Here is a 91,385-nt window from a genome sequence, read left to right on the forward strand (position 1 = left end):
ATAGTCCGGTGGCGATGGCGAGAAGGTCACACCCGTTCCCATACCGAACACGGAAGTTAAGCTTCTCAGCGCCGATGGTAGTTAGGGGCTGTCCCCTTGTGAGAGTAGGACGTTGCCGGGCAAAAGCGAAAGAGTATCCAAGAGATACTCTTTTTTTGATCCCCAAAATCCTCTTAGTTACCCTCCTTTCATTTCACCCATTCAGGTTTGAGAACAGTTAAAAGTGGAGAAATTAATAGAGTATGTTATTTTTAGAAAAATATATTAAATTTTCCTTTCAAATGATTTCCATTAAAACTCAAATTAGACATCATGAATACGATATTGTGAAGTTTCCTCCGTTGCAAAATAATGTATGCCTCATGTATAATAAAAGTCAAAGATAGTCAAAGTCAGATAGGAGGGGATTTGGTGAGGAACATCTCCGACGTCATTGAACAATACTTAAAGCAAGTATTGGAAATGAGTGAAAAAGAGATCGTTGAGATTAAAAGAAGTGAAATTGCGGACCGATTTCAATGTGTGCCATCTCAAATCAATTACGTAATCAATACTCGATTCACAATAGAAAAAGGCTATATCGTTGAGAGTAAGCGAGGTGGAGGCGGCTATATTCGAATCATGAGAGTTCAAGCTTATGATTATGTAGACTTAATTGACCAATTGATATCGTTAATTGAAAACCGAATCTCTCAAAATAGTGCAGAAAATGTGATATACCGACTTGTTGAAGAAGAGATTATTTCAAAAAGAGAAGCCAAAATAATGCTTAGCGTTATGGATCGCTCCGTATTATATATCGATCTACCTTATCGGGATGAGCTACGTGCCAGAATACTAAAGGCCATGCTCACGACTCTAAAATACAAATAAGTCAAAGGCTGCCAAAGAGGTGAAATACGATGCTTTGTCAGGAATGCAATGAGCGACCTGCAACTTTACATTTTACGAAAATAGACAATGGGGAAAAAACGATGATGCACTTGTGTCAACACTGTGCACAGGAAAAAGGCGAAGCGTTTATGCTCAATTCAGCGTTCTCGATTAATAATTTGTTAGCGGGATTGCTTAATTTTCACAATCATGTTCAGCAAGCTGAAAAAGCTCCTGTTATTAAAAAGGAACCATTGCAATGTGAAGCGTGTTCGATGACCTATCAGCAATTTATTCAAATAGGGCGATTTGGATGTGCAAATTGTTATGAAGCATTTAAAGAGCAAATTAATCCTATTTTAAGACGTTTGCATAGCGGAAACGGGGCACATAATGGAAAAATACCAAGTCGCATTGGTGGAGGAATACACTTACGTAAAAACATCGAAACCCTCAAACAATCGATTCAAGAACTCATCACGCGTGAAGAATTTGAAAAGGCAGCAGAAATTCGTGATCAAATTCGTTCACTAGAAAAACAATTAGATCTACGCGATGAGGGAGGGAATTAAGATGTCGTTGGAGAAATTCTTAAATCAAGCTGTAAGCTCTTGGATGAGTGCAGAGGGTCCTGACTCCGATATCGTATTAAGCTCACGAGTTCGTTTAGCTCGAAACGTGCGCGATTACAAATTCCCAATTATTTTTTCAAGTGAGGAAGGGCAAAAAATCATTGAATCCGTTTATCGAAGTGTTGAAGGTCAACATTTTTCAACGATTGGAAGCCTGGAGCTATTGGTGATGGATGAACTACAGCCATTGCAAAAACGTGTGTTAGTTGAAAAGCATTTGATCAGTCCGAATCTCGCGAATAACTCAATTCTGGGTGCTTGTATTCTATCTGAAAATGAAGAAGTGAGTATCATGATCAACGAAGAGGATCATATTCGCATACAGTGCTTGTACCCAGGACTGCAAATAGCGGAAGCTTTAAAGGTTGCCAACGAAATCGATGACCATATCGAACAGCATGTAGATTATGCGTTTGATGAGAACATTGGGTATTTGACCAGTTGTCCAACCAATGTTGGAACAGGCCTCCGAGCATCAGTGATGATGCATCTTCCAGGTCTAGTGTTAACTCATCAGATGGGTCGCATTGTTCCTGCGATTAATCAGCTCGGATTGGTCGTAAGAGGAATTTATGGAGAGGGCAGCGAGGCTTTAGGGAACATTTTTCAAATCTCTAACCAAATTACGCTAGGAAAATCAGAGACAGACATTGTCGAAGATTTAGAAAGTGTAGTAGCTCAATTGATTGCTGAGGAAAGATCAGCAAGAGAAGCATTAGCGAAAACTTCGAACATAGAATTAGAAGACAAAGTGTTTCGATCCTATGGTGTCTTATCGAACTGCCGTATCATTGAGAGCAAAGAAGCAGCGAATTGTTTATCGGATTTAAGGCTTGGGATTGACATGGGGTATATTAAAAATATCTCGAAAAACATTTTGAATGAATTGATGATACTTACGCAACCAGGTTTTTTACAACAATATGCAGGAGGTCCGTTAAGACCGGATGAACGGGATGCACGGAGAGCTTCCTTAATTAGAGAACGATTGAACTTGGAACAATAAAGGAAAGATATTTTGGTTGTCACCAAAAATCATAAAGGAAAGATATTTTGGCTAGCGCCAAAAATCTTACATGATAGGGAGGATATAGAGATGATGTTTGGACGATTTACAGAAAGAGCGCAGAAAGTATTAGCTTTAGCCCAAGAGGAAGCAAATCGTTTAGGTCATAACAATATCGGAACAGAACATGTACTTCTTGGTCTTGTTAGAGAAGGAGAAGGCATCGCAGCAAAAGCTCTATATGCATTAGGTCTAGGCTCTGACAAAATCCAGGAAGAGGTAGAAAACCTTATTGGAAGAGGGCAGGATGCTTCACAAACTCCTCATTATACGCCAAGAGCGAAAAAGGTTATTGAGCTATCCATGGATGAAGCACGTAAGTTAGGTCATTCCTATGTTGGAACAGAGCATATTCTACTTGGCTTGATTCGTGAAGGAGAAGGCGTAGCCGCTCGTGTATTAAATAACTTAGGTGTAAGTTTAAATAAAGCACGTCAACAAGTATTACAGCTGTTAGGAAGCAATGAGTCAGGAGGACATCAAGGCGGTTCTGCTGTTAGTGCAAATACCCCAACACTGGATAGTCTTGCACGTGACTTAACTGCGATTGCCCGAGAAGGAAGTCTTGACCCGGTTATTGGTCGTAGCAAAGAGATTCAAAGGGTAATTGAGGTGCTAAGTCGCCGTACGAAGAATAATCCGGTGTTAATTGGTGAACCAGGTGTAGGGAAAACAGCGATCGCTGAAGGTCTTGCTCAACAAATTGTGCATAATGAAGTTCCTGAAATTTTACGTGATAAAAGAGTTATGACGTTAGATATGGGAACAGTAGTTGCTGGAACGAAATATCGTGGTGAGTTTGAGGACCGCTTGAAAAAGGTAATGGATGAAATTCGCCAAGCTGGCAATATCATTTTATTCATTGATGAGCTACACACTTTAATAGGTGCTGGTGGAGCAGAAGGGGCAATTGATGCATCCAACATCTTAAAACCTTCTCTTGCTCGTGGAGAGCTTCAATGTATCGGTGCGACGACGCTTGATGAGTACCGTAAATATATTGAAAAAGATGCAGCGTTGGAACGTCGTTTCCAGCCAATTACGGTGGATGAACCGACAGCTGAAGAATCCGTACAGATTTTAAAAGGGTTACGCGATCGTTATGAAGCGCATCATCGTGTATCCATTACGGATGAAGCAATTGATGCAGCAGTGAAACTATCGGATCGTTATATCTCTGACCGCTTCCTTCCAGATAAGGCGATTGATTTAATTGATGAGGCTGGTTCGAAGGTAAGACTTCGTTCTTATACAACGCCTCCAAATTTAAAAGAGCTTGAAGTGAAGTTAGAAGAAGTTAGAAAGGAAAAGGATGCGGCAGTTCAAAGTCAAGAATTTGAAAAGGCGGCTTCCTTAAGAGATTCTGAACAACGCTTACGTGAGCAATTAGAAGAAACGAAGAAATCGTGGAAAGAAAAGCAAGGCAAGGAGAATACAGAAGTAACGGTCGAGGATATTGCGAGTGTTGTTTCTAGCTGGACGGGAATTCCAGTTTCGAAGCTAGCACAGACCGAAACACAAAAGCTCCTTAACCTTGAAGAAATCTTACATTCTCGTGTGATTGGGCAAGAAGAAGCAGTCAATGCCATTTCAAAAGCCGTTCGTAGAGCCCGTGCAGGCTTAAAGGATCCAAAGAGACCAATTGGTTCTTTCATCTTCTTGGGCCCTACTGGGGTAGGAAAAACTGAGCTTGCTCGTGCATTAGCAGAAGCGATGTTCGGCGATGAGGATGCGATGATTCGCGTCGATATGTCCGAGTATATGGAAAAGCACTCTACATCAAGACTGGTTGGTTCACCTCCAGGCTATGTAGGTTATGATGAAGGTGGCCAGTTAACGGAAAAAGTTAGAAGAAAACCGTATTCTGTTATTCTTCTTGATGAAATTGAGAAGGCCCATCCAGATGTCTTTAATATCCTTTTACAAGTATTAGAGGATGGCCGATTAACAGATTCTAAAGGAAGAACGGTTGATTTCCGTAATACTGTGTTAATCATGACGTCCAATGTGGGAGCAGAATCACTAAAACGAAATAAGTATGTCGGGTTTAATCTTCAAGACAATGAGCAAGATTACAAGGATATGAAGGGCAAAGTAATGGAAGAGCTGAAAAAAGCATTCCGTCCAGAATTCTTAAACCGTATTGATGAAATTATCGTGTTCCATGCGCTAGAGAAGAAGCACTTAACGAATATCGTTAACTTAATGTCTGATTCTCTTATCAAGCGTCTAAAAGAACAGGATATTGATCTTAGGCTTACAGCTGCAGCGATTGAGAAAATTGCTGAGGAAGGATATGATCCTGAATATGGAGCGCGTCCGTTAAGAAGAGCGATTCAAAAGCATATTGAGGATCGCTTATCGGAAGAGCTTCTAAAAGGAACAGTTCTTACTGGTCAAACGATTACGATTGAAGTGGAGAATGGGGAGTTCACTGTGAAAGCAGGAACCCCACAATTGAATAAGTAATACATTAGAGGTATTCGCAGGAACTCCCTGTGGATACCTTATTTCTTTTTCAAATCATTTGTAATAAGGTAGAGGTAAGACAATTTGGGACGAGGATGATCGAGTTGAAAAAAGTAAAAACGGTTTATATATGTACAAGCTGTGAAACACAGCATCCAAAATGGCAAGGATTTTGTAATGGCTGTGGTGAGAGAGGGACGCTAAAAGAAGAAATCACCGGGGGCGAATCGAAGCAAACAAAACCAAGAGCGGCAAAAAGCAATGTACCGGTCAAACGTTTATTGGATACGAGTTCGTCAAAAAGCGATCGCCTCGTGACGTCTATCTCTGAATTTAATCGTGTCATGGGCGGGGGAATCGTCAAGGATTCACTCTCGATTATTACGGCGGTGCCAGGAGCGGGGAAGTCTACTTTGCTGCTGCAAGTCAGTCAGGATTTAGCGTCAAAGCGATTTAGAGTTCTGTATGCATCAGGGGAAGAAAGTGAAAGCCAAATCAAGAATAGGGCAGAGCGAATCCTTCCAAGTATTCACGAGAATATTTGGATTCATTCTGATACGAGTATGAATAATGTACTTGGAGTTATTGAAACAATTGATCCAGACATTATCATTATCGATAGTATTCAAACTTTTGTACTGGATGAATTCCCATCAAGACCAGGAAGCCCGACACAGACAATGGAATGTGCGAATGCGATGCTCAAGGTGGCAAAAAGTGCTGAGCGTCCAAGAGCTGTGATGATGGTTGGGCAAATGACGAAGGATAATGAATTAGCAGGTCTTCGTGCCCTCGAGCATTTGGTGGATACGGTACTTATTTTAGATGGGGAAGAAGGCGAAGAGCTTAAACAGCTATCTGCTAGTAAAAACCGTTACGGAAGTACAGGTGAAATGGGCTTCTTCTCGATGGAGGAGAATGGCTTAAGAGCGATTGATAACCCATCGGAGTTCTTTATTACCCAACGAAATGAGATTGTTAGCGGAAGTGCGTTAACGGTCATTAAAGAAGGGACAAGGCCGATTATTGTGGAAGTAGAAAGTCTGGTATCTCCTACCTTTACTCCGTATCCTTCGCGAATTGGGGAATGTATGCGAAAGGATCAGATTAGTACGTTAACGGCGATATTGGAGCAAAGAGCGGGACTACAGATGCTCACACAAAACGTGGTCATTAAGACAACGGGTGGCATTCGTTTAAAAGAAACATCAAGCAACCTGGCTGTGTTAATGAGTATCGTTTCTTCTTACAAAGGAAAAGGCATTCCGAATGATGTCGTCTTTATTGCCGATATTGGGTTAACGGGTGAGTTGAAAAAGGTTCCAACGCTTGAGCCGCGTATTCGTGAAATTGAACGAATGGGCTATAAAAAGGTCTTTATCGCTCGCAATGCCTTACGAAACCCGAAAGCCTTTAACGATATTGAAGTTATTTCATGTAATACGTTATCAGAAGTCATTGATAAGGTATTTAATTCGATGCCGTTTTAAAATGGAGCCGATTAGGGTCCATTTTTTTCTTATGCTTAAGCTTAAAATAGTGAATACTATAGCGTATCGCTGAATATTTTACCTATACTGCCATATCTTTAAAGAAGAGGATTCCCCCTATATAGGTTATAAACAGAGGAGGACAGAACTTGGATACTAAAAAGTCAAACGAAATTACTGTAGCTGAAATACTTCAACTGATTGCTCCTGGTACACCAATTCGAGAAGGAATCGATAATGTCCTCCGTGCCAAAACGGGAGGGTTAATTGTATTTGGTGAATATGAAAAAGTAAAAGGGATCGTTGATGGAGGCTTTCAAATTGATTGTTCTTTTTCCCCAAGCTTTTTGTATGAACTGGCCAAAATGGATGGAGCGATTATTTTAAATGAATTCGGAGATAAAATTTTGATTGCGAACGCACAGCTTGCACCTGATCCGAGTATTCCCACAACGGAAACTGGGATGCGCCACCGTACGGCTGAGCGCGTCGCAAAACAAACAAAGGCGCTTGTTATTGCAATTTCACAGAGAAGAAATGTCATTACGTTATATCAAAGTAATTTTCGCTATGCTTTGCGTGACATTGGGGTCATTTTAGCAAAAGCGAATCAGGCGCTACAAACATTGGAAAAGTATAAGGTTGTTCTCGAGCAAAGCATTGCTAACCTCGGTGTGTTGGAATTTGAAGAGATGGTCACCTATAGCGATATCATTAAAGTCATACGACGCTTTGAAATGGTATTGAGAATTAAGAATGAGCTACTGACCTATTTGAATGAATTAGGTACAGAAGGGAGGCTCATACGCTTGCAAATGAACGAGCTTTTAACAGATATTGAAGCAGAAGCGGCATTAGTTGTTAAAGATTATACTGCATCAAAGGATATCAAACCAAGAGAGACTCTTAAAAGGTTGCAGGAGCTGGCCCATGGAGAAATGCTAGAGGATGCAGCTGTGCTGAAATTGCTTGGGTTTACAGGCTATGTCCATATTGATGAATTTCGCTGCCCAAGAGGGTATCGGATGCTCAATAAGATTACGAGACTTCCGCCTGTGATCATTGAAAATCTCGTCGAGCGTTTTCAAGAGCTTCGTCATATTGTGGTGGCCTCAGTGGAGGAGCTAGATGAAGTTGAAGGAATTGGAGAAGTAAGGGCAAGAAAAATCAAAGAAGGTTTAAAGCTAATTAAGGAGCAATTGTTCGCAGATCGACAAATTTAGATGTTAAAAATTGGTATTATCCCATAAGTAATAGATTTTAACAGATGGACAATTTGTTAAAAACGAACGAAATAGATAAAAAGTCATATATACATATGAAAAAAACAAACTATTTTAGGAATATTTTATTAATTGTTCGTTTTTTGTTCGAATATCCCTCTGTTGTTAAATCATCTCATTTGACACTTTTTTTTCACGGTGCTACGCTTAATGAGTAATATACAATTCTTATATAGGTTTAATGAGCTTGTCATTTTTCTAATATAACAAAAGTGTTTCACTCTATTAACAATACCGAAAAAACTCTGTAATATTACGTTTCAATTTATAGAATTTGTTTATAATGAATAGAAGGAGGTGAAGGGGATGTTAAAGCGTATTATACAAGCTTGCTTCCTTATAACAGGTGGAACGCTAGGGATATTCCTTATTAGCGATCTATTAACTTTAATGAATTTAGAAAATGTAGCCCTTCTCAATAATACTTATATGACTGCCATACTTGGTGCAATTATATTCTATCTTATTACTTTTTGGGCAGTTGATTATGTTGTTGATTTTGTCAAATGGTTTGAGGAGTCTTTAATAAAGGTTCCGATTGCGGATATTTTATTTGGTAGTGTAGGGTTAATTCTTGGATTAGTGATAGCCTTTTTAGTAGGATTTGCCCTAAATATGATTGAAGTGCCTGTGTTGAACACAGTAGCTCCAATTTTATTAACCTTATTATTTGGGTACCTAGGCTCACAGGTCGGTCTGAAAAAACGTAATGAACTTATGACCCTTTTTACAAGAAATAAGAAGAAGACTGCTGAAGAAGAAGCGGAACCAGCGAATAAGAACGTACTAAAGATTCTGGATACGAGTGTCATCATTGATGGTAGAATTGCAGATATTTGCCAAACGGGATTTCTTGAAGGCACAGTTGTCATTCCACAATTTGTTCTTGCAGAATTGCAGCATATAGCGGACTCTTCTGATGCATTGAAGAGAAATCGTGGTCGACGTGGTCTTGATATTTTAAATCGAATTCAAAAAGAGCTTTCTGTTAAGGTAGAAATTTATGAAGGTGATTTTGAAGAGATTCAAGAAGTTGATAGTAAGTTAGTGAAGTTAGCTAAGATTACAAATGGTGTCGTTGTAACGAACGACTTCAATTTGAATAAAGTATGTGAATTACAGAAGGTGGCTGTCCTTAATATTAATGATTTGGCGAATGCTGTGAAGCCTGTAGTTCTCCCAGGTGAAGAAATGCATGTACAAGTTATTAAAGACGGGAAAGAGCAAAATCAAGGGGTTGCCTATTTAGATGACGGTACGATGATTGTTGTAGAAGGTGGTCGTGACTATATCGGAAAGCATATCGAAGTGCTTGTCACGAGCGTATTGCAAACATCTGCTGGTCGAATGATTTTTGCGAAACCTAAGTTATTAGAGAGAGCACTGTAGAGGGGATTAATTATGGCTTATGAAGTCATTATTCCTGCAGCTGGTCAGGGAAAAAGAATGGGAGCGGGGAAGAATAAGCTTCTATTAGAATTGAATGATGTACCAGTATTGATTCATACATTAAGAGTTTTTGAACAGGACCCTCAATGTGAAGGCATGATATTAGCGATTTCGCCAGAGGATGAAGAGTCGTTTCGAAAGCTCCTTAAGCAATATAAGATTCAAAAAGTTTCTAAGCTTGTGTACGGTGGGAAAGAACGTCAACATAGTGTGTATAATGGCCTCGAGGAGGCTGCAGGCACGGATGATGTGATTCTCGTACACGATGGGGCGAGACCTTTTATCGATATCAAATTGATTCATGAATTAGTGGAAGTGGCCAAGGAGTATGGTGCTGCGGTTGTTGCCGTTCCGGTAAAGGATACGATTAAAAGAGTTCATCACAACGAAGTGGTAGAAACAGTGGATAGGTCAAGCTTGTGGGCAATTCAAACCCCACAAGCTTTTCGTATTTCCGTTTTGAAAGAAGCACATATGCGTGCGCAAGAAACTGATTTTTTAGGAACCGATGAAGCGAGCCTTGTTGAAAGACTGCCATATCCAGTGAAGATTGTAGAAGGTAGTTATGATAATATAAAGCTGACTACAAAGGAAGACTTGTACTTTGCAGAAGCGATATTAAGAAAGACGAAAGGTGAGAAATGATGTTTCGAATTGGACAGGGTTTTGACGTACATCAATTAACAGAAGGTAGACCGCTGATTATCGGTGGCATTGAAATACCATATGAAAAAGGATTACTTGGCCATTCTGACGCAGATGTGCTTTTACATACGATCACAGATGCTTGCTTAGGAGCAATTGGGGAAGGGGATATCGGTAGGCATTTTCCTGATACTGATCCAGCTTTTAAGGATGCAGATTCGGCTAAGTTATTAGAACATATTTGGGGTATCATTAAGGAAAAAGGCTATGAGCTTGTGAATGCTGATTGTACGATTATTGCTCAGAAGCCTAAAATGGCGCCTTATATTGAGCAAATGAAAAATCGAATTGCTGAACTTTTAGAGTGCGAACCAGAGCAAATTAATGTGAAAGCAACAACCACCGAAAAACTTGGGTTTACAGGACGGGGAGAAGGGATTGCCTCTCAAGCGGTTGTCTTGCTTCAAAAAGTGAAATAAAGGCTCGATCTGGCTTTTTTAGCGTGGTATGATAAATCTCAAATGCATATAGGAGGATCATTATGTCAAACGATATTCGTGTCCGTTACGCACCAAGCCCAACGGGACACTTACATATAGGAAATGCGCGTACGGCACTATTTAATTATCTTTTTGCTAGAAATCTAGGAGGTACGTTTGTTATCCGTATTGAGGATACTGATAAAAAGCGTAACATCGCTGGTGGAGAAGAAAGCCAGTTAAAGTATTTAAAATGGCTTGGCATGGATTGGGATGAAAGCATCGATAAGGATGGTGGCTTTGGTCCATATCGTCAATCTGAGCGAAATGATATTTATGAAACTTATTACAAAGAGCTTCTTGATAAAGGGCTAGCGTATAAATGTTATTGTACAGAGGAAGAACTAGAAGCAGAGAGAGAAGCACAAAGTGATTCCAAGCAAATTGCTGGGTACTCAGGTAGATGCCGTCATCTAACTGCAGAACAGAAAGCACAATTTGAAAACGAAGGCAGACAGCCAAGCATCCGTTTCCTTGTTCCAGAAGGAAAGGTTTATGGGTTTGACGATATGGTAAAAGGCCATGTTTCCTTTGAATCAGATGGTGTTGGTGGCGATTTTGTTATTGTTAAAAAAGACGGTACGCCGACTTATAATTTTGCTGTAACAGTGGATGATTATTTGATGAAGATTTCTCATGTTCTTCGTGGGGATGATCATATTTCCAACACACCAAAGCAGCTTATGATTTATGAAGCGTTTGGCTGGAAAGCGCCAGTATTTGGTCACATGACGCTTATTGTGAATGAAAGCCGTAAGAAGCTGAGTAAACGTGATGAGTCAATTATTCAGTTTATCGAGCAATACGAAGAATTAGGTTATCTTCCAGAGGCGCTATTCAACTTTATCGCTCTATTAGGCTGGTCTCCTGTAGGAGAAGAGGAGATTTATTCGAAGGAAGAGCTAATCAAGAGCTTTGATGCAGAGCGTTTATCGAAATCACCTGCATTGTTTGATAAGCAAAAATTAGCTTGGATGAACAATCAATACATCAAGACGATTGATGTAGAAAGACTTGTAGAGATTTCCTTGCCACATCTTGTAAAAGCAGGGCGTGTTTCTGCAGATATGAATGACGCGGAATTACAGTGGGCAAAAGATTTGATTGCGCTATACCAAGAGCAAATGAGCTATGGAGCTGAGATTGTCGAGCTGTCTGGTTTATTCTTCAAGGATGAAGTAGAGAGAGACGAGGAAGCGAAAGAAGTTCTTGCTGATGAGGATGTTCCAGCCGTTTTAGCAGCCTTTTTACAAGAGGTGGAGCAGTCTGAAGAATTGAATGCAGAAAGTGTTAAAGCTTCTATTAAGGCTGTTCAAAAGAGCACTGGTCAAAAAGGCAAAAAGCTGTTCATGCCGATTCGTGTTGCGACAACGGGTCAAACACATGGACCAGATCTTCCAAAAGCGATTGCCCTACTCGGCCGTGATAAAGTAATTCAACGCTTAAAAGAGCTTTTATAAGGAAGAAGCGTACATTCTTGTTAACAGATTGAGAAAAATATAATATAGTATATATACCAGAATCGAATCACAATGTAGTTAGAAATAGATAATGTAAAAAATGTTGATGAGGAAAAGTAAGAACGCAATGCTTTAAAGAGAGGACCAACTTGGTAGAAATTTTGATTTCGCCTTGGCTGAAAATTGGTTCAAGCCCCTTGTTTTCTGAAATGCGCCTCAGAGTCCCTCTTCGAAAAAGGTCAACCTTTAGTAGATGAGGGCGGATGCTGCCGTTACCAGTGTAAAGTTGAGGCTACCCAGGTATGCCTAAACAGAGTGGAACCGCGCGGGATAAGCGTCTCTGTCATTATTGACAGGGGCGTTTTTCTGTTTTGAAGGGGAAAAAATATTGCTTTTCGTTAGGGGGATGGAGAAATGTTTAAAATGCTAAAAGAAGATATAGAAGTAGTTTTTGATCAGGATCCTGCTGCAAGAACATATCTAGAGGTAATTTTAACTTACTCTGGATTGCATGCGATCTGGAGTCACCGAATTGCACATGCATTTTACAAACGAAAGCTTTATTTTATCGCTCGAGTCATTTCACAAGTTAGTCGCTTTTTCACAGGGATTGAAATTCACCCAGGGGCTAAAATAGGGAGAAGATTTTTCATTGACCACGGAATGGGCGTTGTGATTGGGGAAACATGCGAAATCGGCAATAACGTCACCGTTTTCCAAGGTGTCACGTTAGGTGGAACGGGGAAAGAAAAGGGGAAACGACATCCAACGATTAAGGACAATGCCTTAATTGCTACGGGTGCTAAAGTGTTAGGTTCCATCACAGTTGGAGAAAACTCTAAGATTGGAGCGGGATCTGTTGTGCTAAAAGAGGTACCGCCTAATTCAACGGTTGTTGGGATTCCAGGAAAAGTCGTGATTCAGGATGGCATTAAGCTAAACAAGGATCTAAACCATTCAGATCTACCAGATCCAGTGGCTGATCGTTTTAAGGCTTTAGAGGATACAATTTTAGAATTAAAAAGAGAAATCAAGGATTTACAGCGTGAAAGGAGCCTTTAAGGATGGCTATCAAAATTTACAATACATTAACAAGAAAAAAGGAAGACTTCATACCTCTTGAAGAGGGAAAGGTTAAAATGTATGTGTGTGGTCCAACTGTTTATAACTATATTCATATCGGAAATGGTCGCCCACCAATCGTTTTCGATACGGTTCGAAGATATTTTGAATATCGCGGTTATGATGTGAACTATGTTTCCAATTTTACGGATGTAGACGATAAGCTTATTCGTGTGGCAAATGAATTAGGAGAAACTGTTCCTGAAATCGCGGACCGTTTTATCGAGGCTTATCATGAGGACGTTCATGCACTAGGATGCCGTAAAGCGGATGTGCATCCACGTGTAACGGAAAATATGGATATTATTATCGATTTTATTAACACGTTGATTGAAAAAGGATTTGCCTACGAATCTGAAGGTGACGTTTACTATCACACACGTAAATTCAAGGAGTACGGGAAGCTTTCCCATCAATCCATTGATGAGTTACGTGTAGGTGCACGTATCGCTGTTGGAGAGAAAAAGCAGGATGCTCTTGATTTTGCACTATGGAAAGCGGCAAAGCCTGGAGAAATTGCTTGGGATAGCCCGTGGGGCAAAGGCCGCCCAGGATGGCATATTGAATGCTCTGCAATGGCGCGAAAATATTTAGGTGATACGATTGATATTCATGCAGGTGGACAGGATTTGGCGTTCCCTCACCATGAAAACGAAATTGCTCAATCTGAAGCTTTAACTGGAAAAGCGTTTGCTCGTTATTGGATGCATAATGGTTATATCAATATTGATAATGAAAAAATGTCAAAGTCTCTCGGAAACTTTGTCCTTGTTCATGACATCATTAAGCATCATGATCCGCAAGTTTTAAGATTTTTCATGCTTTCGGTTCATTATCGCAATCCGATTAACTACACAGATGAGCTTTTAGAAAATACGAAAACGGCTCTTGAGCGTATTAAAACATCTTATCAAAATCTTAAGCACCGTATGGATGCAAGCACAAATCTTACTGAAGATAATCAAATGTGGTTGGATCAAATCGAAGATCTGCGTAAGCAATTTATTGAGGCAATGGATGATGATTTTAATACAGCCAATGGAATTTCCGTTCTGTTTGATTTATCTAAGCTTGCGAATCTCTATTTGATCGAGAAGAATACAGCGGTTGAAGTGATTGAAGCGTTCATGGCTGAGTTTAAATCTTTATTTGGAGTACTTGGATTAACGCTTGAAGATGAAGCACTTCTTGATGAAGAAATCGAAGCGTTGATTCAGAAACGTATTGAAGCACGTAAAGAACGTAATTTCCAATTAGCGGACCAAATCCGTGATCAGCTAAAAGAAATGAATATTATTTTAGAGGATACGCCTCAAGGCATTCGTTGGAAAAGAGGCTAATACGGATGCTCCAATACAATAGTAATTTAGATGTCAAACAATTAAATAGTCTAGCATTAGCCTATATGGGTGATGCTGTTTTTGAAGTGTATGTTCGTGAACATCTTTTACAAACTGGGAAAGTGAGACCGAATCTACTTCATAAAGAAGCGACTAAATATGTATCTGCAAAGGCGCAAGCAAGTATTATTCGCTATATGCTTGATGAACAACTTTTAACAGATGAAGAAGTTGCTGTAGTGATGAGAGGCAGAAATGCGAAATCAGGTACCGTACCAAAAAACACGGATGTGCAGACCTATCGGTACGGTACTGCGTTTGAAGCCCTAATCGGTTATTTATATTTACTAAAAAGAGAAGAGCGGCTGGAAGAATTAGTGTTGCTTTCTTTAAATTTGGTTAGTGAAAAGGAAGGGAGGAGTTTAAGTTGAGTCAGGATTATATCATCGGAAAAAACCCCGTGATCGAAGCGTTAAAATCCGATCGAGATGTGAATAAGGTTCTGATTGCTGAAGGCTCTCAAAAAGGGCAAATGCAGCAAGTAATTGGTTTAGCGAAAGAACGAAATGTGATGGTGCAATTTGTACCGAAGAAAAAAATTGATGGATTAGTGGAAGGCAATCATCAAGGTGTAGTCGCCCAAGTGGCTGCCTACCAATATGCAGAGTTAGATGATTTATTTGCCGCAGCTGAGAAAAAGAATGAGGCTCCTTTCTTTATTCTATTGGATGAAATTGAGGATCCGCATAATTTAGGCTCTGTCATGAGAACGGCTGATGCGGTTGGGGCTCACGGTATTATTATCCCGAAGCGAAGAGCGGTGGGACTTACGGCTACTGTGGCAAAAGCCTCTACTGGAGCAATTGAATACATCCCTGTTGTCCGGGTTACCAATATGGCCCAAACAATCGACAAGTTGAAGGAACGAGGCGTTTGGATTGCCGGTACGGATGCAAAGGGAAAAGAAGATTTCCGTCAATTTGATGGAACGATGCCACTTGGACTTGTAATTGGAAGTGAAGGAAAAGGAATGGGACGATTAATTCGTGATAAATGTGATTTCCTTATCAGCTTGCCAATGAAAGGGAAGGTAACCTCATTAAATGCTTCTGTTGCCGCGGCACTTCTAATGTATGAAGTTTTTCGAAAACGTTACCCACTTGGGTGAAGTAAATGGACATTCTGATTGTAGACGGCTATAACATAATCGGAGATTGGCCAGAATTAAGAACGTTGAAAAATAAAGATTTAGCTGCAGCAAGAGATCGTTTAATTGAAAAAATGGCGGAATACCAAGCGTATTCCGGATATCGGGTGATTGTCGTATTTGATGCCCAATATGTAAAAGGTACAGAAAAAAAGTTAAGTAACCATAAAGTAGAAGTTATTTTTACACGGACAAACGAAACAGCTGATGAAAGAATTGAGAAGTTGGCTATTTCTTTAAATAACCGCAAAACACAAATCCATGTTGCAACTTCTGACTTCACCGAGCAATGGGCCATTTTTGGACAAGGTGCCCTGCGTAAGTCCGCGCGGGAACTGTTAATTGAGATGGAATCAGTGGAAAAAAAGATCGAGAGAAAAGTGAAAAAAATTCAACAAACTGGACCTAGTTCAAGAATTCCTCTTAGTCAAGAAGTTGCAGAAATTTTTGAAAAATGGCGACGCGGCGAGCGATGACTGGTTGACGGCAGAAAAAAGGCTACTGTATAATATTTCTAACTAGCTTGTACGGTCGGGGGGATCCTAGTGAGTGCTGACTACAAAACAAAAGACGATGAAAACTTTGTTGATTATATCCAGCTAGAAGATGAAGAAATTGTAGAGTTGGTTCATCAAGGTACTGGTGAAGCATTAGATTACTTGATCCACAAGTACCGTAATTTCGTACGCGCAAAAGCTAGGTCCTATTTTTTAATTGGTGCAGACAAGGAAGATATTGTCCAAGAAGGCATGATTGGTTTATATAAAGCCATTCGTGACTTCAAAGAGGACAAGCTTGCATCTTTTAAAGCGTTTGCAGAACTGTGTATTACAAGGCAGATCATTACCGCTATTAAAACAGCCACGAGGCAGAAGCATATTCCGTTAAATTCTTATGTTTCTTTGGACAAGCCGATTTATGATGAAGAATCCGATAGGACTTTAATGGATGTGATTTCTGGAGCGAAGGTTATGGACCCGGAAGAACTGATCATTAATCAGGAGGAGTTTGACCATATTGAAGTCAAAATGTCCGAGCTTTTGAGTGATCTCGAACGGAAGGTTTTGGCGCTTTATTTGGACGGACAATCCTATCAGGAAATATCAGAAGAGCTCAATCGACATGTAAAGTCTATTGATAATGCTCTCCAACGGGTAAAAAGAAAGCTAGAAAGATATTTAGAGGTTCGCGAACTAACACTTTAGCATTAGGTCGTTCCTACTGAAATCTTATTGACACTATATCTTGTCCATGGTACAGTTTTAGAGATATAGAATGGGAAATAGTAGGTGGCTTTGATGATTAAAAAGGTTGCATTGGCCTGTGCAGAGTGCGGTTCTAGAAACTACTCAACGACAAGCAAAAAGGAATCAGAACGTTTAGAGTTAAAGAAGTTCTGCAGTACTTGTAATGCTCACACGACCCACCGTGAAACGAAATAATAATGATTTTTGGCTGTGGCCAAAATATCACATCATAAATGTATTTTGGTAATAGCCAAAATATCAATCCTTTATTATATAGCACCTTAAAAGTTGGAGGTCTCACTCATGCATCGCATCATTAATTTTTTCAAAGACGTCGGCCGTGAAATGGGAAAAGTTAGCTGGCCTAAAAGGAAAGAGCTAACTGGCTATACAGTTACGGTTCTAGTAACAGTAGTATTCTTTACTATTTTCTTTGCGGTTATCGATTTAGGAATTTCTGAATTGATTCGTTTAATTCCTTGAATAACCCCTATGTCTTAATGGTATAATGGAAAATGTGATAGGAATTCATACAAAAGCCCGGAAACGGGTTTTTTAATTTGGGAAAAAATAGACAAGTCTAATTTTGGATGCGTATTTTAATTGTAGGGAGGGAAGGACGAATCGTCCTGACAAATGGAAAAGAATTGGTATGTAGTTCACACATACTCAGGCTACGAAAACAAAGTGAAGACGAACTTAGAAAAGCGTGTCGAAACAATGGGCATGCAGGACAAGATCTTCCGTGTAATCGTACCAGAGGAAGAAGAAACTGATATTAAGAATGGTAAGAAAAAAACAGTAAAGCGCAAGGTGTTTCCTGGTTATGTGCTAGTTGAAATTATCATGACAGATGATTCTTGGTATGTTGTTCGTAACACTCCAGGGGTAACTGGATTTGTAGGCTCAGCAGGCTCAGGCTCAAAACCAACGCCGCTTTTACCGGAAGAAATTAACTCTATCTTAAAAACATTAGGTGTAGAGGAAAAACGAATTGATATTGACTTTGAATTAGGGGAAACAGTTCGCGTTAAAGAAGGTCCTTTTGCGAACTTTACAGGCTCTATCGAAGATATTGATAAAGACAAAGGAAAGCTTAAAGTTCTTGTTAATATGTTTGGTCGCGATACGCCTGTAGAACTAGAATTCACACAGATTGATAAGCTGTAAGAAGCGAATTTAGATAATCTTGTGAATTTCCAAAACTTATTATTGCATTTATTTCCGAAAAAACTTGAAATCGAATTGGAAAAGTGATAATATTTCAAAGGTCAGTATGTCTTTTAGAAGACAAAGTATTGCCAAGCTCTTTATTTTTATATAAGGACAACAAGTTGAGTGGGAGGGACGTTTTTCTCTGGTGAAAACCAAGTGGAAATCAACCCTATTACCACATCACGGACTTTAAGGAGGTGTGTCTCGTGGCTAAAAAAGTAATTAAGGTCGTAAAATTACAAATCCCTGCAGCTAAAGCTAATCCAGCTCCACCAGTTGGTCCTGCATTAGGTCAAGCCGGTGTTAACATCATGGGATTCTGTAAAGAGTTTAACGCTCGTACAGCTGAACAAGCTGGTTTAATCATACCTGTTGAAATTACGGTGTTTGAAGACCGTTCATTTACATTTATTACGAAAACTCCACCTGCTGCAGTTCTACTTAAGAAAGCAGCTGGAATCGAGTCTGGTTCTGGTGAACCAAACCGTAATAAAGTAGCAACAGTTAAGCGTGATAAAGTACGCGAGATTGCTGAATCAAAAATGCCTGACCTAAATGCAGCTAGCGTTGAAGCAGCTATGCGCATGGTTGAAGGTACTGCACGCAGCATGGGTATCGTTATCGAAGACTAATTCATGCTTATGTTTTATGTTCGTAATCTTACGATTACGAATTAGTTGATTAAAGGGTTGCGACGTTGAATTTGGTTTCACTCGCAACCTTTGTTCTGTTAAAAAAGCTAGTTCTGTTTTGAACGATGCTTTTGAAGTGCCAAGTACCACACTTGTGGGTTGTCGCTTTTCGTGTCTAGCTCCAGCGCCTATGGGCTCGAGGTCATAAGTCAATCCGACCAAGAGGTTAAAGAACAACCTCCTAGTCAGCTCGCCTTATGCTTGTCGTCCATGGACAAGGCGCTTGTGCTTTTCGAAGTGGGAGGTTATCCGCTAAAACCACAATTCAAGGAGGAAATTTAAAATGGCTAAAAAAGGTAAGAAGTATGTAGAAGCTGCAAAGCTTGTAGATCGTTTAAAAGCTTATCCTGCAGCAGAAGCAATTGATCTTGCTAAGAAAACAAACTTTACTAAATTTGATGCAACAGTTGAAGCAGCATTCCGTCTAGGAGTAGATCCTAAGAAAGCTGACCAACAAATCCGTGGAGCAGTTGTACTTCCAAATGGAACTGGTAAAACTCAACGTGTATTAGTATTTGCTAAAGGTGAAAAAGTGAAAGAAGCAGAAGCTGCTGGCGCTGATTATGTAGGAGATGCAGAATTCATCACTAAAATCAACCAAGGTTGGTTCGAGTTCGATGTTATCGTTGCTACTCCAGACATGATGGGTGAAGTTGGTAAGCTTGGTCGTGTATTAGGACCTAAAGGTTTAATGCCAAACCCTAAAACTGGAACAGTTACTTTTGATGTGACGAAAGCAGTTAACGAAATCAAAGCTGGTAAAGTTGAATACCGCGTTGATAAGTCTGGTAACATTCATGTACCAATCGGTAAAGTATCATTTGAAAATGAAAAGCTTGTTGAAAACTTCAACACTATTTTCGATACTTTAATGAAAGTTAAGCCAGCTGCTGCAAAAGGCACTTACATGAAAAACGTAACAGTTACTACTACAATGGGACCTGGAGTTAAGGTTGACCCTTCTTCAGTTTCAGCGAAGTAATAATTTAACAATTGACAGTCAGAATTATATTTGATAATATAAATTCTGTTGTGAAAAATAAATAACATTTGTACCGCAGACAGCAGGAGCGAATTCGCTTAATTTTCCTGCCGAGGTCATACGATAGAATGATTTAGTTGTATTTTGACTATTGTATACTTCCTCCATGTCTGTAAAGATGTGGAGGTTTTTATATGCATCGGTATGAATGTAGAAAATCTACAGGAGGTGTAAAGATGAGCAACGCTATCGATCAAAAGAAATTAATCGTAGACGAAATTGCTGACAAACTAAAATCAAGTGTATCAACAGTTGTTGTTGACTACCGTGGTTTAAACGTTGGTGAAGTTACTGAACTTCGTAAACAACTTCGTGAAGCTGGCGTTGAGTTCAAGGTTTACAAAAACACTTTAACTCGTCGTGCTACAGAAGCTACTGAACTTACAGGATTGAATGAGGTTCTTACTGGACCAAACGCAATCGCGTTCAGTGCAGAAGATGTTGTTGCACCAGCAAAAATCTTGAGCGATTTTGCTAAAAAGCATGAAGCTCTTGAAATTAAAGCAGGTGTTATCGAAGGAAACATCGCTTCAGTTGAAGATATTAAAGCTCTTGCGGATCTACCATCTCGCGAAGGTTTACTATCTATGTTACTCAGCGTGCTTCAAGCACCTATCCGCAACCTTGCTCTTGCTACAAAAGCAGTTGCAGATCAAAAAGAAGAACAAGGCGCGTAAGCTAGCATTATCTTCGGTTTATTAAAATAAAACTATTATTCCAAGGAGGAAAATAATCATGACTAAAGAACAAATCATTGAAGCAGTTAAAAATATGACTGTTTTAGAATTAAACGACTTAGTAAAAGCTATTGAAGAAGAATTTGGTGTAACTGCTGCTGCTCCTGTAGCTGTAGTTGGAGCTGCTGCTGGTGCTGCTGCTGAAGAAAAAACTGATTTTGATGTAATCTTAGCTTCTGCTGGAGATCAAAAAATCAAAGTTATCAAGGTTGTTCGTGAAATCACAGGTCTTGGACTTAAAGAAGCAAAAGAACTTGTTGATAACACTCCAAAAGCACTTAAAGAAGGAGCTTCTAAAGAAGAAGCTGAAGAAATCAAAGCTAAGCTTGAAGAAGTTGGCGCTAACGTAGAAGTTAAGTAATTTCTGTTTGATATGAAAAAGCTCGCTATTATGGCGAGCTTTTTTTGCATTTTGTGTTTGCTTTTTTTATTATTAGATTCAGGGTCATTTGTATGGAGGACCTTAAAGGTTGAGGTGAAAAAATGTCTGAACATTACTATTCTCGAGAACAAAAGGTAGAAAGTAATCCAACTTATTGGGATTTTACTTTAAGAAATCACAAACTCAAATTCAAAACCGATAACGGGGTGTTCTCGAAAAGAGAAGTCGATTTTGGCTCTCGATTATTAGTTGAGACATTCGAGGTACCAGAAGTCGAAGGAGATCTATTGGATGTCGGTTGTGGGTACGGCCCGATTGGACTTTCGATCGCGAAGGATACAGGCCGTGATGTACATATGGTCGATGTGAATGAACGTGCACTTTCGCTAGCAAAAGAAAATGCTGAGCTCAATAACATTTCCGATGTTTCTATTTATGAAAGTAATTGTCTCGATCAGGTAAAACATAAAGAGTTTGCTGCGATTTTAACGAATCCTCCAATACGCGCTGGCAAAAAGGTTGTTCATCAAATTTTTGAACAAAGCTTTTCTTATCTAAAAGATCAAGGGGAGCTTTGGGTTGTCATTCAAAAAAAACAGGGAGCACCTTCAGCGATCGAGAAAATTACTGAGTTATTTGGCGGTGTAGAGACGGTTGAAAAGAAAAAAGGATATTTTATTTTACGTGCGAAAAAATATTTGACTTGACATTTTCACTATGTTAACATTATACAATGCCAACATAATATGATCTGGTCCACATACTAATTCCAACAACATTGTATAAAGTTGGTATGGGTGGGAAAAACTAACAAAATAATAGTTCGTAATATGGAAAATGTGGTTTTTGAGAATAAAACCCTTTTTCTTTTTGTCTTATAAGACGAGGCCTTTTGGATTGTTTTAGCCAATCAAGGCGCCTTTTGTTTTATGAGACTGGCAATAGATGCACTATAACGCTTGATTTGAGGGGTGAATCAGTTGACAGGTCAACTAGTTCAGTATGGACGACACCGTAGGCGGAGAAGTTACGCACGAATCAGTGAAGTTTTAGAATTACCAAATCTTATTGAAATCCAAACCTCTTCATATCAATGGTTTCTTGATGAGGGATTACGTGAAATGTTCCAAGATATTTCACCAATCGAGGACTTCACAGGTAATTTATCACTTGAATTTATTGATTACAGCCTAGGCGAACCAAAATATTCCGTTGCGGAATCAAAAGAACGAGATGTTACATACTCTGCACCATTACGTGTAAAAGTTCGTCTTGTTAACAAAGAAACTGGTGAAGTGAAAGATCAGGATGTCTTCATGGGTGATTTCCCATTAATGACAGAGACTGGTACTTTTGTCATCAATGGCGCAGAGCGCGTTATCGTATCCCAATTAGTACGTTCACCAAGTGTGTACTATAGCGGAAAACTTGATAAAAACGGCAAGAAGGGCTTTACTGCTACAGTAATACCGAACCGTGGTGCTTGGTTAGAGTACGAAACGGATGTCAAAGATGTTGTTTACGTCAGAATAGATCGTACAAGGAAGTTACCTGTTACGGTTCTTTTGCGTGCTCTTGGATTTGGTTCTGATCAAGAGATTATTGATTTAATCGGTGAAAACGAATATCTTCGTAATACTCTTGAAAAAGACAATACAGAAGGCACTGACAAAGCACTATTAGAAATCTATGAGCGTCTACGCCCAGGTGAACCACCAACTGTAGAAAACGCGAAAAGCCTCTTGGTTTCAAGATTTTTTGATCCAAAACGTTATGATTTAGCTAATGTAGGTCGATACAAGATCAATAAAAAGCTTCATATAAAGAATCGCTTGTTTAATCAGCGACTTGCTGAAACGCTAGTGGATCCTGAAACAGGTGAAATTATTGCCGAAAAGGGAGTATTATTAGATCGTCGTACATTAGATCGTATTCTTCCTCATTTAGAAAAGAATATTGGTTTCCAAACACAAAGCCCAGTTGGTGGCGTAGTGGAAAATGATGTTCTTTTACAATCCATTAAAATTTACGCTCCAAATGATGATGGTGAAAAAGCTATTAACGTCATCGGAAATGCATATGTAGAAGAGGCAGTTAAAAACATTTCACCAGCTGACATCATTGCGTCTATTAGTTATTTCTTCAACTTACTACATGGTGTTGGAGATACAGATGACATCGACCATTTAGGTAACCGTCGTTTACGTTCTGTTGGTGAGCTGTTGCAAAACCAATTCCGTATCGGTCTTTCTAGAATGGAACGTGTTGTTCGTGAAAGAATGTCGATCCAAGACACGAATACAATTACGCCTCAACAGCTAATTAACATTCGTCCTGTGATCGCGTCTATTAAAGAGTTCTTCGGAAGCTCGCAATTATCTCAGTTCATGGATCAAACGAATCCTTTAGCAGAATTAACGCATAAGCGCCGTCTTTCAGCCTTAGGGCCTGGTGGTTTAACGCGTGAACGTGCGGGGATGGAGGTACGTGACGTACACTATTCTCACTATGGACGTATGTGTCCAATCGAGACTCCTGAAGGTCCAAACATTGGATTGATTAACTCATTATCTTCTTATGCAAAAGTAAATCGATTTGGATTTATTGAAACTCCATACCGTCGTGTTGACCCTGAAACAGGGAAAGTAACAAACACAATAGATTATTTAACTGCTGACGAAGAAGATAACTATGTTGTAGCCCAAGCGAATGCTCGCTTAGGTGACGATGGTTCATTCTTAGATGATCAAATCATCTCTCGTTTCAGAGGGGAAAACACAGTTGTTAACAGAGAACGTATTGACTATATGGACGTATCTCCAAAGCAGGTTGTATCTGCTGCGACAGCATGTATCCCGTTCTTAGAAAACGATGACTCCAACCGTGCCCTAATGGGTGCAAACATGCAGCGACAAGCTGTTCCATTAATGCAACCAGAAGCTCCAAGAGTAGGAACAGGTATGGAATATGTATCTGGTAAAGACTCTGGTGCAGCTGTAATCTGTAAGCATGAAGGAATCGTGGAACACGTTGAAGCGCGTGAAATTTGGGTGCGTCGTGTAGCTGAAGTGGACGGTAAAGAAGTAAAAGGTGATCTGGATAAATACAAGCTGTTGAAATTTGTCCGTTCTAACCAAGGTACTTGTTATAACCAACGTCCGATCGTTGCAACAGGTGACCGTGTTACAAAAGGAGAAATCCTTGCAGACGGTCCATCTATGGAACTAGGAGAGCTTGCTCTTGGACGTAACGTACTAGTTGCCTTCATGACATGGGATGGTTACAACTATGAGGATGCCATCATCATGAGTGAACGACTTGTAAAAGATGATGTTTATACTTCTATTCATATTGAAGAATATGAATCAGAGTCTCGTGATACAAAATTAGGACCAGAAGAGATCACTCGTGACATTCCGAACGTTGGGGAAGATGCGCTTAGAAATCTTGATGAGCGTGGAATTATTCGCATCGGTGCGGAAGTAAAAGACGGGGACTTACTGGTTGGTAAGGTTACACCTAAAGGGGTAACTGAGTTAACAGCTGAAGAGCGTCTTTTACATGCAATCTTTGGTGAAAAAGCTCGTGAAGTACGTGATACATCTCTACGTGTTCCACATGGTGGTGGCGGTATCGTTCACGATGTTAAAGTCTTTAACCGTGAAGATGGAGATGAACTTCCTCCAGGTGTAAATCAGCTTGTTCGTGTTTATATCGTTCAAAAACGTAAAATTCACGAAGGTGATAAGATGGCTGGACGTCACGGTAACAAAGGGGTTATCTCTCGTCTATTACCGGAAGAAGATATGCCTTATTTACCTGATGGTACACCAGTTGATATCATGTTAAACCCACTAGGGGTTCCTTCTCGTATGAACATCGGTCAGGTGTTAGAGCTTCATTTAGGTATGGCAGCTAGAGCACTAGGCATTCATGTTGCATCACCAGTATTTGACGGTGCGCGTGAGGAAGATGTTTGGGGAACAATTGAAGAAGCTGGAATGGCACGTGATGCGAAAACGGTTCTATATGATGGACGTTCAGGCGAACCATTCGATAACCGTGTATCTGTTGGGGTCATGTACATGATCAAGCTTGCGCACATGGTTGACGATAAACTCCATGCACGTTCTACAGGTCCTTACTCACTTGTAACGCAGCAACCACTTGGTGGTAAAGCGCAGTTCGGTGGTCAGCGATTTGGTGAGATGGAGGTTTGGGCATTAGAAGCTTACGGTGCGGCATATACACTTCAAGAAATCTTGACTGTAAAGTCGGATGACGTTGTTGGACGTGTGAAAACATATGAAGCGATCGTTAAAGGTGAAAATGTTCCTGAACCAGGTGTTCCTGAATCATTCCGCGTATTAATGAAAGAACTTCAGAGCTTAGGTATGGATGTTAAAATCCTGTCTGGCGATGAAAAAGAAATCGAAATGCGCGACTTAGAGGATGATGAAGAACAACAAGCAGAATCCTTAACAGTTGCTCCAATCCAAGAAGAATTTGAATCTGAAATTGTCGGTTCAAAAGAATAAATAAATTGTACGTGAAATAATACTACGCCATTTTCTCATTCCATCTTTGGGAGTGGGAAAATGGTAGTTAAGGCTATAAGGGTAAAACCTGTAGATTATGAGGGAGGTAGGCCCCTTGCTAGATGTCAATAATTTTGAGTATATGAAAATTGGTCTTGCTTCACCCGATAAAATTCGTTCATGGTCTTTCGGAGAAGTAAAGAAGCCAGAAACAATCAACTATCGTACCTTAAAGCCAGAGAAGGACGGACTATTTTGTGAGCGTATCTTTGGACCACAGAAAGACTGGGAATGTCACTGTGGAAAATATAAGCGTGTCCGTTATAAAGGTGTAGTCTGTGATCGCTGTGGTGTAGAAGTAACTCGTGCAAAAGTTCGTCGTGAACGCATGGGTCATATCGAATTAGCAGCTCCTGTTTCTCACATTTGGTATTTCAAAGGAATTCCAAGCAGAATGGGCTTAATTCTAGATATGTCACCTCGTGCTTTAGAAGAAGTTATCTATTTTGCTTCTTATGTTGTAACAGAGCCAGGCGATACGCCACTAGAAAAGAAACAGCTTTTATCCGAAAAAGAATATCGTGCTTATCGTGATAAGTACGGCAACAAATTCCAAGCTTCTATGGGTGCGGAATCCATTAAAAAGCTTCTATCTGATATCGATTTAGATAAAGAAGTAGATGCTTTAAAAGAAGAATTAAAAACTGCTCAAGGTCAGCGCCGTACAAGAGCAATCAAACGCCTTGAAGTACTAGAAGCATTCCGTAATTCTGGAAACGAACCATCTTGGATGATCCTAGATGTTCTACCAGTAATTCCACCGGAACTTCGCCCAATGGTGCAATTAGATGGTGGTCGTTTTGCGACTTCTGACTTAAACGATTTATATCGTCGCGTCATTAACCGTAACAACCGTCTAAAGCGTCTATTAGATTTAGGTGCTCCAAGTATTATTGTTCAAAACGAAAAGCGTATGCTACAGGAAGCTGTAGATGCTCTAATCGATAATGGTCGTCGTGGTCGTCCTGTTACAGGACCAGGTAACCGTCCATTGAAATCTCTTTCTCATATGCTTAAAGGGAAGCAAGGACGTTTCCGTCAAAACCTACTAGGTAAGCGTGTTGACTACTCTGGTCGTTCCGTTATCGTCGTAGGTCCAAACCTTAAGATGTACCAATGCGGTCTGCCTAAGGAAATGGCGATTGAATTATTCAAGCCTTTCGTAATGAAGGAGCTTGTTGAAAAGGGCTTAGCTCATAATATAAAATCTGCAAAGCGTAAAATTGAGCGCTTATCTCCTGAAATTTGGGATGTGCTTGAAGACGTTATTAAGGAGCATCCGGTTCTGTTAAACCGTGCCCCAACTCTACACATACTTGGAATTCAAGCATTTGAACCAACTCTTGTAGAAGGTCGTGCAATTCGCTTGCATCCACTTGTTTGTACAGCTTACAACGCCGACTTTGACGGTGACCAAATGGCGGTACACGTACCATTATCTGCAGAAGCACAAGCTGAAGCTAGACTTCTAATGCTTGCTGCTCAAAACATTCTAAACCCTAAAGATGGAAAACCTGTTGTTACGCCATCTCAGGATATGGTATTAGGTAACTACTACCTGACTTTAGAACGTAAAGATGCTGTTGGAGAAGGTATGATCTTCAAGGATACGAATGAAGCATTGATTGCTTACCAAAATGGCTATGTTCATTTACACACTCGTATCGCGGTTCATGCAGGTTCTTTAAACAACGAAACGTTCACAGAAGAACAAAACAACATGTTGTTAGTTACAACTGTTGGTAAGCTTGTTTTCAATGAAATTTTACCGAAATCTTTCCCTTATATTAACGAACCGACAAAGGAAAATCTTGAAGAAGAAACACCAAAGAAATACTTTGTTGAAAAAGGTGCGGATATTAAGGAATTGATTAAGAGTCTACCAATCGTAGACCCATTCAAGAAAAAGATTCTTGGAAATATCATTGCGGAAGTATTCAAACGCTTCAAGATTACTGAAACATCAAAAATGCTTGATCGCATGAAGAATCTTGGATTCAGATACTCCACTAAAGCAGGTATTACTGTTGGTGTGGCAGATATCGTTGTTTTAAAAGAAAAGAAAGAAATTATCGATGAAGCACAAATTAAGGTAGATAACGTCCTGAAGCAATTCAGACGTGGTTTAATCACAGAAGAAGAGCGTTATGACCGTGTTATTTCTATCTGGAGTGCTGCAAAGGATAATATTCAAGCAAAACTAATGAAGTCTTTAGAGAAAACGAACCCGATCTTCATGATGAGTGATTCTGGTGCCCGTGGTAACGCATCGAACTTCACGCAGCTTGCGGGTATGCGTGGATTGATGGCCAACCCGGCTGGTCGTATCATCGAATTACCGATCATCTCAAGTTTCCGTGAAGGATTAACAGTATTAGAATACTTTATTTCTACTCACGGAGCGCGTAAAGGTCTTGCCGATACAGCTCTTAAAACAGCTGACTCAGGTTACCTAACTCGTCGTCTTGTAGACGTGGCACAGGATGTTATCGTTCGTGATGATGACTGTGGAACTGATCGTGGTCTATTAGTAGCAGCTCTAAGAGATGGAACTGAAATAATTGAAGCTCTAGATGAGCGTTTAATCGGTCGTTATGCAAGAAGAGCGATTAAGCACCCCGAAACAAAACAAGTTATGGTACCTGAAAATGGCTTGATTACAGAAGATTTAGCTACTGAGATTGTCGAAGCAGGTGTCGAGGAAGTTTGGATTCGCTCCGCATTTACTTGTAACACTCGTCATGGTGTATGTAAAAAATGTTACGGTCGTAACCTTGCAACTGGTCAAGAAGTTGAAGTGGGAGAAGCAGTTGGTATTATCGCTGCCCAATCAATTGGTGAGCCAGGAACACAGTTAACGATGCGTACATTCCATACAGGTGGGGTTGCCGGAGACGATATTACACAAGGTCTTCCACGTATCCAGGAGATTTTCGAAGCGCGTAATCCGAAAGGTCAAGCGGTTATTTCAGAACTTGATGGTGTTGTTGTTGGCATTAACGAAGGTCGTGATCGTCAACATGAAATCATCGTTCAAGGAGAAATCGAATCTCGCACATATACAGCGCCTTATACAGCTCGTCTAAAAGTCGCAATCAATGACCAAGTTGTTATCGGTCAAGAATTGACAGAGGGTTCCATCGATCCGAAGGAATTAATCAAAGTCAAAGACGTGACGTCTGTACAAGAGTACTTGCTTAAAGAGGTTCAAAAGGTATACCGTATGCAAGGGGTAGAAATTGGGGATAAGCACGTAGAAGTAATGGTTCGCCAAATGCTTCGTAAAATCCGTGTAGTAGATGCTGGAGAAACTGAAGTTTTACCAGGTTCACTGCTTGATATCCACCAATTCACTGATGCAAACGAAAAAGCCTTACTTGAAGGTAAATTACCAGCAACGGGTCGCCCAGTGTTACTAGGGATTACGAAAGCATCTCTTGAAACAGATTCCTTCTTATCTGCAGCATCATTCCAAGAAACAACAAGAGTTCTTACTGATGCAGCAATTAAAGGAAAACGCGATGAGTTACTTGGACTTAAAGAAAATGTTATTATCGGTAAACTTGTACCAGCAGGTACTGGTATGCAACGTTACCGTAAAGCAGAACCTGTTGCAGCAGTTGAAGAAACAGAAGATGTTGTAACAGTTGAGTAAATTATCGAATACAATGTGGTACTTGTCGTTTGACAAGTACCACATTTATTCTGATAAATTATCTATAATTGATGTTGACATTGAATATCTATGATGTTAATATAACAAAGGTGCTCCTATTACCTGTTACTTTGGAGGATGTAAAATTGTCTTATGAAAAAGTAATGCAGGCCAAAAATTTTATAGTAGGAACAAAGCAAACGGTCAAAGCTTTACGGGATGGAAACGTAAAGGAAGTATTAGTGGCTATGGATGCTGCTCCAATGGTAACAGCCAAAGTCATCGATACAGCTGAAGAACTGAACATTCCGATCACCTATGTGGATTCAATGAAATCCTTAGGGAAAGCATGCTCCATAGAGGTCGGTGCCGCAACCGTTGCATTAACCCATTAAAAACTGTTTTTGTAGAGTGATCTGCAAGGACTTTGTTTTTTGCTTCAAAATGAACCACCTGGATGTGTGGGCTTAACGAAAAAGTGAAGGGAGGAAACATAAATGCCTACTATTAACCAATTAGTGCGCAAGCCTCGTCAATCAAAAGAGGAAAAGTCAAAATCACCTGCGCTAAACAAAGGTTACAACAGCTTCAAAAAAGCACAAACTGACGTATCATCTCCACAAAAGCGTGGTGTATGTACTCGTGTTGGTACAATGACTCCGAAAAAACCAAACTCTGCGTTACGTAAATATGCTCGTGTACGTTTAACTAACGGCATCGAGGTAACTGCATATATTCCTGGTATCGGACACAACCTACAAGAGCACAGCGTTGTATTAATCCGTGGCGGACGTGTAAAGGACTTACCAGGGGTACGTTACCATATCGTTCGTGGAGCATTAGATACAGCTGGTGTTAACAACCGTATGCAAGGTCGTTCTAAGTACGGTACGAAGAAACCTAAAGCAGCAAAAAAATAATCAAATAGAAATTATAAGCTTCTTTGAAAGGAGGAAGACAGATGCCACGTAAAGGACCTGTAGCAAAAAGAGACGTATTACCAGATCCGATTTACAATTCAAAGCTAATCAGTCGTCTAATCAACAAAATGATGGTTGACGGTAAGAGAGGTAAATCTCAATCTATTCTTTACTCATCATTCGATATCATTCGTGAACGTACTGGCAAAGATCCAATGGAAGTATTCGATCAAGCATTAAAGAACATCATGCCTGTACTAGAAGTTAAAGCACGCCGTGTAGGTGGTTCTAACTATCAAGTACCAGTAGAGGTGCGCCCAGATCGTCGTACAACTCTTGGTCTTCGTTGGTTAGTAAACTATTCACGTCTTCGCGGAGAAAAGACAATGGAAGAGCGTTTAGCTAACGAAATTCTAGATGCAGCTAACAACACTGGTGCATCAGTTAAGAAACGTGAAGATACACACAAAATGGCTGAAGCTAACAAAGCATTCGCTCATTATCGTTGGTAGAATTTACTTTTACTATTATAAAAACAAACTAAAAAACACTCATATGAGAAAGGAGAAATACCAATGGCAAGAGAGTTCTCCTTAGCAAATACAAGAAACATCGGTATCATGGCTCACATTGATGCTGGTAAAACAACAACAACTGAGCGCGTACTTTATTACACTGGTAAGATTCATAAAATCGGTGAAACACATGAAGGTGCGTCTCAGATGGACTGGATGGAACAGGAACAAGAACGTGGTATTACAATTACATCTGCAGCCACAACTGCACAATGGAAAGGTCACCGCGTTAACATCATCGATACACCAGGACACGTAGACTTCACAGTTGAAGTTGAACGTTCCCTACGTGTATTAGATGGTGCAGTTGCTGTACTTGATGCACAGTCTGGTGTTGAGCCTCAAACTGAAACAGTTTGGCGCCAAGCAACAACATACGGCGTACCGCGTGTTGTATTTGTAAACAAGATGGACAAAATTGGTGCTGATTTCAAGTATTCAATCAAAACGATTCATGATCGCTTACAAGCAAATGCTGCAGCAATTCAACTTCCAATTGGAGCTGAAGATCAATTCTCAGCTATCATTGACTTAGTTGAAATGAACGCAACATTCTACGGTAACGACCTTGGAACTGACATTGAGGTACGTGAAATTCCTGAAGAGTACCAAGCTGAAGCAGAAGAATACCGTGAGAAATTAATCGAAGCGGTATCTGAATTTGACGAAGAGTTAATGGAAAAATACCTTGGTGGTGAAGAAATCACTGCTGAAGACCTGAAAGCAGCAATTCGTAAAGGTACTGTTAACGTTGAATTCTACCCTGTTATCTGTGGTTCTGCATTCAAAAACAAAGGTGTTCAAAAAATGCTTGACGCTGTTATTGACTACCTACCATCTCCACTAGATGTTCCTGCTATTAAAGGAACACTTCCAGATAGTGATGAAGTAGTTGAACGTCATTCAAGTGATGAAGAGCCGTTCTCAGCTCTAGCGTTCAAAGTTATGACTGACCCTTATGTTGGTAAATTAACATTCTTCCGTGTGTACTCTGGTACACTAAGCTCAGGTTCGTACGTTCAAAACTCTACTAAAGGTAAGCGTGAGCGTGTAGGACGTATCCTACAAATGCATGCTAACAGCCGTGAAGAGATTTCAATGGTATACGCAGGGGATATCGCTGCTGCTGTAGGTCTTAAAGATACTACAACTGGTGATACACTATGTGATGAAAAGAGCCTAGTTATCCTTGAGTCTATGGAATTCCCAGAGCCAGTTATTCAATTATCTATCGAGCCTAAGTCTAAGGCTGACCAAGATAAAATGACTACTGCTCTACAAAAGCTACAAGAAGAAGATCCTACATTCCGTGCGCATACTGACCAGGAGACTGGACAGGTTATCATCGCAGGTATGGGTGAACTTCACTTAGATATTCTAGTAGACCGTATGCGCCGTGAATTCAAAGTAGAAGCTAATGTTGGTGCTCCTCAGGTTGCTTACCGCGAAACAATCCGTTCTTCTGCATCTGTAGAAGGAAAGTTTGCTCGCCAATCTGGTGGACGTGGACAATTCGGACACGTTTGGATTGAATTCTCTCCAAACGAAGAAGGAAAAGGCTTCGAATTCGAAAACGGTATCGTCGGTGGGGTTGTTCCTCGTGAATACATTCCTGCTGTTCAAGCTGGTCTTGTTGAATCACTTGACAGAGGTCTTCTTGCAGGATACCCAGTAGTAGATATCAAAGCTCGTCTATTTGACGGTTCTTACCATGATGTCGACTCTTCTGAAATGGCGTTCAAAATTGCCGCTTCTATGGCTCTTAAAAACGCAGCTTCTAAATGTAACCCAGTTATTTTAGAACCAATGATGAGAGTTGAAGTTATCATCCCTGAAGAATACATGGGTGATATCATGGGTAACATCACTTCCCGTCGTGGACGTGTAGAAGGTATGGAAGCTCGTGGTAATGCACAAGTTGTCCGTGCGATGGTTCCTCTTTCTGAAATGTTTGGTTATGCTACAACTTTACGTTCTAGCACTCAAGGTCGCGGTGTGTTCTCAATGCACTTTGACCACTATGAAGAAGTACCAAAATCAATTTCAGAAGAAATCATTAAGAAAAATAAAGGTGAATAATTGATTTTCACCAATATATAAAGTATAACTACTTATGTAAGAGTGGTAAGAAAAGGATCTCCTTTTCTTACTACATCCATATACTTAACTTTTTTATATTAAAGGAGGATTTCCAAAATGGGAAAAGCTAAATTTGACCGTTCAAAACCACACGTTAATATCGGAACTATTGGTCACGTTGACCATGGTAAAACTACTTTAACAGCTGCTATCACAACTGTACTTGCAAAAGCAGGTGGCGGTGAAGCACGCGGATATGACCAAATCGATAACGCGCCAGAAGAAAAAGAGCGTGGAATCACAATCAACACTTCTCACGTTGAGTATGAAACTGCTAACCGTCACTATGCACACGTTGACTGCCCAGGACATGCTGACTATGTTAAGAACATGATCACTGGAGCTGCTCAAATGGACGGCGGTATCTTAGTAGTATCTGCTGCTGATGGCCCAATGCCACAAACTCGTGAGCACATCCTTTTATCTCGTCAGGTAGGTGTACCTTACCTTGTTGTATTCATGAACAAGTGTGATATGGTAGACGACGAAGAGCTTCTTGAATTAGTAGAAATGGAAGTTCGTGACCTATTATCAGAATATGAATTCCCTGGTGATGATATTCCTGTAATCAAGGGTTCTGCTCTTAAGGCTCTTGAAGGAGAAGCAGCTTGGGAAGAAAAAATCGTTGAATTAATGAACGCTGTTGATGAGTATGTTCCAACTCCAACTCGTGACACTGAAAAGCCATTCATGATGCCAGTTGAGGATGTATTCTCAATCACTGGACGTGGAACTGTTGCTACTGGACGTGTAGAGCGCGGACAAGTAAAAGTTGGTGACGTAATCGAAATCATCGGTCTTGCTGAAGAGCCAAAATCAACAACTGTAACAGGTGTTGAAATGTTCCGTAAGCTTCTTGATTATGCTGAAGCTGGAGATAACATCGGTGCACTTCTTCGTGGAGTTGCTCGTGAAGATATCCAACGTGGTCAAGTACTTGCTAAGCCAGGTTCAATTACACCACACACAAAGTTCAAAGCTGAAGTTTACGTTTTATCAAAAGAAGAAGGTGGACGTCATACTCCATTCTTCACAAACTACCGTCCTCAGTTCTACTTCCGTACAACTGACGTAACTGGTATTTGTAATCTTCCTGAAGGCGTAGAAATGGTTATGCCTGGAGATAACATCGAAATGACTGTAGAACTAATCGCTCCAATCGCTATCGAAGAAGGTACAAAGTTCTCTATCCGTGAGGGTGGACGTACTGTTGGCGCTGGTGTAGTTGCTACAATCCAAGAGTAATTATAATTGATAAAAACAGATGGGTGACGACCCATCTGTTTTTTTGTGTTTGATTCTGTTGGAGATGGGTGTTGATGTTGGGGAAGGTCGAAGTAAGAATTTCTTTGCCGCAACTATGGATGTTGAACCCAAATCTATTACTTTGAAAATAGGGATAAAAATTCCGGTTAAAACAGAAATCTTAACAATTTTTCTGCAAATAAGCGGAATTTTTCCGGTTAAGCCATACATTTTTCATGATTTTAAGGCTTCTCAAGTCAATTAAGCGGAAAATCTCAGCCTATTTCAACTAATAACCATCAATCTAACGAAATAAACGGATTTTCTCCGGCTAATTAAGTGGGTACACCTTTTCGAAGAGATGAAAAATCAACAATGGCGGAGCCTTGCCGTCTAAAACATGAAATCGCATAAGAGTTCTAATATATATAGAAGAAACTCGTTTTCAAAAGAATAACGTTCTATCAGAGTAGAGAATCTTATAAATGACGCAGGACTTTTCGGGAGTTATTGGGGGAAAGTTTGAGTGAAAGGTTTATGAAGACAACTATTCCAACCTTACAGCGAACAATGTCCTCATAAACCAAAAGCTCACCAACTTACCGACATAATGCAAGTGCGTGGAGCGAAAATCAATCAGCGAAATCTCAACAAAATAAATAGAGAAAAGTACGTAGAACACTTCCCAAAAAAGATTCCTCTATTTACCGTCTAATTCAATAGTTCGACTATTTCTCGCACACTTGAAAACATCGATACAAGCCTATATAATAAAAAAAGTGTGATGATAAAGAAATGAAATTATAGGTTGCATTTACTTTATGATTCATTGTATAATAGACAATGTTGGTCTTTGACTGCGATGATGTGAAAGGTTGCTGACACACCCGGCCGCTTTGCCATGGCGAGTGTGTGGGAAATTTTCACGGAGAATGTCTATTTTAAAATAGGCGAAAAGGAGGGAAAATAATGGCAAAACAAAAGATTCGTATCCGTTTAAAAGCATATGATCACAGAATTCTTGATCAATCTGCAGAAAAAATTGTAGAAACAGCAAAGCGTTCTGGTGCAGCTGTATCAGGTCCGATACCTCTACCAACTGAAAAGTCTGTTTACACAATCCTACGTGCGGTGCATAAGTACAAGGACTCTCGTGAGCAATTCGAGATGCGTACGCACAAGCGTTTAATCGACATTGTGAACCCAACACCACAAACTGTTGATTCATTAATGCGTTTAGACTTACCATCTGGCGTAGATATCGAAATTAAGCTTTAATTTCTATCTATAAAGATGTTACTAAGAAACTTAATCAATGAAATAAAACAAGATAATCCACAGGAGGTGTGACTATAATGACCAAAGGAATCTTAGGAAGAAAAATCGGTATGACTCAAGTTTTTGCTGAAAATGGTGATCTTATCCCAGTAACAGTTGTTGAGGCTGCTCCAAACGTAGTTCTTCAAAAGAAATCCGATGAAACTGACGGTTACGTATCAGTTCAATTAGGATTTGATGACAAACGTGAAAAGCTTTCAAACAAACCTGAAAAGGGACATGTTGCTAAAGCAAACACTGCTCCTAAGCGCTTCGTACGTGAATTCCGTGGAGAAGGCTTAGCTGAGTTAGAAGTTGGTCAGGAAGTCAAAGTAGATATTTTCGCTGAAGGCGATGTAGTAGATGTAACAGGAATCTCAAAGGGTAAAGGTTTCCAAGGCTCAATCAAGCGTCATGGACAATCTCGCGGACCAATGGCACACGGTTCTCGTTATCACCGTCGCCCAGGTTCAATGGGTCCTGTAGCTCCAAACCGCGTATTCAAAGGTAAAGCATTACCAGGACGTATGGGTGGAGAACAAGTAACTGTACAAAACCTTGAAATTGTAAAGGTTGACGTAGAACGTAACCTTCTATTAATTAAAGGAAACGTACCAGGAGCTAGAAAAGCTCTTTTAAAAATTAAAAGTGCGGTTAAAGCGTAAATATTAAAGGCAGAAAGGAGGAAACAAGAATGCCAAAAGTAACATTGTTTAACCAAGCTGGATCACAAGTTGGAGAAGTTGAACTTAACGATTCCATCTTCGGGATTGAGCCTAATAACCATGTGTTATTTGAAGCTGTTGTAGCTCAAAGAGCTTCTTTACGTCAAGGAACTCATAAAACAAAAATTCGTTCTGAAGTAGCTGGTGGTGGTCGTAAGCCATGGCGTCAAAAAGGAACAGGTCGTGCTCGTCAAGGTTCGATTCGTTCTCCACAATGGCGCGGAGGTGGTACAGTATTTGGACCAGTGCCTCGTAGCTATAGCTACAAATTACCTAAAAAGGTTCGTCGCTTAGCGATTAAATCTGCATTATCTTCTAAAGTATTAGAGGAAAGCATTTTAGTAATTGAAAACCTTGCTTTCGAAACTCCAAAAACAAAAGACTTCAAAGGTTTCCTAAAAGGTCTTTCTGTTGAATCTAAAGCACTAATTGTTACTGCTAACCTTGATGAGAACGTAGCATTATCTGCTCGTAACATCCCTGGTGTAACTGTAGTAACTGCTGAAGGAATCAACGTATTGGATGTTTTAGGTCATGACAAGTTAATCATGACAAAAGCAGCGGTTGAAAAAGTAGAGGAGGTGCTTGCATAATGGATGCACGCGAAATCATTAAGCGCCCCGTTATCACTGAACGTTCAACTGACTTAATGTCTGAGAAAAAATATACATTTGAAGTTGACGTTAGAGCGAACAAAACTCAAGTTAAAGATGCTGTAGAGGAAATCTTTGGTGTTCAAGTTGAGAAAGTAAACGTTCTGAACTATAAAGGCAAATTCAAGCGCATGGGTAAATTCGGCGGTTACACTAACAAACGTCGTAAAGCCATCGTTAAATTAACAGCAGACAGCAAAGAAATCGAATTCTTTGAGGTTTAATTCATTAAAACAAGAAGAGGAGGGAAAATAAATGGCGATTAAAAAGTACAAACCTACCTCTAATGGTCGTCGCGGTATGACAGTTTCTGATTTCGCAGAAATCACTACTGACAAGCCAGAAAAATCATTACTTGCTCCTTTAAAAAGCAAGGGTGGCCGTAACAACCAAGGTAAGTTAACAGTTCGTCATCAAGGTGGCGGTCATAAGCGTCAATATCGTATCATCGATTTTAAACGTAACAAAGATGGCATTCCAGGCCGCGTTGCTACAATCGAGTACGATCCAAACCGTTCCGCAAATATTGCATTAATTAATTATGTTGATGGAGAAAAGCGTTACATCCTAGCTCCTAAGAATTTAGAAGTTGGTATGGAAGTAATGTCTGGACCAGAAGCAGATATCAAAGTAGGGAACTCTCTACCATTAGCTAACATTCCTGTTGGTACAGTAATTCACAACATCGAGTTAAAGCCTGGTAAAGGTGGACAATTAGTACGTTCTGCAGGTACTTCTGCACAGGTTCTTGGTAAAGAAGGCAAGTACGTATTAGTTCGTTTAAACTCTGGTGAAGTACGTATGATTCTTGCTACTTGCCGCGCTACTGTAGGTCAAGTTGGTAACGAACAACACGAACTTATTAAGATTGGTAAAGCAGGTCGTTCTCGTTGGTTAGGTAAGCGCCCAACTGTACGTGGATCTGTAATGAACCCTAACGATCACCCACACGGTGGTGGTGAAGGACGCGCTCCAATTGGACGTAAATCACCAATGTCTCCATGGGGTAAACCAACTCTTGGTGCGAAAACTCGTAAGAAAAACAACAAATCAGATAAATTTATCGTACGTCGTCGTAAAAAATAACGGGATTGAGCTACGGTTCAACTATGGAGCCGTAGGGCAATCACGAAGGGAGGTTCAATCATGGGTCGCAGCTTAAAAAAAGGACCTTTTGTTGATGAACATTTAATGAAAAAGATCGAAAAGCTTAATGAAACAGAAGGCAAGCAAGTGGTAAAGACTTGGTCACGCCGTTCTACGATCTTCCCACAATTCATCGGACACACAATCGCTGTTTATGATGGTCGTAAACATGTACCTGTATACGTCACTGAAGACATGGTCGGTCACAAGCTTGGAGAATTCGCTCCAACTCGTACTTACAAAGGTCATGCAAGTGATGACAAGAAAACAAGACGTTAATGAGAGGAGGCATTCTGATGCAAGCAAAAGCTGTTGTAAGAACAGTCCGTATTGCTCCTCGTAAAGCTCGTTTAGTTGTAGATTTAATTCGAGGAAAGCAAGTCGGTGAAGCAGTAGCGATTTTAAAACATACGCCAAAAGCTGCTTCTCCAATCGTTGAAAAATTATTAAATTCTGCTATGGCAAATGCCGAGCACAATTATGAAATGGACGTTAATAACCTTGTAGTTTCTCAAGTCTTCGTTGACGAGGGACCAACTTTGAAGCGTTTCCGTCCACGTGCAATGGGTCGTGCAAGTGCAATTAACAAACGTACTAGCCACATTACAATCGTATTAACAGAGAAGAAGGAGGGATAATAGTGGGTCAAAAAGTAAATCCAGTCGGTTTGCGTATCGGTGTCATCCGTGATTGGGAGTCCAAGTGGTACGCAGGTAAAGACTACGCTGATCTTTTACACGAAGACCTAAAGGTTCGTGAGTATATCACTAAGCGTTTAAGCGATGCTTCTGTTTCTAAAGTAGAAATCGAGCGTGCTGCTAACCGTGTAAACATCACTATCCATACTGCAAAACCAGGAATGGTTATTGGTAAAGGTGGTACTGAGGTTGAAGCGCTTCGTAAAGCTCTTAACTCACTAACTGGCAAACGTGTTCACATCAACATTCTTGAAATCAAAAAAGCTGATATCGATGCGAAATTGGTTGCGGAGAACATTGCTCGTCAATTAGAAAACCGCGTATCTTTCCGTCGTGCTCAAAAACAAGTTATTCAACGTGCTATGCGCGCTGGTGCAAAAGGTATCAAAACAATGGTATCTGGTCGTCTTGGCGGTGCAGACATCGCTCGTTCTGAGTCTTACAGCGAAGGAACTGTTCCTCTTCATACACTTCGTGCTGATATCGATTATGCTACTGCGGAAGCAGATACAACTTACGGTAAACTTGGCGTAAAAGTATGGATCTATAAGGGAGAAGTCCTTCCAACTAAGAAGAAAACTGAGGAAGGAGGCAAATAATATGTTAGTGCCTAAACGCGTTAAATATCGTCGTCAACACCGTGGAAAAATGCGCGGTCAAGCGAAAGGCGGTACAGAAGTAACTTTCGGTGAATTCGGTTTACAAGCAACTGAAGCATCTTGGATTACAAACCGTCAAATTGAAGCTGCACGTATTGCGATGACTCGTTATATGAAACGTGGCGGTAAAGTTTGGATTAAAATTTTCCCGCATAAGCCTTACACAGCTAAGCCTCTAGAAGTCCGCATGGGTTCCGGTAAAGGTGCTCCAGAAGGATGGGTTGCAGTTGTTAAACCTGGGAAAGTAATGTTTGAAATCGCAGGTGTTTCTGAAGAAATCGCACGTGAAGCATTACGTCTTGCATCACACAAGCTTCCAGTTAAATGTAAGTTTGTAAAACGTGAAGAAATTGGTGGTGAATCAAATGAAAGCTAATGAAATTCGTGACCTTACCACTGCTGAAATTGAACAAAAAGTTAAATCACTAAAAGAGGAGCTTTTCAACCTTCGCTTTCAATTGGCGACTGGACAACTTGAAAATACAGCTCGCATCCGTGAAGTACGCAAAGCGATTGCTCGCATGAAGACTGTTATTCGTGAAAGAGAGATCGGCGTTAATAATCGATAATCTTTGAGAGGAGGTTCGCACAATGAGTGAACGCAACCAACGCAAAGTTTACACTGGACGTGTTGTTTCAGACAAGATGGATAAGACGGTTACTGTTCTTGTAGAAACATACAAAAAGCATCCGTTATACGGTAAACGCGTTAAGTACTCTAAAAAGTACAAAGCTCATGATGAGCAGAACCAAGCAAAAGTTGGCGATATCGTCCGCATCATGGAAACTCGCCCACTATCCGCAACAAAACGCTTCCGTTTAGTTGAAGTAGTAGAAAAAGCTGTAATTATTTAATGATCGGAATTAGTTTTCATCCCGAAGGGAGGTAACACACATGATTCAACAAGAAACTCGTTTAAAAGTTGCTGATAACTCAGGTGCTCGTGAAGTACTAACAATTAAAGTTCTTGGAGGCTCAGGCCGTAAGACTGCTAATATTGGTGATGTTATCGTTTGTACAGTAAAACAAGCAACACCAGGAGGCGTTGTTAAAAAAGGCGACGTTGTAAAGGCTGTTATTGTTCGTACAAAGAGCGGAGCACGTCGTGCTGATGGTTCATACATTCGTTTCGATGAAAACGCATGTGTAATTATCCGTGACGATAAGAGCCCACGTGGAACTCGTATTTTCGGACCAGTTGCTCGTGAACTTCGTGACAACAACTTTATGAAAATTGTATCTTTAGCTCCAGAAGTATTATAATTTCAAATCAAATTGCCTTTAAGGAGGTGCGAACAGATGCATGTAAAAAAAGGTGATAAAGTAATGGTCATCTCTGGTAAGGATAAGGGCAAAACAGGAGTAGTTTTAGCTGCGTTCCCTAAACAAAGCCGTGTCTTAGTTGAAGGAATTAACATCGTTAAAAAGCACTCTAAGCCAAATCAATTGAATCCACAAGGTGGAATCATCAGCCAAGAGGCACCTATTCATGTATCAAACGTAATGCCAATCGATCCTAAGTCTGGTGAGCCAACTCGCGTAGGCTATAAAGTGGAAGATGGCAAGAAAGTACGTGTTGCAAAAAAATCCGGTGAAGTTCTAGATAAATAGTTCAAAAAAGAAGGGAGGTACTATGAATGAACCGCCTAAAAGAAAAGTATCAAAAAGAAATTACTCCTGCTTTAATGAGCAAGTTTAACTATAAATCAGTTATGCAGGTACCTAAAATTGAAAAAATCGTTATCAACATGGGTGTTGGTGATGCCGTACAAAACTCAAAAGCTTTAGATAACGCTGTTGAAGAGCTTGCTACAATTACTGGTCAAAAGCCAGTTGTAACTCGCGCTAAAAAGTCAATCGCTGGTTTCCGTCTTCGTGAAGGTATGCCAATCGGTGCTAAAGTTACCCTTCGCGGTGAGCGTATGTACGAATTCTTCGATAAATTAGTTTCTGTATCTTTACCACGTGTACGTGACTTCCGTGGGATTTCTAAAAAATCTTTCGATGGTCGTGGTAACTACACTCTTGGTGTAAAAGAGCAGTTAATCTTCCCTGAAATTGATTATGATAAGGTAAGTAAGGTTCGTGGTATGGATATCGTTATCGTAACTACAGCTAATACTGATGAAGAAGCACGTGAACTTTTAACTCAATTTGGAATGCCATTCCAAAAGTAGTAATCGCTAAAATAAGGGAGGCGAAAACGTGGCTAAAAAGTCAATGATTGCGAAGCAAAAACGCGCGCAAAAATATAAGGTACAAGAATATACACGCTGCGAACGTTGTGGCCGTCCACATTCTGTATACCGTAAATTTAAGCTCTGCCGTATTTGTTTCCGTGAATTAGCATACAAAGGACAAATTCCTGGTGTGAAAAAAGCTAGCTGGTAAACCCCATTTCTGGGAAGGAGGTAAAAAACAATGGTCATGACAGATCCAATTGCAGATTTGCTAACTCGCATCCGTAATGCGAATATGGTTCGTCACGAAAAATTAGAGGTTCCTGCTTCTAATATCAAGAAAGAGATCGCTGAAATTTTAAAGCGTGAAGGTTTCATTCGTGATGTTGAATATATCGAGGATAACAAGCAAGGCATCATTCGTATTTTCTTGAAATATGGTGCAAACAACGAACGTGTTATCACAGGTCTAAAACGTATCAGCAAACCTGGTCTTCGTGTTTATGCAAAAACTAACGAAGTACCACGCGTACTTAACGGACTTGGTATCGCATTAGTATCTACTTCTCAAGGCGTTCTTACAGACAAAGAAGCTCGCGCTAAACAAGTTGGCGGAGAAGTATTAGCATACGTTTGGTAATAGAGTTTCTTAAAGAATGGAGGTGCAATAAATGTCTCGTGTAGGTAAAAAACCAATTGAAATTCCAGCTGGTGTGACCGTTACTCTTAACGGAAGCGTGGCTACTGTAAAAGGACCTAAAGGGGAATTGACTCGTGCATTCAACCCTGATATGGAAATCGTCGTTTCAGAGAACGTAATTAGCGTAGTTCGTCCTTCAGAATCTAAAGAACACCGTACTATTCACGGTACAACTCGTGCGCTTCTAGCAAACATGGTTGAAGGTGTATCTAAAGGTTTTGAAAGAAACTTAGAGCTTATCGGTGTCGGTTACCGTGCTCAAAAGCAAGGCAAAAAGCTTGTTTTAAACGTTGGTTACTCTCATCCTGTTGAGATCGATCCTGAAGAAGGCCTTGAAATCGAAGTTCCTTCTAATACAAAGGTAATTGTAAAAGGTATCAGCAAAGAGCGCGTAGGTGCTTTAGCTGCTAACATTCGTGATGTACGTCCTCCAGAGCCTTACAAAGGTAAAGGGATCCGTTACGAAGGCGAATTTGTTCGTCGTAAAGAAGGTAAAACAGGTAAGTAATGCCGCGTAGGTAAACGAAAGGAGTGACCTAAATGATTACGAAGGCTGATAAAAATGCAACCCGTAAGAAAAGACACGCACGTGTGCGTTCTAAACTTGCAGGTACTGCAGCTCGTCCTCGTTTAAATGTGTTCCGCTCTAGCAAGCACATTTATGCGCAACTCATTGACGACGTGAATGGAGTAACTCTAGTGAGTGCTTCAACTTTAGATAAAGAAGTTAGTCTTGAATCTACTGGAAACGTTGATGCAGCAGTTAAGGTCGGAGAATTAGTTGCAAAGCGCGCAGTAGAAAAAGGTGTTAAAGCAGTTGTTTTTGACCGTGGAGGATACTTATACCATGGCCGTGTAAAAGCACTAGCTGATGCAGCTCGTGAAAATGGATTAGAATTTTAAGAGACAAAGGAGGGACACAAAAGATGCGTCGTATTGACCCAAACAAACTTGAACTTGAAGAACGCGTAGTTACCGTTAATCGTGTAGCTAAAGTTGTAAAAGGTGGACGTCGTTTCCGTTTTACTGCTCTTGTAGTAGTAGGAGACAAGAACGGTCATGTTGGTTTTGGTACTGGTAAAGCACAAGAAGTACCAGATGCAATTCGTAAAGCGATTGAAGATGCTAAGAAAAACTTAATCGAAGTACCGATGGTAGGAACAACTCTTCCTCACCAAGTTATCGGACACTTTGGTGCTGGTGAAATTCTTCTTAAGCCAGCTTCTGAAGGTACAGGAGTTATCGCTGGAGGCCCAGTTCGTGCGGTTCTTGAATTAGCTGGTGTTGGTGATATCCTTTCTAAGTCTTTAGGAACAAATACACCAATCAACATGGTTCGTGCAACGATGGACGGATTATCACAATTAAAACGTGCTGAAGACGTAGCAAAATTACGTGGTAAGTCAGTAGAAGAACTGTTAGGATAAGGGGGGAAAGCAAATGGCTAACAAATTAGAAATTACCCTCACTCGCAGTGTAATTGGTCGCCCACAGGATCAAAAGGATACTGTTAAAGCATTAGGCTTACGCAAAATGCATCAAACAGTTGAGAAAAATGATAACCCTGCAATCCGTGGAATGATCAACAAAGTTGCTCACTTAGTAACGGTTAAAGAAATATAATTCAATTCTTCTTCAAATAAGGAGGTGCCAACATGAAACTTCATGAATTAAAACCTGCAGAAGGATCTCGTCATGAGCGTAAGCGCAAAGGACGCGGTATTGGTTCTGGTAACGGTAAAACTGCTGGTAAAGGTCATAAAGGTCAAAATGCTCGTTCAGGCGGTGGCGTACGTCCAGGCTTCGAGGGTGGTCAAACACCTTTATTCAGACGTTTACCGAAGCGCGGCTTTACAAACATCAACCGTAAAGAATTCGCTATCGTTAACCTTGATACGCTGAATCGCTTTGAAGACGGAACAGAAGTAACTCCAGAACTTCTTGTTGAAACAGGTGTCGTAAGCAAAGAATTAGCAGGAATCAAGATTCTTGCTAAAGGGAAGTTAGAGAAAAAGCTTACAGTGAAAGCTCATAAATTCTCCTCTGCTGCGAAGGAAGCTATTGAAGCTGCCGGCGGTAACATCGAGGTGATTTAATGTTTCAGACAATCTCCAATTTTATGCGCGTGGGTGATATAAGACGAAAAATCATATTCACCCTTTTAATGTTGATTGTATTCCGTATTGGTACATTTATTCCTGTTCCAGGAGTAGATGCTGATGTATTAAAAGCACAAGACGAACTAAGTGTGTTTGGGGTTCTAAATACATTTGGTGGAGGCGCACTCTTAAACTTTTCCATTTTAGCAATGGGCATCATGCCGTATATCACGGCATCGATTATCATCCAATTGTTACAAATGGATGTTGTTCCGAAGTTCACGGAATGGTCTAAGCAAGGAGAAGTTGGTCGTCGTAAACTAGCGCAGTTTACTCGCTATTTTACAATCGTACTTGGTTTTATTCAGGCATTAGGTATGTCTTATGGATTCAATAACCTTGCTGGCGGTATGTTAATTCATAACCCAGGAATCGCATCTTATTTGCTAATTGCCACTGTATTAACAGCTGGTACAGCATTTTTGATGTGGTTAGGGGAGCAGATTACAACTAAAGGTGTAGGGAACGGAATCTCCATTATTATCTTTGCTGGTATCGTTGCAGGAATTCCTTCAACATTAAACCAAATTTATGCTCAACAATTTGAAGATGCTGGAGACCAGCTATTCATCCGTATTATCACAATGTTACTACTTCTAGTAGCTGTGATTGCAATTGTTGTGGGTGTTATTTTCGTTAACCAAGCGTTACGTAAAATCCCAATTCAATATGCAAAGCGTATGGTAGCAGGGCGTATGCCTTCTGGTCAGACATCCCATTTACCGTTAAAAGTAAATGCTGCTGGTGTTATTCCTGTTATCTTTGCGATTTCCTTTATTGTAACACCAACAACCATTGTTCAATTCTTTGATCAAAATGATGTTACATTATGGATTCAAAAAGTGTTTGATTACACACAACCAATCGGTATGGTTATATATAGTGCATTAATTATTGCATTCGCATATTTCTATGCCTTCATTCAAGTGAACCCTGAACAGGTTGCTGAAAACCTGAAAAAACAGGGTGGTTATGTTCCAGGTATTCGTCCAGGGAAGAATACACAGGAATATTTAACTCGTGTCTTATATCGTTTAACATTAGTTGGTTCGATTTTCTTAGCAGCAATTGCCATTTTACCGGTGTTCTTCGTGAAATTTGCCGGTTTACCACAATCTGCACAAATCGGCGGTACAAGTTTGCTCATCGTAATTGGTGTAGCACTTGAGACGATGAAGCAGCTTGAATCTCAGCTTGTTAAACGTCACTATAAAGGTTTCATTAAATAAATCGGTTGTGGGGACGTTTGGTTCCCATACCGTTTTAGCCTTAAGGAGGAATTCACGTGAATTTAGTACTAATGGGTCTTCCAGGTGCCGGTAAGGGTACACAAGCCGAGAAAATCGTCGAAAATTACGGCATTCCTCATATTTCTACAGGTGACATGTTTCGCGCAGCTATGAAGGAGGGCACGGAACTTGGATTGAAAGCAAAATCCTTCATGGACCAAGGTTCACTTGTTCCAGATGAAGTGACAATCGGAATCGTTCGAGAGCGTCTCAGCAAAGATGATTGTCAAAATGGATTTTTACTTGATGGATTTCCAAGAACTGTTCCTCAAGCAGAAGCTCTTGAAAGCATTCTTACCGAATTAGGTAAAAAAATTGATTATGTCTTAAATATCGATGTGGATCAAGATATCTTAATGGACCGTTTGACTGGTCGTCGCATTTGTAAGGATTGTGGCGCAACCTATCATTTAGTCTTCAATCCTCCTGCACAAGAAGGTGTATGTAATCGTTGTGGCGGTGAATTATACCAACGCGCAGATGATAATGAAGAAACAGTTAAGAATCGTTTACAGGTAAACATCGAACAGGCACAACCATTACTTGGTTTCTACGAAACAAAAGGGTACTTGAGAAATATCGATGGTCAGCAGGATATTAACAAGGTGTTTGTTGATATAGAGAGTCTTCTCGGGGGCTTAAATGCATGATTATATGTAAAACCCCGCGGGAGATTGAAATCATGCGTGAAGCTGGTCGGATTGTAGCACTTACCCACCAGGAATTAAAGAAACATGTAGCTCCAGGGATTACAACGAAAGAATTAGACGCGATTGCTGAAAAATTTATTCGTTCCCATGATGCATATCCTTCTTTTAAAGGGTATAATGGATTTTCTGGCAGCATTTGTGCTTCAGTGAACGAAGAACTCGTTCATGGAATTCCAGGGAATCGAGTGTTGCAAGAAGGGGATATAATAAGCATCGATATTGGTGCGGAATATAAAGGCTATCATGGTGATTCAGCATGGACTTACCCTGTTGGTAATATTGACGACGAATCTGCACGTCTATTAGATGTCACAGAACAGTCTTTGTATATTGGTCTTAAGGAAGCTAGTCCAGGTGAGCGTTTATCGAACATCTCCCACGCGATTCAGAACTTTGTAGAATCGAATGGTTTTTCGATTGTGCGCGAGTATGCTGGGCACGGAATCGGGCAAGACTTACATGAGGATCCTGAAATTCCTCATTATGGTCCTCCGAACAAAGGTCCGCGTTTGAAGCCGGGAATGGTACTTTGTATTGAACCGATGGTGAATGCAGGAAGTCGTTATGTTAAAACTTTAGCAGATGATTGGACTGTTGTTACAACCGATGGAAAAAAGTGTGCTCATTTTGAGCATACGATCGCTATCACTGAAACAGGCTATGAAATTCTGACAATAGTCTAGAATTAGGTGATTTTATGGTTGGTTACGATTCACGTCCAGAATTAGGGCAAATAGTCTTAATTTCTCACGGACGAGACGCAGGTCAGTATGCTATAATAGTAGGGTTGTTAGACAATCGGTTTGTTTTTCTGGCTGACGGTGATAAAAAGAAATTTGATCAACCGAAGAAGAAGAATATACTACATCTTAAGCTTATTGATTTTGTATCTCCAGAAGTTCAAAGAAGTTTATTAGAAACCGGTCGCGTAACTAACGGAAAACTCCGATATGCATTAAATAAGTTTGAATCGAGTAAAAGGTAGGATTTTTTCACTTAGTGAAAAATCTTTATTAAGAAGGGAGTTCGAGTTCGATGGCGAAAGATGATGTAATTGAAATTGAAGGTACAGTACTTGAGACTTTGCCAAATGCAATGTTTAAGGTAGAATTAGAAAATGGTCATACTGTGTTGGCTCATGTTTCTGGTAAAATTCGTATGCACTTCATCCGTATTTTACCTGGGGACAAAGTAACTGTTGAGCTATCTCCATATGACTTAACACGCGGAAGAATTACTTATCGCTTTAAATAGTCTATTGCACTCCGTACTATCAAGGAGGTTAGGATAATGAAAGTTAGACCATCTGTTAAGCCGATCTGCGAAAAGTGTAAAGTTATCCGCAGACGCGGTAAAGTTATGGTTATATGTGAAAACCCTAAGCATAAACAAAAACAAGGTTAATATTAAGGAGGTGCGCATATAATGGCACGTATTGCTGGTGTAGACGTCCCACGTGAAAAACGTGTAGTGATTTCTCTAACATACATCTATGGTATTGGTAAAAGTACAGCACAAAAGGTTTTAGCTGATGCTGGTGTTTCTGAAAACACTCGTGTTCGCGATTTAACTGAGGATGAATTAAACAAAATCCGTGAAATCATCGACAAGCTAAAGGTTGAAGGTGACCTTCGTCGTGAAGTATCTTTAAACATCAAGCGCTTAATGGAGATCGGAAGTTTCCGTGGTCTTCGTCATCGTCGTGGTTTACCTGTTCGTGGTCAAAACACTAAGAACAACGCTCGTACTCGTAAAGGCCCACGTAAAACTGTAGCTAACAAGAAGAAATAATCGGTAAAGGAGGTTACTTTAAATGGCTCGTAAAACAAATACACGTAAACGTCGTGTTAAAAAGAATATTGAACAAGGTGTTGCACACATTCGTTCTACATTCAATAACACAATCGTAACAATTACTGACGTTCATGGAAATGCAATTTCATGGTCAAGTGCTGGTGCATTAGGATTCAAAGGTTCTCGTAAATCTACTCCTTTCGCAGCGCAAATGGCAGCAGAAACTGCAGCTAAATCATCTATGGAACATGGAATGAAAACTCTTGAGGTAACTGTAAAAGGTCCTGGTGCAGGTCGTGAAGCAGCTATTCGTGCTCTTCAAGCTGCAGGTCTTGAAGTTACAGCTATCAGAGACGTAACTCCAGTACCTCATAATGGTTGCCGTCCGCCTAAACGTCGTCGTGTGTAATTTTTCTGTATAGAATTTAAATCCCTGTCTATAATGGGAAAAGGTAAGATATTTTCACTGCTGTGAAAAATCTACGATACTAAATTTTTTCTGAATAAATACAGAATCATTAATCCAGTTGTTGTGCACAATCGGGAACGTATACAGGGGGAATTTCAGTTAAGGTTTTAACTGAGATTTCGACGTTTTGAAGGAGGGTATATTTGATGATCGAAATAGAAAAACCAAAAATCGAAACGGTTGAGATCAGCGATGATGCAAAGTATGGGAAGTTCGTCGTAGAACCACTTGAGCGTGGATATGGTACTACTTTGGGTAACTCCTTACGTCGTATCCTATTATCGTCACTCCCAGGTGCCGCTGTCACATCGATTCAAGCTGACGGGGTACTTCATGAGTTTCAAACAATTGAAGGCGTCGTTGAAGATGTTACATCTATCATTCTTAATATTAAGAAGCTTGCCCTTAAGATTTACTCTGATGAAGAGAAGACTCTTGAGATTGATGTGCAAGGTGAAGGTGTTGTAACAGCCGCCGATATTACTCATGATAGTGATGTTGAGATTCTGAATCCAGATCTTCACATTGCGACCCTTGGTAAGAATGGTAATTTGCGTATGCGATTAACGGCAAGACGTGGTCGAGGTTATACGCCTGCTGATCAAAACAAGAGAGAAGATCAACCGATCGGTGTTATTCCAATCGATTCTATCTATACTCCTGTTTCACGTGTTGCTTTCCAAGTTGAAAACACACGTGTTGGTCAAATGACAAACTATGACAAATTAACCCTCGATGTATGGACTGACGGAAGTACAGGTCCACAGGATGCGATTGCTCTAGGTGCAAAGATTTTCACTGAGCATTTAAACATCTTCGTTGGTTTAACTGATGAAGCACAAAATGCTGAAATCATGGTCGAAAAAGAAGAAGATCAAAAAGAAAAAGTTCTTGAGATGACAATTGAGGAACTAGATTTATCTGTTCGTTCATATAACTGCTTAAAGCGTGCTGGTATCAACACTGTTCAGGAATTAGCTAATAAGACTGAAGAAGATATGATGAAGGTACGTAATTTAGGACGTAAATCTCTTGAAGAAGTAAAACATAAATTAGAGGAGCTTGGACTAGGCTTACGCAAAGACGACTGAAAAGTTGGCATCGTGTAGGACAAACCCAAGAACTGATGACTTCAACAAAGGAGGGAAACTTTCATGGGATACAGAAAGTTAGGACGCACTAGCGCTCAGCGTAAAGCAATGTTACGTGATTTAACAACAGACTTAATCATAAATGAGCGTATTGAAACAACTGAAGCTCGTGCGAAAGAACTTCGTTCAGTTGTAGAAAAAATGATTACGCTTGGTAAGCGTGGAGATCTTCATGCTCGTCGTCAAGCTGCTGCATACATCCGTAACGAGGTTGCAAATGCTGAAACAAACCAAGATGCTGTACAAAAATTATTCTCTGATATCGCTACTCGTTATCAAGAGCGTCAAGGCGGATACACTCGTATCATGAAACTTGGACCACGTCGTGGAGACGGAGCTCCAATGGTAATCATCGAGTTAGTATAATATCATTTTCTAACAACAAGGGCATGGGACAGTTTGAACAGAACGTGTTCATGTCCTTGTTTACTATCACCGCCTTTTTAAGGATTTAAGCCAACACTGAGTGTTATGATGAGCATGCATTGGATTATTATTATAACGCGCTGGACAGGTTTTTATGAGTTTATCGCGCGCATGTCTCGTCTAGCTCATGCACCTCTTTTATGACGATAAAAGAGGTGCAGGCTTTATTTCAAATTTTGAGCCAAATGGAAGACATTTGCTATAAAAGAATATTGCTATCATTTTCGTCTTAAATTTATAATGTCTTCGATAAAACAGGCTCGCCAAATGGCGAGTTTTCTTTTTTATATGGACTGTTTGGTTCATGCGGACAGTATTTGCTGGAATCATGAAATAGTTGTCTTCATGGAAGGTTTATACGGACACTATTTGCCTGGGTGCTTTGAATAGTGTCTTTATGAGCCTCTCATGCGGACACTATTTGTTGGATTCCTTTGAATAGTGTCTTTATGAGCTCTTCATGCAGACACTATTTGCCGAATTCGTGCAATAGTTGTCTTTATGAACTATCCACAAAGACGTTAAAGAGTTATTTTGTTGATGATTGTCTTCATGCGCACCAAAATCAACTTTTTAAATACGGCTAGTATCGATCACTATTAAAAAAATGGTATAGTAGATTTCGTTAAGAGAATAGAAAAGTTTAGTGAAGCAGAGCTGAGAGGAGGACGACATAATGAACAATTCAGTTGTGAAGATAGAGAATGTATCCTTCAAATATGAAGGGCAGGAACAATATGCCCTTAAGGATGTATCCTTTCAAATATATGATGGCGAATGGTTAGCGATTGTGGGGCATAATGGCTCAGGGAAATCAACTTTAGCCAAGCTATTAAACGGGCTCCAATTTCCTGAAGAAGGTCGTATCCAAATAGGTGGTATCGACCTAACAGAAGAGACGGTTTGGGATATCAGAAAATTGATTGGTATGGTATTTCAAAATCCGGACAATCAATTTGTTGGAACGACGGTACAGGATGATGTGGCTTTTGGTTTAGAAAATAACGGGATTCCCCGTGAAGATATGGTGGAGCGTGTTCAGAGCTCTTTGAAGAGTGTCAAAATGGAGCAATTTCTTGATCAAGAGCCGCACCATTTATCAGGTGGACAAAAGCAAAGAGTCGCGATTGCAGGTGTCATTGCACTGCGTCCGAAAATTATCGTACTTGATGAAGCAACATCCATGCTCGACCCACGTGGGCGAGAAGAGGTATTAGATACCATTAGAGAGCTAAAAAATGATCATCAAATGACGGTCATTTCCATTACTCATGATTTAGAGGAAGCTGCGAAAGCGGACCGAATCATCGTAATGAACGGTGGGGAGCTTTACCGTGAAGGTATCCCTGAAGAAATTTTTCAAATGGACGAAGAATTGGTGGGACTTGGGTTGGACATTCCATTCCCTGTAAAAATGAGCAAAATGTTAAAAGCGAAAGGCATTCCTTTAAATAAACATTATTTATCTGAGGAAGAGTTGGTGACACAATTATGGACATCTCACTCCAACAAGTAGAATATCGTTACCAAGCCAATTCACCATTTGAACGTCTTGCTATTCAAAATGTCTCGATTGATATACCATCTGGAACGTATTTGGCCATCATTGGCCATACGGGTTCAGGTAAATCAACCATTTTACAGCACCTTAATGCGATTTTGAGACCAACCGAGGGTAAGGTTGTCATCGGCGATCGCGAGGTCACCAATGCGAAGAAACAAAAGAATTTGAAAGAAATCCGCAAACGTGTTGGGATTGTTTTTCAATTTCCTGAGCACCAACTGTTTGAAGAAACAGTGGAAAAAGATATATGCTTTGGCCCAATGAATTTTGGGGTATCAGAAGCAGACGCTAAGGTTCGTGCAAGAAGAGCGATTAAACAAGTAGGTCTTTCTGAAGATATCCTGCAGAAATCCCCATTTGACCTGTCTGGTGGGCAAATGAGACGTGTAGCGATTGCGGGAGTGCTTGCAATGGAGCCTGATGTTATCGTCTTAGATGAGCCTACAGCAGGGCTTGACCCTCGCGGTCGAAAAGAAATTATGGATATGTTTTATCAGCTCCATAAGGAAAGAAATCTATCGACTGTTCTTGTTACCCATAGTATGGAGGATGCATCTCAGTACGCGGACCAAATCGTGATTATGCATCAAGGGCAGGTTTATAAAAAAGGTACACCTCGCGAGATTTTTTATTCACCAGAGGGTCTAATCGAGCTTGGCCTGGATGTGCCTGAAGTTGTTCGATTCCAACAAAAAATCGAAGAAACCTTCGGGACAAAACTCGCAAAAACATGTATCACATTGGACGAGCTGACAGATGAAATCGAGCAGCTTTTTAAAAGGGGTGAGCCAAAATGATGGAAAAAATGATTTTTGGCCGCTATATACCAGCAGTATCTCCAATGCATCGAATGGATCCAAGGTCAAAAATAATCCTTGTGTTCCTCTTTGTTTGTGTAGTTTTTATTGCGAATAACGCGATCACCTACGGGTTATTAGCGATCTATACGTTTTTAATGGTACTCTCCTCCAAGGTGCCGATTCGCTTCATATTGGGCGGTCTCAGGATTGTTCTATGGCTCGTGTTGTTTACCCTCGTGCTCCATCTCTTTTTCACAAAAGAAGGAGAAGTGCTATTTCACTGGGGAGCCATTTCGATTTATGAAGGTGGTCTAAAGCAGGGGATATTTATTTCCGTGCGATTCTTCCTACTGATCTTAATGACGTCCTTGTTAACCCTAACGACGACACCCATTGAGATTACCGATGGAATTGAAGTGTTGTTAAATCCTTTGAAAAAAATAAAGTTTCCGGTCCATGAATTAGCGTTAATGATGTCGATTTCCTTACGCTTTATTCCGACACTCATGGAGGAAACGGATAAAATTATGAAGGCACAGACTGCAAGAGGTGTAGAATTTTCTGGCGGACCCATTAAGGACCGCGTGAAGGCAATTATTCCTTTATTAATTCCATTATTCATTGGCTCATTTAAACGAGCAGAAGAACTAGCTACTGCGATGGAGGCAAGGGGCTATCGCGGCGGAGAAGGCAGAACGAAGTATCGTCAATTGCGCTGGAGCCTTGTAGACACAGTCATGCTTCTTATCCTAGCTGTCGTAACGGCGGCTTTAGTATTATTCCGTTCTTAGGAGAGAGTATATGCAACGATATAAGTGTAAGGTCGCATATGATGGTTCCCAGTTCTCTGGTTATCAGATTCAGCCAAATCAGCGCACCGTACAGGGAGAGCTTGAAAAGGCTCTAGAGAAGCTTCATAAGGGTCAAGAGACAAAAGTATTCGCATCTGGCCGTACAGATGCAGGGGTGCATGCAAGGGGGCAGATGCTTCATTTTGATTCGCCCTTCTCGATTCCTGAAGAAAAATGGCCAGTCGCGTTAAATACACTTTTACCAGATGAAGTTTCAGTTCTTGAAGTTGAAAAAGCGGAGTCGGATTTTCATGCAAGATTTGATGTATCAGGTAAGGAATACCGCTATTTTGTCTACACTGGTAAAGTACGAAATCCATTTCGAAGACATTATGCGTATCATTATCCTTATACCCTTGAACTTGAAACAATCAGAGCGGCATCCCAATATTTACTAGGCACTCATGATTTTACGAGCTTCTGCTCAGCCAAAACAGAGGTGGAGGATCGAGTAAGGGAGCTTCGTGAAATTGAGGTTCTTGAAGAGGGAGACATGCTCGTTCTCAGATTTGTTGGAAATGGATTTTTGTATAATATGGTAAGAATTTTAGTGGGAACCTTGCTACAGGTAGGAGCGGGTGAAATTGCAGCAGATGAGATCCCGACCATTCTTGCTAAAAAAGACCGCATTTACGCAGGGAAAACTGCACCACCACAAGGGTTGTACTTGTGGAAAGTAGATTATGAAAATAATTCATGACAACCTATCCTGGTGTCAAATATGTTCTTGACAGAATGACGTCAGTGTTTTATCATAATATGGTATGTATTTTAATCCCACGATAAGCCCCGGAACTTATTGTGATGAAGAATATACGAATTAGAATTTGAATTTTGAAATGGACAATTTTAGGAGGGAAACTCATGCGTACAACGTTTATGGCTAACGCTAACAATATCGAACGTAAATGGTACGTAGTTGATGCTGAAGGCAAAACTTTAGGTCGTCTGACTTCTGAAGTAGCATCTATTCTACGTGGTAAACATAAACCAACTTTCACACCACATGTTGACACTGGTGATCATGTAATCATTATCAATGCTTCAAAAATCCACTTAACTGGTAAGAAGCTAACTGACAAGATCTACTACCGTCACTCTTTACACCCAGGTGGTTTAAAAACAAGAACAGCGCTTGAAATGCGTACAAACTACCCTGAAAGAATGTTAGAGCTTGCTATCAAAGGCATGCTTCCAAAGAATTCTTTAGGTCGTCAAATGTTTAAGAAATTACACGTTTATGCTGGAGCAGAGCATCAGCATCAAGCACAAAAACCTGAAGTTTACGAACTTCGTGGATAATTAAGGGAGGATTTATACATGGCACAGGTTCAATATATCGGTACTGGTCGTCGTAAGAGCTCCGTTGCACGAGTTCGTTTAGTTCCAGGCAGCGGCAAAATTACGATCAACGATCGTGACGTAACAGATTACATTCCATTCGAAGCACTACGCGAAGTAGTGAAGCAACCATTAAACGCTACTGAAACTCTTGGTAGCTATGATGTTCTTGTTAACGTTAAAGGTGGAGGTTACACTGGTCAAGCTGGCGCTATCCGCCACGGTATCGCTCGTGCGCTACTTCAAGTTGACCCAGAATACCGTCCAACACTTAAGCGTGCAGGATTATTAACTCGTGACGCTCGTATGAAAGAACGTAAGAAATACGGTCTTAAAGGCGCTCGTCGTGCACCTCAGTTCTCAAAACGTTAATTTTACGTTTACGAAGGCTCTCAACCGATTCGGTTGGGGGTCTTTTTTATGTTTAAAACGTACTTTTAACCACTGCTGACCGCCAGTTATAGCACGATATACTTTTGGAATTTTGAAGCGGTTTGCACTTTAAGGATAGTGGTTACGTGTATCTTTTGAATATAAGTGTGCCCTAACCGCTCTTTTACCATTTTGATGCTTGCACCTGCTTCAAATGATCATTTGTGAGTGAATTTTAATCCTGATGAATGAGAACCACCTTTTCATTTGATAAACAGAATCTGCAGGTTCCGTTAAATTAGGCTCTTGTATTAGTAACGATACCCATCTATTCTACATAATTTGTTGATGAGTATTCGAAATATTTAATCAATGTGGCAATCTGGAGTACAGTTCTTTTTCGGTTTACATTGGCTGTTTTCCGTTTCAAGTTGCTGGCATAGCTTTTTAATTTGTTTGAGGAGGAAAAGAAATGAATGATTACCAAAATGAACTCCAAATGTTGAATGTCGGTGATTTCCAAGCGACTCAGGCAATCCCTTGGGATCAAAATCAGTACTATACCGATCAGGATCGACTGTTCATTGGTACAGGATTTGGTTTTGGTCGCTGCTTTAGTTGCTTTAACTGTTTTAACTGCTTTAGTTGCTTCCGTTGCTCTAACTGTTTTAGTTGTTCTCGTTGCTCAAATTGCTCCAGATGCGGTGGCGGTGGCCGTTGTGGTGGTGGCGGTCGCTGCGGAGGTTGAGGCAACTAAGTTAGTTAATAGTTTAGTTTTCAATTTGCGAAGGTCCACTGCAATGTTGCAGGGGACCTTCGCTATGAGATAAGACATAACGGACAAATTGCTATACATACGATGGTAGTGGAAGTTAATGCTCATTTATGGTCACAAGGGGTAAGGAGGAGAGAGATGGCAAATTTGAACCCTTCTACGCGTCTAAAAGTGAAAAGGGACACGTTTTATCTCCCTGAAGCAAACAGAGGTGTGTATTTTCGAAACAACTTAAGTTCATTCCGTATCGAAGGCAGTGGGATCGAACTGTGGGTTGAAAAGTTGTTACCGATGTTCAATGGGGAGAATACCTTAGGGCATTTGACTAATGGATTGCCAGTCCCACACCGAGATCGAGTATATGAAATTGCAGAAGTGCTGTATGCGAATGGGTATGTTCGAGATTTAAACCAGGACCTTCCGCATCAATTGTCGGATTATCAGCTTAAAAAGTATGCATCCCAAATTGAATTTGTGGATAATTTAGTTGGTTCTGGGGCGGCGCGTTTTCAAAGCTTTCGTCAGGCTAAAGTATTGGCAGTTGGCTCGGGTCCTATTCTAAATTCATTGGTTAATTCATTGGTTGATTCCGGTTTGTCTAAGGTCCAAGTGCTAATCACAGACGAGGTTCCAACCAATAGGCAGAGGTTAAAAGAACTCGTAGATCATGCACGGAAAAAAGACCCAGAAGTTGACCTACAGGAGGTTCCGCAAAAGAATGAAGGTTGGAGAGAAATAGTGAAGCATTTTGATTCGATTTTGTATCTGAGTCAGAAGGGAGAACTAGAGGAACTTAGGGAACTTCATAAAGTTTGCAGGGAAGAGAAGAAAATGTTTCTCCCTGCCATTTGCCTTCAGCAGGTAGGCATTGCAGGTCCATTAGTACATCCAGATTCCGAGGTGTGTTGGGAGACAGCATGGCGCCGTTTGCACCAATCTGTCTTATATAAAAACGAGCTATCCCCTGCCTTCTCTGCCACTCCGGGATCGATGTTAGCCAATGTGATCGTATTTGAACTCTTTAAAGAGTTTACAGGAGTTTTGGAATTGGAACAGAAGAATCGGATTTATCTTTTGGATTTGGTTACATTAGAGGGCAACTGGCATTCGGTATTGCCCCATCCACTAGTGACAAACAGTATATCTGCTGAATGGGTTGAAGATGTAGATAACCGTCTCCAAGTTGGCTTAGAGAAGGTGGAGTCAGGTGAATTACTTGTTTATTTCAACCAGTTGACATCAGAGGAATCAGGAATTTTTCATATTTGGGAGGAGGAAAATTTAAAACAGCTTCCGTTATCTCAGTGCCGCGTTCAGACAGTTGACCCTTTGTCACAGGGACCAGCTGAGCTGTTGCCAGACATTGTCTGTTCAGGTTTGACTCATGAGGAAGCGCGAAGAGAAGCAGGCTTGGCTGGGATTGAAACGTATGTTTCGCGAATGGCCAGTTTGATTGTTAATACTCTGCCACCAAATAAAAAACTGAACGGGAGTAGAGTGGTACCGGATGAAATTGTCGGGGTTGGAGCCGGTGAATCGTTTGTGGAAGGTGTTGGTCGCGGGCTGCAAAAGTGTTTGGCAGAGGAGCTTAGCAAGCAACAGATTAATCAAAAGTATTCTGTTTCTCGAGTACAGTTGAGTTATATAGAAGATGAGAGATGCCGGTTCTATTTAAACGCACTGACTACGATGCAAGGAGCACCCATTATCGGAACAGGAAAGGAAGTATTCGGTTTTCCTGTAGTATGGGTAGGTACGAAAGATGGATGGTATGGCAGTGCAGATTTAAATATAACAATGGCGTTACGGAAGGCATTACAGCAGGCACTTATGAAAGTGCAAAACAAATCGGATTCTACCTGTGAGGTAACATCCATACTTTTGGAAGAGAAGATCCCGGTTAGTCTTAACATTCCTGCGTGTGAAGAGAGGATACAGGCGGACATCCTACAAGGAGCCATGGAAATATTGAATCGGAACGGAAAACGGGTCTTAGTATTTGAATCAGAGATTGAACCTGTTTTTAAAGAGCAACTAGACGGAGTGTTTGGTGTTTTGCTGCGAGAGGAGGATTCACATTGAGTTCCTTCGTGTTGATTGTCGGAGAGGGGGTGCTGGCAGACCTTGTAAGTAAAGAACTGTCTGCACACCATCTAGTTATTCGTAAGTCCAATTTTGAGGAAGGAGTTCCAAGAAATATTGATTTGGCCCTTTTTTTGGATGATGGTTGGGAACCCTCTTTTCATCAAAAGGCGGAAGAAGTGTTAGGAAAGACTGGTACTCCCTGGCTCAGAGGCTTCGTTTCATTTGGAGAAGGCGTGGTTGGTCCACTTGTACGACCGGGTGTAGCAGGTTGCTCTCAATGTGTGGACATGAGAAGGTTTATGGGAGGACGCGACCGCACAGAGATGCGGGAGGTGCAACAGAAGCTGGCTGTGGCCGGAGGAATGGGGCGTGACCCATGGGCTTCAAATTCAGGAATTTTGCAAATGTCTTACCTGATTGGGGTTGAGGTACTGAAATTATTACAAGGTGAACAGGCTTATTCGGAAGGTAAGGTATATCTTATAGACTTGAAAACACTGAAGAGCTCATGGCATTCTTTTCTGCCAAACCCGTTGTGTCCGGTCTGTGGTCGATTAACAGAGGATTCACAGACATTAGCCCGAATTTCACTGCAGCCAAGTCCGAAAACTAGTTCCAACAGTTTCCGCTGCCGTCCGTTGGATGAGATGAAAAAAGTCCTTATCAAAGACTATCTGGATAATCGCACTGGCCTTTTGAATAGTAAAATGTATGACCTAGTGACTCCATTTGCTGATGCGAGTGTCAATCTGCCTATGATAGCCGGGGACGAGGGGACGGCTGGCCGGACGCATTCATACGCAGAAAGTATGTTGACAGCCATTTTAGAGGGATTGGAGCGGCACTGCGGTTTAGAGCCACGTGGCAAACGGACAGCAATCCATGATAGTTTTCGTAACCTGGAAAATCAAGCTCTTAACCCATTGAAGGTAGGCGTACACGCAAACGAACAATATGCGCAGCCTGGTTTTCCATTTAAATCGTTTGATCCTGACCGTTCTATTAATTGGGTATGGGGTTATTCGTTGTTAGAAGAGCGTCCAATTCTGGTTCCAGAGCTCCTTGCCTACTATAGTGTTGGATGTGGGTCACAGGGTTTTATCTATGAAACTTCCAATGGATGTGCGCTAGGGGGAAGTTTAGAGGAGGCCATTTTCTATGGAATTATGGAGGTGGTCGAGCGTGATTCATTCCTGATGACTTGGTACGCGAAGCTGAACCTTCCGCGACTGGATCCTTTTACAGCTGACGACGAAGAGTTGGAATTAATGATCGAACGGATGCGAGCGGTTGCTGGGTATGAATTGTATTTGTATAACTCCACGATGGAACATGGGATTCCAAGTATTTGGGCACTGGCTAAAAACAGAAAGGAAAAGGGATTGAATCTCATCTGTGCGGCCGGAGCACATCTGGATCCGATACGGGCGGTGAAAAGCGCGGTTCACGAGCTTGCTGGCATGATGCTGAACCTTGATGAAAAATTTGAGGCGAACCAGGAGGAGTATGAAAGAATGCTATATGATTCTTCCCTGGTGCGGCAGATGGATGACCATGGCATGCTGTACGGATTGCCACAAGCAGAAGAGCGCCTAAGCTTTTTGCTTGACGACAATGGCCCAATGCGAACTTTTAAAGAAGAGTTTAAGTGGAAGTCGAATCATATGGATCTTACCGATGATTTGCAAGATATCCTTAAGGTGTTCCGTCAGCGGAACCTTGATGTAATCATAGTAGACCAGACGGCACCGGAAACGATACGAAACGGATTGTATTGCGTAAAAGTACTGATTCCGGGGATGCTGCCGATGACATTCGGGCATCACCTGACCCGACTGACAGGGCTTGAGAGGGTATTCCGGGTCCCTATGGAGCTTGGGTATACGAATAAACCATTGACACCAGAACAACTCAATCCACATCCGCATCCGTTTCCTTAAGAAGTGATTAGGAGGTAGAGGATGAGTTTGGAAGACTTTCTGTACAATCTGCATTTTGATATTGATAAGGCAAATCAGCCGAACTGGGAAACCGATTGGGAGGATGCACCACTTCCATATAAATTCTACCGTGGATTACCAGTTGTTCCATTGTCCACGGAAGTACCATTGACGCTTACTGGAGGAGAACCTCCCGCAAGACTGGACCTTAAGAGAGTCGGTCATTTTCTCTGGTATGTATTCGGTTTAACTCAATTGAGCCAATCCCTCTTTCCGATGGATTCCACAGAGCAAGATATCTACCCTTTGCATTCATATCGGCGGTTTGCTCCTTCTGGTGGAGCGTTGTACCCTAACGAATTGTATTTGTATTTGAAGATAGAGGGACTCGCTGAGGGAGTCTATCATTATGATGTAGCACACCATAGCCTGGTATTGCTGCGGGAGGGGAACTTTGATTCCTATTTAGCCAGTGCTCTGGGGAATCGTTGTGAAATCTCCTCGTGTTTTGGTATTGTCTTTGTGTCGACAATGTTCTGGAAAAATTTCTTTAAATACAATAACTTTTCGTATCGACTCCAAGGGTTGGATGCTGGTGTTCTGATTGGACAGTTAATGGAGGTAGCGAAACGGTTTGGCTTCGCCTCAGGTGTGTACTTTCAATTTCTTGACACCGCAATTAATCATCTGCTTGGACTATCTGAACAGGAGGAGAGCGTATATAGCGTAATCCCACTATCAGTAGAAGCCACCAACTGGTCTACTAACGGAAGGAACCTATACAAAAATGTACTATCGAAGGAATTGAGACAGGAGTTGCCAGCGATTCAACCAGAACATTTCGTGCGGTCACATAATGTCAAAAAATATCCGATGATAACTGCGATGAACGAAGCTTCTAAGCAGGATTCCACATGGTCATTTCGTGTGAGCGAGGGGAGGAAAATTGCGGGACGTGGGGAGCCTAGGGTGGCATTGCCTCATATAAAATCCATATCGTATGATCTGGCCGAGGCTTGTGGAAACCGATTTTCTCCCGACATGGATTTCGTTTTGGGAATGGTGAGTCAACAACAACTGGCCACCCTTCTCCTAGAAGCAACGGCTTCTTTTTCATACAGAAATGATTTGGATGAAGCATATAGGAATAGTGGCCCTCGTGTAACAATCTACAGCTGTTTATATAATGTCGAAGGTATTTCAAATGGGGCTTACTATTATGACGGCACAGAGCACACGTTAATAGAAATATGCCCAGGAGACCATCGACTCCATTTGCAGACGGGAATGTCTCTGGATAATTTGAATTTGCTTCAGGTTCCACTATGCCTGCAAGTGGCTGGTGACAAGGAATTCTATAAAAAAGAACTAGGATACAGGGGCTACCGAATCCAACAGATGGAAGCAGGCATGCTCGTGCAACGATTGCTTTTGGCTGCATCAGCTCTCGGTATGGGAGGGCACCCGCTTCTTGGATTTGACGCGAATTTGAGTGATGAACTCTATAAAATGGATCAACAAGGAAAGACCAGCCTAATCCAAATCCCGATTGGTCCCTACCGCCCTCGTCCTTGGCTGAGGGGAAGTTTGCACAGCTAAAGGGTTAATACTAAGGAAGAGCTAGTAATCTAATGATGAACTAATATAATGAGTAATTATCTTTCCGGTTTCTTCATAAATATATCAAAGCGCGTAATAAATACGGTCTTAAAGGCGCTCGTCGTGCACCTCAGTTCTCAAAACGTTAATTTTACGTTTTCAAAGGCTCTCAAAGCTATGCTTTGGGAGTCTTTTTTATTTGTCCTCAAACTCCTAGTATATTTTCATCTATCGAAAATCAGTACAATTCTGAAATAAAATTTCATTAATTTATCGGAAATTTTAAAAAATAATTCCAATGACGTAATCCTAATGTCCTGCAAAAATGCATGATATGGGACCTATGTGGCATAGACTACTATACATCATTACCTATATGCTTTTACTATAAATTGTAAGCGTTACTAACAGTACATATACAAGAGACCCCGCCTACAATTCATTCAATTGTATAAAGGAGGACATATGAAAAGAAAAACGTTTATGATTACAGCCGTTTGTACGATGCTACTAGGCACTTCAACAGCTTTTGCCACCAATGACCTTCCTAAGATTCCTACTATTGAAAAAGAGGACAAACCCGCATTCCCATCTCAGAAACCACACCCTGTTTTTACCTGGAATTCAACTGTCATTCCTGTTTCGAGCAAACTTCATCCAAGCTCTGCACGGGGAGCAGGAATGGTAGAAGCCCCACTTCAGCAAATCGATCAAGTTATGAACCAAGCCATTTCTCAAAAATTAATGCCAGGCGCTGTCACATTGGTAGCGAGAGCTGGGAAAATTGTAAAACATGATGCGTATGGCTATGCAGCTCAATACAACGATGGTAATTTTTCCGAAATGGAAAAGCCAATTCCGATGAAAAAGGACACCATTTTTGACTTGGCCTCTGTCAGCAAAATATTTACTGCGACGGCCGTGATGATTCTTTTTGAAAAAGGATTATTCGACCTTGATGATCCGGTGGCAAAACATATTCCAGAGTTTGCGGCAAATGGCAAGGAACATGTGACCATTCGCCAGTTGTTAACCCACACATCCGGATTTGTCTCCTGGGTTCCTTTATATTCACAAGGGAATACAAGAGAAGACAGGCTGAAATTAGTATTAAACCAGCCGTTGAAAAATCCACCGGGTACAGCTTATGAATACAGTGATTTGAACATGATTACGTTAGGAATGTTAATTGAGCACTGGTCTGGGCAACGCCAGGATGAGTTTGTCCGGGAGAATATCACTGAACCTTTAGATATGGAGGATACGATGTACAATCCGCCAGCATCTTTGAAAAAACGCATAGCTGCAACTGAGTACCAGGCCGTACCGAATCGTGGTCTTGTTTGGGGAGAAGTTCATGATGAAAATGCTTGGTCGTTGGATGGAGTTGCCGGACATGCTGGTGTGTTCTCGACCGCAAAAGACCTTGCAAAGCTTGCCCATATTTTCATTAATGAAGGAAAGTATGGTGGGAAAAGAATTCTGAAGCCGGAAACAGTCGAGCTCCTGCTAGAGAATCAAAACGCAGCATTTGCCGGAAATGACCATGGTCTTGGTTGGGAGCTAGGTCAAGGCTGGTATATGGATGCTTTGACAGAAGGTACATACTCTTTTGGCCATACGGGATATACAGGAACTTCGATTGTAGTGAGCCCGAATAATAAAACAGTAGCCATCTTGCTGACAAATCGTGTTCATCCATCAAGAAATATGGGGTCGATGAATCAAACGCGTCGTCTATTTGCTAGACAAGTAGCAGATGCCATTCCTGTTTCGATCCCAGGGAAGGAAGCTGCTTGGTTTGCTGGGTATGGGGACAACCTGAACCGAGCGATGGAAACAGACCTCCACTTATCGAAGGATACCAAACTCACCTTCTCTACATGGCATATGATTGAGAATGTTTGGGATTTTGGCTCTGTTGAGATTTTTCGAGAAGGCAGCTGGGAGCAACTTGCTTCATTTACTGGTATAAGCAATGGTTGGGAAAAGAAAGAATTAGAAATACCTAGTGATGCAACAAAGTTGCGATTTGTCTATCGAACAGATGGCTCAACTAATTTACGAGGCTGGTATGTTCAAAATCCAAAACTAGATTCAGGAGATCTGATTTCTTTTACAAACAACGAATGGGAACTAAGAGACTATTAAAAAGGTAGGAGGAGAAGCATGCGAAAATTTATCATTTCGTTTCTAGCAATTACACTCTTTTTGACTGGAATTCCGATCTCAGGAGCAACGGCAGCTTCGGGTATCACTGATTTAGTGATTGATCTTAATGTTCCGCAGGTTACGAGAGATGTTAAGGATAACAAACTAGATTTGAATGGACTTCATGTTTATGAGGATGGCCACTTTATGCTTGCATCTGAAAACTTAAAATGGAAGTCTTCTAATAAAAATGTTGCCTTTGTGTCTCAAGATGGAGAAGTAACTTTAACCGGTCACAATGGGAAAACATTTATCTCTGTCACGGATGGCAGCAATAACGACAGAATTTCAATTCAATATAAGGGAAATCAGGACAAAATTCTTGTTAAGAAAGAGAAAGGTGCACGTTACGACCTGATCGAGAATGCAATCGAGCACATGTCAATGGAAGAAAAGGTCGGACAAATGCTCATGCCTGACTTTAGAAATTGGAATGGCCAAAATGTAACGGTCATGAATGACGAAATTGCCCAGCTTGTAAAGAATTATCATCTTGGTGGTGTCATTTTATTCCGTGAAAATACGGTAACCGCAGATCAAACAACTAGACTAGTGAGTGCTTATCAGGAAGCGGCAGAAAAGTACGGCCTGATCATTTCCATTGACCAAGAAGGTGGAATTGTTACACGTCTTCAAACAGGTACAGATTTTCCTGGGAACATGGCGCTTGGAGCGACACGCTCTGAAGAGCTAGCCGAAAAAGTTGGGAAGGCGATTGGCGAAGAGCTGAACGCCCTTGGGATTAATATGAATTTTGGACCTGTGCTGGATGTAAACAATAATCCAGATAATCCGGTAATCGGGGTACGCTCTTTTAGTGAGGACCCTGAGTTAGTATCGAACCTAGGAAATGCGTATATTAAGGGGCTCCATGAAACGGGTACTGCGGCAACGGCAAAGCATTTTCCAGGCCATGGAGATACGGCTACTGATTCACATGTAGGACTTCCATCGGTCCCTCACGATCTTGAACGGTTGAAAGAAGTAGAATTATATCCTTTCCAACAGGCAATGAATGAGGGAATTGATGCGATTATGACAGCACACGTGACATTCCCCAAAATTGATGATACAAAAGCAATTTCTAAAAAAGATGGAACAGAAGTTGCGGTACCAGGTACTCTTTCTCAAAAAATATTAACTGGTCTTGTGCGTGAAGAAATGGGCTTTAACGGAGTTATCGTCACGGATGCGATGAATATGGGGGCCATTGCAGAACATTTTGGACCTGTTGATGCGGCAATTCGTGCTGTCAAAGCAGGTGCAGACATTCTTTTAATGCCGGTTGGGATTGAAGCGGTAGCGAACGGACTTTATGATGCTGTGAACTCAGGCGATATTTCAGAAGATCGTTTAGAGCAATCCGTTGAGAGAGTTCTAACTCTGAAGTTAAATAGGGGTATCGTTAAAGCTGAAGTTGAGAAGAGCCTCGATGAAAAGGTAGCGAATGCACTTAGAGTAGTAGGTTCAGCTGAACATAAAGCAGTTGAAAAAGAAGCAGCAGAAAAATCCATTACGCTTGTGAAAAATGATTCTGTTCTACCGCTCAATGTTTCATCGGAAGATAAAATTGTTGTCGTTGGTGGATCTGGGTACTCCATAAACCTTCTTGCAGCAGAGGTTCAAAAGCACCACCCTGGCGCCGTTTACATCAATGCCTCAGACAAACTGACAGCTGCACAATTAGCACAAGTACAAGGTGCAAAATATATCATTGCCGGCACATACACGTCTAGCGTGAGTGGCAGATCACAAAATGCTAGTCAAATGGTGATGACGAGACAACTTATAGAGACTGGTATACCTGTCATAGCTGTTGGCGCAAGAAATCCATATGACGTTATGTCCTTCCTAGATGTAGACGCCTACCTTGTTCAATATGGTTTCAAACCAGCAAGTTTTGCAGCAACAGCAAACACCATTTTTGGTCAAAACAATCCAACTGGAAAACTTCCAGTCACCATTTACAACCATGATGGCAGTGTATTATATGGATTTGATCACGGGTTAGGATACTAAGGAATAGATAACGGGGTATCTAGTCTTCTAGGAGGATGGCTATTTTCCCTAAACATGAGGAGGGGAAGTCTTGAAAAAGTGGATCTCAGGTTTATTGGTTCTAGTTCTATTACTATCTACAGTTTCAGCAGCTGTTGCAAAAAACGATAAAGAGAAGAAAAAGGAAAAATTCCGGTTAGGCGTAGAGGTTTTGCTGAAGGATAAGATTGATTTGATCAAGGGTAAGCAGGTCGGCTTAATCACGAATCCAACCGGGGTTGATCAAAACGTAACCAGTATTGTCGATTTGCTCTTCAATCATCCCGATGTGAATCTAACTGCTCTTTATGGCCCCGAGCATGGTGTTCGTGGAAGTGCTCAGGCCGGTGAATATGTTGAACAATATACGGATGAAAAAACAGGGCTTCCAGTTTACAGTCTATATGGGCAGACGAAGAAGCCGACACCCGAAATGCTAAGCAATGTTGATGTATTGTTATTTGATATCCAAGACGTGGGGGCGCGTTTTTATACCTATATATATACCATGGCCCTTGCGATGGAAGCGGCAAAAGAGAATAATATCCCAATTATCGTTCTAGACCGTCCAAATCCAATCAGCGGGACAAAAGTCGAAGGACCTGTGCTTGAAGATAAGTACTCTTCTTTCATAGGTGAGTATCCGATTCCTGTTCGCCACGGGATGACGATCGGGGAGTTAGCCAAGCTTTTCAATAGAGAATTTGAAATTGGAGCAGATTTAACTGTTGTGGAAATGGAAGGCTGGAAGCGGAATACGTATTATGATGAAACGCCATTAGAATGGGTCCTTCCGTCTCCAAACATGCCAACATTAGAAACTGCGGTTGTCTACACAGGGGCTGCCCTAATCGAAGGAACCAATGTTTCCGAGGGAAGAGGAACAACAAAGCCATTCGAATTGATTGGAGCACCGTTCATAAATAGCGACGACTTAGCTTCCGAATTAAACTCTTACAAATTACCTGGTGTCACATTCCGTGCTGCATCTTTTATACCGACCTTCTCGAAGCATGCGAATGTTTTAAGCCATGGAATTCAAATTCATGTGACAGATAGACACTTGTTCAAGCCGTTTGAAACAGGATTGTATATCGTAAAAACAATCCATGATATGTACCCGAACGACTTCCAATTTAGAGCACCAAGTTCAGCAGGAATCTCCTTCTTTGATAATCTTGTTGGGAATGGTTCCGTCCGTGCTGGTATTGAAGCTGGAAAGAGTGTAGAAGAAATGCAAGCAGCATGGCAAGCGGATTTAGATGAATTTAAAGAGGTTCGTGAAAAGTATTTATTGTATTAACAGGAAGAGGGCCCTTTTTTGAGAGGCCCCTTCTTTGCCTTGGCTTTTACTTGTTTTAGGTCACTTGTGGGATCTGGCTACCCGGTAACAATTACGCGGGGGCCTCAATACGGTGCAAGGTGGTTATGTTCCGTCACATACTTGTCCAATCGCGATTCCCCTTGGACCACTTCCGACTAGGATTGTAGCGATTACCGTATTTGTGGTTGTGTCAATTACCGACACAGAACCAGAACCAGAATTTGTGACATACACAAGTGAGCCATCAGGTGTGACAGCAATTCCCCTTGGAATGCTACCCACAGGGATTGTGTCAATTACTGTATTTGTCATGGTGTCGATCACTGACACGTTGCCACTGTTAAAATTAGAAACATATGCGCGTGTTCCATCTGGTGTAATTACTATTCCTTCAGGACTGTCACCAACTGGGATGGTATCAATCACTGTATTGGATGCTGTATCAATGACCACAACCGTATCATTTAATTCAATTGTGACATACGCACGTGTTCCATCTGGCGTGATCGCTATCATGTTTGGAGCACCGCCAACCGGGATTGTTGCAATTACCGTATTTGTCGCAGTGTTAATCACTGAGATCGAACCGGATTGATTGGAAACATATGCACGTGTTCCATCAGGTGTAAAGGCAATTCCAAACGGCGACCCGCCCACTGGGATAGTGGCGATCACCATGTTAATTGACGTATCAATTACTGATACCGAGGCGCTGGCTTCATTTGAGACATAGGCACGTGTCCCATCAGGTGTGATGGCCACTCCTATTGGAGCATTTTGAACAGGAATTGTGGCTATAACGGTATTTGTCATGGTATCGATCACTGATACGGTATCCCCCTGGATATTTGTGATATAGACTAGTGTCCCATCTGGTGTAATAGCGGCTCCAAACGGTTGATCCCCAACTGGGATTGTTGCGATTACAGTATTTGTTGCGGTATCGATAACTGAAACTGTATCACTTCCACCATTTGTGACATATGCCAAGACATCACAAACAAGTGGTGGAGGAGCTACGTTACAAAGACTTCGGTACAGTGTGATGCAGTATGTTCCGCTGTCCCCTACGCCTGCGGTAATGGTCAAGGAAGTCGGGCTATTCACAGATTGAGTATCCGTATTGCCTGGTGATGCGCTCAAAGTTATTGGTTGGGTAGCGTCTCCTGTAGCGGTCACTGTTCCTGAACTGAAAGTGTCGTTAAACAATTGAAATGTTCCTGAACGATAACTGCCAGCTGTGGCACTCCATACTTCTGTGCTGTCTAAGGGACCATTAAAGTTTCCGCACAGGATCTCTTGAACAATCGGACATGGTGGACAACAGCTTCCTCTGTTTTTTTTCGATTTCATTTTTATCCACCTCCTTAAAATGAAATAAGCTCCTACCTTAAGCTAAGACACGCTTGTACAATGTAATACAGTACGTCCCACTGTCACCATCAGCTGAAGTAATTGTAAACGAAGTCGGATTGTTGACAGATTGGGTATCAGTATTCCCTGGTGCAGAGCTTAAAGCGATGGCAGGTGTTGCGTCTCCTGCTGCTGTGACAGGCCCAGTGCTTCCACTAGAATTGAATAGCTGAAATGTTCCAGCGATGTAGGCACCAGCTGGGGCACTCCAAACTTCTTCAGCTGTTAATGCTCCACTAAAGTTTCCACAAAATTCTTCTTGGAAAATCTCCGGCTCGGGACAACAACCACTTGAATTACAAGACATTGAACATTCTCCTTTTCTTAAGTAGTAAAAGATAGATTTAGGGTTCTCTCTACAAACATAAGTGGTTAAAATCTTGTGCTTATATGTAGAGATAAATGAGTATAAGGGTTTTCTATCTTTTCTATTACTAGAATATTGAAGAGAGTTTAAAAGGAGTGTATGCTTGTCCAGCTTAATTGAAATATGTTATTTCATTAAACGATAACTATAACTCTCCTTTATTCAACCGGTTCGTGATGATGGAAGGGTAGAACTTTATAAAGAGTAATGCAGTAAGTGCCATTGGAACCAGGAGGGGCATTGATTGTAAAAGAAGTTGGGTTTATGGCTGCTCTAGAAATCGTAAAGCCTGGTCTGACTGCTGGGAGGATAATAGATGGAGTAGCATCGATAGACACCGTTACATCGGCAACACTACTTGAGGAATTGAAAACTTGAAAGGTTCCCTGTAGATAATGGTTGGAAGGAGCCTGCCAAACCATTTCTTCTCCATCAGTAAAATTCCCGCAAAATTCTTCTTTGATAATAGTGCAGGACTGCGTATGATTGTGATGATGGTCGTGTTCATTATCATGGTCATGATCGTGTGTGTGATGGTGCTCGAGATCGATTTTCTTAATTATGTTAAAAACACATAGTTCTTTTGGCCATAATAACCAACATGACCGAATGAGTTTATGAAGCATTAAACTACACCTCTTCTTTCGTAAACATGATTACCCTATTTTATGGGACGTGTCTTTAAATGGTGTTAGGTAAATTGGAAAAAATGATAGAGGAATTACTAGGTTAAAAACATTTGAACAAGCGGATTTATAAATCATTTGGATATTAATGATTAAGCTTGCTCTACCATTTCTGTAAATGAATACCTTCCTTATTTTTGAGAAACACTACTTTTGTCATTATGCGTGCGACAATTATGGGTTTTCACTTTGTTGATGGTGCTTTCATTTTAGGTTACGATGATAGTCGACTCGAAAATTAAAGGAGAGAGTAACATGTCTCAGTCTAATATAAAAGTGGCTGTACAGAAGTTTGGAAACTTCTTAAGTTCCATGGTTATGCCGAATATCTCAGCATTTATCGCATGGGGTTTAATTACAGCACTATTCATACCTACAGGCTTCTGGCCAAATGAAAGCCTTGCCAATATGGTTGACCCAATGGTCAAATATCTATTACCAATTATTATCGGATATACAGGTGGTAAGCTTGTACACGACCAGCGTGGAGCTGTTGTTGGTGCAATTGCAACAATGGGGGTTATCGCAGGTTCAGAAATCCCAATGTTCCTTGGTGCAATGGTTATGGGTCCACTTGGTGGATGGGTAATCAAAATGTTCGACAAGTGGATCGAAGGAAAGGTTCGTGCAGGCTTTGAAATGCTTGTGAACAACTTCTCTGCTGGAATTCTAGGTGCAATCCTTGCGATTCTTTCATTCTTAGGAATTGGCCCAGTTATTTCTACGTTTACAGATTGGTTAGTAGCAGGAGTTGACTGGTTAGTTGGAACAGGACTTCTACCATTAACAAGTATCTTAATCGAACCAGCGAAAGTATTGTTCTTGAACAATGCAATCAATCACGGTGTTCTTTCACCGATTGGTGTCGAACAAGTAAAAGAAACTGGACAATCTATTTTGTTCCTTCTTGAAGCAAACCCTGGACCTGGTATTGGTGTCCTACTTGCTTATATGTTCTTTGGAAAAGGGGCTGCAAAAAAATCAGCACCTGGTGCAGGAATTATTCACTTCTTTGGTGGTATACATGAGATTTACTTCCCGTATATTCTAATGCGTCCACTTCTTATTGTTGCAGTTATCCTTGGTGGAATGAGCGGTGTGTTCACATTAGTTATGCTTGGTGGCGGATTATTCGCTCCATCATCACCAGGAAGTATTCTTGCGATTACAGCGGTAACACCTCATCATGCAAGTGCGTATATTGCTAACTTTGCTGGTGTTATCGTAGCAGGAGTTGTATCATTCATCGTTTCATCCTTTATCTTAAAAACAGGTAAGCAAAGCGAAGATGATATTGAAGCTGCTACTCAAAAAATGCAAGAAATGAAAGGCAAGAAAAGCTCGGTTGCAGGTGCTTTAACAGAGAACCAAGGAGCTATGCCTGATAACGTTTCAAAAATTATCTTTGCTTGTGATGCGGGAATGGGTTCAAGTGCAATGGGTGCATCACTTCTTCGTAAAAAAGTAAAAGAAGCTGGAATCAATGTGAATGTAACAAATACATCTATCAGTAATCTTCCAGCTGATGCGCAAATCGTTATTACGCAAGAAGAATTAACGCCAAGAGCGCGCAAACAAGTACCAAATGCTTATCATATTTCAGTGGACAACTTCTTATCTAGCCCTGAGTACGATAATTTAATTAGTAAGTTACAATTCCCAGCTAATTCTGAACTTCATGAAATTGTCGATGATGCAGAAGAAGCGGGTACGGATAACGTAGAACAGGAAAACCATTCAGATGATTTACTTCGTCCGGAAAATGTCTTCATTAACAAAGAATTTGCTAATAAAGAAGAAGCCATCCGTTTTGCTGGTAGAGCATTAGTCGATGCAGGTTATGTCGATGAGAGCTATATTGAAGCAATGATTGAACGTGATAACATGACTTCTACTTATATGGGTAACGATGTTGCGATTCCACACGGTACAGAAGATGCAAAGAAGGCAGTATTGAAATCTGGTTTCACGGTTCTTCAGATTCCAAACGGTGTAGATTTTGATGGTCAAAAAGTTCGTCTTGTTTTCGGTATCGCTGGAAAAGACGGCACACATCTTGAAATCTTATCTGGAATTGCAGTAACTTGCTCAGATATGGAAAATATCGAAAAATTGGTTAGTGCAAAGACTGCACAGGAAATTATCGATATTCTTGGCAAGAAATAAATGATATGAACTGGCTGAATAGAAAAGCGTATATTTGCGCTTTTCTTTTCAGCGTTTTTCGTCACTTTACTTTAGGAACGAGTTGATAACTATGCATATTACTTCGAGAGAGAAAGCCATTATTGAACTGATTATTAAAACATCAGGGAAGCACACGGCTTTATCGATTGCGTCTTCTCTACATGTAAGTGCTAGGACAATTCAACGAGATTTAAAGTCAGTAGAAAAGATCCTTCAACATTTTGATCTTCGACTGACCCGCAACAAGAACCAAGGGCTAGTGATTGAAGGGAAGGATGAACAGATTTTCCGTCTCATTCAGCATTTAGCCAGGAGTGAGCTAATTGATGAACCGTTACAGGAACGTAAGCTTCGTCTATTACTTGCTGTTCTAGAAGAAGATTTGTATAAAACACAAGTGCTATCCAGCCATCTTGGAATTAGTACAGCGACTCTCGCTACTTATCTCGATGAGTTAGCAGAATGGTTAAGCCATTTTCAACTAGAGCTTACGAGAAAAAGAGGAGTAGGTGTCGAACTAAATGGGGCAGAATCAAACCGTCGTAGAGCGATCGTCCACTTTTTCCTGCAATACTTCCATGAGGAATTAATTGAAAAACTATTTTTACTGGAACAAGGGAGACTATCCGAAGAAAAGGTTCTGCACTATTTTAATGCAAGACTTCTTTGGGAAGTGAACTCGCTTGTAAATGCAACTTTTCAAGGTGCGCCCGGTCGACTTGCTGATAGTGGCTATTTGGAAATCGTATTACATATTTATATCACACTTCAGAGAATTGACGAGGATTTCTTCATTGAAGAAGATACTTGCATCGCTGAGAATGAAGTTGTGGCTGAGTTCGAAGTCATGCAGACCATTGCTAGTGAACTGGAACAGAAAATAGACGTAGAATTTTCAGAGTATGACCTCTTTTATTTGGCGCTCATACTTAAAGGTACGAAGCTCCGAGGAGCTGAAGGGGTACCTTATGACAGCATTGTCCTTGCGCAAATGATTAAAAACATGATTCAGTCTGTTTCAGAGCAAATACATGTTGATTTAACACAGGATTTTTCACTTTTTCAAGGGTTGCTCGCCCATACGGGACCATCCTTATTCCGTATTAAACAAAAAATGGAGTCCTTTAATCCGCTTAAAGAGGAGATTATGGGGAAATATCCGGTACTCTTTATGGCAGTGAAAAATAGCGTTGAAAAGGAATTCAAGGATATCGAAGATTTTCCTGATGACGAAATTGCTTTTATGGTTCTCCATTTTGGTTCTGCTCTCGTAATGCGGGAAGAGAATATGGCGATTAAAGCATTGGTTATTTGTCCGACGGGAATTGGCACTTCGAAAATGCTTGCGAGCCGAATTAAAAAGGAAATCAGTGAAATTAGTTTGATTGATATCAAATCCATTAAGGAAATCACAGAGCAGGTGGACCTTGATGAATATGATATGATTCTATCAACGGTCCGTCTGCCATTTGTGAAAACGGAATATGTCTTAGTAAACCCTCTTTTGACAGAGGATAATATCAAGACGATTAAAACATTTTTGCAGAATCATATTGAATCGATCACGAAGGGTCAAGGTTATTTAAAAACTGTTCCGTCTGAGCCTAATTCAACTGAACAGAATCTAGGGTTAGTAGAGATGTTGCGAGAATTGAAGGATGTTCAAGAAAGCATTGAGGCGATCGTTAAAAATTTTCGCTTCTATCGGATGGAAATATGGGGAAGTCAAGAGGATATTCTGGAAGCAATGCTTGCAAAGGCTGAAGCGGAACATTTGCTGACAGAACCAAAGGATGTTTTGCATTCCCTGAAGGAGCGGAGCAAAAAAGGCGGTCTCGGAATTCCACAGACGAACATTGCTCTTTTTCATGCTAGGAATGAGCATGTTCATCAACTTGTTTTCCAAATTGCTCACCTTCCGAACCCCTGTCTTGTCAAAGGGATGGATGGAAACGATGTGTGGATGAAAAACTTGCTTCTCATGCTCGCACCAGCGGAATTAAGCCAGAGAGAACAGGAAATATTAAGCTTGATTAGTACGAGCATTATTGAAACGGATGAGGCTCTGCTTATATTTTCCTCAGCAAATGAGGAGTTAATAAATAAAAGATTAGAATCGATTTTTGTGAAGTATCTGGAAAGTAATTTTAAAATTTATAGATAAAGGAATGATTCAGATGAAAACAGCAGTACATTTTGGGGCAGGAAATATCGGTCGAGGATTTATTGGAGCTCTTTTTTCACAGTCTGGATACCATGTAACTTTCGTAGACATTGCAGATGCAATCATTGATCAATTGAATGCAGAAAAGAAGTATCAAGTGAAATTAGCAACAGATGCAAAAGAATCTGTAACGATTGAAAATGTTTCTGGGTTAAATAATCTAAAGCAAGAACAAGAAGTGATCAATGCGATTAAGGATGCTGCCTTTTTAACAACAGCCATTGGACCAAACATTCTTCCACGAATTGCTCCGTTAATTGCAAAAGGTTTAACAGCAAGAGTAGAATCATCTAGTGAAAAGCTATATGTGATTGCTTGTGAAAACCAAATTTCAGCGACTGATCTTTTAAAAGGCTATATCATGGAACACCTTGATGAGCAAACAAAAGTGAAGGTATTAGCTCAAGTTTCATTCTTGAATTCAGCGGTTGACCGAATCGTGCCAATTCAAAACAACGAAGGTTCCCTTGATGTTCTTGTTGAGCCTTACTATGAGTGGGTTGTGGAAACAACTGAAGAAATTCCACATATCGAAGGAATGACAATTGTTCCTGAATTAGCACCTTTCATTGAAAGAAAGCTATTTACTGTTAACACTGGACATGCTGTGATTGCATACTTCGGTTACCTTGCAGGGAAGGAAACAATCGACCAAACATTAGCCGATGAAGAAATTTACAAGCAAGTAAAGGCAACTCTAGGAGAGACTGGTGCTTACCTAATTAACGAATACAACCTAGATCCAGCAGAGCATCAGAAATACATTGATAAAATCATTGGTCGTTTCGAAAATGCTCATTTAAATGATGGTGTGACACGTGTAGGTCGTTCTCCACTTCGTAAGCTTGGTCATGAAGACAGGCTTGTACGCCCAGCATTACAAGCACAAAAAGCAGGTCTATCTTACACAAACTTAGCGAAGGCGATTGCTGCTGCATTGCTATTTGATTTCTCTGGAGATGAGGATGCAGGTAAGCTGCAAGAGATGATCAAAGAAAATGGTGTTGTTCAAACACTACAAGAAGTATCTGGTTTAGATGCATCAAACGAGTTAACTAAAGAAGTTGTGGCTAAATATGAAGCATTAAAGAACTAATTTTATTGACTTCCGAGAATATTTTCTTGGAGGTCTTTTTTGCTGTTTTCGTACGGATTATTGTTATGGAATGGTCCTAATGCCGACCATTCCGTTTCATACAGGGCATAATCCCACGCATAGAAAGTCCACAGCACTTTTCTCAAACTTTTTCGATAACGAGTCTACTGGAAATAACGATTTTGTCCTTCATTTTATCTTTCAAAGCAACAATATTTGAGAAAAGAGCCTTTTTTTTGACAAAGGATATCAATGAGCGTATTATCTAATAGTGTTAGATAAATTCAGGAGGAGTGTTATGGATTTCAAGGAGTTAGCGTTTGAACTACTTGTTACTATGAAGAACACCTTCAAGATGCCGATTCATGAAAAAATTGGAGGTATCTCTCAAGGCGAGATGAGGATATTGGGGCATATTATGTTCCGAGGTGTCGGTGTCACAGCGGGCGAACTAAGTGAGCAATTAGGTTTCACGACCCCGCGTGTTGCTAGTGCTCTAAATAGCTTATCGAAAAAAGGATATATTGAACGTAGTCGTAATCCGGATGACAAGAGAATGGTGATCGTGCAAGTGACTGACGCGGGAAAGGATTTTTTGATCAAGCGTCGGCAAGAAGTGGTAGGTATGACAGAACAAATGCTTGAGAAATTAGGCGAGAAAGATGCAAAAGAACTAATTCGAATTCTAAAACGAATAAATGAAATTACAAATCCAGAATAGAGCCTTAAGGAAGGGGTAAAAGCATGCTGAAAATTTTTAAGCATCTTCAGAAAAAAGAATGGATGCTCATATTTTGTAGTTTGATCTTCATCGTGGCCCAAGTGTGGCTCGATTTGAAGTTACCTGAATATATGGAAGAGATCACGATTCTCGTTCAAACAGAAGGCAGTGACATGAGCGATATTCTGCTAAACGGTGTATACATGATATTGTGTGCTGTTGGTAGCTTGGTAACAGCGATTATTGTTGGTTACTTTGCAGCCAAAGTGGCAGCAGGATTTTCTGTGCGAATCCGTGGAAAGGTGTTTGACAAGACGTTGTCTTTTTCGATGGAAGAGATCAATGGTTTTTCAACGCCTAGTTTGATTACGCGTTCGACAAATGATATTACGCAAATTCAGCTGCTTATTGCGATTGGTCTACAGGCACTTGTGAAGGCGCCGATTCTAGCAGTTTGGGCAATTTTAAAAATCATGGGGAAAAGTTGGGAATGGACGGCAACGACAGGAGTTGCTGTGCTATTACTGATTTTGATGCTCTCACTCATTGTGATTTTTGCCTTACCGAAGTTTAAAATCATCCAGACTCTGACTGATAATTTAAACCGTGTAACAAGAGAGAACCTCACCGGGATTCGTGTTGTTCGCGCCTATAATGCTGTGGAATTCCAAGAAACTAAATTTGAAGAAGCGAATAACAATCTGACGAAAACGAACCTATTCACAAATAGAATGATGGCGATTATGCAACCAGGTATGGGTCTCATTATGTCGGGAATGAGCCTTGCGATTTATTGGATTGGTGCCTACCTTATTAATGGTGCTGCTTTACAAGATAGATTGACATTGTTCTCAGATATGGTTGTGTTCATGTCTTATGCCATGCAGGTTATTATGGCATTCATGATGCTTTCATTTGTATTTATTATGCTCCCTCGTGCTTCCGTTTCTGCGAAGCGTATCAATGAAGTGCTAGATACTGAAGCAAAGATTATTGATGGGGATCAAACCGAAGGAAAGGCCGGCATCTTAGGCGAAGTGGAATTCCGTAATGTGAGCTTCAAGTATCCAGATGCGTCAGATTATATCCTTCATAACGTTAGCTTTAAGGCTGGGAAGGGTGAAACAGTAGCCTTTATTGGTTCAACAGGAAGCGGAAAAAGTACCTTAATCAACCTGATTCCACGTTTCTATGATGCGACAGAGGGAGAAGTGTTGGTTGATGGTGTGAATGTCAAAGAATATACGCAGGAAGCGTTACACAATAAGCTTGGATATGTATCGCAAAAGGCCGTTTTATTTTCTGGTACTGTCTCTTCCAATGTTGACTATGGAGATAATGGGAAAGCAGAACCAGATGAAGCAGCCGTCAAGAAGGCTGTTGAAATTGCACAGGGTACTGACTTTGTAGAAAAAATGGAAGACCAATATGAGGCAACGATAGCTCAAGGTGGCACGAATATTTCTGGGGGACAAAAACAAAGATTGTCGATTGCACGAGCTGTGTATAAGAGACCGGAAATTTATCTATTTGATGATTCTTTTTCAGCGCTTGATTATAAAACAGATAAAGTCTTGCGAGCGACATTGAAAAAGGAAATTAAAGATGCCACCAACTTAATTGTGGCTCAACGTATTGGGACGATTAAGGACGCAGATCGAATTGTTGTGCTAGACGAAGGTGCGGTTGTTGGCATTGGTACACATGATGAACTGATGAAGACTTGTGGTGTCTACCAAGAAATCGCTTATTCCCAGTTATCGAAGGAGGAGCTTGAAATTGGCTAAAAAAGAAAAAGAGATTCCTCTTAATCAAAAAGAAGAGCATGGTCCAGGTCCTATGCCTGGTGGCCCGATGGGTCCTGGTGGAGGCAAAGCGAAAAATTTTAAAGAAACGATGAGGAAGTTGATCGCTTATTGTAAATCCTATGTGCCGCTGATTATTTTAGCATTGGTGTTGGGAATGGCGGGGGCTATTTTCAATATTATAGGGCCAGAGTATCTTAGTCAGATCACTGACATTATTGTAGAAGGAATTATGACAGAGATTGATTTGGATGCTGTTGTGGATGTAGCTATTTTCTTAGCGATATTGTATGGTGTCGGAGTTGTGTTCAATTATGCCCAAGGCTTCATTATGGCAACAATTACGCAACGCGTAGCTAAGAATTTACGTACGGATATTTCAACGAAGATTAATCGCATGCCACTTAAATATTTTGACAAAACGAGTTATGGAGATATTTTAAGTAGAGTTACAAATGATGTTGATTTGATCGGGCAAACGATGAATCAGAGTTTGGGGACACTTGTTGGTTCGATTACGATGTTCCTTGGCTCACTCATTATGATGTTTTACACGAACTGGATTATGGCGTTAGCTGCCATCGCTTCGACGATTGTCGGTTTTGTATTAATGGGTTCCATTATTTCAAAATCACAGAAATATTTTGTTCAACAACAACAACATCTAGGGAAGCTCAATGGACATATTGAAGAAGTTTATACGGGGCATAATGTTGTGAAAGTTTATAACGGCGAGAAGGAAGCGAAGAACGTATTCCATGATGTTAATACGAAATTGTATGATAGCGCGTGGAAGTCTCAGTTCATGTCAGGACTGATGATGCCGCTTATGATGTTTGTTGGGAATTTTGGCTATGTTGTCGTTTCGATTGTGGGAGCTGTGCTTGCTCATAATGGCTCCATCTCATTTGGTGTGATTGTCGCCTTTATGGTGTATATCCGCTTATTCACACAACCGCTTGCTCAGATTGCACAAGCTGCAACTGGACTACAATCTACTGCCGCTGCAAGTGAACGTGTATTTGAATTTCTTGCTGAGGAAGAATTGCAGGATGAAAGTGATAAACACGAAAGACTTGAAACAGCCAAAGGCGATGTCGAGTTTAGAAATGTCCGCTTTGGTTACAGCGATGATAAGTTAGTTATTAATAACTTTTCAGCAAAAGCAACAGCGGGTCAAAAGGTGGCTATCGTTGGTCCGACTGGTGCTGGTAAGACAACATTAGTGAATCTACTCATGCGCTTCTATGAAATCAACGATGGTGAAATCTTGATTGATGGTGTGCCGATTCGAAATCTCACTCGCGAAAATATTCATGATCTTTTCTGTATGGTTCTTCAGGATACTTGGTTGTTTGAAGGAACAATTCGTGAGAACATCGTCTTTTCTAAAAAGGGCGTAAGTGATGAAGAGGTTGAGGCCGCATGTAAAGCAGTAGGTCTACATCATTTTATAAAAACATTGCCTAAGGGCTACGACACAGTCCTTGATGACAAAGCAAACCTATCTGCTGGGCAGAAGCAGTTGATCACGATTGCCCGTGCAGTAGTTGAAAATGCGCCATTGCTTATTTTGGATGAAGCAACAAGCTCGGTTGATACTCGTACCGAAGTGTTGATTCAAGAGGCAATGGATAAGCTAACTGTTGGCAAGACGTCCTTTGTAATTGCCCACAGGTTATCCACAATTAGAAATGCGGACTTAATCCTTGTGATGAAGGATGGAGATATTGTGGAAAGTGGTAATCACGAAGAGCTACTTTCGAAAAATGGTTTCTATGCTGACCTTTATAACAGTCAGTTTGAGGATGCTTCATAATAAATTTACCCCCTGCGCCTTTGTGTGCGGGGGATTTTTTCTATGTAAAAAGAACTACGCTTGACAATTCAAAATCTTGGTGAAATAATGTTAGTAACCGTTTTCAATCAAATAAATTGGATTGTTACTGTTCGGCAGGCAAAACCTAATTTTGTGAGAGGGTATCCTAAGGGTATTCTTTTGTCAATTTTAGGTTTTTTTTAATAATTCCAGGTGTAATTCCTGTGTTTACGCTTTTCTATAGGGGATTAGAGGAGAGTTAGATATGGAAATCAGAAAGATATTGAACAATAATGTGGTAGTGACGAATAACGTCGATAACCAGGAAATTGTTGTAATGGGGAAGGGACTAGCATTTCAGAAACGAATAGGCGATGCGATCGATATTTCGAAAATCGAGAAGACATTTGTGCTGGAGACCCATGGAATTGCAGAGAAACTAGCAAAGCTGTTAGCAGATACTTCTGAGCTATATTTGGGCATCTCCTCGAAAATTATCCAATATGCACAGTCTGCTCTTCCTTATAAATTGGACGAGTACCTATATGTCGCATTAACGGATCACTTAAGCTTTGCGATTAGCCGGTATAAGCAAGGAATTCATTTGAAAAATGCTCTCCTTTGGGAAATTCGAAAGTATTATAAAGAAGAATACCAGGTGGCTTTAAAAGCGTTAGAAATCATTGAAAAGGATACTGGTGTGAGGCTTGGCGAGGATGAGGCTGCTTCTCTAGCTTTGCACTTGGTCAATAGTCAGCTCTCTGGAGAAAATATGGCAGCAGCCATTCAAATCACAGAAATAGTTAATACGATTTTGAATATCGTGAAATACCATTTTAAAATGGAATTAGATGAGAGCTCTGTCAATTACGAACGATTCCTCACTCATCTGCGGTTCTTTGCGATCCGCTTTATTCGCAATGAAAAACATGAGGATGGAGCAGATACTTTTCTTTATGAACAGATTCAGCAAAAGTATGTTGAAGCCTTTGTATGCACCAAGAAAATCACATTATATCTCGAGAATAGCTTCAATTGGAATCTGACAAAGGATGAAGAGATTTATCTAACTGTTCATATTCATAGGGTTACAGCACGACATGAATTGAATCAGAAAAATTGAAAATATTTTTATAATGAAAGCGTTGACGTTTTGAAAATACGATGATATCTTTTAGGTACAAACTTAATAACTTAAAAGGAATGTTACCTTTTTGGGCATAACCTGAATCGATTTGAAATGCACTATTTGTGTGTTCAAATTGGTTCAGGTTTTTTTATTAAAAGGCTCTTTTCGCAAAGAGTGTTGCTTTAAGATAAAAATTGATTAAATGTCTAGCAATATTGCGTCTTAAAAACAATAAAAGGTAGCGAAAAGTGCAGTGCAAAAATGATATGTAGCACTGAACCACCTGAAGGTGGCAGCGCCTCGTTTGAGGTGTAAATGTCGGCTTTAGATTTTTTTCGAAGAAAAAAATTAGGACATTGACGAAAAAAACAACAATCAATAAGTAGACAGCGTATTAAAAAAATTGCTGAATTAGCCATCTCTTTTCTCGCTAAGGACTTATAACTTTTATTCAAATTAGCAAAAAACACGGTGCGAAAAGAGTAACTATAAAAAATACAAATGAAAGCAGGGGTCAATGATGAAATATGAGCAATTAGCAAAAGACATTATTTCAAATGTTGGCGGAAAAGAAAATGTTAACAGTGTTGTCCATTGTATTACGCGCTTACGGTTTAAGCTAAAGGATGAAAGTAAAGCAAACACGGATGTACTAAAAAATATGGATGGCGTTGTAACCGTTATGAAAAGCGGCGGCCAATACCAGGTTGTTATTGGCAACCATGTGCCAGATGTATATAAAGCGGTTGTGGAAACTGGTGGGTTCCAGTCTTCAGCACCAGTAGCAGAAGATGATGGCAAAAAGCAGAACCCATTCAATCAATTTATTGATATTATCGCAGCAATTTTCACACCAATTTTAGGTGTCTTAGCTGCAACAGGGATGATTAAGGGTTTTAATGCGTTATTTGTAGCATTAGGATGGTTATCAAATACTTCTGGTACGTATCAAATCTTAAACGCTATCGGGGATTCTTTATTCTATTACCTGCCTATTTTCTTAGGCTATACAGCAATCAAGAAATTCGGTGGCAGTCCATTTGTCGGGATGGCGATTGGAGCAGCCTTGGTTTATCCAACATTATCTGGATTAACAGCAGGCGAACCGCTATACACACTTTTTGCAGGGACATTGTTTGAGTCACCGGTTCATATTACGTTCTTAGGCATTCCGGTTATCTTAATGACTTACTCATCTTCCGTTATTCCAGTAATCATTGCTGCTTACTTTGGTGCGAAAGTTGAAAATTGGTTAAAGACGGTAATTCCAGATGTCGTAAAAACATTCCTTGTACCATTCTTAGCATTACTAATTACGCTTCCGATTACATTTATCGTGATTGGTCCAGTTGCCACATGGGCAGGACAGCTATTAGGGGTAGCAACAACAAGTATCTACAACTTAAGTCCAATTATTGCAGGAATTTTCTTAGGAGCCTTTTGGCAAGTATTCGTTATTTTTGGTCTACATTGGGGCCTTATCCCCGTTGCGATTAATAACCTTGCTACACAAGGTGCAGACCCAATTTTAGCGATGATTTTCGCGGCTTCCTTTGCTCAAACAGGTGCTGTTCTTGGTGTTTGGTTAAAAACAAAACAGAAGAAATTAAAGTCTTTGAGTATTCCAGCCTTTATTTCAGGTATCTTCGGTGTAACTGAGCCAGCGATTTATGGTGTAACACTTCCTTTGAAAAAGCCGTTCATCATTAGTTGTATTGCAGCTGCTGTAGGTGGAGCTATTTTAGCAATATTCGGTACGATGGGTTATATGGTTGGTGGTCTAGGTATTTTCGGGATTCCATCCTATATTCATCCTGAATCAGGAATTGGCACAGGATTCTGGGGTAGCATTATCGCGATTGTAGTCGCATTCTTACTAGGGTTCATTCTTACTTATCTATTTGGAGTGGGAAAAGAAAAAACTTCTGAAACAACACCGATCGAAGCAAAAAAGTCTGATGTAAAAGTAGAAAATGTAGTCGTAGCTAGTCCGTTACAAGGTACATTGATGAACTTAAGAGATATTGAAGATGCAGCTTTTGCTTCTGGTGCTTTAGGAAAAGGCGTGGCAATCGAACCTACAGAAGGTAAATTATTTTCTCCTGTAACAGGTACGGTATCTGCCTTATTCCCATCGAATCATGCAATTGGAATTACAACAGAAGAAGGAACAGAAATTCTCATTCATATTGGTTTAGATACTGTACAACTTAATGGACAATATTTTACAGCCCATACGACACAAGGGGCGCGCGTAGAAAAAGGGCAATTATTGATTGAATTTGATATTGAGAAGATTAAAGAATCTGGATTTGCGGTTACTACGCCAGTAGTGATTACAAATCAAGGAGACTACCAATTAGAGACAACACTTAAAACTCAATTGAACGTGGGAGATCTACTCATTCAGGCTTAAAAAATGGATTGAAAGGAGTTTTTAAAATGGCAAAAACGAAATTTCCAGAAGGGTTTTTGTGGGGCGGTGCGCTTGCTGCAAATCAGGTAGAAGGAGCATATCTAGAAGGTGGAAAAGGTTTGACCACTGTTGATTTACTCCCAACTGGTGAAAAACGTTTCGAACTTATGCTAGGAAAAGTAGATTCATTGCGACCTATGGAAGGGTATTTTTACCCTTCCCATGAAGCAATTGATTTTTACCATACTTATAAGGAGGATATCGCGTTATTTGCCGAAATGGGCTTCAAAGCGCTCCGTGTATCCATCTCTTGGACACGAATCTTTCCAAATGGAAATGATGAGCAACCAAATGAAGCGGGACTTCAATTTTACGATGATGTATTTGATGAATTATTGAAATACGGGATCGAGCCAGTTGTGACGATTGCACATTTCGATGTTCCAGTCCATTTAGTAGAGCAATACGGTAGCTGGAGAAGCCGCGAACTTGTGAAGTTTTTTGAAAGGTACGCAACGATTCTTTTTGAAAGATATAAGGGAAAAGTGAAGTACTGGATGACATTTAATGAGATTAATATGCTTCTTCACCTGCAGTTTGTCGGTGCGGGACTAGTGTTCAAAGAAGGTGAAGACCAAAACCAAATTAAATACCAAGCTGCTCATCATCAGCTTGTGGCAAGTAGTCTAGCGGTTAAAGCGTGTCATGAAATTATCCCAGACGCAAAAATCGGTTGTATGTTGGCTGCGGGTTCAACGTATCCATATACATGTAATCCTGAGGATATTTATAGTGCTATGGAAAAAGATCGCGAGTCGTTCTTCTTTATCGATGTACAATCACGTGGTGAATATCCAGGTTATGCAAAGCGTTTCTTCAGAGATCACAATTTGAACATTCAAATGGAGCCTGAAGATGAAGAGATCTTAAAGAATCACACTGTTGATTATATTGGCTTTAGCTATTATGCAAGTCGTGTCACAAGTACAGACCCTGAAATCTTAAAACAGATGACTGGTGGAAACGTATTTGGTTCTGTTGAAAATCCTTATCTTGAAAAATCAGAATGGGGCTGGACCATTGATCCGAAAGGCTTCCGTATTACGGCAAATCAACTTTATGATCGTTATCAAAAGCCTTTGTTTGTCGTAGAAAATGGACTTGGGGCTGTAGATGAGGTTACACCTGACGGGGAAGTGCATGATGATTATCGAATTGATTACTTAGCTAAGCATGTAGCTGAAATAGCTGAAGCAATTGAAGATGGAGTTGAGATCATCGGGTACACAAGCTGGGGCCCAATCGATATTGTCAGTGCCTCTACTGGTGAAATGAAAAAACGTTACGGTTACATTTACGTTGATAAGGATAATGAAGGAAACGGGACGCTTAAGAGATTGAAAAAGAAGAGTTTCCATTGGTATAAGCAAGTGATTCAATCTAATGGAGAAAATCTAGAGAATTAAAAATCTGTGAAGAGGAGGAATAACAATGGCACAAACAAATAAAAGATTTCCAGAGGGTTTTTTATGGGGTGGTGCAACGGCTGCGAACCAAATGGAAGGTGGATTTCATGAAGGAAACAAAGGATTAAATATTGCAGATGTTCTTCCTGGTGGTAAAGAGCGACTCAAAGTACTTTCTGAGCCTGGTTTTAATTTTGAAATCGATCATTCAAAATACACGTACCCTAATCATGAAGGGATCGATTTTTATCATCGTTATAAAGAAGATATCGCATTGTTTGCTGAAATGGGCTTTAAAGCGTTCAGAATGTCGATTGCGTGGACACGAATTTTTCCTAATGGAGACGAGCTTGAACCAAATGAAGATGGCTTAGCATTTTATGATCGAGTCTTCGATGAACTTCGTAAATATAACATTGAACCGGTTGTCACGATTTCACATTATGAGATGCCAATTAATTTAGTAAAAGAATATGGTGGATGGAGAAGTCGTGAAGTTGTGACTTTCTTTGAACGGTATGTAAATGCGATTTTTAACCGTTTTAAAGATAAAGTGAAGTATTGGATGACTTTTAATGAAATTAACAGTGGATTGATGATGCCGATTATGGGGTTGGGTTTTGCGATTCAAAATGAAGAAGATCGTTACCGACCAACATTCCAAGCATTTCATCATCAGTTTGTAGCAAGCAGTATTGCCGTCAAGGCCTGTCATGAAATCATTCCAGATGCGAAAATTGGCTGTATGATAATTTACGCACCAGTCTATGCTTTCGATAGCAATCCGGAAAACCAATTATATGCACTGCAAGAGGAGCGCTTATTCAACTATTTCTGTGCGGATGTACAGGTACGTGGAGAATATTCACCTTTCATTAAACGATACTTCGAACAGCATAATATTGAGTTGGAAATTAAAGCAAGCGACCTTGAGCTTATCAAAGAACATACCGTTGATTATATTGCCTTTAGTTACTACATGTCTCGGACAGAAAAGAAAGTCAAGACAGATGAAGATAAAGCACATGGCAATATTTTATCTGGAATCAAGAATCCTTTCTTAAAAGCAAGTGACTGGGGCTGGGAAATCGATCCGACTGGATTAAGGGTGGCTTTGAACAAGTTGTATGACCGTTATGAAGTACCGCTATTTGTAGTAGAGAATGGATTAGGGGCGTATGACAAGTTAGAGGAAGACGGTTCTATCCAAGATGATTATCGCATTGATTATTTACGCGAGCATATTGCAGCTATGCGTGATGCAATCAATGAAGATGGCGTGGATATGATGGGCTATACAAGCTGGGGCTGTATTGACTTAGTGAGTGCATCAACTGGTGAAATGTCGAAACGCTATGGCTATATTTATGTAGATAAGCATGACGATGGCAGTGGAACTTTAGAACGTAAGAAGAAAAAGTCATTTTTCTGGTACAAGGACGTCATCGCAACAAATGGAGAAAAGTTATAAAATGTATCCCCTGCATCTTTGTGTGTGGGGGATTTTTCATGCAATAAAATTTGGCAGGAGCTGTTTTGGTATGTCTCCTTTCATGTCGATAAAGACTATTGAAAAGGGGTGAGCAATCAGTGAATGTGGTTACAACCTTTAATGAAAAAAGAAGAGAAAAACAACTTAAATATGAAAAATCAGTGTTAAAGGAAATTTCGTTAAAGAATTTGAAGGAACGGGTTACTCAATATTTTGGCTCATCTGATTTAACGTCGACTCTATTACTACAGGCGGGTGTTGAAGAGGCCTGCTACGACGTTGCGATAGAATCCTATTTGTTGGGCGCTCATTTTAGCCGTTTTGGGTATTATGGCGAGTCTGCCCAGGACGTGAAGAAACGCTGCCGCAAAGAAGAAAAGCATCTAGCTGACACGCTTTACAACTTTTTGCTCTATTGGGGCAAAGGGTCGGAAGCGGTGTACAGTGAATCACTCTATTATTTATGTGAACAGTATATTGAAAGCTGGTGGATGGAAGGCTTTCGTACGGGTGAAAGAAGACATAAATTAAGACTGCATTAAGGAGCTTCCACTTTTCGTTTTAAAATTGTTCTAATCATCCTTCTTGTCCCATATATTGAAATGTAAAGGACGAGCAGGAAGGACTGATTAAGGCAAATGAGTAAGAGATTAAAAATAGGGGCATTCCTTGTAGGTCTTACGTTGTTAATTTTTATTTTACAATATGATTTTCAAGAAGATGACTCAATTAAACCGTGGAATTTGCCTTTGTCAGGACAGATTATTCTTTTGGATCCAGGACACGGTGGACCGGACGGAGGAGCTGAAGGCGGGGATGCAATAGAGAAAGATATCGCCTTGAACATTTCTTTTAAGCTCCGGGATTATTTGCAGCAGCAAGGTGCCCTCGTAATGATGACAAGGGAAGAAGATACGGATTTGGCAGATGAAGATACAAAAGGGCTTAGTAGAAGAAAGACCGAGGATTTAAAAAGAAGATTGAAAATGATTAATGAATCGGAATCAGATTTCTATGTAAGCATTCATCTTAATGCCATTCCTTCCCCAAAATGGAGCGGAGCGCAAACATTCTATGCAGGTCACCTTTCTGAAAATGCGCGTGCTGCAAAATTCATTCAGGACGAACTTCGGACTAATTTAGAGAATACAACAAGAAGAGCGAAGCCAATTAATCAAGTGTACATTTTGAAATATGCTGAAAAACCGGGAGTTCTCGTGGAAGTTGGATTCTTATCGAACCCTACAGAACGCGAAAATTTACAAAGTGATGATTATCAAGACAAGGTAGCGGCTTCGGTCTACAAAGGAATCCTCCGCTACTATTCCCAAGAAGAAGAACTAGTCGAACCTGAGTAGGAAGGTGTATGCGCACCTTTCTTTTATTTTGAAAAAGCTATATAGGGTGTGATGCATTTAACAGCTTTACCCTAGTGAAATATGATATACTGATATTGGAAACGAATACAAGAAGGGGTGTCACAGATGTTAACAGAAGCAAAAGTTATTGAGATTCTTAACGGATTAAAGGAACCTTTTTTACATAAAACGCTCGAGGAATTAAACGCGGTCGAAGAAATCAAAATTAAAGAAGAAAAGAATCATGTAAGTGTCAAAATCGCGATTGCTAAAACTGGTACTTCTGAGCAGCTTCAATTACAACAACAAGTTGTTGCTTTATTAAAAGAGGCGGGTGCTGAATCCGTAGGAATTCGATTCTCTCAGCTTTCAGAGGAAGTGTTGGCACAGCACCGTACTGTTCAAGAAGAGAAGTCAGCAGGTCTCTTGTCTCCAAATAACAAAACAACTTTCATCGCCATTGCGAGTGGAAAAGGTGGCGTTGGTAAATCTACGGTTTCTGTGAACTTGGCTGTATCCTTAGCAAGACTAGGGAAAAAAGTAGGCTTAGTGGATGCGGATATTTATGGTTTCAGCGTCCCGGATATGATGGGAATTACACAACGTCCAGTTGTTAGAGGGGAAAAAATTATCCCTGTAGAGCGTTTTGGTGTACAAGTTATCTCTATGGGTTTCTTCGTTGAAGATAATGCACCAATCATTTGGCGTGGACCAATGCTAGGGAAAATGTTGAACAGCTTCTTCAATGAAGTTGAGTGGTCTGATTTAGATTATCTATTATTAGATTTACCACCAGGAACAGGTGATGTTGCTCTAGATGTTCACTCTATGCTGCCTTCTTGTAAGGAAATCATTGTCACTACACCACATCCAACTGCAGCATTTGTGGCTGCTCGTGCTGGAGCGATGGCATTAAGAACTGAACATGAAATCCTTGGTGTCATTGAGAACATGGCTTATTTTGAAAGTAAGTTAACTGGCGAAAAAGAATATGTCTTTGGTCAAGGTGGAGGAGAAAAGCTTTCTGAAGAGCTAAGAACGGAAGTATTAGGTCAGTTGCCACTGGGTCAACCTGATTGGGATGAGAACGATTTTGCACCATCCATCTATCAGGAAGATCATAAAATTGGTAAGCTTTACGCGGATATTGCGAAAAAGGTTATTGATAAATTAGCATAATAAAAATGAGGATGTCCACTTGGGCATCCTCATTCGTTTATTTCTCTTCTTCTTTTTTCTCTTCACTCTTGGCTTGCTCGGTTGCTGCCTTCAGTAAAATATCTTCAATTTTAGCTTTATAGAGCGGGCTTTCAAATGTTTCTGTCATGACAGATTGAATTTCTTTGCGATACTCATTGCTTTTCAATAAGGTTGTGACCTCTTTTGTTAATTCTGGATCCTTCATGAGCCCAATCATCATAGCCCTATATTCTGGATCCTTCATTAAATTCTTTAGTAGCTCCTCATGTTCTTTTTGCATCCCTTTTGCCATAGCTTCAGCAAATTTGGGATCTTCGAATTGTTTTTTCCAAAACTCTGCCCCTTTTTCAGAAGCTAGTGTCTTTTCTATTGTATCGGTGACAACAGTTTGATCCATCACAAGCTTTTCCTTCATCCCGTCATCTGCCATGATTTCTTGAAGAGCTTTTTTTCCATCGTCTGTTTTTAAAATATCGACAACCATCTTTTTCGTTTCTTCATAGTCCAACTCCCGACTAGCTGCGTCCGATTGAGCACAGCCAGCTAAGGCGAATGCAAGTAAAAGAATGAGGAGCAGATTTTGTTTATTCCTCATAATAAAGCTCCTTTCAAAAAATGCTAGAAGTAGACAATTTTTAAGCCTTTCTACCCTTAGGATGAAGAAATTCGACAATTTTTATGCGTTTTCATCGAATGCCTAGATTTTTCAATCTTTGGTTGGTACAATCGAAAGGGGAATCTAGAATCTTGGAGGAAAAGAAAACGTGAAAAGCCGTTATATTGTTCAATTATTTTTTTCCACATTGCTTGTGGGTGGGCTTGTAACTGGAATTCTAGGATTTATTGTCCGTTGGGATGAATTTCAAGTGTATTTTACGGATTTTGATATCCTTAAAATATTATCAACCTTATTTTGGTTATTTGGTGTCGGTCTAATTTTCAGCTTGGTGAGTCAAATGGGCTTCTTTGCTTATTTAACGGTTCACCGATTTGGTCTTGGAATATTTAAAGGGGTTAAATTATGGAACGCTGTTCAAATTGTTCTAGTCCTTTTTGTTTTATTTGATCTCGTCTATTTCCGCTATAAAGCGTTTGAAGGAAACGTAACCCCGTATTTCATTGATACATTGTTCTTGCTCATAGTTGCATTAGTTGTAGCGTATGTAAAAGCAAAGCAAACGAACAAAGAAGCCTTCGTTCCAGCAGTTTTCTTTATGGTGGTTGTAACTGTGATTGAATGGATGCCTGTTTTAAGAGTTAATGAACACAGTTGGCTCTACTTAATGCTTTTTCCATTATTAATATGCAACGCTTATCAGTTATTAATTCTACATAAATTAAATCAAAAGTCTGCACAAGAAAAGAAGCCTTCCAAGTAATGGATGGCTTCATTTTATTTCCTTCGAACTAGCGTCTGCATTAGCGATCATTTCTGAAATGGTCACAAAGGTTAACCCTTTCTTATTTAAATCTTTAATAATATTGGGGAGTGCTTGTGCTGTTTGTTTTGCTGAATCGGAAGCGTGAAAAAGAATAATATCGCCTTTCTTAGCGGAAGAGACATTCCTTACGATGGTATCCACGCCTGGGTTGGTCCAATCGTTTGAATTCAAACTCCAATGAACCAATGTAAGTCCAAGGCGATCAGCAACTTTTAATGTTTTTTGGTCAAAATGACCTGTAGGAGCACGTACCAACTTTATGTTTTTAACGTTTAGTTTCTTAAAGGCTTCTAGAGCTTTTGCAATATCTTTACGAACTTCTTTTTCTTCCACCTCGGTGTAGTCCACATAGTTATAGCCCAGAATTCCGACTTCATATCCATCCTTGATAATGCGTTCAACCAAAGTAGGGTGTCTTTCAGCCCATGATCCAGATAAAAAGAAGGTTGCGGCCGTAACTTTCTCTTTTTGCAATAAATCCAAAATCGGTTCGGCTTTTTCATCTCCCCATCCAATGTTGAAGGTTAAAGCAACGTTTCGTTCTCCTTTATAAACGGCTTTAGGTTCATCCTTATCCGAGAAAGTAGGGATATGAATGTAGTTTTCTAAATACAAAAACCATGCAGTAAAAAATGCAGCGATAATAACTAGAAAGAATTGCTTAACTGTTTTGCCATTCAATACATAAAAAAAGTTCACTTTGATCACCTCGTCCAATACACTCCTTGTCTCATAGGTATGCGGATTTCGGAAAAATATGTTAGAGACGTCATAAAAATAATCAAAATGGAAAACACTACAATAACCATTAATATTTAGGGGTGGTTATTGTGCTAGGGATGCTAATAAATGATAAAGAAGTTAAAGAAATTCAATACTTAATTAAAAGAGAAATGGATGAAATCCTGTTTGACTTAGATGATGAGAGGATTGACCATATCGTGAAAAGAGCGATGGAGGAACGGTATAAAATCCTATTTGCGTTATTTAAAAGGGTTGCACCATCGGAAGAATGTTTAATTTATTTGCGTACTTCAAAGAGTCTTTAAAAAAGTCTTTAAAAAAGTGTTGACATACATATTGTTATACTGATATATTAATAAACGTCGCTAAGGACAGCTTACATAAAACGAAAAAAGTTTTAAAAAAGTTGTTGACTTGAAAGTTCTTGATATGTTATATTGAGAAAGTCGCTTCTGGGCGATGAAGAAAAAAGTTTTCTAAAAGAAAACGAATGAATGATATTTTTTCTTTCGAAAAAAATCATTATTGCACTTTGAAAACTAAACAAATCATACGTCAACGTTAGTTTTATTTTAATGAAAAATATTTTCGCTAACGCGAAAAAATTTTAGAGCTAATTCTTACTCTTTATTGGAGAGTTTGATCCTGGCTCAGGACGAACGCTGGCGGCGTGCCTAATACATGCAAGTCGAGCGCTTGCGTATTGAAAGCTTGCTTTCAATATGCTTGAGCGGCGGACGGGTGAGTAACACGTGGGCAACCTGCCTGTAAGACTGGGATAACTTCGGGAAACCGGAGCTAATACCGGATAATGCTTTTGAA

At 40.4% G+C, this 91,385-nt stretch carries 97 protein-coding genes, 2 rRNA genes and 2 other annotated features; of the genes, 93 read left to right on the plus strand and 6 right to left on the minus strand.

Features of this window, described 5'->3' with window-relative positions:
• The first annotated feature begins 4 nt into the window (after positions 1-4).
• The 77 genes from rrf to FA727_RS22460 all read left to right on the plus strand — a co-directional run bounded on the left by rrf (position 5) and on the right by FA727_RS22460 (position 66,977).
• Positions 5-121, plus strand: a 5S ribosomal RNA gene (gene rrf / locus FA727_RS22085).
• Positions 122-411: 290 nt separating this feature from the next.
• Positions 412-873 carry a CtsR family transcriptional regulator gene (locus FA727_RS22090; RefSeq protein ID WP_136833650.1) on the plus strand — a complete coding sequence of 154 codons (462 nt, stop codon included), beginning with the start codon at positions 412-414 and terminating at the stop codon, positions 871-873.
• A gap of 29 nt (positions 874-902) precedes the next feature.
• On the plus strand, positions 903-1,445 hold the full coding sequence (gene mcsA / locus FA727_RS22095; protein ID WP_136833651.1) for a protein-arginine kinase activator protein McsA: 543 nt from the start codon (positions 903-905) through the stop codon (positions 1,443-1,445).
• 1 nt (position 1,446) lies between these two features.
• A complete protein-coding gene (gene mcsB, locus FA727_RS22100) occupies positions 1,447-2,511 on the plus strand; it encodes a protein-arginine kinase McsB (protein ID WP_136833652.1) in 1,065 nt (354 codons plus the stop codon).
• Positions 2,512-2,601: 90 nt separating this feature from the next.
• Positions 2,602-5,040, plus strand: coding sequence for an ATP-dependent protease ATP-binding subunit ClpC (clpC, locus tag FA727_RS22105; RefSeq protein ID WP_136833653.1), 2,439 nt, complete (start codon positions 2,602-2,604; stop codon positions 5,038-5,040).
• Between the two features lie 95 nt (positions 5,041-5,135).
• Positions 5,136-6,530, plus strand: a complete 1,395-nt coding sequence (radA, locus tag FA727_RS22110) for a DNA repair protein RadA (RefSeq protein WP_246042019.1) — start codon at positions 5,136-5,138, stop codon at positions 6,528-6,530.
• Positions 6,531-6,679: 149 nt separating this feature from the next.
• Entirely contained in the window at positions 6,680-7,753 is a 1,074-nt protein-coding gene (gene disA, locus FA727_RS22115) for a DNA integrity scanning diadenylate cyclase DisA (protein WP_136833655.1), read from the plus strand.
• A gap of 366 nt (positions 7,754-8,119) precedes the next feature.
• A complete protein-coding gene (locus FA727_RS22120; protein WP_136833656.1) occupies positions 8,120-9,202 on the plus strand; it encodes a PIN/TRAM domain-containing protein in 1,083 nt (360 codons plus the stop codon).
• 12 nt (positions 9,203-9,214) lie between these two features.
• Positions 9,215-9,907 carry a 2-C-methyl-D-erythritol 4-phosphate cytidylyltransferase gene (gene ispD / locus FA727_RS22125; RefSeq protein ID WP_136833657.1) on the plus strand — a complete coding sequence of 231 codons (693 nt, stop codon included), beginning with the start codon at positions 9,215-9,217 and terminating at the stop codon, positions 9,905-9,907.
• Positions 9,907-10,386, plus strand: a complete 480-nt coding sequence (gene ispF / locus FA727_RS22130; protein ID WP_136833658.1) for a 2-C-methyl-D-erythritol 2,4-cyclodiphosphate synthase — start codon at positions 9,907-9,909, stop codon at positions 10,384-10,386. Before ispD ends, ispF begins: the two co-directional genes overlap by 1 nt.
• 62 nt (positions 10,387-10,448) lie before the next feature.
• A complete protein-coding gene (gene gltX / locus FA727_RS22135) occupies positions 10,449-11,906 on the plus strand; it encodes a glutamate--tRNA ligase (protein ID WP_136833659.1) in 1,458 nt (485 codons plus the stop codon).
• A gap of 94 nt (positions 11,907-12,000) precedes the next feature.
• Positions 12,001-12,251 (plus strand) — a binding site (T-box leader).
• Between the two features lie 69 nt (positions 12,252-12,320).
• Positions 12,321-12,968 (plus strand): serine O-acetyltransferase, encoded by a 648-nt coding sequence (cysE, locus tag FA727_RS22140; protein WP_136833660.1) that lies wholly within the window; start codon positions 12,321-12,323, stop codon positions 12,966-12,968.
• Between the two features lie 2 nt (positions 12,969-12,970).
• The gene (gene cysS, locus FA727_RS22145; protein ID WP_136833661.1) at positions 12,971-14,368 is read left to right on the plus strand and encodes a cysteine--tRNA ligase; all 1,398 of its coding nucleotides are present in this window, start codon (positions 12,971-12,973) and stop codon (positions 14,366-14,368) included.
• Positions 14,369-14,373: 5 nt separating this feature from the next.
• Positions 14,374-14,799, plus strand: a complete 426-nt coding sequence (locus FA727_RS22150) for a Mini-ribonuclease 3 (protein ID WP_136833662.1) — start codon at positions 14,374-14,376, stop codon at positions 14,797-14,799.
• Positions 14,796-15,536, plus strand: a complete 741-nt coding sequence (gene rlmB, locus FA727_RS22155) for a 23S rRNA (guanosine(2251)-2'-O)-methyltransferase RlmB (RefSeq protein ID WP_136833663.1) — start codon at positions 14,796-14,798, stop codon at positions 15,534-15,536. The genes FA727_RS22150 and rlmB overlap by 4 nt, the downstream gene beginning before the upstream one ends.
• A 5-nt stretch (positions 15,537-15,541) precedes the next feature.
• Positions 15,542-16,051 (plus strand): NYN domain-containing protein, encoded by a 510-nt coding sequence (locus FA727_RS22160; protein WP_136833664.1) that lies wholly within the window; start codon positions 15,542-15,544, stop codon positions 16,049-16,051.
• 69 nt (positions 16,052-16,120) lie between these two features.
• Entirely contained in the window at positions 16,121-16,780 is a 660-nt protein-coding gene (gene sigH / locus FA727_RS22165) for an RNA polymerase sporulation sigma factor SigH (protein WP_136833665.1), read from the plus strand.
• Positions 16,781-16,873: 93 nt separating this feature from the next.
• Positions 16,874-17,017, plus strand: a complete 144-nt coding sequence (rpmG, locus tag FA727_RS22170) for a 50S ribosomal protein L33 (RefSeq protein ID WP_136833666.1) — start codon at positions 16,874-16,876, stop codon at positions 17,015-17,017.
• Positions 17,018-17,125: 108 nt separating this feature from the next.
• A complete protein-coding gene (secE, locus tag FA727_RS22175) occupies positions 17,126-17,305 on the plus strand; it encodes a preprotein translocase subunit SecE (protein ID WP_136833667.1) in 180 nt (59 codons plus the stop codon).
• Positions 17,306-17,458: 153 nt separating this feature from the next.
• On the plus strand, positions 17,459-17,992 hold the full coding sequence (gene nusG, locus FA727_RS22180; protein WP_136833668.1) for a transcription termination/antitermination protein NusG: 534 nt from the start codon (positions 17,459-17,461) through the stop codon (positions 17,990-17,992).
• Positions 17,993-18,243: 251 nt separating this feature from the next.
• Positions 18,244-18,669: a 50S ribosomal protein L11 gene (gene rplK, locus FA727_RS22185; protein WP_019157072.1), complete on the plus strand. Its 426-nt coding sequence runs from the start codon at positions 18,244-18,246 to the stop codon at positions 18,667-18,669.
• 343 nt (positions 18,670-19,012) lie between these two features.
• On the plus strand, positions 19,013-19,711 hold the full coding sequence (gene rplA, locus FA727_RS22190) for a 50S ribosomal protein L1 (RefSeq protein ID WP_126410580.1): 699 nt from the start codon (positions 19,013-19,015) through the stop codon (positions 19,709-19,711).
• Between the two features lie 55 nt (positions 19,712-19,766).
• Positions 19,767-19,913 (plus strand) — a sequence feature (ribosomal protein L10 leader region).
• 34 nt (positions 19,914-19,947) lie between these two features.
• Positions 19,948-20,448, plus strand: a complete 501-nt coding sequence (rplJ, locus tag FA727_RS22195; RefSeq protein WP_136833669.1) for a 50S ribosomal protein L10 — start codon at positions 19,948-19,950, stop codon at positions 20,446-20,448.
• Between the two features lie 58 nt (positions 20,449-20,506).
• On the plus strand, positions 20,507-20,869 hold the full coding sequence (gene rplL, locus FA727_RS22200) for a 50S ribosomal protein L7/L12 (protein ID WP_126410582.1): 363 nt from the start codon (positions 20,507-20,509) through the stop codon (positions 20,867-20,869).
• A 122-nt stretch (positions 20,870-20,991) separates the two neighbouring features.
• Positions 20,992-21,597, plus strand: a complete 606-nt coding sequence (locus tag FA727_RS22205; RefSeq protein WP_136833670.1) for a class I SAM-dependent methyltransferase — start codon at positions 20,992-20,994, stop codon at positions 21,595-21,597.
• Positions 21,598-21,870: 273 nt separating this feature from the next.
• On the plus strand, positions 21,871-25,428 hold the full coding sequence (gene rpoB, locus FA727_RS22210; protein WP_136833671.1) for a DNA-directed RNA polymerase subunit beta: 3,558 nt from the start codon (positions 21,871-21,873) through the stop codon (positions 25,426-25,428).
• A 115-nt stretch (positions 25,429-25,543) separates the two neighbouring features.
• On the plus strand, positions 25,544-29,143 hold the full coding sequence (gene rpoC, locus FA727_RS22215; RefSeq protein WP_136833672.1) for a DNA-directed RNA polymerase subunit beta': 3,600 nt from the start codon (positions 25,544-25,546) through the stop codon (positions 29,141-29,143).
• Between the two features lie 146 nt (positions 29,144-29,289).
• Positions 29,290-29,538 carry a 50S ribosomal protein L7ae-like protein gene (locus FA727_RS22220; protein ID WP_136833673.1) on the plus strand — a complete coding sequence of 83 codons (249 nt, stop codon included), beginning with the start codon at positions 29,290-29,292 and terminating at the stop codon, positions 29,536-29,538.
• Positions 29,539-29,640: 102 nt separating this feature from the next.
• The gene (gene rpsL / locus FA727_RS22225) at positions 29,641-30,063 is read left to right on the plus strand and encodes a 30S ribosomal protein S12 (RefSeq protein ID WP_136833674.1); all 423 of its coding nucleotides are present in this window, start codon (positions 29,641-29,643) and stop codon (positions 30,061-30,063) included.
• Between the two features lie 41 nt (positions 30,064-30,104).
• Positions 30,105-30,575 (plus strand): 30S ribosomal protein S7, encoded by a 471-nt coding sequence (gene rpsG, locus FA727_RS22230; RefSeq protein ID WP_126410588.1) that lies wholly within the window; start codon positions 30,105-30,107, stop codon positions 30,573-30,575.
• Between the two features lie 63 nt (positions 30,576-30,638).
• Positions 30,639-32,717 carry an elongation factor G gene (gene fusA / locus FA727_RS22235; RefSeq protein WP_136833675.1) on the plus strand — a complete coding sequence of 693 codons (2,079 nt, stop codon included), beginning with the start codon at positions 30,639-30,641 and terminating at the stop codon, positions 32,715-32,717.
• 117 nt (positions 32,718-32,834) lie between these two features.
• Positions 32,835-34,022: an elongation factor Tu gene (gene tuf / locus FA727_RS22240; protein ID WP_126410590.1), complete on the plus strand. Its 1,188-nt coding sequence runs from the start codon at positions 32,835-32,837 to the stop codon at positions 34,020-34,022.
• A gap of 64 nt (positions 34,023-34,086) precedes the next feature.
• The gene (locus FA727_RS24205; RefSeq protein WP_158318950.1) at positions 34,087-34,287 is read left to right on the plus strand and encodes a hypothetical protein; all 201 of its coding nucleotides are present in this window, start codon (positions 34,087-34,089) and stop codon (positions 34,285-34,287) included.
• Between the two features lie 704 nt (positions 34,288-34,991).
• On the plus strand, positions 34,992-35,300 hold the full coding sequence (gene rpsJ, locus FA727_RS22245) for a 30S ribosomal protein S10 (RefSeq protein WP_003354783.1): 309 nt from the start codon (positions 34,992-34,994) through the stop codon (positions 35,298-35,300).
• Between the two features lie 77 nt (positions 35,301-35,377).
• Positions 35,378-36,004 carry a 50S ribosomal protein L3 gene (gene rplC, locus FA727_RS22250; protein WP_136833676.1) on the plus strand — a complete coding sequence of 209 codons (627 nt, stop codon included), beginning with the start codon at positions 35,378-35,380 and terminating at the stop codon, positions 36,002-36,004.
• Between the two features lie 29 nt (positions 36,005-36,033).
• The gene (gene rplD, locus FA727_RS22255; RefSeq protein WP_126410592.1) at positions 36,034-36,657 is read left to right on the plus strand and encodes a 50S ribosomal protein L4; all 624 of its coding nucleotides are present in this window, start codon (positions 36,034-36,036) and stop codon (positions 36,655-36,657) included.
• Positions 36,657-36,941 carry a 50S ribosomal protein L23 gene (rplW, locus tag FA727_RS22260; RefSeq protein WP_126410593.1) on the plus strand — a complete coding sequence of 95 codons (285 nt, stop codon included), beginning with the start codon at positions 36,657-36,659 and terminating at the stop codon, positions 36,939-36,941. Before rplD ends, rplW begins: the two co-directional genes overlap by 1 nt.
• Before the next feature lie 31 nt (positions 36,942-36,972).
• Positions 36,973-37,803, plus strand: coding sequence for a 50S ribosomal protein L2 (gene rplB / locus FA727_RS22265; protein ID WP_136833677.1), 831 nt, complete (start codon positions 36,973-36,975; stop codon positions 37,801-37,803).
• A gap of 60 nt (positions 37,804-37,863) precedes the next feature.
• The gene (gene rpsS / locus FA727_RS22270) at positions 37,864-38,142 is read left to right on the plus strand and encodes a 30S ribosomal protein S19 (protein ID WP_126410595.1); all 279 of its coding nucleotides are present in this window, start codon (positions 37,864-37,866) and stop codon (positions 38,140-38,142) included.
• Between the two features lie 17 nt (positions 38,143-38,159).
• The gene (rplV, locus tag FA727_RS22275; RefSeq protein WP_126410596.1) at positions 38,160-38,501 is read left to right on the plus strand and encodes a 50S ribosomal protein L22; all 342 of its coding nucleotides are present in this window, start codon (positions 38,160-38,162) and stop codon (positions 38,499-38,501) included.
• Between the two features lie 2 nt (positions 38,502-38,503).
• Positions 38,504-39,160, plus strand: coding sequence for a 30S ribosomal protein S3 (gene rpsC, locus FA727_RS22280; RefSeq protein WP_126410597.1), 657 nt, complete (start codon positions 38,504-38,506; stop codon positions 39,158-39,160).
• Between the two features lies 1 nt (position 39,161).
• Positions 39,162-39,596, plus strand: a complete 435-nt coding sequence (gene rplP / locus FA727_RS22285) for a 50S ribosomal protein L16 (RefSeq protein ID WP_136833678.1) — start codon at positions 39,162-39,164, stop codon at positions 39,594-39,596.
• Positions 39,586-39,789, plus strand: coding sequence for a 50S ribosomal protein L29 (gene rpmC, locus FA727_RS22290; RefSeq protein ID WP_003351417.1), 204 nt, complete (start codon positions 39,586-39,588; stop codon positions 39,787-39,789). The genes rplP and rpmC overlap by 11 nt, the downstream gene beginning before the upstream one ends.
• A gap of 22 nt (positions 39,790-39,811) precedes the next feature.
• Positions 39,812-40,075, plus strand: coding sequence for a 30S ribosomal protein S17 (gene rpsQ, locus FA727_RS22295; protein ID WP_066321295.1), 264 nt, complete (start codon positions 39,812-39,814; stop codon positions 40,073-40,075).
• Positions 40,076-40,115: 40 nt separating this feature from the next.
• Positions 40,116-40,484 (plus strand): 50S ribosomal protein L14, encoded by a 369-nt coding sequence (rplN, locus tag FA727_RS22300; protein WP_126410598.1) that lies wholly within the window; start codon positions 40,116-40,118, stop codon positions 40,482-40,484.
• Between the two features lie 36 nt (positions 40,485-40,520).
• The gene (gene rplX / locus FA727_RS22305; RefSeq protein WP_126410599.1) at positions 40,521-40,832 is read left to right on the plus strand and encodes a 50S ribosomal protein L24; all 312 of its coding nucleotides are present in this window, start codon (positions 40,521-40,523) and stop codon (positions 40,830-40,832) included.
• Between the two features lie 26 nt (positions 40,833-40,858).
• Positions 40,859-41,398, plus strand: coding sequence for a 50S ribosomal protein L5 (rplE, locus tag FA727_RS22310; protein ID WP_136833679.1), 540 nt, complete (start codon positions 40,859-40,861; stop codon positions 41,396-41,398).
• Between the two features lie 28 nt (positions 41,399-41,426).
• Positions 41,427-41,612, plus strand: a complete 186-nt coding sequence (locus FA727_RS22315) for a type Z 30S ribosomal protein S14 (RefSeq protein ID WP_126410601.1) — start codon at positions 41,427-41,429, stop codon at positions 41,610-41,612.
• A gap of 30 nt (positions 41,613-41,642) precedes the next feature.
• A complete protein-coding gene (rpsH, locus tag FA727_RS22320; protein WP_095313741.1) occupies positions 41,643-42,041 on the plus strand; it encodes a 30S ribosomal protein S8 in 399 nt (132 codons plus the stop codon).
• Between the two features lie 31 nt (positions 42,042-42,072).
• Positions 42,073-42,609: a 50S ribosomal protein L6 gene (gene rplF / locus FA727_RS22325; RefSeq protein ID WP_136833680.1), complete on the plus strand. Its 537-nt coding sequence runs from the start codon at positions 42,073-42,075 to the stop codon at positions 42,607-42,609.
• A 32-nt stretch (positions 42,610-42,641) separates the two neighbouring features.
• Positions 42,642-43,004 carry a 50S ribosomal protein L18 gene (rplR, locus tag FA727_RS22330; RefSeq protein ID WP_126410603.1) on the plus strand — a complete coding sequence of 121 codons (363 nt, stop codon included), beginning with the start codon at positions 42,642-42,644 and terminating at the stop codon, positions 43,002-43,004.
• A 23-nt stretch (positions 43,005-43,027) separates the two neighbouring features.
• Complete coding sequence (gene rpsE, locus FA727_RS22335) at positions 43,028-43,528, plus strand: 30S ribosomal protein S5 (protein ID WP_126410604.1); 501 nt, start codon at positions 43,028-43,030, stop codon at positions 43,526-43,528.
• A gap of 13 nt (positions 43,529-43,541) precedes the next feature.
• The gene (rpmD, locus tag FA727_RS22340; RefSeq protein WP_126410605.1) at positions 43,542-43,724 is read left to right on the plus strand and encodes a 50S ribosomal protein L30; all 183 of its coding nucleotides are present in this window, start codon (positions 43,542-43,544) and stop codon (positions 43,722-43,724) included.
• Between the two features lie 32 nt (positions 43,725-43,756).
• Positions 43,757-44,197 carry a 50S ribosomal protein L15 gene (gene rplO / locus FA727_RS22345; RefSeq protein ID WP_126410606.1) on the plus strand — a complete coding sequence of 147 codons (441 nt, stop codon included), beginning with the start codon at positions 43,757-43,759 and terminating at the stop codon, positions 44,195-44,197.
• Positions 44,197-45,489 (plus strand): preprotein translocase subunit SecY, encoded by a 1,293-nt coding sequence (secY, locus tag FA727_RS22350; RefSeq protein ID WP_136833681.1) that lies wholly within the window; start codon positions 44,197-44,199, stop codon positions 45,487-45,489. Before rplO ends, secY begins: the two co-directional genes overlap by 1 nt.
• A gap of 56 nt (positions 45,490-45,545) precedes the next feature.
• Complete coding sequence (locus FA727_RS22355; protein ID WP_136833682.1) at positions 45,546-46,199, plus strand: adenylate kinase; 654 nt, start codon at positions 45,546-45,548, stop codon at positions 46,197-46,199.
• A complete protein-coding gene (map, locus tag FA727_RS22360; protein ID WP_126410609.1) occupies positions 46,196-46,942 on the plus strand; it encodes a type I methionyl aminopeptidase in 747 nt (248 codons plus the stop codon). Before FA727_RS22355 ends, map begins: the two co-directional genes overlap by 4 nt.
• Positions 46,943-46,956: 14 nt before the next feature.
• Positions 46,957-47,244, plus strand: coding sequence for a KOW domain-containing RNA-binding protein (locus FA727_RS22365; protein WP_136833683.1), 288 nt, complete (start codon positions 46,957-46,959; stop codon positions 47,242-47,244).
• 50 nt (positions 47,245-47,294) lie between these two features.
• Complete coding sequence (infA, locus tag FA727_RS22370; protein ID WP_019157108.1) at positions 47,295-47,513, plus strand: translation initiation factor IF-1; 219 nt, start codon at positions 47,295-47,297, stop codon at positions 47,511-47,513.
• Positions 47,514-47,549: 36 nt separating this feature from the next.
• Positions 47,550-47,663, plus strand: a complete 114-nt coding sequence (gene rpmJ, locus FA727_RS22375; protein WP_000868344.1) for a 50S ribosomal protein L36 — start codon at positions 47,550-47,552, stop codon at positions 47,661-47,663.
• A 21-nt stretch (positions 47,664-47,684) separates the two neighbouring features.
• The gene (gene rpsM, locus FA727_RS22380; RefSeq protein ID WP_136833684.1) at positions 47,685-48,050 is read left to right on the plus strand and encodes a 30S ribosomal protein S13; all 366 of its coding nucleotides are present in this window, start codon (positions 47,685-47,687) and stop codon (positions 48,048-48,050) included.
• Between the two features lie 22 nt (positions 48,051-48,072).
• On the plus strand, positions 48,073-48,462 hold the full coding sequence (rpsK, locus tag FA727_RS22385; RefSeq protein ID WP_136833685.1) for a 30S ribosomal protein S11: 390 nt from the start codon (positions 48,073-48,075) through the stop codon (positions 48,460-48,462).
• Positions 48,463-48,668: 206 nt separating this feature from the next.
• The gene (locus FA727_RS22390; RefSeq protein ID WP_136833686.1) at positions 48,669-49,613 is read left to right on the plus strand and encodes a DNA-directed RNA polymerase subunit alpha; all 945 of its coding nucleotides are present in this window, start codon (positions 48,669-48,671) and stop codon (positions 49,611-49,613) included.
• 63 nt (positions 49,614-49,676) lie between these two features.
• On the plus strand, positions 49,677-50,039 hold the full coding sequence (gene rplQ / locus FA727_RS22395; protein ID WP_126410613.1) for a 50S ribosomal protein L17: 363 nt from the start codon (positions 49,677-49,679) through the stop codon (positions 50,037-50,039).
• A gap of 736 nt (positions 50,040-50,775) precedes the next feature.
• Complete coding sequence (locus FA727_RS22400) at positions 50,776-51,615, plus strand: energy-coupling factor ABC transporter ATP-binding protein (RefSeq protein WP_136833687.1); 840 nt, start codon at positions 50,776-50,778, stop codon at positions 51,613-51,615.
• On the plus strand, positions 51,591-52,460 hold the full coding sequence (locus FA727_RS22405; protein ID WP_136833688.1) for an energy-coupling factor ABC transporter ATP-binding protein: 870 nt from the start codon (positions 51,591-51,593) through the stop codon (positions 52,458-52,460). The genes FA727_RS22400 and FA727_RS22405 overlap by 25 nt, the downstream gene beginning before the upstream one ends.
• Positions 52,457-53,254, plus strand: a complete 798-nt coding sequence (locus FA727_RS22410) for an energy-coupling factor transporter transmembrane component T family protein (protein WP_136833689.1) — start codon at positions 52,457-52,459, stop codon at positions 53,252-53,254. Before FA727_RS22405 ends, FA727_RS22410 begins: the two co-directional genes overlap by 4 nt.
• A gap of 10 nt (positions 53,255-53,264) precedes the next feature.
• On the plus strand, positions 53,265-54,014 hold the full coding sequence (gene truA / locus FA727_RS22415) for a tRNA pseudouridine(38-40) synthase TruA (protein ID WP_136833690.1): 750 nt from the start codon (positions 53,265-53,267) through the stop codon (positions 54,012-54,014).
• Positions 54,015-54,178: 164 nt separating this feature from the next.
• The gene (gene rplM / locus FA727_RS22420) at positions 54,179-54,616 is read left to right on the plus strand and encodes a 50S ribosomal protein L13 (RefSeq protein ID WP_126410618.1); all 438 of its coding nucleotides are present in this window, start codon (positions 54,179-54,181) and stop codon (positions 54,614-54,616) included.
• A gap of 18 nt (positions 54,617-54,634) precedes the next feature.
• A complete protein-coding gene (gene rpsI / locus FA727_RS22425) occupies positions 54,635-55,027 on the plus strand; it encodes a 30S ribosomal protein S9 (protein WP_136833691.1) in 393 nt (130 codons plus the stop codon).
• Between the two features lie 499 nt (positions 55,028-55,526).
• Positions 55,527-55,775, plus strand: coding sequence for a heterocycloanthracin/sonorensin family bacteriocin (locus FA727_RS22430; RefSeq protein ID WP_306461680.1), 249 nt, complete (start codon positions 55,527-55,529; stop codon positions 55,773-55,775).
• Positions 55,776-55,940: 165 nt separating this feature from the next.
• Complete coding sequence (locus FA727_RS22435; protein ID WP_136833693.1) at positions 55,941-57,884, plus strand: putative thiazole-containing bacteriocin maturation protein; 1,944 nt, start codon at positions 55,941-55,943, stop codon at positions 57,882-57,884.
• Positions 57,881-59,827 (plus strand): TOMM precursor leader peptide-binding protein, encoded by a 1,947-nt coding sequence (locus FA727_RS22440; protein ID WP_136833694.1) that lies wholly within the window; start codon positions 57,881-57,883, stop codon positions 59,825-59,827. The genes FA727_RS22435 and FA727_RS22440 overlap by 4 nt, the downstream gene beginning before the upstream one ends.
• Before the next feature lie 21 nt (positions 59,828-59,848).
• Positions 59,849-61,426 carry a SagB family peptide dehydrogenase gene (locus FA727_RS22445; protein ID WP_136833695.1) on the plus strand — a complete coding sequence of 526 codons (1,578 nt, stop codon included), beginning with the start codon at positions 59,849-59,851 and terminating at the stop codon, positions 61,424-61,426.
• A gap of 465 nt (positions 61,427-61,891) precedes the next feature.
• Complete coding sequence (locus FA727_RS22450) at positions 61,892-63,577, plus strand: serine hydrolase domain-containing protein (RefSeq protein WP_136833696.1); 1,686 nt, start codon at positions 61,892-61,894, stop codon at positions 63,575-63,577.
• Between the two features lie 18 nt (positions 63,578-63,595).
• On the plus strand, positions 63,596-65,656 hold the full coding sequence (gene nagZ, locus FA727_RS22455; protein ID WP_136833697.1) for a beta-N-acetylhexosaminidase: 2,061 nt from the start codon (positions 63,596-63,598) through the stop codon (positions 65,654-65,656).
• A 70-nt stretch (positions 65,657-65,726) separates the two neighbouring features.
• Entirely contained in the window at positions 65,727-66,977 is a 1,251-nt protein-coding gene (locus tag FA727_RS22460) for an exo-beta-N-acetylmuramidase NamZ family protein (RefSeq protein ID WP_136833698.1), read from the plus strand.
• 123 nt (positions 66,978-67,100) lie between these two features.
• Here FA727_RS22460 and FA727_RS22465 read toward each other — a convergent pair whose 3' ends face one another.
• From FA727_RS22465 to FA727_RS22475, 3 genes are all read right to left on the minus strand, one after another.
• Positions 67,101-68,351, minus strand: coding sequence for a YVTN family beta-propeller repeat protein (locus FA727_RS22465; protein ID WP_136833699.1), 1,251 nt, complete (start codon positions 68,349-68,351; stop codon positions 67,101-67,103).
• Positions 68,352-68,388: 37 nt separating this feature from the next.
• Positions 68,389-68,718: an S-Ena type endospore appendage gene (locus tag FA727_RS22470; protein WP_136833700.1), complete on the minus strand. Its 330-nt coding sequence runs from the start codon at positions 68,716-68,718 to the stop codon at positions 68,389-68,391.
• 218 nt (positions 68,719-68,936) lie between these two features.
• Entirely contained in the window at positions 68,937-69,404 is a 468-nt protein-coding gene (locus FA727_RS22475) for an S-Ena type endospore appendage (RefSeq protein WP_136833701.1), read from the minus strand.
• 315 nt (positions 69,405-69,719) lie between these two features.
• Here FA727_RS22475 and FA727_RS22480 point away from each other — a divergent pair, with 315 nt between their 5' ends.
• The 3 genes from FA727_RS22480 to FA727_RS22490 all read left to right on the plus strand — a co-directional run bounded on the left by FA727_RS22480 (position 69,720) and on the right by FA727_RS22490 (position 74,971).
• Positions 69,720-71,630, plus strand: coding sequence for a PTS mannitol transporter subunit IICBA (locus FA727_RS22480; RefSeq protein WP_136833702.1), 1,911 nt, complete (start codon positions 69,720-69,722; stop codon positions 71,628-71,630).
• A gap of 91 nt (positions 71,631-71,721) precedes the next feature.
• Positions 71,722-73,815 carry a BglG family transcription antiterminator gene (locus FA727_RS22485; RefSeq protein ID WP_246042018.1) on the plus strand — a complete coding sequence of 698 codons (2,094 nt, stop codon included), beginning with the start codon at positions 71,722-71,724 and terminating at the stop codon, positions 73,813-73,815.
• 13 nt (positions 73,816-73,828) lie between these two features.
• Positions 73,829-74,971 carry a mannitol-1-phosphate 5-dehydrogenase gene (locus tag FA727_RS22490; RefSeq protein ID WP_136833703.1) on the plus strand — a complete coding sequence of 381 codons (1,143 nt, stop codon included), beginning with the start codon at positions 73,829-73,831 and terminating at the stop codon, positions 74,969-74,971.
• Positions 74,972-74,973: 2 nt separating this feature from the next.
• Here FA727_RS22490 and FA727_RS25010 read toward each other — a convergent pair whose 3' ends face one another.
• Positions 74,974-75,108: a hypothetical protein gene (locus FA727_RS25010; RefSeq protein ID WP_281280942.1), complete on the minus strand. Its 135-nt coding sequence runs from the start codon at positions 75,106-75,108 to the stop codon at positions 74,974-74,976.
• A 161-nt stretch (positions 75,109-75,269) separates the two neighbouring features.
• On the opposite strand from FA727_RS25010, the gene FA727_RS22495 reads away from it, so the two are divergent.
• The 10 genes from FA727_RS22495 to salA all read left to right on the plus strand — a co-directional run bounded on the left by FA727_RS22495 (position 75,270) and on the right by salA (position 88,356).
• Complete coding sequence (locus tag FA727_RS22495; RefSeq protein ID WP_136833704.1) at positions 75,270-75,692, plus strand: MarR family winged helix-turn-helix transcriptional regulator; 423 nt, start codon at positions 75,270-75,272, stop codon at positions 75,690-75,692.
• Between the two features lie 23 nt (positions 75,693-75,715).
• Complete coding sequence (locus FA727_RS22500; RefSeq protein ID WP_136833705.1) at positions 75,716-77,479, plus strand: ABC transporter ATP-binding protein; 1,764 nt, start codon at positions 75,716-75,718, stop codon at positions 77,477-77,479.
• A 52-nt stretch (positions 77,480-77,531) separates the two neighbouring features.
• On the plus strand, positions 77,532-79,316 hold the full coding sequence (locus FA727_RS22505; protein WP_136833718.1) for an ABC transporter ATP-binding protein: 1,785 nt from the start codon (positions 77,532-77,534) through the stop codon (positions 79,314-79,316).
• A 265-nt stretch (positions 79,317-79,581) separates the two neighbouring features.
• Complete coding sequence (gene licT, locus FA727_RS22510) at positions 79,582-80,439, plus strand: BglG family transcription antiterminator LicT (RefSeq protein ID WP_136833706.1); 858 nt, start codon at positions 79,582-79,584, stop codon at positions 80,437-80,439.
• A 526-nt stretch (positions 80,440-80,965) separates the two neighbouring features.
• Positions 80,966-82,861, plus strand: coding sequence for a beta-glucoside-specific PTS transporter subunit IIABC (locus tag FA727_RS22515; protein ID WP_136833707.1), 1,896 nt, complete (start codon positions 80,966-80,968; stop codon positions 82,859-82,861).
• Positions 82,862-82,887: 26 nt separating this feature from the next.
• Entirely contained in the window at positions 82,888-84,327 is a 1,440-nt protein-coding gene (locus FA727_RS22520; RefSeq protein ID WP_136833708.1) for a 6-phospho-beta-glucosidase, read from the plus strand.
• A gap of 25 nt (positions 84,328-84,352) precedes the next feature.
• Positions 84,353-85,798 (plus strand): glycoside hydrolase family 1 protein, encoded by a 1,446-nt coding sequence (locus FA727_RS22525; RefSeq protein ID WP_136833709.1) that lies wholly within the window; start codon positions 84,353-84,355, stop codon positions 85,796-85,798.
• A gap of 119 nt (positions 85,799-85,917) precedes the next feature.
• Entirely contained in the window at positions 85,918-86,361 is a 444-nt protein-coding gene (locus FA727_RS22530; protein ID WP_136833710.1) for a YbaK family protein, read from the plus strand.
• A gap of 96 nt (positions 86,362-86,457) precedes the next feature.
• Complete coding sequence (cwlD, locus tag FA727_RS22535; protein WP_136833711.1) at positions 86,458-87,177, plus strand: N-acetylmuramoyl-L-alanine amidase CwlD; 720 nt, start codon at positions 86,458-86,460, stop codon at positions 87,175-87,177.
• Between the two features lie 126 nt (positions 87,178-87,303).
• A complete protein-coding gene (gene salA, locus FA727_RS22540; RefSeq protein WP_136833712.1) occupies positions 87,304-88,356 on the plus strand; it encodes an iron-sulfur carrier protein/transcriptional regulator SalA in 1,053 nt (350 codons plus the stop codon).
• 37 nt (positions 88,357-88,393) lie between these two features.
• Here salA and gerD read toward each other — a convergent pair whose 3' ends face one another.
• On the minus strand, positions 88,394-88,972 hold the full coding sequence (gerD, locus tag FA727_RS22545; RefSeq protein ID WP_136833713.1) for a spore germination lipoprotein GerD: 579 nt from the start codon (positions 88,970-88,972) through the stop codon (positions 88,394-88,396).
• A 169-nt stretch (positions 88,973-89,141) separates the two neighbouring features.
• Between gerD and FA727_RS22550 the strand changes: the two genes are divergently transcribed.
• On the plus strand, positions 89,142-89,756 hold the full coding sequence (locus tag FA727_RS22550) for a KinB-signaling pathway activation protein (RefSeq protein ID WP_136833714.1): 615 nt from the start codon (positions 89,142-89,144) through the stop codon (positions 89,754-89,756).
• 9 nt (positions 89,757-89,765) lie between these two features.
• On the opposite strand, the gene pdaB is transcribed toward FA727_RS22550, so the two are convergent.
• The gene (pdaB, locus tag FA727_RS22555) at positions 89,766-90,518 is read right to left on the minus strand and encodes a polysaccharide deacetylase family sporulation protein PdaB (protein WP_136833715.1); all 753 of its coding nucleotides are present in this window, start codon (positions 90,516-90,518) and stop codon (positions 89,766-89,768) included.
• Positions 90,519-90,649: 131 nt separating this feature from the next.
• Between pdaB and FA727_RS22560 the strand changes: the two genes are divergently transcribed.
• Together FA727_RS22560 and FA727_RS22565 are read left to right on the plus strand one after the other, a co-directional pair.
• On the plus strand, positions 90,650-90,868 hold the full coding sequence (locus FA727_RS22560; protein ID WP_136833716.1) for a hypothetical protein: 219 nt from the start codon (positions 90,650-90,652) through the stop codon (positions 90,866-90,868).
• 322 nt (positions 90,869-91,190) lie between these two features.
• Positions 91,191-91,385, plus strand: a 16S ribosomal RNA gene (locus tag FA727_RS22565); the annotation flags it as partial.

The organism is Robertmurraya kyonggiensis (assembly GCF_005116465.1).
Classification (GTDB): domain Bacteria; phylum Bacillota; class Bacilli; order Bacillales; family Cytobacillaceae; genus Robertmurraya; species Robertmurraya kyonggiensis.

Excerpts from the sequence above, each read along its gene's own strand:
- cwlD (WP_136833711.1), top strand. The coding sequence starts at position 86,458 with ATGAGTAAGAGATTAAAAATAGGGGCATTCCTTGTAGGTCTTACGTTG.
- FA727_RS22160 (WP_136833664.1), top strand. The coding sequence starts at position 15,542 with ATGGACATTCTGATTGTAGACGGCTATAACATAATCGGAGATTGGCCA.
- map (WP_126410609.1), top strand. The coding sequence starts at position 46,196 with ATGATTATATGTAAAACCCCGCGGGAGATTGAAATCATGCGTGAAGCT.
- FA727_RS22450 (WP_136833696.1), top strand. The coding sequence starts at position 61,892 with ATGAAAAGAAAAACGTTTATGATTACAGCCGTTTGTACGATGCTACTA.
- rpsH (WP_095313741.1), top strand. The coding sequence starts at position 41,643 with ATGGTCATGACAGATCCAATTGCAGATTTGCTAACTCGCATCCGTAAT.
- nagZ (WP_136833697.1), top strand. The coding sequence starts at position 63,596 with ATGCGAAAATTTATCATTTCGTTTCTAGCAATTACACTCTTTTTGACT.
- infA (WP_019157108.1), top strand. The coding sequence starts at position 47,295 with ATGGCGAAAGATGATGTAATTGAAATTGAAGGTACAGTACTTGAGACT.
- secE (WP_136833667.1), top strand. The coding sequence starts at position 17,126 with ATGCATCGCATCATTAATTTTTTCAAAGACGTCGGCCGTGAAATGGGA.
- rplX (WP_126410599.1), top strand. The coding sequence starts at position 40,521 with ATGCATGTAAAAAAAGGTGATAAAGTAATGGTCATCTCTGGTAAGGAT.
- rplA (WP_126410580.1), top strand. The coding sequence starts at position 19,013 with ATGGCTAAAAAAGGTAAGAAGTATGTAGAAGCTGCAAAGCTTGTAGAT.
- rplO (WP_126410606.1), top strand. The coding sequence starts at position 43,757 with ATGAAACTTCATGAATTAAAACCTGCAGAAGGATCTCGTCATGAGCGT.
- rplV (WP_126410596.1), top strand. The coding sequence starts at position 38,160 with ATGCAAGCAAAAGCTGTTGTAAGAACAGTCCGTATTGCTCCTCGTAAA.
- FA727_RS22485 (WP_246042018.1), top strand. The coding sequence starts at position 71,722 with ATGCATATTACTTCGAGAGAGAAAGCCATTATTGAACTGATTATTAAA.
- rpsQ (WP_066321295.1), top strand. The coding sequence starts at position 39,812 with ATGAGTGAACGCAACCAACGCAAAGTTTACACTGGACGTGTTGTTTCA.
- secY (WP_136833681.1), top strand. The coding sequence starts at position 44,197 with ATGTTTCAGACAATCTCCAATTTTATGCGCGTGGGTGATATAAGACGA.
- rplP (WP_136833678.1), top strand. The coding sequence starts at position 39,162 with ATGTTAGTGCCTAAACGCGTTAAATATCGTCGTCAACACCGTGGAAAA.
- gerD (WP_136833713.1), bottom strand. The coding sequence starts at position 88,972 with ATGAGGAATAAACAAAATCTGCTCCTCATTCTTTTACTTGCATTCGCC.
- ispD (WP_136833657.1), top strand. The coding sequence starts at position 9,215 with ATGGCTTATGAAGTCATTATTCCTGCAGCTGGTCAGGGAAAAAGAATG.
- rplJ (WP_136833669.1), top strand. The coding sequence starts at position 19,948 with ATGAGCAACGCTATCGATCAAAAGAAATTAATCGTAGACGAAATTGCT.
- rpsM (WP_136833684.1), top strand. The coding sequence starts at position 47,685 with ATGGCACGTATTGCTGGTGTAGACGTCCCACGTGAAAAACGTGTAGTG.
- FA727_RS22490 (WP_136833703.1), top strand. The coding sequence starts at position 73,829 with ATGAAAACAGCAGTACATTTTGGGGCAGGAAATATCGGTCGAGGATTT.
- gltX (WP_136833659.1), top strand. The coding sequence starts at position 10,449 with ATGTCAAACGATATTCGTGTCCGTTACGCACCAAGCCCAACGGGACAC.
- mcsA (WP_136833651.1), top strand. The coding sequence starts at position 903 with ATGCTTTGTCAGGAATGCAATGAGCGACCTGCAACTTTACATTTTACG.
- FA727_RS22525 (WP_136833709.1), top strand. The coding sequence starts at position 84,353 with ATGGCACAAACAAATAAAAGATTTCCAGAGGGTTTTTTATGGGGTGGT.
- truA (WP_136833690.1), top strand. The coding sequence starts at position 53,265 with ATGCAACGATATAAGTGTAAGGTCGCATATGATGGTTCCCAGTTCTCT.
- nusG (WP_136833668.1), top strand. The coding sequence starts at position 17,459 with ATGGAAAAGAATTGGTATGTAGTTCACACATACTCAGGCTACGAAAAC.
- tuf (WP_126410590.1), top strand. The coding sequence starts at position 32,835 with ATGGGAAAAGCTAAATTTGACCGTTCAAAACCACACGTTAATATCGGA.
- FA727_RS22500 (WP_136833705.1), top strand. The coding sequence starts at position 75,716 with ATGCTGAAAATTTTTAAGCATCTTCAGAAAAAAGAATGGATGCTCATA.
- rpsL (WP_136833674.1), top strand. The coding sequence starts at position 29,641 with ATGCCTACTATTAACCAATTAGTGCGCAAGCCTCGTCAATCAAAAGAG.
- FA727_RS22410 (WP_136833689.1), top strand. The coding sequence starts at position 52,457 with ATGATGGAAAAAATGATTTTTGGCCGCTATATACCAGCAGTATCTCCA.
- FA727_RS22400 (WP_136833687.1), top strand. The coding sequence starts at position 50,776 with ATGAACAATTCAGTTGTGAAGATAGAGAATGTATCCTTCAAATATGAA.
- FA727_RS22445 (WP_136833695.1), top strand. The coding sequence starts at position 59,849 with ATGAGTTTGGAAGACTTTCTGTACAATCTGCATTTTGATATTGATAAG.
- rpsS (WP_126410595.1), top strand. The coding sequence starts at position 37,864 with ATGGGTCGCAGCTTAAAAAAAGGACCTTTTGTTGATGAACATTTAATG.
- FA727_RS22515 (WP_136833707.1), top strand. The coding sequence starts at position 80,966 with ATGAAATATGAGCAATTAGCAAAAGACATTATTTCAAATGTTGGCGGA.
- ispF (WP_136833658.1), top strand. The coding sequence starts at position 9,907 with ATGTTTCGAATTGGACAGGGTTTTGACGTACATCAATTAACAGAAGGT.
- rpmD (WP_126410605.1), top strand. The coding sequence starts at position 43,542 with ATGGCTAACAAATTAGAAATTACCCTCACTCGCAGTGTAATTGGTCGC.
- rplD (WP_126410592.1), top strand. The coding sequence starts at position 36,034 with ATGCCAAAAGTAACATTGTTTAACCAAGCTGGATCACAAGTTGGAGAA.
- rpmJ (WP_000868344.1), top strand. The coding sequence starts at position 47,550 with ATGAAAGTTAGACCATCTGTTAAGCCGATCTGCGAAAAGTGTAAAGTT.
- FA727_RS22430 (WP_306461680.1), top strand. The coding sequence starts at position 55,527 with ATGTTGAATGTCGGTGATTTCCAAGCGACTCAGGCAATCCCTTGGGAT.
- rpmG (WP_136833666.1), top strand. The coding sequence starts at position 16,874 with ATGATTAAAAAGGTTGCATTGGCCTGTGCAGAGTGCGGTTCTAGAAAC.
- FA727_RS22150 (WP_136833662.1), top strand. The coding sequence starts at position 14,374 with ATGCTCCAATACAATAGTAATTTAGATGTCAAACAATTAAATAGTCTA.
- fusA (WP_136833675.1), top strand. The coding sequence starts at position 30,639 with ATGGCAAGAGAGTTCTCCTTAGCAAATACAAGAAACATCGGTATCATG.
- FA727_RS22505 (WP_136833718.1), top strand. The coding sequence starts at position 77,532 with ATGCCTGGTGGCCCGATGGGTCCTGGTGGAGGCAAAGCGAAAAATTTT.
- FA727_RS22390 (WP_136833686.1), top strand. The coding sequence starts at position 48,669 with ATGATCGAAATAGAAAAACCAAAAATCGAAACGGTTGAGATCAGCGAT.
- FA727_RS22205 (WP_136833670.1), top strand. The coding sequence starts at position 20,992 with ATGTCTGAACATTACTATTCTCGAGAACAAAAGGTAGAAAGTAATCCA.
- rplR (WP_126410603.1), top strand. The coding sequence starts at position 42,642 with ATGATTACGAAGGCTGATAAAAATGCAACCCGTAAGAAAAGACACGCA.
- rplF (WP_136833680.1), top strand. The coding sequence starts at position 42,073 with ATGTCTCGTGTAGGTAAAAAACCAATTGAAATTCCAGCTGGTGTGACC.
- rpmC (WP_003351417.1), top strand. The coding sequence starts at position 39,586 with ATGAAAGCTAATGAAATTCGTGACCTTACCACTGCTGAAATTGAACAA.
- FA727_RS22480 (WP_136833702.1), top strand. The coding sequence starts at position 69,720 with ATGTCTCAGTCTAATATAAAAGTGGCTGTACAGAAGTTTGGAAACTTC.
- rpsG (WP_126410588.1), top strand. The coding sequence starts at position 30,105 with ATGCCACGTAAAGGACCTGTAGCAAAAAGAGACGTATTACCAGATCCG.
- FA727_RS22495 (WP_136833704.1), top strand. The coding sequence starts at position 75,270 with ATGGATTTCAAGGAGTTAGCGTTTGAACTACTTGTTACTATGAAGAAC.
- mcsB (WP_136833652.1), top strand. The coding sequence starts at position 1,447 with ATGTCGTTGGAGAAATTCTTAAATCAAGCTGTAAGCTCTTGGATGAGT.
- licT (WP_136833706.1), top strand. The coding sequence starts at position 79,582 with ATGGAAATCAGAAAGATATTGAACAATAATGTGGTAGTGACGAATAAC.
- FA727_RS22435 (WP_136833693.1), top strand. The coding sequence starts at position 55,941 with ATGGCAAATTTGAACCCTTCTACGCGTCTAAAAGTGAAAAGGGACACG.
- rplM (WP_126410618.1), top strand. The coding sequence starts at position 54,179 with ATGCGTACAACGTTTATGGCTAACGCTAACAATATCGAACGTAAATGG.
- FA727_RS22470 (WP_136833700.1), bottom strand. The coding sequence starts at position 68,718 with ATGTCTTGTAATTCAAGTGGTTGTTGTCCCGAGCCGGAGATTTTCCAA.
- radA (WP_246042019.1), top strand. The coding sequence starts at position 5,136 with ATGATCGAGTTGAAAAAAGTAAAAACGGTTTATATATGTACAAGCTGT.
- rpsK (WP_136833685.1), top strand. The coding sequence starts at position 48,073 with ATGGCTCGTAAAACAAATACACGTAAACGTCGTGTTAAAAAGAATATT.
- FA727_RS22120 (WP_136833656.1), top strand. The coding sequence starts at position 8,120 with ATGTTAAAGCGTATTATACAAGCTTGCTTCCTTATAACAGGTGGAACG.
- rplN (WP_126410598.1), top strand. The coding sequence starts at position 40,116 with ATGATTCAACAAGAAACTCGTTTAAAAGTTGCTGATAACTCAGGTGCT.
- rplC (WP_136833676.1), top strand. The coding sequence starts at position 35,378 with ATGACCAAAGGAATCTTAGGAAGAAAAATCGGTATGACTCAAGTTTTT.
- rplL (WP_126410582.1), top strand. The coding sequence starts at position 20,507 with ATGACTAAAGAACAAATCATTGAAGCAGTTAAAAATATGACTGTTTTA.
- salA (WP_136833712.1), top strand. The coding sequence starts at position 87,304 with ATGTTAACAGAAGCAAAAGTTATTGAGATTCTTAACGGATTAAAGGAA.
- rplW (WP_126410593.1), top strand. The coding sequence starts at position 36,657 with ATGGATGCACGCGAAATCATTAAGCGCCCCGTTATCACTGAACGTTCA.
- FA727_RS22520 (WP_136833708.1), top strand. The coding sequence starts at position 82,888 with ATGGCAAAAACGAAATTTCCAGAAGGGTTTTTGTGGGGCGGTGCGCTT.
- FA727_RS22405 (WP_136833688.1), top strand. The coding sequence starts at position 51,591 with ATGGACATCTCACTCCAACAAGTAGAATATCGTTACCAAGCCAATTCA.
- FA727_RS22365 (WP_136833683.1), top strand. The coding sequence starts at position 46,957 with ATGGTTGGTTACGATTCACGTCCAGAATTAGGGCAAATAGTCTTAATT.
- rpsI (WP_136833691.1), top strand. The coding sequence starts at position 54,635 with ATGGCACAGGTTCAATATATCGGTACTGGTCGTCGTAAGAGCTCCGTT.
- rpsE (WP_126410604.1), top strand. The coding sequence starts at position 43,028 with ATGCGTCGTATTGACCCAAACAAACTTGAACTTGAAGAACGCGTAGTT.
- FA727_RS24205 (WP_158318950.1), top strand. The coding sequence starts at position 34,087 with ATGGGTGTTGATGTTGGGGAAGGTCGAAGTAAGAATTTCTTTGCCGCA.
- clpC (WP_136833653.1), top strand. The coding sequence starts at position 2,602 with ATGATGTTTGGACGATTTACAGAAAGAGCGCAGAAAGTATTAGCTTTA.
- rplE (WP_136833679.1), top strand. The coding sequence starts at position 40,859 with ATGAACCGCCTAAAAGAAAAGTATCAAAAAGAAATTACTCCTGCTTTA.
- rplB (WP_136833677.1), top strand. The coding sequence starts at position 36,973 with ATGGCGATTAAAAAGTACAAACCTACCTCTAATGGTCGTCGCGGTATG.
- rpsJ (WP_003354783.1), top strand. The coding sequence starts at position 34,992 with ATGGCAAAACAAAAGATTCGTATCCGTTTAAAAGCATATGATCACAGA.
- FA727_RS22475 (WP_136833701.1), bottom strand. The coding sequence starts at position 69,404 with ATGCTTCATAAACTCATTCGGTCATGTTGGTTATTATGGCCAAAAGAA.
- rplQ (WP_126410613.1), top strand. The coding sequence starts at position 49,677 with ATGGGATACAGAAAGTTAGGACGCACTAGCGCTCAGCGTAAAGCAATG.
- FA727_RS22465 (WP_136833699.1), bottom strand. The coding sequence starts at position 68,351 with ATGAAATCGAAAAAAAACAGAGGAAGCTGTTGTCCACCATGTCCGATT.
- cysS (WP_136833661.1), top strand. The coding sequence starts at position 12,971 with ATGGCTATCAAAATTTACAATACATTAACAAGAAAAAAGGAAGACTTC.
- cysE (WP_136833660.1), top strand. The coding sequence starts at position 12,321 with ATGTTTAAAATGCTAAAAGAAGATATAGAAGTAGTTTTTGATCAGGAT.